Annotated in this window: 70 protein-coding genes, 1 tRNA gene and 1 pseudogene (1 of these 72 running past the window's edge); 29 read left to right on the top strand and 43 right to left on the bottom strand. The window is 54.2% G+C overall.

Features of this window, described 5'->3' with window-relative positions:
• Positions 1-723: 723 nt before the first annotated feature.
• From FCS96_RS16235 to FCS96_RS16220, 4 genes and pseudogenes are all read left to right on the top strand, one after another.
• A complete protein-coding gene (locus FCS96_RS16235; RefSeq protein ID WP_092033719.1) occupies positions 724-1038 on the top strand; it encodes an antitoxin Xre/MbcA/ParS toxin-binding domain-containing protein in 315 nt (104 codons plus the stop codon).
• A 286-nt stretch (positions 1039-1324) separates the two neighbouring features.
• Positions 1325-2107, top strand: a pseudogene (locus FCS96_RS16230) (radical SAM protein); the annotation flags it as partial.
• Positions 2108-2138: 31 nt separating this feature from the next.
• Positions 2139-2696 (top strand): DUF1285 domain-containing protein, encoded by a 558-nt coding sequence (locus FCS96_RS16225; RefSeq protein ID WP_138441416.1) that lies wholly within the window; start codon positions 2139-2141, stop codon positions 2694-2696.
• Positions 2697-2905: 209 nt separating this feature from the next.
• Positions 2906-3367, top strand: coding sequence for an FKBP-type peptidyl-prolyl cis-trans isomerase (locus FCS96_RS16220; protein ID WP_138441415.1), 462 nt, complete (start codon positions 2906-2908; stop codon positions 3365-3367).
• 114 nt (positions 3368-3481) lie between these two features.
• Here the strand turns inward: FCS96_RS16220 and FCS96_RS16215 are convergent, their stop codons facing one another.
• Entirely contained in the window at positions 3482-5134 is a 1653-nt protein-coding gene (locus tag FCS96_RS16215) for an electron transfer flavoprotein-ubiquinone oxidoreductase (RefSeq protein ID WP_138441414.1), read from the bottom strand.
• Between the two features lie 527 nt (positions 5135-5661).
• Here FCS96_RS16215 and FCS96_RS16210 point away from each other — a divergent pair.
• The 3 genes from FCS96_RS16210 (at position 5662) to FCS96_RS16200 (ending at position 8303) form a co-directional block, all read left to right on the top strand.
• Positions 5662-6411 carry an electron transfer flavoprotein subunit beta/FixA family protein gene (locus FCS96_RS16210; protein WP_138441413.1) on the top strand — a complete coding sequence of 250 codons (750 nt, stop codon included), beginning with the start codon at positions 5662-5664 and terminating at the stop codon, positions 6409-6411.
• A complete protein-coding gene (locus FCS96_RS16205; protein ID WP_138441412.1) occupies positions 6412-7353 on the top strand; it encodes an electron transfer flavoprotein subunit alpha/FixB family protein in 942 nt (313 codons plus the stop codon).
• A gap of 107 nt (positions 7354-7460) precedes the next feature.
• A complete protein-coding gene (locus FCS96_RS16200) occupies positions 7461-8303 on the top strand; it encodes a putative RNA methyltransferase (RefSeq protein ID WP_138441411.1) in 843 nt (280 codons plus the stop codon).
• Positions 8304-8318: 15 nt separating this feature from the next.
• Here FCS96_RS16200 and FCS96_RS16195 read toward each other — a convergent pair whose 3' ends face one another.
• A complete protein-coding gene (locus FCS96_RS16195) occupies positions 8319-8798 on the bottom strand; it encodes a hypothetical protein (protein ID WP_138441410.1) in 480 nt (159 codons plus the stop codon).
• A gap of 15 nt (positions 8799-8813) precedes the next feature.
• The gene (locus FCS96_RS16190) at positions 8814-9143 is read right to left on the bottom strand and encodes a hypothetical protein (RefSeq protein WP_138441409.1); all 330 of its coding nucleotides are present in this window, start codon (positions 9141-9143) and stop codon (positions 8814-8816) included.
• A gap of 209 nt (positions 9144-9352) precedes the next feature.
• On the opposite strand from FCS96_RS16190, the gene FCS96_RS16185 reads away from it, so the two are divergent.
• Together FCS96_RS16185 and FCS96_RS16180 are read left to right on the top strand one after the other, a co-directional pair.
• Positions 9353-9769 carry a hypothetical protein gene (locus FCS96_RS16185; protein WP_138441408.1) on the top strand — a complete coding sequence of 139 codons (417 nt, stop codon included), beginning with the start codon at positions 9353-9355 and terminating at the stop codon, positions 9767-9769.
• A 32-nt stretch (positions 9770-9801) separates the two neighbouring features.
• Positions 9802-11043 (top strand): saccharopine dehydrogenase family protein, encoded by a 1242-nt coding sequence (locus FCS96_RS16180; protein WP_138441407.1) that lies wholly within the window; start codon positions 9802-9804, stop codon positions 11041-11043.
• A 9-nt stretch (positions 11044-11052) separates the two neighbouring features.
• On the opposite strand, the gene cydC is transcribed toward FCS96_RS16180, so the two are convergent.
• From cydC to FCS96_RS16160, 4 genes are all read right to left on the bottom strand, one after another.
• On the bottom strand, positions 11053-12669 hold the full coding sequence (gene cydC, locus FCS96_RS16175) for a thiol reductant ABC exporter subunit CydC (RefSeq protein ID WP_138441406.1): 1617 nt from the start codon (positions 12667-12669) through the stop codon (positions 11053-11055).
• Complete coding sequence (cydD, locus tag FCS96_RS16170) at positions 12662-14275, bottom strand: thiol reductant ABC exporter subunit CydD (RefSeq protein ID WP_171040835.1); 1614 nt, start codon at positions 14273-14275, stop codon at positions 12662-12664. The genes cydC and cydD overlap by 8 nt, the downstream gene beginning before the upstream one ends.
• Positions 14276-14389: 114 nt before the next feature.
• Positions 14390-15391: a cytochrome d ubiquinol oxidase subunit II gene (gene cydB / locus FCS96_RS16165; RefSeq protein WP_138441404.1), complete on the bottom strand. Its 1002-nt coding sequence runs from the start codon at positions 15389-15391 to the stop codon at positions 14390-14392.
• A gap of 2 nt (positions 15392-15393) precedes the next feature.
• Positions 15394-16827, bottom strand: coding sequence for a cytochrome ubiquinol oxidase subunit I (locus tag FCS96_RS16160; RefSeq protein ID WP_138441403.1), 1434 nt, complete (start codon positions 16825-16827; stop codon positions 15394-15396).
• A gap of 179 nt (positions 16828-17006) precedes the next feature.
• Here FCS96_RS16160 and FCS96_RS16155 point away from each other — a divergent pair, with 179 nt between their 5' ends.
• The 3 genes from FCS96_RS16155 to FCS96_RS16145 all read left to right on the top strand — a co-directional run bounded on the left by FCS96_RS16155 (position 17007) and on the right by FCS96_RS16145 (position 19957).
• Positions 17007-17636, top strand: coding sequence for a class I SAM-dependent methyltransferase (locus tag FCS96_RS16155; RefSeq protein ID WP_138441402.1), 630 nt, complete (start codon positions 17007-17009; stop codon positions 17634-17636).
• 81 nt (positions 17637-17717) lie between these two features.
• A tRNA-Leu gene (locus tag FCS96_RS16150) sits at positions 17718-17804 on the top strand.
• Between the two features lie 182 nt (positions 17805-17986).
• Entirely contained in the window at positions 17987-19957 is a 1971-nt protein-coding gene (locus FCS96_RS16145; protein WP_138441401.1) for a putative bifunctional diguanylate cyclase/phosphodiesterase, read from the top strand.
• Positions 19958-19966: 9 nt separating this feature from the next.
• On the opposite strand, the gene FCS96_RS16140 is transcribed toward FCS96_RS16145, so the two are convergent.
• The gene (locus FCS96_RS16140; protein WP_138441400.1) at positions 19967-20836 is read right to left on the bottom strand and encodes a DMT family transporter; all 870 of its coding nucleotides are present in this window, start codon (positions 20834-20836) and stop codon (positions 19967-19969) included.
• Between the two features lie 72 nt (positions 20837-20908).
• Positions 20909-21052 carry a hypothetical protein gene (locus tag FCS96_RS20100; protein ID WP_171040827.1) on the bottom strand — a complete coding sequence of 48 codons (144 nt, stop codon included), beginning with the start codon at positions 21050-21052 and terminating at the stop codon, positions 20909-20911.
• Between the two features lie 179 nt (positions 21053-21231).
• Here FCS96_RS20100 and FCS96_RS16135 point away from each other — a divergent pair, with 179 nt between their 5' ends.
• The gene (locus FCS96_RS16135) at positions 21232-22023 is read left to right on the top strand and encodes an enoyl-CoA hydratase (protein WP_138441399.1); all 792 of its coding nucleotides are present in this window, start codon (positions 21232-21234) and stop codon (positions 22021-22023) included.
• Between the two features lie 29 nt (positions 22024-22052).
• Here FCS96_RS16135 and FCS96_RS16130 read toward each other — a convergent pair whose 3' ends face one another.
• From FCS96_RS16130 to FCS96_RS16120, 3 genes are read right to left on the bottom strand one after another with little or no spacing between them, the layout of a single operon-like run.
• Positions 22053-22559: a DUF192 domain-containing protein gene (locus tag FCS96_RS16130; protein ID WP_228264131.1), complete on the bottom strand. Its 507-nt coding sequence runs from the start codon at positions 22557-22559 to the stop codon at positions 22053-22055.
• Positions 22556-23317 carry an ABC transporter permease gene (locus FCS96_RS16125; protein ID WP_138441398.1) on the bottom strand — a complete coding sequence of 254 codons (762 nt, stop codon included), beginning with the start codon at positions 23315-23317 and terminating at the stop codon, positions 22556-22558. Before FCS96_RS16125 ends, FCS96_RS16130 begins: the two co-directional genes overlap by 4 nt.
• 26 nt (positions 23318-23343) lie before the next feature.
• A complete protein-coding gene (locus FCS96_RS16120) occupies positions 23344-24264 on the bottom strand; it encodes an ABC transporter ATP-binding protein (protein WP_138441397.1) in 921 nt (306 codons plus the stop codon).
• 131 nt (positions 24265-24395) lie between these two features.
• Here FCS96_RS16120 and FCS96_RS16115 point away from each other — a divergent pair, with 131 nt between their 5' ends.
• Positions 24396-24851 (top strand): hypothetical protein, encoded by a 456-nt coding sequence (locus FCS96_RS16115; RefSeq protein ID WP_138441396.1) that lies wholly within the window; start codon positions 24396-24398, stop codon positions 24849-24851.
• A 91-nt stretch (positions 24852-24942) separates the two neighbouring features.
• Positions 24943-25257: a hypothetical protein gene (locus FCS96_RS16110; protein WP_138441395.1), complete on the top strand. Its 315-nt coding sequence runs from the start codon at positions 24943-24945 to the stop codon at positions 25255-25257.
• On the opposite strand, the gene FCS96_RS16105 is transcribed toward FCS96_RS16110, so the two are convergent.
• From FCS96_RS16105 to FCS96_RS16090, 4 genes are all read right to left on the bottom strand, one after another.
• Positions 25250-25819, bottom strand: a complete 570-nt coding sequence (locus tag FCS96_RS16105; RefSeq protein WP_138441394.1) for a hypothetical protein — start codon at positions 25817-25819, stop codon at positions 25250-25252. The genes FCS96_RS16110 and FCS96_RS16105 overlap by 8 nt on opposite strands.
• A 167-nt stretch (positions 25820-25986) precedes the next feature.
• A complete protein-coding gene (locus tag FCS96_RS16100; protein WP_138441393.1) occupies positions 25987-27453 on the bottom strand; it encodes a PhnE/PtxC family ABC transporter permease in 1467 nt (488 codons plus the stop codon).
• A gap of 8 nt (positions 27454-27461) precedes the next feature.
• A complete protein-coding gene (locus tag FCS96_RS16095) occupies positions 27462-28112 on the bottom strand; it encodes an ATP-binding cassette domain-containing protein (RefSeq protein WP_138441392.1) in 651 nt (216 codons plus the stop codon).
• Positions 28112-28981 carry a putative selenate ABC transporter substrate-binding protein gene (locus tag FCS96_RS16090; protein ID WP_138441391.1) on the bottom strand — a complete coding sequence of 290 codons (870 nt, stop codon included), beginning with the start codon at positions 28979-28981 and terminating at the stop codon, positions 28112-28114. The genes FCS96_RS16095 and FCS96_RS16090 overlap by 1 nt, the downstream gene beginning before the upstream one ends.
• Positions 28982-29165: 184 nt before the next feature.
• Between FCS96_RS16090 and senB the strand changes: the two genes are divergently transcribed.
• Complete coding sequence (senB, locus tag FCS96_RS16085) at positions 29166-30149, top strand: selenoneine biosynthesis selenosugar synthase SenB (RefSeq protein ID WP_138441390.1); 984 nt, start codon at positions 29166-29168, stop codon at positions 30147-30149.
• A gap of 24 nt (positions 30150-30173) precedes the next feature.
• On the opposite strand, the gene selD is transcribed toward senB, so the two are convergent.
• The 4 genes from selD to FCS96_RS16065 all read right to left on the bottom strand — a co-directional run bounded on the left by selD (position 30174) and on the right by FCS96_RS16065 (position 35248).
• Positions 30174-32450 (bottom strand): selenide, water dikinase SelD, encoded by a 2277-nt coding sequence (selD, locus tag FCS96_RS16080; RefSeq protein WP_138441389.1) that lies wholly within the window; start codon positions 32448-32450, stop codon positions 30174-30176.
• Positions 32450-33118, bottom strand: a complete 669-nt coding sequence (locus FCS96_RS16075; RefSeq protein WP_138441388.1) for a helix-hairpin-helix domain-containing protein — start codon at positions 33116-33118, stop codon at positions 32450-32452. The genes selD and FCS96_RS16075 overlap by 1 nt, the downstream gene beginning before the upstream one ends.
• A 42-nt stretch (positions 33119-33160) precedes the next feature.
• Positions 33161-33559, bottom strand: a complete 399-nt coding sequence (locus FCS96_RS16070) for a hypothetical protein (protein ID WP_138441387.1) — start codon at positions 33557-33559, stop codon at positions 33161-33163.
• A 168-nt stretch (positions 33560-33727) separates the two neighbouring features.
• Positions 33728-35248 carry a GNAT family N-acetyltransferase gene (locus FCS96_RS16065; protein ID WP_138441386.1) on the bottom strand — a complete coding sequence of 507 codons (1521 nt, stop codon included), beginning with the start codon at positions 35246-35248 and terminating at the stop codon, positions 33728-33730.
• A gap of 194 nt (positions 35249-35442) precedes the next feature.
• Between FCS96_RS16065 and FCS96_RS16060 the strand changes: the two genes are divergently transcribed.
• Complete coding sequence (locus FCS96_RS16060; protein ID WP_138441385.1) at positions 35443-37329, top strand: methyl-accepting chemotaxis protein; 1887 nt, start codon at positions 35443-35445, stop codon at positions 37327-37329.
• Between the two features lie 58 nt (positions 37330-37387).
• Positions 37388-37945 (top strand): YiiD C-terminal domain-containing protein, encoded by a 558-nt coding sequence (locus FCS96_RS16055; RefSeq protein WP_138441384.1) that lies wholly within the window; start codon positions 37388-37390, stop codon positions 37943-37945.
• Positions 37946-37989: 44 nt separating this feature from the next.
• Here the strand turns inward: FCS96_RS16055 and recQ are convergent, their stop codons facing one another.
• Complete coding sequence (gene recQ / locus FCS96_RS16050; RefSeq protein WP_138441383.1) at positions 37990-39858, bottom strand: DNA helicase RecQ; 1869 nt, start codon at positions 39856-39858, stop codon at positions 37990-37992.
• Positions 39859-40065: 207 nt separating this feature from the next.
• Between recQ and FCS96_RS16045 the strand changes: the two genes are divergently transcribed.
• Positions 40066-41259, top strand: a complete 1194-nt coding sequence (locus FCS96_RS16045; RefSeq protein WP_138441443.1) for a lysophospholipid acyltransferase family protein — start codon at positions 40066-40068, stop codon at positions 41257-41259.
• A 38-nt stretch (positions 41260-41297) separates the two neighbouring features.
• On the top strand, positions 41298-41957 hold the full coding sequence (locus tag FCS96_RS16040; protein WP_138441382.1) for an alpha/beta hydrolase: 660 nt from the start codon (positions 41298-41300) through the stop codon (positions 41955-41957).
• A gap of 16 nt (positions 41958-41973) precedes the next feature.
• On the opposite strand, the gene glgA is transcribed toward FCS96_RS16040, so the two are convergent.
• Both glgA and FCS96_RS16030 read right to left on the bottom strand, forming a co-directional pair.
• Positions 41974-43479: a glycogen synthase GlgA gene (glgA, locus tag FCS96_RS16035; protein WP_138441381.1), complete on the bottom strand. Its 1506-nt coding sequence runs from the start codon at positions 43477-43479 to the stop codon at positions 41974-41976.
• An 87-nt stretch (positions 43480-43566) separates the two neighbouring features.
• On the bottom strand, positions 43567-44979 hold the full coding sequence (locus FCS96_RS16030; RefSeq protein WP_138441442.1) for a TrkH family potassium uptake protein: 1413 nt from the start codon (positions 44977-44979) through the stop codon (positions 43567-43569).
• Between the two features lie 250 nt (positions 44980-45229).
• Between FCS96_RS16030 and FCS96_RS16025 the strand changes: the two genes are divergently transcribed.
• Genes FCS96_RS16025 through FCS96_RS16015 form a run of 3 tightly spaced genes read left to right on the top strand, consistent with a single transcriptional unit; the run spans position 45230 to position 46958 of the window.
• The gene (locus tag FCS96_RS16025; RefSeq protein WP_138441380.1) at positions 45230-45772 is read left to right on the top strand and encodes an outer membrane beta-barrel protein; all 543 of its coding nucleotides are present in this window, start codon (positions 45230-45232) and stop codon (positions 45770-45772) included.
• A gap of 23 nt (positions 45773-45795) precedes the next feature.
• Positions 45796-46371 carry an acyl carrier protein phosphodiesterase gene (locus tag FCS96_RS16020; protein ID WP_138441379.1) on the top strand — a complete coding sequence of 192 codons (576 nt, stop codon included), beginning with the start codon at positions 45796-45798 and terminating at the stop codon, positions 46369-46371.
• A complete protein-coding gene (locus FCS96_RS16015) occupies positions 46368-46958 on the top strand; it encodes an ATP-dependent zinc protease family protein (protein WP_138441378.1) in 591 nt (196 codons plus the stop codon). The genes FCS96_RS16020 and FCS96_RS16015 overlap by 4 nt, the downstream gene beginning before the upstream one ends.
• Here the strand turns inward: FCS96_RS16015 and FCS96_RS16010 are convergent.
• The 4 genes from FCS96_RS16010 to FCS96_RS15995 form a co-directional block, all read right to left on the bottom strand.
• Positions 46955-48469: a patatin-like phospholipase family protein gene (locus FCS96_RS16010; RefSeq protein WP_138441377.1), complete on the bottom strand. Its 1515-nt coding sequence runs from the start codon at positions 48467-48469 to the stop codon at positions 46955-46957. The two genes, FCS96_RS16015 and FCS96_RS16010, sit on opposite strands and share 4 nt — an antisense overlap.
• Positions 48470-48671: 202 nt before the next feature.
• Entirely contained in the window at positions 48672-51395 is a 2724-nt protein-coding gene (locus FCS96_RS16005; RefSeq protein ID WP_138441376.1) for a mechanosensitive ion channel domain-containing protein, read from the bottom strand.
• Positions 51396-51611: 216 nt separating this feature from the next.
• Positions 51612-51836, bottom strand: a complete 225-nt coding sequence (locus tag FCS96_RS16000; RefSeq protein ID WP_138441375.1) for a hypothetical protein — start codon at positions 51834-51836, stop codon at positions 51612-51614.
• A 519-nt stretch (positions 51837-52355) separates the two neighbouring features.
• Positions 52356-52580: a response regulator gene (locus FCS96_RS15995; RefSeq protein WP_138441374.1), complete on the bottom strand. Its 225-nt coding sequence runs from the start codon at positions 52578-52580 to the stop codon at positions 52356-52358.
• A gap of 259 nt (positions 52581-52839) precedes the next feature.
• On the opposite strand from FCS96_RS15995, the gene FCS96_RS15990 reads away from it, so the two are divergent.
• The 4 genes from FCS96_RS15990 to FCS96_RS15975 all read left to right on the top strand — a co-directional run bounded on the left by FCS96_RS15990 (position 52840) and on the right by FCS96_RS15975 (position 55894).
• Positions 52840-53874 carry a patatin-like phospholipase family protein gene (locus tag FCS96_RS15990; protein WP_138441373.1) on the top strand — a complete coding sequence of 345 codons (1035 nt, stop codon included), beginning with the start codon at positions 52840-52842 and terminating at the stop codon, positions 53872-53874.
• Between the two features lie 276 nt (positions 53875-54150).
• Positions 54151-54465, top strand: a complete 315-nt coding sequence (locus tag FCS96_RS15985; RefSeq protein WP_138441372.1) for a hypothetical protein — start codon at positions 54151-54153, stop codon at positions 54463-54465.
• 241 nt (positions 54466-54706) lie between these two features.
• Positions 54707-54994, top strand: a complete 288-nt coding sequence (locus tag FCS96_RS15980; RefSeq protein WP_138441371.1) for a hypothetical protein — start codon at positions 54707-54709, stop codon at positions 54992-54994.
• Between the two features lie 102 nt (positions 54995-55096).
• Complete coding sequence (locus FCS96_RS15975) at positions 55097-55894, top strand: tyrosine-type recombinase/integrase (RefSeq protein WP_138441370.1); 798 nt, start codon at positions 55097-55099, stop codon at positions 55892-55894.
• Positions 55895-55997: 103 nt separating this feature from the next.
• Here FCS96_RS15975 and FCS96_RS15970 read toward each other — a convergent pair whose 3' ends face one another.
• The 16 genes from FCS96_RS15970 to FCS96_RS15895 all read right to left on the bottom strand — a co-directional run bounded on the left by FCS96_RS15970 (position 55998) and on the right by FCS96_RS15895 (position 83056).
• Positions 55998-57881: a hypothetical protein gene (locus FCS96_RS15970; RefSeq protein ID WP_138441369.1), complete on the bottom strand. Its 1884-nt coding sequence runs from the start codon at positions 57879-57881 to the stop codon at positions 55998-56000.
• Complete coding sequence (locus tag FCS96_RS15965; protein WP_212747096.1) at positions 57881-60340, bottom strand: AAA family ATPase; 2460 nt, start codon at positions 60338-60340, stop codon at positions 57881-57883. The genes FCS96_RS15970 and FCS96_RS15965 overlap by 1 nt, the downstream gene beginning before the upstream one ends.
• Positions 60340-61830: a hypothetical protein gene (locus tag FCS96_RS15960; RefSeq protein ID WP_138441368.1), complete on the bottom strand. Its 1491-nt coding sequence runs from the start codon at positions 61828-61830 to the stop codon at positions 60340-60342. The genes FCS96_RS15965 and FCS96_RS15960 overlap by 1 nt, the downstream gene beginning before the upstream one ends.
• Positions 61814-65209: a DEAD/DEAH box helicase gene (locus FCS96_RS15955; protein ID WP_138441367.1), complete on the bottom strand. Its 3396-nt coding sequence runs from the start codon at positions 65207-65209 to the stop codon at positions 61814-61816. The genes FCS96_RS15960 and FCS96_RS15955 overlap by 17 nt, the downstream gene beginning before the upstream one ends.
• A gap of 6 nt (positions 65210-65215) precedes the next feature.
• A complete protein-coding gene (locus FCS96_RS15950; protein ID WP_138441366.1) occupies positions 65216-66616 on the bottom strand; it encodes a protein kinase domain-containing protein in 1401 nt (466 codons plus the stop codon).
• Between the two features lie 4 nt (positions 66617-66620).
• Positions 66621-67313: a PP2C family serine/threonine-protein phosphatase gene (locus tag FCS96_RS15945; protein WP_138441365.1), complete on the bottom strand. Its 693-nt coding sequence runs from the start codon at positions 67311-67313 to the stop codon at positions 66621-66623.
• A complete protein-coding gene (locus FCS96_RS15940) occupies positions 67313-67984 on the bottom strand; it encodes a vWA domain-containing protein (RefSeq protein WP_138441364.1) in 672 nt (223 codons plus the stop codon). Before FCS96_RS15940 ends, FCS96_RS15945 begins: the two co-directional genes overlap by 1 nt.
• Before the next feature lie 229 nt (positions 67985-68213).
• Positions 68214-69284, bottom strand: a complete 1071-nt coding sequence (locus FCS96_RS15935; RefSeq protein ID WP_138441363.1) for a PDDEXK family nuclease — start codon at positions 69282-69284, stop codon at positions 68214-68216.
• On the bottom strand, positions 69284-70000 hold the full coding sequence (locus tag FCS96_RS15930; RefSeq protein ID WP_138441362.1) for a hypothetical protein: 717 nt from the start codon (positions 69998-70000) through the stop codon (positions 69284-69286). The genes FCS96_RS15935 and FCS96_RS15930 overlap by 1 nt, the downstream gene beginning before the upstream one ends.
• 193 nt (positions 70001-70193) lie before the next feature.
• On the bottom strand, positions 70194-72440 hold the full coding sequence (locus FCS96_RS15925) for an AAA family ATPase (RefSeq protein WP_138441361.1): 2247 nt from the start codon (positions 72438-72440) through the stop codon (positions 70194-70196).
• Positions 72441-72449: 9 nt separating this feature from the next.
• Entirely contained in the window at positions 72450-73631 is a 1182-nt protein-coding gene (locus tag FCS96_RS15920) for a restriction endonuclease subunit S (protein WP_138441360.1), read from the bottom strand.
• Positions 73628-75229: a type I restriction-modification system subunit M gene (locus FCS96_RS15915; RefSeq protein ID WP_138441359.1), complete on the bottom strand. Its 1602-nt coding sequence runs from the start codon at positions 75227-75229 to the stop codon at positions 73628-73630. The genes FCS96_RS15920 and FCS96_RS15915 overlap by 4 nt, the downstream gene beginning before the upstream one ends.
• A gap of 30 nt (positions 75230-75259) precedes the next feature.
• Positions 75260-77113 carry a DNA recombination protein RmuC gene (rmuC, locus tag FCS96_RS15910; RefSeq protein ID WP_138441358.1) on the bottom strand — a complete coding sequence of 618 codons (1854 nt, stop codon included), beginning with the start codon at positions 77111-77113 and terminating at the stop codon, positions 75260-75262.
• 2 nt (positions 77114-77115) lie between these two features.
• Positions 77116-80502 (bottom strand): DEAD/DEAH box helicase family protein, encoded by a 3387-nt coding sequence (locus FCS96_RS15905; RefSeq protein ID WP_138441357.1) that lies wholly within the window; start codon positions 80500-80502, stop codon positions 77116-77118.
• Positions 80503-80550: 48 nt separating this feature from the next.
• A complete protein-coding gene (locus FCS96_RS15900) occupies positions 80551-82035 on the bottom strand; it encodes a sigma-54 interaction domain-containing protein (protein ID WP_138441356.1) in 1485 nt (494 codons plus the stop codon).
• A gap of 280 nt (positions 82036-82315) precedes the next feature.
• Complete coding sequence (locus FCS96_RS15895) at positions 82316-83056, bottom strand: tyrosine-type recombinase/integrase (protein WP_138441355.1); 741 nt, start codon at positions 83054-83056, stop codon at positions 82316-82318.
• Positions 83057-83293: 237 nt separating this feature from the next.
• Here FCS96_RS15895 and FCS96_RS15890 point away from each other — a divergent pair, with 237 nt between their 5' ends.
• Both FCS96_RS15890 and FCS96_RS20095 read left to right on the top strand, forming a co-directional pair.
• A complete protein-coding gene (locus tag FCS96_RS15890) occupies positions 83294-83983 on the top strand; it encodes a hypothetical protein (RefSeq protein ID WP_138441354.1) in 690 nt (229 codons plus the stop codon).
• On the top strand, positions 83974-84079 hold the 5' portion of the coding sequence (locus FCS96_RS20095; protein WP_171040824.1) for a hypothetical protein. Its footprint extends 1802 nt past the window's final position; only the first 106 of its 1908 coding nucleotides appear in the window; the start codon lies at positions 83974-83976; the stop codon falls past the right edge of the window. Before FCS96_RS15890 ends, FCS96_RS20095 begins: the two co-directional genes overlap by 10 nt.

Raw genomic sequence — 84079 nt, 5'->3', positions numbered from 1 at the left:
TGGCGAGAAGGTCAGTTTTTCAGGTACCATTTCGGATAGCGGCTGTTGGTGCTTAGTGAACGGTGTAAGGTCCTGAAATTATACCGCTTTCAGCCGCTTTCTTTTACCCCCTCATGAGAAATCCGGGTTAGAGGGATTCAAAAGCAGATCTAAGGCCATCATCAGGTTGGCCTTGGGGCCAGACGCTATCGGTCTGCTCTGTGGTTTGACCAGGAATTTCTCTCCGATGGCCGTTAGGGCGGTTCAGGGGTTTGGCATCGGCAGTAACACACCCCTTGTCGGTTATCGCCTTCGGCCGGTTATTCAGTCCAAAGGTTGCGTGGCTATCCCGTTTAGCCTAAGGGAAAGCCTGCTTGTTCGGTACTCTGGTTCCTGGTGCTTTGGGTCAAGCTGGTACAAAGTATTGGGAGTTGGCGTTCGATAATGAGTACCAAAAGCAAAACAACGGGTAAACGGTTCCTAACCGGGCGGTCAACCGGACACCATATCGCTTTCGGGCTATGGTTCCCTGTGCTGCGGTGCCGGATACCGCTGGCGTTATCGGACCATCTGAATGTTCGCTTTGCGACCCAAGCGCAGCCAATTTATGTTGATGTGGAGACTCTTAGCTTACTATTCTCTCGCTAGTGCCCACAGGCCGCGATATGAGCAACGTAAGACGCCTTCCTTTTGTGGATTGTTCGGTGGAGAATGGACTTTTGATGCCAAGTCGGAGGGATCTGGATGACGGAAAGAAAATCCTACAACTTGGGTGATCTCGTGTCCCAGTGTGACCCAGACGCCCCGATTCCAGACACGCTTCGAGAGTGGGAACGGATGGTGCCGATTGGATTGGAACTGGTCATCACGCGGCACTCAGTCGACGTTGTTCATCAGTCGATACGAATCTTGGAATCTCGGGAACAAGCACTGGAGTGGATCCAGCGCCCGATTCCAGGGCTTGAAGATGAAAGACCTTGCGACCTGCTGGGTACCCCTGACGGTTGTTGCCGGATAGCGTCGGTGCTTCAAAAAATTGAGCATGGTGATTTCAGTTGAGCCTACCCTAGGATTTATGTCTACTCAAAACACGAATATGCGAAATGATAGAGCTCTGTGCAGGAAATCTTGTCAAATATCCCGTCGTAATGTTCGATTTGCGACCACTGGGTGAGCATAAGATCCTTTTTTATCGCCTCTTGCGGCGAGCGGGCTTTGTCCTCAATCTTGGTAGGTAGTCCCAACGAGAGTTTTAGTATTCATGTTTAGTACAGGTACTAATATAGAAAATGAGCATTTACGCACTCACTCACTCGATTGGGATAGTTTTTATAGTTATAGCAACGAGATGTACACGCAACCCCAGAAGAAGTTTCGGGCCCGCAAGCCTGAGGACGTTCGTGCGGACATCGAGAAGGCCGCCCGCAGTCTGGGTGGGGTGCGCCGGGTCTTTCTCGCCGATGGCGACGCCATGGTGTTGCCGACCCGGCGTTTGCTGGAAATTCTGGCGGATCTCAGGACTGCCTTTCCGGACCTGCAACGGGTGTCCAGCTACTGTCTGCCGCGTAACCTGGCCAAGAAAACGGTGGAAGAGCTGGTCCAGCTGAAAGAAGCAGGCCTGCAGATTCTATACGTGGGCATGGAGTCCGGCGACGACGAGATCCTCAACCGGGTGAACAAGGGTGAATCCTGGGAATCCACCCGTTCGGCGCTGGTGAAGATCCGAGAGGCCGGCCTGACCAGCTCGGTGATGGTGCTCAACGGTCTGGGTGGAGAGAGCCTGTCACGGCAACACGCCATCAACACTGCGTCTCTGTGCAATGAAACCCAGCCGGATTACCTGTCGACCCTGGTGGTTAGTTTTCCGCAGGGGGAGGAGCGTTTCCGATCCGGATTTGGGGATGATTTCGTACCTCTGTCTCAGCGAGGTCTGTTCGAGGAGATTCGATTGTTCCTGGAGCATCTGGACCTTAACCGGACGATCTTTCGGAGCGACCACGCCTCAAACTACCTGGTTCTGAAGGGCACCTTGGGGCGGGATAAGCAGAAAATGCTCGAGCAGGTCGAATTCGCGATTACCAACCCGGGGGCTGCACCGCTCCGGGCTGAGTGGATGCGTGGCTTATAGTTGTTCTTTCGATGCTAGTGGGAGTTGTTGCATGAGTCAGAATCCGGAGACCATTGCCAATCAGGTCGGGGAAGCTTCGAAAAGTCCAGGACACCCGCCCCTCGATCAGTGGCAGCCCGAATTGTCCGGCGACATGGATTTGCGTGTGACCCGGGACGGACAGTGGATCTACAAGGGCGAACCCCTTGCTCGTGAGGCCATTGTTCGACTGTTCTCGACGATCCTGCGTCTTGAAGACGATGGTGAGTTCTATCTGGTTACGCCGGTGGAAAAATGGCGCATTCAGGTGGACGATGCTCCATTGCTGGCCCATTCCTTGACAGTGGAAGCTGGGGGGGCTGAGCAGGTTATCAAGCTGACCACGAACGTTGGCGAAGTCCTGGAGATTGGCGAAGACCACCCGCTGGACGTCGGCCGCTACCTCGGCACCGATGAACCTCGCCCGATTATTCATGTGCGCCACGGCGTAACAGCAAGACTGGTAACCGCCGCATTTTATGATCTGGCGGAGCACGTTGTTGAACGTGAAGGGCGGGCTGGGCCTGAGCTGGGCGTGTTCAGTAACGGAAATTTCTACAAAATCGGGTAGTGTGGTTGAAAACCCCTACCGCGTCCCCATCAATGACGGTAGAAAACGCATTAAGTCAGTTGTTAAACTGTGTTTTCACACTTGTTATGAGCCTGGCTCTCTAACGAGGCCCGGTGGTCGTCAGTCCCTCTGTGCAGTCCGGCTGTTCAAGATCACTTTCGATTGCCTTAATTCAATCAAACAGTCATTGCGACACGCAAGGAGATCACATGGCCCAACCTCGTGTTGTCACCATCCATTACACGCTCACCAATGATCAGGGAGAGGAGCTTGACTCATCCCGTGTAGAAGGTCGTGAGCCACTGTCATACCTGGAAGGTGCTCAGAACATTATCGGTGGACTGGAAAGTGCACTGAATGAAAAGAACCCAGGCGATCAGGTCAAGGTATCTGTTGAGCCGGCCGAGGGTTACGGTGAGCTGAACGAAGAGCTAGTTCAGCCGGTTCCCCGCTCTGCGTTTGAAGGCGTCGATACCATCGAGCCTGGCATGCAGTTCCAAGCGCAGACTCCGGGCGGCCCCCAGGTAGTTCGTGTTGTAGAAGTTGGCGAAGAAACCGTTACCATCGATGCCAACCACCCGCTGGCAGGTCAGACCCTGCACTTCGACGTAGAAGTTGTTGAAGCGCGCGATGCGACTGACGAAGAGCAAGAGCACGGTCACGCTCACTAAGCTTTTCTGAAGTGTCTGCGAAAACGGCTCCATCTGGAGCCGTTTTTTTATGCCTGAAAGAAAATCGGGGCAAAAAAAACGGCCCAATAAAGGGCCGTCTTTCGCTACCCGAACTTACATGTTCGGGTAGTTGGGACCACCGCCGCCTTCTGGCGTTACCCAGTTGATGTTCTGAGCAGGGTCCTTGATGTCACAGGTCTTGCAGTGAACACAATTCTGGGCGTTTATCTGGAATTTCTTGCCGCTGCCGTCTTCTTTTTCGACAACCTCGTAAACCCCCGCCGGGCAGTATCGCTGCGCTGGTTCGTTGTACTTCGGCAGGTTCTCGTTCAGCGGGATGTCCGGATCGGTCAACTTAAGGTGAACCGGCTGATCTTCCTCATGGTTGGTGTTGGAGATAAACACCGAGGAGAGGCGATCAAAGGTCAGCTTGTTGTCCGGCTTCGGATAGCTGATCTCTTTGGCTTCAGAGGCAGGCTTCAGCGTGGCGTAATCCGGGATAGTGTCGTGGAAGGTGATTGGCAGGCTGCCGCGCAGGATGTTCTGCTCGACGAATGCGATCGCACCACCAACGATGTTGCCGAATTTGTGCATGGCCGGACCAAAGTTACGCTCAGCGTAAAGCTCCTTGTACAGCCAGCTGTCCTCGAACCGCTGCTGGAAGCTGGTGATCTCCTCACCGCTCTTGCCTTCTTTCAGGGCTTCGAACACTGCTTCGGCACCCAACAGGCCGGACTTCATGGCGGTGTGGGAGCCTTTGATCTTGGAGCTGTTCAGAGTGCCGGCATCACAGCCAAGCAGCAGGCCACCGGGGAAGCTCATCTTCGGCAGTGCGTTGTAGCCACCTTTGGAGATAGCACGGGCGCCGTAGGAAACACGCTTGCCGCCTTCCAGGTACTTGGAGATCTCCGGGTGCAGCTTGAGGCGCTGGAATTCTTCAAACGGACTCAGGTGCGGGTTGCTGTAGGACAGATCGGTGATCAGGCCCACGTAAACCTGACCATTTTCCAGGTGATAAAGGAAAGAGCCGCCGGTTGTACCGGATTCACTCAGCGGCCAGCCTGTAGTGTGTACGACCAGGCCTGGCTCGTGCTTGGCAGGATCAATGTCCCACAGCTCTTTAATGCCGATGCCGTAGTGTTGGGGATCCTTGCCTTCGTCGAGTTTGAAGTCATTGATCAGGCGCTTGCCCAGGTGACCGCGGCAGCCTTCCGTAAACAGGGTGTACTTGGCGCGTAGCTCCATGCCCGGCATGTAGCCGTCTTTCTCGGAGCCGTCACGGGCTACGCCCATGTCACCGGTGATGATGCCCTTAACCTGGCCATCCTCGACAATGGTCTCGGAAGCGGCGAAGCCAGGGTAAACCTCAACACCCAGCTGTTCGGCCTGTTCGGCCAGCCAGCGGCACAGGTTGCCCAGGCTAATAATGTAGTTGCCATGGTTGTGCATGTTCTTGGGCACGAAACCATTCGGGATCTTCGTGGCTTTTTCCTGGTTCTTCAGCAGGAAGATGTCGTCGCGGGTGACCGGCGTATTCAGCGGGGCACCTTTCTCTTTCCAATCCGGGAAGAGTTCGTTGAGGGCAGTGGGCTCGAACACGGTACCGGCAAGGATGTGCGCGCCGATTTCGGAACCTTTCTCTACCACGCATACGGTGAGTTCTTCGCCAGCTTCCTGTGCCAACTGCATGACACGGCAAGCTGCCGACAGGCCTGCAGGCCCGCCGCCGACGATAAGAACATCAAACTCCATCGATTCGCGTTCCACGTTGGTCTCCTCAAACTTCTTTTAATGGATATTGTGTGCCCGTAGGCGGAATTCTGGGGCGTCATCATACCGGTAAAACTGCCTATAGACGACTGCCCGAAGCCGATAACACCGACTATTAACGGAGAGGGTATCGTATTTGCAGAATCAAACAAACGTTTGTTTGAAATTCTGTCTCTCCTTTGGCATTGTACGTGTACACCGAAACATCGTGTGTTCTGAGGCGTTTTTTAGTATCGTCTCACTGGCTGGCACAGTCAACACTGGCCAATCAGCTTGAAAAACGCTCCTGGCGCGTCAGAGCGGGACTATTGACCCGTTCACCCTTTGCCTGCAGTATTAGTCCGCCGTGACAGCAGGCCCCGCGTGAGGAAGCTGTTTGTAACGTTCGATGTGAAGGCCCATAATTCCGGCTTCACGTCGAAACTACAGGAATCAAGAATACTCCGAGGTCCGCAGCTGCGGGGTCGCAAAAGAGTGTTTCTGATTGCGAGTCTTTAAACCCATCGTAGAAGAACGAGGAATCTATGAAGGTTCTGGTCGCTGTAAAACGAGTAATCGACTACAACGTAAAGGTGCGCGTCAAGCCGGACAACACCGGTGTTGATCTCGCCAACGTCAAGATGGCAATGAACCCGTTCTGTGAAATCGCTGTTGAAGAAGCGGTTCGCTTGAAAGAGAAGGGTGTTGCCAGTGAAATCGTGGTGGTCTCCATCGGCCCGAAAGCTGCACAGGAGCAGATTCGAACTGCACTGGCCCTGGGCGCTGACCGTGGTATCCACGTGGAAACCGACGACGAGGTTCAGTCCCTCGAAGCGGCCAAGCTGCTGAAAAGTGTTGTCGAGAAAGAAGAGCCGAAGCTGGTTATTCTCGGCAAACAGTCCATTGATTCTGACAACAACCAGACTGGCCAGATGCTCGCAGCACTAACCGGCATGGCGCAGGGCACTTTCGCGTCAGAAGTGGTTGTTGAAGGCGAGAAGGTTAACGTAACCCGCGAAGTAGACGGTGGTCTGATGACCGTGTCACTGAAACTGCCGGCGGTTGTTACCACAGACCTGCGCCTGAACGAGCCACGTTACGCCTCGCTCCCGAACATCATGAAGGCGAAGAAGAAGCCGCTCGAGTCCATGAGCCCGGCTGATCTGGGCGTCGACATCGCCCCGCGCCTGTCCACCCTGAAGGTTGAAGCGCCTGCTTCCCGTCAGGCTGGCGTGAAAGTGGCAGACGTTGCAGAGCTCGTCGATAAACTGAAGAACGAAGCGAAGGTGATCTAAATGAGCATCCTTGTAATTGCTGAACATGACAACAGCAGCCTGAAGCAGGCTACCCTGAATGTTGTAGCGGCCGCCAAGGCCATCGGCGGAGACATCGACGTCCTGGTTGCCGGCGAGAACTGCAGCGCCGTTGCCGAAGCTGCTGCCAAGGCTGAAGGCGTTAACAAGGTACTGGTTGCCGACAACGCTGCCTACGGCCACTTCCTGGGTGAAAACCTGGGTGAGCTGGTTGCCGAAGTAGGCAAGGGCTACAGCCACATCCTGGCCGCTGCTGGCACCGTGGGCAAGGACTTCATGCCACGCGTTGCTGCACTGCTGGACGTTGCGCAGGTGTCCGACATCATGCGTGTGGAGTCCGAAGACACCTTCGTTCGCCCGATCTACGCAGGTAACGCGATTGCCACTGTAAAATCCAGTGACAGCATCAAAGTTATTACCGTTCGCCCGACCGCTTTCGACCCAGTTGCTGGTGAAGGTGGTTCCGCAGCTGTCGAACAGCTGGACGTTGTAAAAGACGCTGGCTTGTCCCAATTCGTAAGCGAAGAGCTGGCCAAGTCTGACCGGCCTGATCTGGCAAGCGCCGGTATCGTTGTTTCCGGTGGTCGTGGCATGCAGAACGGCGACAACTTCAAAATGTTGGAGCAGGTAGCCGATCTGATGGGTGCTGCAGTTGGCGCATCCCGTGCTGCTGTCGACGCTGGTTTCGTACCGAACGACATGCAGGTTGGCCAGACCGGTAAGATTGTTGCTCCGCAGCTGTACATTGCCGTGGGCATCTCCGGTGCCATCCAGCATCTGGCCGGTATGTCTGACTCCAAGGTGATCGTTGCGATCAACAAGGACGAAGAAGCGCCGATCTTCCAGGTGGCCGATTACGGCCTGGTAGCGGATCTGTTTGAAGCAGTACCGCAGCTGGAAGAAGAGCTGAAGAAAGTTCTGTAACTTTCTCAACGCTTGAAAAAGGCACCTTCGGGTGCCTTTTTTGTTGGGCGGTCATAAAATAGGCGCGCCTGAGTTACCGAATCATCCTGATAGTCGGAATTTTTCTCATGTCCCTCATTCCCTTTGATGCACTGGCGTGCCCACTTGATGGCCAGACCCTGCACCGTGATGGTAAGAGCTGGCGCTGCGAGGCCGGACACAGCTATGACATTGCCCGCCAGGGCTATGTGCATTTGTTACCTGTGCAGAAGAAGCGATCCCGCGATCCCGGGGACAGCAAAGACATGGTAGCCGCGCGGCAGCGTTTCCTGAACGCCGGCTTCTACAACACCATCTCAGACGCCGTAAACCGGGCCGCAGCAGGCGTCTTGCCGGAAGCTGAACGGGTCCGTTTACTGGATGCTGGCTGTGGCGAGGGCCACTACACCCGGCGCCTGGCCGAATCACTGCCCGAAACCCAGGAGGCGGCTGTTGTCGGTCTGGATATTTCCAAGTGGGCGGTGCTGGCTGCAGCCAAGCAGGATAAACGGATAAGTTGGGTGGTGGGCAGTAACGCCAATCTGCCGGTATTGCCCGGCACGCTGGATGCCGTACTGTGCCTTTTCGGCTTCCCGGTTTATGGTGAATTCCATCGTGTCCTGAAATCAGGGGGCCTGGTTTTGCAGGTGGATGCGGGACCTGATCACCTTCGGGAACTGAGGGAAATCATCTATCCGGAACTGAAACCGGAAAGGCCCAGAAACGAGACCGCGCCAGAAGGCTTCAGGCTGGTGGCGTCTGAGCCGGTTCGCCATACCCTGACCCTGACGGGGCAAACGGTGATTGCCGATTTGCTGGCGATGACGCCGCACCTTTATCGTGCCAGTGCCGAGGGCCGGGCGCGGGCGGCGAATCTGAGCGAGCTTACGGTTACGGTAGACGTTACGCTGCAGCGATTCGCCAAGCTCTGATTGCCGCCATAGGGGTCATTTTCCCGTCTTGGGTGAGTCGCTGCCGCCTGGTTTTCTCGAGGCGAGTTGCTTCTCAGCCTTCCCAATGATCAGGGTGTCGGCGAGAATATGCAGAGCCTTGTTGGTGGTGCGAACGGTCTTGTACACCGTCGTGCTGGTTTGATCGTGGGTGTCGCGCGCTTTTCGGGCGCTCTGGCGGAACTCTTCGTCCCGGGAAAATAGGTCGATCAGGCCAAATGTGGTGTTGGAAATCGCTTTGTGAACCCTCTCCACGGCACTGGCGCCGCCGGACACCGTGTCTTCAAGTAATTTTGCCCGGTTGCGGACCTCCTCCAATTCCATCCTGCGTTTCTGAATATCGCTTTGGGCGGCAATTCGTTGAGCATTGAGAATCCTCAGCTGTCGTCGTGAAGCTTGCAACTGGCTTAGCGTGAAGCCCAACGCGATTAGCGAAGCGAGTAGCAGGACCGCCGGGATGATCAGGGAAGTGCTCATACTATCGATCCTCTCCTAGCGGTATTCAATGTGCATGTGGACATCGATTTCCCGCTCCGCCATCTCGGTCTCCAGCTCTTTCATCACTTCCTGGTAGACCATTTTCCGCACCATGACCGGCAGCTTGTCGGCAAGCATGCGACCTGAGCGGGATTCCCGCTTGGCGATGGCGATCGGGTCCAGCACTCGCATGGTTAGCACCAGCTCGGGATCTGGAGCTTCGCCATCAATGTCGTCGGACTCCATCATCTGCGCGATCATCTTGCGCTGTTCAATGACCTGCCAACACAGAAAGCCACTGAAAACGGCAAGAGCCAGGCTTACTATCAACAGGGTTGTAATCAATGTGTACCTCCTCGGCGTCATCTTGAATTCTGTTGGGCAGTCTGCCCCATTAACGATTACAAGCGATTGGCCCAGCCGACGCAAATGCACCTGGCGGCATGGAAAGCGGCCTCTGGCACAGCAATGACAATAACATTTGCAGTGTGTTGCTGCGCTGTGCAGAATCAACCACTTAAGACTAAAGAATAATACACTGACAGGGACTCATTATGGTCTGGATTAAAGCATTTATCGCCGGTTTTCTTGCAACTCTGGTCTTCCATCAGGGCCTGTTCGTGGTTTTTTATCTAGCTGGCGTCGTCCCGATGGCACCCTTCAACTTAACGCCGGTGCCGCCACTGGGCGTGCCTGCAGTTCTCTCTTTAGCGTTTTTTGGCGGTCTCTGGGGTATGGTGCTTTGGCTCCTCGTTGGCCGCCTGGCCGGGGCTAAGTACTGGCTCGGCCATATTTTGTTGGGCGCGGTCGGGCCAACAGCGGTTGCCATGCTGGTAGTGTTTCCGATGAAAGGTCTCGAAGTGTCGGCTCAGACCTGGGTTGGTGGCCTGCTTCTTAACGGCTTCTGGGGGCTGGGTGTCGCCGTGTTTATGGTTGTGATGGGCGCCCGCGCGCCACGCACGGCCGCTTAAAAATCAATCATATGAAACGCAAAGGATGAGCAATGACTAAATCAGCAGAGACGACCTACGATCTGGTCGTATTTGGCGCCACCAGTTTTGTTGGCCAAATTCTCACCCGTTATCTGCTTGAGACCTATGGACTAGGGAAAACGGTAAATTGGGCCATTGCCGGGCGCTCCGAATCCAAACTGAATACTCTGAAAAGCGACCTTGGCAGCAAGGCCAAGGATCTTCCCGTCATCCTGGCCGATGCCGCCGATGAGCAGGCACTGCAGGCCATGTGTGCCCAGACCCGTGTGATTATTTCCACCGTGGGTCCCTATGCGCTTTACGGTGAACCTCTGGTTCAGGCATGCGTGCGTACTGGAACGGATTACTGCGATCTGACGGGGGAAGTGCAATGGATCCGCAAAATGGTCGACCGCTATGAAGACGAGGCCAAAGCCTCCGGTGCGCGCATTGTCCATTGCTGCGGCTTCGATTCCATTCCATCCGACATGGGCGTCTGGTTTCTTCAGCAGCAAGCCGAGCAGACATTTGGTGAGCCGTGTCAGAATGTCCGGATGCGGGTAAAGGCCCTCAAGGGCGAGTTCTCCGGTGGCACTGTGGCCTCCATGATGAACATCGCCAAAGAAGCTGGAGCGGATCCTAAGCTGCGCAAAGAACTGGCCAACCCGTTTTCCATTTCTCCGGCAGGACATCGCTCCGAGGCCCGTCAGCCCAGCCTCAAGGGCGCCGAGTACGATAAGACCTTTAACGTCTGGCTGGCGCCGTTTGTGATGGGGGCGATCAACACCCGCATCATCCACCGCTCGAACGCGCTGCAGAACGCGCGTTACGGTAAGGAATTCACCTACGATGAAGCGATGATGACGGGCCGGGGCATGAAAGGCCGTTTGGCGGCCTACGGCATCACCAGCGGCCTTGCCGCTTTCTTCACGGCGTCGGCCATCAAGCCCTCGCGCTGGCTGGTGGAGAAGTTCGTGCCCCAGCCCGGTGAAGGGCCCAGCCCGGAAGCCCAGAAAGCAGGATACTACGACCTGCGGTTCGTGGGGCGCACCGAGGACGGCAAAACTATCATCACCAAGGTCACCGGAGATCAGGACCCCGGCTATGGTTCAACGGGCAAAATGTTGGGCGAAGCCGGTATGTGCCTGGCGTTCGACATTCCGGCCGAGAAAGAGGGCGGTTTCTGGACACCGTCCTCCCTGCTGAACGGCAGCCTGTTGGACCGTTTGACCCGCAACGCCGGTCTCACGTTTGAGGTTCTGGAAACCCGGTAATCCTCAGGTTCAGGCAATCAGGTGAATCACGCGGTCGGTGTCCGGTAGGGCATCCGGCCCGTGGCCCAAGGCAATCACCGCTTTTCCTTTCAGCCAATACCGCAGATTTTTACAGATGCGCCCCCGCGTAGGCGAATCCACCCCGGTAAACGGCTCATCCAGTATCAACAATGGTGCAGGACTCAACAGTACCCGGGCCAGGGCGATCCTCCGGGCTTCGCCACCGGAAAGCCGGCTTCCGCTGCTGCCGAGCCAAGTCTCCAGCTGATCAGGCTCACTTGCGAACCTTTCGGCCAATTCGACTAGCTCCAATACCCGCCAGAGCTGGGTATCACTGGCTTCAGGATCGCCCACCAGCAAATTTGCCTTCAATGTGTCCTCGAAAAGTACTGTGCTCTGGGTAAGGTAACTCGTTGGCAGCCGCGCAATGTCGCCTTGAAACGCAGGCGAGAGGCCCGCCAGAGCATCTGCCAGAGTCGATTTGCCACTGCCGGAGTGACCAACTAGCCCCAGGTGTTCTCCGCGAGCAACGGTCAGATTGAAGTGCATGAAGATTGGCGGGCAGTCGTCGTAGCGCACTCCCAGTTCTGTTGCGACCAGCGCCGTGCCATTGGGCGGTTCTGTTGCTTGAATTGTTCCTTCCCCGGGAGCATCCAGAGAATCTTGGTTTAGACGGTTTGCGGAGGCTTCAGTGGCCCCGAATTTTCCGAAGGCCTCCGGCAACACTGCATAAACCTCGGCCAGTCCCAGCAGGGCAATGGGTAACAACACCAGCACCGGCCCTGAGATCTGCCCGGATTGAAACAGCCCGAATCCTGCCCACAGGACAACGATCGCAGCGAGGTTGATCAGAAGGTGTGTTAACGCCTGATTCCAGCCCAAGCGCCGATCCACCTTTGCCTGTTCCTTGGCGAAGCCGTGTGCCTGACGCATCAACCAGGCCGCATGCTTACCAGTGCGCCCGGCCGCGGTGAGTTCTGCAAAGCCTTCGAGGTGTTCAATAATGTGGGTGCGCAACCGTTCTTCACCATCGCTGAGCCGGCGGGAGGTTTGTCGGGTGCGGGCCAGTGTGCCAATGGTCGAATAGAGCAGGGCAATGCCCAGCAACAGTCCAAGCCACAGGGCGATTCGGGTATCGAAGAGGATCAGGGCCAAGAGCACCATCAGCAGGCTGACCACCACTGCCAAGGCGGTAGGCGCAATCAGGCGCAGATACAGCGTGTCCAGGGCATCCACGTCGCGGGTTAATCGCGAGAGCCACTGGGCGCCGGATAGCCCACGACGATGACTGCGAGGCGTGGCCGCCAGTTGCCGGAATAACCGGGTTCGAATATCTGACAGTTGGCGTAAGACCGTATCGTGGTTATACACCCGTTCCAGATAGCGCCCGACGGTTCGAGTCAGGGCAAACAAACGAATACCGCCTCCGGGGGTGTACAGGTTAATAGAGGCCTGGGCGCCGGCTGCGAGCAGGAGCCCGGCCAGTGCCGTCTCGGTGATAAACCAGCCCGATAGCGCCAGAAGCCCCATCCCGGAAAGCAGGGTAATCAGAAGCAGCAGGCCTCCGACCGAGAGTCTACCCCAGCGCTGAAATATCAACCGTAACCAGGGTGCCAGCTCATGCATCCCGCAGCTCTCCATCGGAAACCAGTAATACCCGGTTAGCGAGAGTCAGCAGTGCCTGGTGATGCGTCGAAAAAATCAGCGTCTTGCCGGCTTCAGCCAGTTTGTGCAGGGCTTCGATCACATGCACTTCGCTGTCGGTATCCAGTCCGGCAGTGGGCTCGTCCAGCAGGATCAGGTCGTAATCTGCCACGAAGATACGGGCCAGGCTCAACCTTCGCGCCTGTCCACCGGACAGCCCCTGGCCGTCTTCCGAGACCTGGCTGTGAATGCCGGCATCACGACTTTCCAGCAAAGGCCGCAGCCCCGCATTGGTGAGGGCTGTTTCGATGGCGATGTCTGAGGCGTCCGGACGGGTCAGGCGAAGGTTGTCGGCCCAGGAGCCCTGAACCAGGAACCCGGTTTGTCCGAGCCAGCCAAAACTGAAAGAGCCGGGTGGTTTTCCGAATACTGAAATCGATCCCTCATCCGGCACTACGAACCCGGCCAGCAAATGAAGCAGGCTGCTTTTGCCGCCGCCAGACGGGCCGGTGAGGGCAATGCAATCACCTTTCTCGAACGACAGTGATAAATCCGAAAAGATCGGCTGTTCCTGGCGGTAGCACAGGCCCACCGCGCCCAGCAGAACGCTGTCTTGAGGCTTATCCTCGCGCTGGCCATCGTGGCCGCCGCGTGGAGAACCACGCCCCAGGCGATTCATTCGGGACAGAATTTCGGCACCGGCACCCAGTGCGGATGCCCGGTCGTGATAGTGCTGGGAAAGGGTTCGCAGTGGCTGGAAGAATTCCGGTGCTAACAGCAGAATCAGGAGCCCGGAAAACAGGGTCAGTTCGTCTGCGGGGCCAAAGGTGATGTACCCAAGCAAACCAAAGCCGATGTAAATGGCGATGACTGCTATCGCCATTGAGGCAAAGAACTCAAGAACAGCCGAAGACAGGAAGGCTATTCGAAGGGTCTTCATGGTAATGCGCCGATAGGCATCCGAGCGGGTGGCGAGCACAGAGGCGGCGGCGTCCGTTTGTCCAAACAGTTGCAGCGTGGTCAGCCCGCGGACCTTATCCAGGAACTGCCCGGAGAGCCGGCTGATCGTCTGGAAGTGCTGCTGGTTGAGCTTTTCCGCACCCATTCCCACAAGTGCCATAAACAGGGGAATCAGGGGCGCGGACAACAACAGAAGCAGGGCTGCGAGCCAATCCAGGGTAAATACCAGGATCAGTATGAGACTGGGGATGATTAAGGCTAATAATAGCTGGGGCAGAAACCGTGCGTAATAACCGTGCAGCGCTTCAACGTGATCCAGCCACTCCCTGGCCAGCTCGCCCGCGGAAAAATGGCCAAGGGCGACGGGGCCAGAGGCGTTCCAGTGTTGGTGGATCTGCCGCCGCACATCGCACCGGACATGCTCGCTGCACCGGGCAGCCATGCGCGTTTGCATACCCTGGCCGAGAGCGCGAACACAAACGGCGGCCAAGAGCCCAAGAAATAGGGGAGACAGCTCTCTGACTGGCACAGCCTCGCCGACACCCCGATGGACGATGAGGGCGATTATGGTCATTTGCACCAGGGCAGAAATACCGGTTACCACCCCCGCCACTACGGCACCGTACATCCACCGGCGGTTGCTCTTGCCGAGCTCTGCCAACCATTGTTTTACCTGGTACTGTTCAGGGGCTAAAGCAGATCCTTGAGCCCCTGAAGAGTTTGGATCGGCTGTTTCTCCCACTTAATGGTAGCCCTCGCCCGCACGAACCTTGCCGCGAAAAACCCAATACGTCCATGCGGTATAGACCAGCACGATCGGGATTACAAACAACAGCCCCAATAGCAGGAAGAGCTGGGATTGGTAAGCGGAAGCGGCCTCCCACAGGGTGTAATCAGGCGGCACCACGTACGGCCAGCGGCTGACCACCAGGCCCAGATAGGTGGTAATAAACAGCCCCATAGTGGCTACGAAAGGCATGCCCTCGTACCGGTTTCGTACCGATCGGTAGATCTGGAAGGCGCACAGTAAGGTGAGCACCGGCAAAATCCAGATCACGCTGAGGTTCGCAAACCAGCGGTCCCGAACCAGCTCGTCCACGAACGGTGTCCAGATACTGATAACCCCAAACACCACTAGAACCGCGGTCAGCAACGGCAGGGTAAGACGGTAAGCCCAGGCCTGCAGTTCGCCTTCGGTTTTCATGATCAGCCAGGTGGAACCGAGCAGGGCATAGCCGGCCAGCATACCCAGGCCAGTAAGCACCGAGAACGGTGTTAACCAATCCAGAGCTCCTCCCACATAAACGCCGTTTGAGGTTTCAAAGCCCTGGATATAGGCACCAACAACCGCGCCCTGGGCGAAGGACGCAATCGTGGAGCCGCCGGCAAAGGCCCAGTTCCAGAGGTACCGGGACGATCGGGCCTTGAACCGGAATTCGAAGGCTACGCCCCGGAAAATCAGGCCCGCCAACAGCAGAAATACGCCGATGTAGAGCGCAGGCAGGAATATCGTGTACACCAGGGGGAAAGCGGCCAGCAGACCGGCGCCACCAAGCACCAGCCAGGTCTCGTTGCCATCCCAGACCGGTGCAACCGAATTCATCATGACATCCCGCGCCTCCTCGTTCGGTGCGAACGGAAAAAGAATGCCAACGCCAAGATCAAATCCGTCCATCAACACATACATGATGATGCCGAAGCCGATGATAAACGCCCAGATCAGGGGCAGATCGAAGAGTTCCATAATCAGTGACCCTCCTGAGACGCAGGGTTGCCAGTGTGGCCGTTCTGGTCAATCTCAAACGACACGTGGGCCGCAGAGAACGGCCGGCTTGGTCGCTCAGCTTCGTATTTATCGCCATCGTGGCTGTCTTCCATGCCCACGTAGAGCACCCGCAGCAGGTAATAGAGCCCGGCAGAGAAGACCAGGGCATAAACGATCATATAACCAAGCAGAGTGAACAGGGCCATGCCGCCGGTAAGGGACGGCGTGAGCGATTCGGCATGAGTCATCACCCCGTACACCAGCCAGGGCGCACGACCAGTTTCGGTGACAATCCAGCCGGCGAGAACCGCCAAGAACGGGGTGAAACTCATGAATCGAAGCCCGTGGAGGAACCAGGTGCTGCGCCAGTATCGGCCGCCGGCGCGCAAGATCAGTCCTGTTACTGCGAAGAGAATCATCAGCAGGCCCAGGCCCACCATCACCCGAAACGCCCAGAACACAATGGCAACGGGTGGCTGTTCTGCAATGGGTGCCTCGTTCAGACCGGGAACCTCGCCATCCCACTCGTGGGTAAGGATCAGACTGGCGAGACCGGGCACGCCGATTTCATAGAGATTGCTCTGGTTGTCCTGATCGGGAATGGCGAACAGGAGCAGCGGAACATTTTTGGAGGTCTCCCAGTTGCCCTCCATGGCCGCCACTTTTGTTGGCTGATGTTCCAGGGTGTTCAGGCCGTGATAATCGCCAACCACGGCTTGCGCCGGAGCTATGAACAGCAGCAACCACAGGCACATCGACAGGGCTTTTCGATTGGCCTCAATTTCGCGTCCGCGCAAGAGATACCAGGCACTCACCCCGGCGACCACAAAACCGCCGGTAAGGAAGGAGGCGAGGGCCATGTGCAGGAACCGGTAAGGGAAGGAGGGGTTGAAGATGGCTTCACTCCAGGACGTTACGTGAAACACGCCCTCCCTGAGTTCGTAACCTGCTGGAGTGTGCATCCAGCTGTTGGCGGACAGAATCCAGAACGATGAGATGAACGTGCCCGTGGCCACCATAATCGCGGCCATCAGATGCACGCCGGCCGGAACCTTGTCGCGCCCGAACAACAACACGCCAAGGAACGCCGCTTCCAGGAAAAAGGCGGTGATCACTTCGTAACTGAGTACCGGCCCGAGGAAATTAGCGGAGGCCTGGGCAAAATTACTCCAGTTGGTGCCGAACTGGAACGACATCACGATGCCAGACACCACGCCCATGCCGAAGACAACCGCAAACACTGTGGTCCAGAAAGCGGACAGTTTAACCCAGACACCATCACCGGTTTTGAAGGCCAATCCTTCAAGAACCGCGATAAATGAGGCCAAGCCAATCGTAAACACCGGGAAAATGGCGTGGAAGGACACCACAAACGCGAACTGAATTCGCGAAAGCAGAAGAGGATCTAGTTCCATGGGAACCCTCCGGTAACTTACACATCTCAATAAACGAGAGCCGAACTCCCGCGGCCGCTGCCTTGGCGCCTATTGTCTGTTGTTATTACCGGCAGATGGATACCATGCTACTAAAAACACAGGCGAATTCGATAGGGCGAATTGTCGCTCCCGTGACCTGCAACAATTATGGTGACCTGATGAGCTTTTACGAAGAACGGATTTTGCCCCACTTGATTGACCGTGCCTGCTCCGTGGGCCAGATAATGAAACTGCGCCAACAGGTAGTGCCAGAAGCCCGCGGTGTGGTGCTTGAGGTGGGTATGGGATCTGGCATCAATCTGCAATTCTACAAGCCCGATTCAGTCGAGCTGGTTTATGGCCTGGAGCCATCAGAGGGGATGCGCCGCAAGGCTACTGCCAATCTTGCCCGCTCAGCGGTAAAGGTTGAGTGGCTTGACCTGCCGGGCGAAAAGATCCCATTGGCGGACGAGAGCGTGGATACCGTACTGCTCACGTTCACCTTGTGTACCATTCCCGATTGGAACGCAGCACTGCAGCAGATGAAGCGCGTGCTCAAGCCCGAGGGCGTATTGCTGTTCCTGGAACATGGTGAATCACCGGATGCCGGCACCCAAAAATGGCAGCACCGGATAACTCCGGGTTGGCGAAAAATCGCGGGCGGATGCCACTTGAACCGCCATATCGCCGATCTCATTAGCAGCGCCGGTTTCGAGATCACCGAGCTGGAAAACCTTTACGTACCCAAAACACCCAGGATAGCTGGCTACATCTACAAAGGCCGGGCCACAAAGCCCACCGAAGCCTGACAGGCGAGGGTGCCGGGAATCGGAATTGCGTTACCGAACCGGCCCTTATACAATTCGGCCCGTCTGACTCCCCCCTCCGATGCTCCGGTGGTGAAATTGGTAGACACAAGAGACTTAAAATCTCTCGACCTCACGGTCGTGCCGGTTCGATTCCGGCCCGGAGCACCACACCTTAATTCTGCTGTTTCAAGTCGCCGGGCAATCCTGCTCCGTTTTGCATAGTTGATGTTCCTATTGCTAGATCTATTTCTAGCTAATTTTCAATAATATGGAACCTTTTCCTAACCAACTACGTTAGCGTTTACACGTACGCTTCGTGCGCACGCCAATTTGCCCGGAAAGGATAGGGAGTGACCCAACTGAAAGCTTTATTGGTTTCCATGCGCGCGGAGTATTTTCGTCTTGAATTAGCGGAACTACTGTTCACGCGAGCAAGGGAGATACCGCTGGTCGGCATGTTGGCCGCAATCAGTTGTGCAACCCTGTTTCAAACCCCTCAAACCCGAGATGCCCTCCAGATCTGGGCGATTGCGTTCATTTTGCTTTACGGCTTCACCTATCTCGCGCTGTTTTTGTCCCGGCGCAAGCCCAGTGCCAACACTTACGTAGCGTGGACGCGGAACTTTATTTGGGCGTTTGCGAGCTATGGGGTGATGTGGGGAGTGTTTACGTTCATTTGCCTGGAATCGCTGGGATTCTGGCAGGAAGTAGCCCTGTTCATGGTTCTGTTCGCCATTGTTTCCGTGCCCATGCCGGTACTGGCCTATTGTCTGCCGGCGGCTATCCTGCACCCAATACTGATTCTTGGTGCGGCCAGCTCCCTTCTGGTGCAGAAGAGTCTGGAGCTTGGTATCAATCACGAGACCTGGATGTTGGTGATGCTTCTGGGGGCGAGTGTGCTGTCGACGTACAAACAAATGATCATGGCCAAGAATCTGGTGTCGTCGGTTGACGTCAGGCGCCGGCTTTCGACCAGTGTATCCACGATCCAGAAGCTTAAGCGTGACAAATACCTGGATACAGTTACAGGGATGCTGAATCTGGCGGGGATGATAGGGCACATCCGCAAGGCACGGCTTTCCAATGACACGCCCTATACCTTGTTGTCGCTCAAGGTGGATGATCTGGAGCGGATGTACTCGACGCACACAAAAGCAATCGTCGACCGTTTGGTGAAAGTAGTTGCACGGAGAATTGAAACGCCGGGCTGCGATGCCCTGACGGTTGCTCACCTGGGCCTGGGCGAGTATCTGATTCTCACGACTGAGCAAAATGAAGATATGGAATCAGACACGATCGCAGGTCTGTTCCGTGCGTTTAATCACCCTTATTTTTCTGGAACTAAGGAACTGTATCTTTCGGTGTCTATTGGTGCCACTTCGCTTGGCAGCAATGAGTACGATGAGTCTGCCGTGATCAGCAAAGCGGTAACGGCAATGAGGGAGGCCTCCAAAAATCCAGGAAACTCCTTTGCGCGCTATGATTCCTCAATGTCGGATCGGTTGAATCGTTGGATGGGCATTCGATCGGAGCTTCAGCAGGCCATCAAGTCAAACGAGTTTGAGGTGTTCCTGCAGCCGAAGGTGGAAATAGCAACGGGGGCGGTAAACAGCGCCGAGGCGCTCATCCGGTGGCAAAGCCCGACCATGGGCACAGTCAGCCCGTCCGATTTCATACCCATCGCTGAATCCACTGGCGATATCATGGCGTTGGGCCGCTGGGTACTGCGGGAAGCCACCCGTTTGGTGCAGAGTCCGATGTTACCCGAGACATTCTCCATCGCGGTCAATGTCTCGGTTAAGCAGTTTGCCGACCCGAACCTGATCGGCTTACTTGAACAGATCGCTGATCAGTTGGACGGCACGCAGCGCGGAATTGACCTTGAGATAACCGAGAGTGCGCTAATGCTGGAAAGTGTTGAGGTGAAAATGATGCTGCGGGATATCGAGCGCTTAGGATTTGGTGTGGCTCTGGACGACTTTGGAACTGGCTATTCATCGCTCAGCTATCTGACTCAACTGAATGCTGACACCGTGAAGCTGGATAAATCCTTTCTTGACGAGATTCCCGTGAATACCAAGCATGCCGCGTTCGTTTCGTCGGTCATTCTGATGGCGAAAACCCTTGGCCTCAAACTGGTGGCCGAGGGGGTAGAGCGTAAAGACCAACTGGAGTGGCTGGCGCTGAATCAGTGTGATGCCGTTCAGGGCTACCTGTTCTCTCGTCCGCTGGCGTTCCCCGATTTGTTAAGTTGGCTTGAACATCGAGCTGCCCAGCCCGAAATGAACGAAACTTTCTTCCCAAGCGGAAAGCCAGCGTAACGGTGTATATCAAACACTGGCCCTGCGGTAGCGGGCCACCTCAATCCAGCCGTGCGCCAGCAAGGCCGAGAATACGATCACGCCACCAAACAGGCTGAGCGTGGTAGGCACTTCGCCCAGCACCAGCCAGACCAGGAAGGCTCCCACCACCGTCTCCAGTAGCAACATCATGCTGACTTCGGCCGCCGGTATGTAGCGTGGCCCAATCTGAATCAGTGTGGCGGCGATCGGCAGGAAAAACAGGCACAACAATCCGATAAACAGACCGTCCCGAACCGATGGAAGCTTGGCGCCTCCGGCTATGGCAGCCAGTGCGGCCAACACCAGCGCTCCGAACATCAGCATCACGCTCATGTCGGCATCTGGCTGTGAGCGGGCCACATTCAGGTTGGCTGCAAGGGCCGTGGCCGCAACACCGGCCATGACCAACCCCAGTGGTTCACCTCGCCCCCATTCGCCAATGGCCATGATGGAGGCCCCGGTCACGCAAACCACAATGATCACCCAGGTTCGAAGCGGCAGTGTTTCCTTCCAGACCAACCAGGCGATGAGGGCGGCAATGACCGGTGCGGTATTCAGGATGATCAGTACATTGCCGGCGGCGGTATTTTTCATGCCCACGACAAAGCCGAGGGTGCTGACCGCGAAGGCACAGGCACAGAACCAGCCTTTCCAGCCGCACCGCTTCATTTCCGGGACCAGGCGCGAGCGATAACGCACCGCGTTGATGATCAGGAAGCTGAGGGCAAGTAGCAGGCCGCGCCAGAACAGAAACACCACCGGCTCCACTGAGGTGATTTTTACCAGCAGGGCATCGGGCGTAATGAACAGAACCCCAAGCGCCGCGATGGTCAGTCCCTTGATACGTGTGGTATGCAATGGTTACTTCCCTATAAATGAACGGATGGGGCCCCGTTGGTTGGTCGCGGGCCAGTGCAACGTGGGGTAGCGTTACGGACTGTCCTGCTTGGGCACTGGTTCAATCCGGTTTATATCGCCCGTGGGCGGATCAGGTTGATCCTGATAGACCACCAACAAGCCACCGCCAATAATGGCTACCGCGACAACGGCCTTAAAAATCTTCGACTTCAACATCAATGTCTCCTTTTAATGCGCGATCCACTGTCACTTACCTGTAGGCCAAAGCCCCGGATCACAACCCCCCCGGTAAGCTCCTGAGCCTTCTACAAAAGTCGCTTCGACAGTGTGGGGGGGTGTGGTTAATACTGAAGGTTAGAACCAATACCATCGGAATCCCACCGGGAGGAACCATTATGGAGTCTGCAGAGGTACCTTTGCTGCGCCAATACACTGAGAACGGGATTACCACACTCACCCTGGATCAACCACATCGGCGAAACAGCCTATCGATGGCTATGTTGGAGGAGCTGTCGACAGCCCTGGAACAGGTAGCGGAGGATTCGGAAACCCGTGTGGTGGTGCTGGCTGCTCGTGGCAACGTGTTTTGTGCCGGACACGATCTCACCGAGATTCAGAGCCGCTTCGATGATCATGAGTTTCAGTTGGCTCTGTTCAAGCTGTGTAGCAAGGTGATGCAGCAGATTGTCAATCTGCCCAAGCCGGTGATTGCCCGGGTTGCCGGTGTCGCCACCGCCGCTGGCTGTCAACTGGTGGCCAGTTGTGATCTGGCCGTAGCCGCCGACACCGCGCGGTTTGCCACCCCCGGCGTCAACATCGGTTTGTTCTGTTCTACTCCGATGGTCGCGCTGTCACGAAATGTCAGCCGCAAGCACGCTATGGAAATGTTGCTGACCGGCGAATTGATCGGCGCCATCCGCGCGGAAACCATCGGCCTGGTTAACCGGGTGGTGGATGAGCAGGTGCTGGATGAGACCGTGTATCGCATGGCGCGGACCATTGCCGACAAATCCGGCCAGGCGTTGAAGGTGGGCAAAGAGGCATTTTACCGTCAACTGGAGCTGCCGCTGGCCGACGCTTACGAATTCACCTCCCAGGTGATGGCGGAAAACATGCAGGCCAGTGATGCCCGTGAAGGCATCTGCGCGTTTTTGGAAAAACGTAAAGCGGAATGGAGTAACGACTAGAGACGGCCAAAGGCCAAGGGTAGGGCTGCTCAGGGACGGGAGCAGTGCTCTTTCCCGGTCATCAGCTGGTCGCCCACTTCGATACCGTGGTCTGAAAAGAAATTCTGGTTCATTTCTACGGCGGATTGGAAGGCCACGCCAGCCGGGTAAGTGGGGCAGCTGCCCGCACTGCTGGTCACGCAGGGTGCCATCTGGCGAATACTGGCGATCCTGCCCCGCTTATCCAGGTAAGCGATATCGAGATCAAGCAGGGTTTTGTACATCCAGAAGCCGCGATCAGAGCTTTGCAGATCCGGGTACTGGAATAGCATGCCTTCATCTTCCAGCAGAGATTCACGCCCCATCAGTCCGGCCTGTCGTTGGCTGAATTCCCGGGCCACCTCCAGAGTCACCGGCACAGCTCCGTCATCGGTGACGAAGCAGGCAGCCACTTCTGGCAGCCTGGGCTGGGGGATGGAGGCGTCAGCCGCGCACGCGCAGGTCAAGATGCCCGTGCAAGCAATTCCCAGCAACAGCGGCCGCAGCGAGGATCTCACGAGCGCAGCCGGTAGCCAGTTTTGAAGATGTACCAGACGGCCAACATGCAGGCAGTGAGGAACACCAGGGTCATGCCGACACTGATGCCGATGTGTACGTCGGAAACCCCATAAAACGCCCAGCGGAAGCCGCTGATCAGATAGACCACCGGGTTGAACAGGCTGATGGTCTGCCAGATCGACGGAAGCATGTCGATGGAGTAGAAAGTACCACCCAGGAATACCAGCGGCGTGACAATCATCATGGGTACGATCTGGAGTTTCTCAAAACCGTCCGCCCAGATGCCAATGATAAAGCCAAACAGGCTGAAGGTGACCGAAGTCAGCACCAGAAACGCCACCATCCAGAATGGGTGCAATACTTCGTAGTCGACAAACAACCGAGCCGTGGCAAGAATGATCAGGCCAAGGATCACGGACTTGGTCGCAGCGGCGCCCACGTACCCCAGAACCACCTCAACGTAGGACACAGGTGCCGACAGTACCTCGTAGATGGTGCCCGAGAATTTGGGCATGTAGATTCCGAAAGACGCATTGGAAATGCTCTGCATCAGCAGTGATAGCATCACCAGGCCGGGAATGATGTAAGCGCCGTAGCTGATGTTGTCGATATCACCCATGCGAGATCCAATGGCGGAACCGAACACCACGAAATAGAGGCAGGTCGAGATCACCGGGGACAGCACGCTCTGCATCAGCGTGCGTTTCATGCGGGCCATTTCAAAGTTATAGATTGCGCGAACGCCGTAAAAATTCATGCCTTTCTCCAGTGGGGCCGCGGGCCTTATTCGTGCACCAGGCCAACGAAAATCTCTTCCAGGGAGCTCTCTCGCGTTTGCAGATCGCGGTAGTCGATGCCCAGGTCTCCGAGGGTGCGAAGCAATCGGGCAACGCCGGCCTGCTCCTGCTGGGAGTCGAAGGTGTAGATCAGCTCGTAGCCGTCTTCGGACAACTCGATGGGCTCCAACGTCAGTTCCCCTGGCATCTTGTCGAGCTTGCTTTGTAGCTGAAGGCGCAACTCCTTCTTGCCGAGCTTGCTCATCAACCGATCTTTCTCTTCCACGAGGATAATCTGGCCTTCGCGAATCACCCCGATCCGGTCTGCCATTTCTTCCGCTTCTTCGATGTAGTGGGTGGTGAGAATAATAGTGACGCCGTTTTCCCGGAGCTTTCGTACCATCTCCCACATGTCCCTGCGCAACTCAACGTCGACACCGGCCGTGGGCTCGTCCAGGAACAGGATCTGGGGCTCGTGGGACAGCGCCTTGGCAATCATGACCCGGCGTTTCATACCGCCGGACAGCGACATAATCCGATTGTTGCGTTTGTCCCAGAGGGACAGGTCTTTGAGCACTTTTTCGATGTGCTCAGGCTTGGGCGCCTTGCCGAACAGGCCCCGACTGAAAGACACTGCGCTCCATACTGTCTCGAACGAATCGGTGTTCAGTTCCTGTGGCACAAGTCCAATGGACTGGCGGGCCTTGCGGTACTGGCGGACGATGTCATGGCCGGCAGCCTTCACCACGCCCTCGGAGAGGTTGGTGATGCCGCAGATGATGCTGATGAGGGTGGTCTTACCAGCGCCATTCGGGCCGAGCAGGGCGAAGATTTCGCCCCGTTTGATTTCCAGATTGATGTCTTTCAGCGCCTGAAAACCGTCGCCATAAAACTTGCTGAGGTGCTGTACGGAAATGTCCGGTTGCACGGGCGTATCCTGTCTTGAAATGGGCCAGAAATAGAAGCGCGATATTTTCTCATGACTGACACAGGTTTAGAAAGCTTTGCCTGACAACGGATAAGCTCCATAATGCCGCTGTCTGCAGATGAGGTACGAGTATGTTACGAGCGGTTATGGTAGTGGGATTGATGCTGATGCTGTTGGTAGCGGCGGTTTTCGGGCCTCGTCTGCTTAAAACTGTGGAGCCAGACGCTGCAACGGGTGCGAAATCCGAGTGTGATCTGGATTCCGGGCCGTGCTCCTGGGCTGACCTGGATGGCAAGTGGCATGTGGCGTTAAAGCGGCTGACGGATCAGGATGCTGAATACGAGCTTATCGTGACGGCAGCCGAAGCCCCCGACCGACTGCTCGCGGTACTTCAGGGCGAGTCCATGTACATGGGCGAATACCCGGTTCCGCTTCGTCGACAGGGCGACGGCCGTTATGTGGCGCGCTTCAGTGCCCCTCTTTGCACCACTGGGGCCGATATGCGCTGGCGCCTGAATCTTCAGCAGGGGCAGTCCAGCATTGATACCGCTCCCTTCCACATGGAGTTTCAGGCACACACTCTGTGAGAGACCGCAAAACCTGAGCCCCCCGTAGCTGACAACCCCTTGCTAATGTGTAGACTCCAGTAATCTTGTCGCCAACACTAGGGAAGACGTCATGGATTACGGAGATAGTGTCCAGAAAGTACTGTTGCGGAAAATCCGCAAAGCGGAGCAGGACCTCATTCAGTTGAAGCTGGACTACTGCCGGTTTGTGTTTGGGTTAACGCACCGCGCTCGCGTGGTTTCGGGCGATAGTGTTTACCTGGTGCGCTCGGTGGATGTTGAAACCATGAAGCCCACCGACGAGGGTGGCTTTACCAAACCGGCAATCGCCGGAGCCCCCGTACACTTACCTGAGGACCCTGAACCTACTCAACTTGGCACCCTTTGGACATTGGAAGATGCGCCCAAGGCGGCGGCCATCAAATGAACGAGTGGGTGGTAACAGCCTCGTAGAGACTGTGTTGCGACGCGACATAGTGATGATGGCTCCAGAATTTGGCCCCCTGCAGACCTTCCCGAAAACACGCCAGCCCGGCACTGCTGTTGGTTAATGTTGCGATTGCCTGAAGTGCCTGTGTCTGACTAAGGCCGGTTTTACGGCTGGCGATGTGAGCCACGATGCCCGCAAGTGAGTCAGAATGGCGAACGGAGTGATCACACAGCGCACAGGCAGCCCCGTAGAGCCAGGCAGCGGCATACGCCCGAACGGCGGCTGGTGAATCGGCCAGGTCCAGGCCGCGGATCCGACAATCCCGCTCCTGCAGGCCTGCAAGTATGTGGAGCTGGGTAAACAGTTCGGTTCGATCCGGTGCCGATGCCGGGGGCATCATGCCCGTGGCCGTCCAGCCGGAAAATTCGGACATCTCCATTCGGCTACTTTGCAACCCATCCACCGGGGCGGAGCGAACTAACGTCACCATTCGTAATGCCATCAGTAACACCAGCGCGACCAATCCAATCTGTGTCACCAAAATCAGCCCGTCTGTCATAACATCCGAATCCAATCACTGAGAAGATAGGTGGATTGTAACGGAATGTAATCTGGTGCAATGACCAACAGCTTGGCAGAACCAGCCAAAAACTATGGGCTTATCTTTGATTTGTGATTGGTGTCCCACTGATACCGGGTCTCAGCAGGCTGAAGGGAGTGCCGTCCCTAACAGGTTGGCATGGTCTGAAGTGCCAGCTTCTTTCGGATGAATCGACCAAGCGCGTCGACGCCGATGTTCAGCAAAGCCGTTACCAGGATCAGCATCATCGCTCGGTCAAACTGGATGTTCTGAATGGCGCTGTCAACATAGAACCCGAGGGTGTAAATCCCCAGGATGCCCAGTATTGCGGTTTCCCGCATGATGATCTCCCAGCGATAGAACAGGAACGCCAGGAACGCCCGGTACACACGCGGCACCAGCTCGTAGGTGTAGCGGTTGAAGCCAGTCGCCGCATCGGGGCGCAGGTCTATTGCACTGGATTGCCGACCGATCAAATGCCCGATGATGCCGCCATTATGCAGGGCCAGGGCGACTACCGCTGGCAACATTGATGGCCCCCAGAGCTGCAGGAGAATGTACGCAAGAATGTACTCCGGGGTAGAGCGGGCAATCACCAGAAAAATGTGACCGCCAGTGCGGCGCACCGGCCCGCCAAAGTGGTTGGATATCAGCGGAAAGGTCAGCAGAGCAATCAATCCTGTGGCCACCAGGGCAATCTGGGTAAGCACCAGGGTGTTCCAGATGCCGGGCAGCGCCTCGGTCGCCATTACATCCCCGAGCCACGGCATCAGGCCGCCCATTCCCTCACCGTTCCGAAGGGGCGACGGAATAATATCCTGGGTGAAAAACCGCTCCACATTGCCCCAGACGATGGGCAGGCCCTCACCGAGAAAAAACGGCGCGCCGAGGATGTAGACCGGGAGCAGCTTGGGCTTGACCCACAATGGCATGGTGGCGATCAGTACATAAAACAGAATCAGCATGGCCCCGGCTTCGGAGTAATGGCCCTGGGAAAACGCGGATTCCAGGAAAAAGCCCAGGGTTGGCAGCCCGACAAAGCCCAGGATCGCGCTAGAGCGCAAACCGCACTCCAGCCGGTAGGCGGTGTAGGTTCTCAGTTGAACCCAGCAATCCGGAATGCGGGTGTACAGGAATGCAGACACCACGCCGGTTCCTGGCGGCAGAAGGCGGCCTGGGGTTGGGTCCGCCTCTTCAAAGATCTCGGAATACACCTTGGCAAAAATACCGGCGTAAGGGATCGCGATGGCCAATACACCGGTGAGCGGGTGAAAGCCGAAGAATTGCAGAAATATCAGGGCCCAGAAAAGCTCATGGATGGCGCGGATAAACGCGCAGAACATGCGCACCGCCGGGTTGCGATACACCAGAGACAGAACGAAACCGCACAGGCCGCCCAACGCCACACCCACGAAGGCAAAGGCCACCGTGCGCAATAGCGCTAGCGCAACGCCCTCGGAGCTGAAAAAGTCCGGAGTGACAATGCCCATGAAAAAGCGGCCCAGGTCTTTCCAGGGGTTGGCGGCCGTGATGGCAACGTCGGCAAACACCAGCGCGACCAGGGCAATGGCAACAAATAGAAAACTGACTCGAACCGTAGGTGAGGAGAACATGGGAGGCGTCAGTACAGTGGGGTAATGTCGGCGGAAGTCAGTCGCTCGCTGTATTCATCCAGAGCAATCTGGCCGTCCTGAATGCCGACGATGCGGGTGCAGTATTGCAGTGCCAGCTCTACGTCGTGCAAAGCCACAACGCTGGTGGGAAATCGCTTGCTCATCAGGTCCATCACCAGGTGAGACATCGGGCCGTCCAGTGCCGACACAGGCTCATCCGCCAATAACAAGCCTGCTTTTCGAAACACCGCCCTGGCGATCGCCACCCTTTGTCGTTGGCCGCCGGACAGGGAAGCCGTCGGCATCCAGATTTTTTCCGGCATGGAAAGATCTTTGAGCAGCGCGCGCACCGCGGCTGAGTCCTTGGAGAACGGGCGCATCAGGGTAAGGGTGTTGTACCAGGTGGGGTGGGCGTCAAGTTGCCCCATATACACGTTGTGAAATACCGGCAGGGCATTCACCAGTCCAAGGTCTTGCGGAACCAGGGAAGAGGTACCGCCTACGTGCTGATGAATCAGGCTGATCAGCGTCGATTTGCCAGCGCCGCTCTTGCCGACCAACGCAACTCGCTCTCCTTCCTTTACTTGGAGCGAAAGCGGGCCAATCACCCGCTCCCCTCCAAACGAGGCCGTCAGGCCAGACAGATCAAATCCCGACATTAATCGATGATTCCAATCTGCTTTCCTACGGCTTCTATCGGCGCGTAGGCGTCATTGGAAACCGGGATGAAACCGGAACGCGGGAAACTGTTGAGCAGCTCCTCATCCTTCATGTTCAACAGCGCCTGCTGAACCCGATCGGTAAAGCCTTCGCCAAACCGCTCGTCCGCATCACCGCGAATGCTCCACTGGTAGTTGGGGTAGCTGGGTGTCGTCCAGATGACCTTGACCGCATCGGTGTCCACGTTGCCGTCTTTGGTTTCTTTATCCCAGACGGAAAAGTTGATGGCGCCCACTTCATAAGTGCCCGCTTCAACCAGGCGCAGGGTGCGAGTGTGGTTACCACTAAAGCCAACCCGTGAGAACACGTCGTCCGGCGCTTCGTTGAAGGCTTCGCGGATGTAGTATTCGGGGATCAGACGGCCGGAGGTTGAACCTTTGGAGCCAAACGTGAAGGTTTTCCCACGCAGCGCCTCTGGCAGATCTTCAGCTTCGTTCAGGCCGGTGCTTTTATGGGCAATGATGTGAGAATAAAACGCCTGGTCCTCAACACCTTGGGCGATCGCCTCGGAGCCGGGCACCAGCGAGCGCGCCTGTACGCCAGACAGGCCACCAAACCAGGCCAGCTGCACCTGATTGTTGCGGAATGCAGACACGGCTGCGGCGTAGGATTTCACCGGGATGTAGCGAACATCAACGTCCAGATTCTCAGACAGATAGTCAGCGATACCACGGAAGCGCTCAACAAGCTTGGTTTCATCTTCATCAGGAATCGCGGTGAACACGAGAGTCTGGGCTGAAACAGCGGCCGAACAAGCGAACAGCATGGCACTTGCGGCGGCCAATTTCCGTATGATATTCAGAGCCATTTGAGGGTCCTTTCTTTCCGGGGATGGTTCGTTCTTTTGAGTTGTAAGCTGCCGAAAATACTGGCTTCATCAGCATACCGTGATTTACGACGTCTCGGAACAGCTATACGATTGCAGTCCAGAAAAAGAGCAGCCTGACGAAAAAAATGATTGTCGCGAGCAAACGACCAGGAAGACAGCCGCCATGCAGATTACTCTGATTACACCAGCGCCGCCTGGTTCAAAGGCCGGCAATCGGGCGACCGCTGAACGGTGGGCATCACTGTTGGGCAATGCCGGGCATCAGGTCAATGTTGTCACTGAGTACGATGGCGCGCCCTGTGACCTGTTTATCGCACTGCATGCCTGGCGCAGCCACGATGCCATTCAAACCTTCCGCAAATGCTGGCCGGAAACACCGTTGATTCTGGCACTGACCGGCACCGACATTTACCGGCATCAACAGGAATACCCGCTTCCCACCCGGGCATCCATGGCTGCGGCCGATGTGCTGATCGGTTTGCACGCATTGGTTTCGGAAGATATTCCGGAGGAGTTCGCAGGCAAACTGCTTACTCTCTATCAATCGGCCAATGAGATCCCGCCCGCCACCAACAAGGCGATCACGTCCGAGACGTTCGATGTTTGTGTGATCGGTCATTTGCGGGAAGAGAAGGATTCGCTGCGGGCGGCGATGGCTGTACGGTTACTGACGGCTGAGTCCCGGGTGCGTATTCTCAATGCCGGCAAGCCCCACAATGCTCAATGGCAAGCCCTGGTAGAACAGCAAATGGCCGAAAACCCGCGTTTTCAGTGGCTCGGTGAGCTGGACAAGCCCAACACACAAAACCTGATGGCGCAGTGCCAGTTGATGGTGATGAGTTCGGTGATGGAGGGAGGTGCGAACGTGGTGTCGGAAGCCTGCCGGGCAGGGTTGCCGATCATAGCCTCAGACATTCCCGGTAATCGGGGGTTGCTGGGCAAAGACTACCAGGGCTATTACCGGGCCCGGGATGATGCAGCATTGGCCAGATTGCTGCAGAAGGCAGAATCCGATCCGGAATTTCTGAAACGGCTTAAGGGGCAGGTGAGTGAACGTGCCTCTCTGTTCACCCCAGAGAACGAACAACGCTCACTGGAGCGGGCACTGGAAATAGCTCTCCAGCGCCGCTCCAATCTTGAGGGCTAGGCTAAGCTAAGCTAAGCTAAGCCTTTAATCCTTGAGCGAGATAGGTTCGATGGCGCCCTGCATGTCCTGGGCTGTAACCCGGCCGATGATGGCCGTGTGGGGATAGCCCAGCGCTTTCAGCTCGCGCACGCAGGCCTCAGCCTGATCAGCGGCGACACTGGCGAGCAGGCCACCGGCGGTCTGAGGATCGAAGATCAGCGGGTATCTGGGGTGATTTACCCACTTTTCCTGATCACGAATGCCGCGACGCAGGCGGATATTGGCCGGTTGCAGCGAACTCAGAATGCCTGCCGCGGCGGTTTCCTCTGCACCTGGCAGCACCGGGATGGCAGACAAGTCGAGCTCGGCATCAACGCCAGAGGGCCGGGTCATCTCAACCAGGTGCCCGAGCAGCCCGAAACCGGTCACGTCGGTACAGGCCCGGGAGCCATAACGCCTGAGGCATTCGGCACCCAGTTTGTTGGATTGGATCATGGAGCTCAGAGCGCTATCAATCCAGCGTCCCCTGGCGGCCAGTTTGGCGTGAGCTGCAAACAGCGTTCCGGTACCAATCGGTTTGGTCAGAATCAGAGCATCACCGGCGCGCAGGCCACCTTTGCTCATGACTTCGTCCGGATCGATCAGGCCGTTTACCGCAAAACCCAGCGCCAGTTCCTTGCCTTCACCGGTATGCCCGCCGACCAGGGCGCAGCCCGCCTCATTCAAAACCTCTACAGCGCCAGACATCATCTGGTAGACGACATCCTCAACCTTGGATTCGATGCCGTATGGCACTGTGGCAACGGCTGTCGCACTCTGTGCTTCGGCGCCCATGGCGAACACATCACCCAGGCTGTGGTTGGCGGCAACGCGGCCAAACACATAGGGGTCGTCAATAAACGCCCGGAAGAAGTCGACGGTATGAACCACCGCCTTGCCCGGTGGGACGCGCAACACGGCAGCATCATCCGGTGCGTGCAGACCAATCACGATATCGTCCCGATCGATCGGGCGCAGTTCGCCGAGGGCACGGGACAACACAGTGCTGCCAACTTTGGCACCACATCCGCCACAACGCATGGCTACCGCCGAAATCGCCTGAGACGCCTCTTCCGGGTTTTGGGCCGCCGCGGTATCGGGAAGCTTGGCGTCGTCCTTCATCTCCGGGAGATCGTTGAATTTTTTCATGAAGCGACGATCGATCCAGTCTTTCCAGCGCCAGACAGCAGCGCCGTCCATTTCAAAATTGCCCCGGGAGGCAATAGCGTACTTGTCACCGGTACTGATCAGCGCCAACCAGTTCTTCTGGGGCTGGAAATCCTTGGGTGCCTTGCCCACAGCCAGCCGCTTGAGGTTGTCGGCCAGAGGCGGGCCCTGGCGAACCGCAAACACGCCGGCCTTTTCCCGCGGATGATTGAGCACGTTGGCAATATCGCCTGCGGCAAAGATGCTGTCGTCGTTTTCGGCCTGCAGCGTATCGCGTACCCGGATAAACAGACCGTCGTCAAGAGCGAGGCCCGTATCCTTCAGCCACTCAGGTCCACCGGCGCGGGTAACCCACAAGACTTCATCAACCTGTAGCGATTTGCCGGATTCGGTATGCAGTAGGCCTTCCTGAACTTTCTGCACTGGCGATCCGAGGTGAACTTTTACATTGCGCTCAGCCAGGGTTTTCTCAAACACGGCCCGCACTTTGGAATTGTGCGTGGGCAGGATCTGATCCGCAGCATCAAACAGATGAAAGTGGAGCTGGTCAGGATCTTTACCGCGCTGTTTAAGTTCGCGGGTAAGGCGGAACTGCATGGCCAGTGTGAGTTCCACGCCACCGGCACCGGCGCCGACTACGCCCACGGTCAGCGGGCCTTCGTGATTTTCAATTCGTGAGAGTAGGGCAAGCCAACGGTTGTTAAAACCAGTGATGGGCTTAACGGGAACGGCATGCTCAGAAGCCCCTTCCACTTCGTTTACCCGGGGGGAGGAACCAATGTTGATCGAAAGGAGATCGTACGGAACATTTGGCCGCTCACGGCACAGCACACGCTTGTTCTCCCGATCGATACCGATGGCTTCAGCCCGATAGAATCGAGCGCCTGCAAATTCCGCAAGCTTGCTGAGATCGATATGGACATCATCGTAGCTGTAGTGACCGGCAACGTAGCCGGGCAACATGCCGGAGTAGGGGGTGTGGGTGTCGCGACAGATGAGGGTCAGGCGCACGCCGGGTACCGGGTTCATAGCGAACCGTTTTAACACCCCGACGTGGCTGTGCCCGCCGCCAATCAGGACAATATCCCGTAATACAGGCTGGTCAGGCGTTCGCATCAGATGATTTTCTTAGCTTCGGTGCTGAACTGGTCAAATCCTTTAACGTTGGAGAAAGCCTTCAGCTTTTCCTGATCGGCGGCGGAGGGGTTAGCAATCTGATCGATGGAGGTAATACCTGCGTCCTTCATTTTTTTCGCGGTGGCCGGGCCAATGCCTTTCACCAACGTGAGGTCACTCTTGTTTACTGGCTTAGCTTCACTAACCGCCGGTTTCTTTGCTGCGGGCTTTTTGGCCGCTGGTTTCTTTGCCGCAGGCTTCTTGGCAGTCGACTTGGGCGCAGCGGCCTTCTTCGCGGTCGAGGTCGCTGAACTGGTCGCACTACTCACAGACTTTGCTTGCTTCTTGGCCTGCTCAGCCTGTTTCTTGACGTCTTTTGCAACGTCCTTGGAGGCGACACCAAGACGCTCCAGGATGCTGTTCTGTAGTTCGTGGAATTCGTTCAGACGGCGTTCAAACTCCTCGTTGAAACGTTTCATTTCGCGATCGCGAAGTTCATCGACCTCTTTGAGAAGCTTTCGCACAGGCTCCTGAACTTGTTGCTGCAGGCTGTCAAACTGCTTCAGCGCATCATTGACCAGTCCCTCAATCTGAGAGGACGTTTTTTCGAATTCCTTGTTTACCTTTTTGACAATTTTGTCAACGCTAGGTTTGGCCTTCTTTGCCATGAACTGTCTCCTTGGGGATGAGGGCATTACGAACAACGGGTATTAGGCCATTTGCCGGACACCGGAAATAGACCCTGGCGAACGCCTCGACTTCAGAGACTGTTTTTTCGAGAGAACTTCCCGAATTCGCCGCAGCTTCTCCGTTAGGGGAGAGTCGTTATCTGAATCGAACTCAACAAAATCAATTGAATAATAGAAGTTACTGCAGTGCTTCCTTCGCTCAGTCACCAGGCCGGTCACGCCTTCAGCGCGGAGCTTGTCGAACGGCATGTCCATCACCAGGTCCAGAACGATGGTATCGCCTGGATTAAACATTTTGTCGGTTTTCATCACACACCCATACGCATCAAGCTCGTAAAGAGCGGCTTCGACCAGTTCCTTGCGGAAGAGGCCCTGCCTGATTCGAAACTGTGCGATAAGGTCCGGTAGTGCTTCAGTCATTAACATGGTCTCGGGTGATTTCCGTATCGGCCTTAGCCTGCCTTCCTTAAGGCAGCTTTATATTGATTAAACGATAGCCACTGATTTGCAGTTTAGCAACGCTATCAGTGTCCTACGAACAGCGGTTCAGGCAGTTATTCAACTTTTAACTGCCTGTAATCACGCCTATTACTTCTTTTTCAGGTCGTACATGTCAACACGACGATCCTTCAGATTGGTAACTGAGCCCTCGTTTCGCACCAGTTTCAGCTTCTCCAGATCCATATCTGAGAACATGATCATTTCAGTGTTTGGTGTCGTTTCGGCCATTACGGCGTCATGGGGAAACGCAAAATCAGAGGGCGAGAATACGGACGATTGCGCGTACTGGACGTCAAGGTTTTCAACTTTTGGCAAATTGCCCACGCTGCCGGTGATCACAACGTAGCATTCGTTTTCAATGGCCCGGGCCTGGGCACAGTGACGCACCCGCAAGTAACCGTTCTTGGTATCGGTCCAGAACGGCACCATGATGATGTCGACGTCCTCACTTGAGGCAATCCGGCCCAGCTCAGGGAACTCAATGTCGTAACAGATCATGATCGCGACGCGACCCGCGTCGGTATCGAACACTTCAAAATCGCTGCCGCCTTCGATGACCCAGTCCCGGCGCTCGTGTGGGGTGATGTGGATCTTACGTTGCTCATCCACCCGGCCGTCTCGGTGGCACAGGTAAGAGACGTTGTAGACCCGATCATTTTCCAATAGCGGCATGGAACCGGTGATGATATTGATGTTGTAGCTAACTGCCATCTCGGACATTTCATCACGGAACTGCTCGGTGAACCCGGCCAGGAAGCGGATGGCCCGGGTCTGGTCCATCTGATCGGTCAGACCCATGAGCGGCGCGTTGAAGAATTCCGGGAACAGGGCGAAGTCACTCTTGTAGTCAGAGAGAGCGTCCACGAAGTATTCAACCTGCTTGAGCACTTCTTCGACCGACGTAAATTCACGCATCTGCCACTGAACGGCACCCAGTCGTACCTGAGTCTTCTTGACGTTCAGCACTGAGGAGGGCGGCGTGTACAGGATGTTTCGCCATTCCAGCAGCGTGGCGTATCCCAGCGATTTCTCATCCTCGGGCAGGTATTTGTGCATCAGCCGAGTTACCTGGAAATCGTTGGACAACTGAAAGCTCAGAATCGGATCGTAGATTTCCTTGCGATCCACCCGCTGGATGTACTCTGCTGGCGTGTACTGGTCTGCATATTTGTAATAACTCGGTATGCGACCGCCCGCCAGAATGGCACGCAGGTTCATGGACCGGCACAGTTCCTTGCGCGCCTCGTATAGACGGCGGCCAAGACGATACCCGCGAAATTCCGGATGAATGAACACATCTAGGCCATACAGAGAGTCACCGTTGGCGTTGTGCCAGATCTTTTCGTTCCGAAGGATCAGGTCGTCGTAGGTGTGCGGGTTGCTGAAGCGCTCGTATTTCACGCACACGGTCAGCGCAACCGCAATCAGCTGGCCATTGTCCTCAATGCAGATCTGGCCATCCGGAAACTGCTCTACCAGTGCCTTGATGGTCTCTTTGGGCCAGGCCCCGCCAATGTCGTCGTAGATACGATCCATCAGAACCTGGAGCTGATCATAGTCGTCAAGCGTCAGGTTTCGGAGATTGAGGTGCAGTTCTTCGTGGGCCATTCAGATCGGCTCCCGCCAGTGAGATGAAGCAGTGGACATGCTGCTGTCTGAGCAGCGAAACAGCAAAAGTTTATCAGAAGCAGCTAAAGAGTTCGCACTGCTGGTCGAAACAACTTTTAACAGTATTCTGATACGTAAACGAATACTCTTGCGCGCCATTTCAGAAATAACGACTCTTCCTGAGGTATCCCGTTTTGAATCTAACATTTGGCCAGAAACTGCAGATTGGTTTTGGTGTTTTACTCGTGCTGGTGATGGGCGCCTTCACGCTTTCCGGCGACCTTAGTTTACGGAAAACCACGTCAACCTATGTTGACGCGTTAATCGTCGATTCAGTAGCGCAAAGTACGCCAAACATTGCCGAATGGCTCAATACCCGTTTGCAGATGACTGAAGCTGTTGCAGATTCTCTCCTTGCGGTCGAATCAGATGATCAGGTGCGTACCGTGTTCCAAACCGTGACCGCCGGCGGTGGGTTTTCTGCTGTTTACGTCGGCCGTGCTGACGGTAGAATGATGATGCAATCCGAAGAGGCCGACGCGAGTCTTCCCTCTGACTTCGATCCCAGGACTCGGCCCTGGTATCAAAAGACATCCAGGCTTGGCCGAGCCTCCTTTACGGACCCATTTCAGGATGCCGCCGGCACCGGCATGATCATCTCTGCTTCCGCTCCAGTGAAAGGCGGAACGTATAAAGGTGTTGTTGGCGCGGACATTGGATTAGGCGCCATTCAGGAAACCCTGGACAACATTACTCTCGCAGGCGCGGGCTACGCCGCGCTGATCAATGCCAAGGGTATTGTGCTGTTTCACCCAAATCAGGCGTTGATCGGTAAAAACATCAAGACTCTCATCGGCAAAGCCCCGAGTCTCGACGGAAGCGCCCACCAATACCAGGACGATGACGCCTCTTGGGAAGCCAGCTTTCACGCCATCGAAGATGCCCGTGGCGTCGATTGGTATCTGGGCACCTTCGTCAACCAGGACCTGATCAATGCACCGGTTCAAAGCGCTCGCGTGACCGGGTTGGTAATGGCTGTTATCGGATTGCTCGTGTCGCTCGTCTTACTGCACTTCGGTATCAAGGTCATGATGGCGCCACTTCGCCGTCTTAACACCGCGATGGCGGACATCAGCGCTGGCGATGCAGACCTCACCCAGAGGCTGGATGTCAGTGCCAAGGACGAATTCGGTCAACTGGCTGAGAGCTTCAACCGCTTTGTTGAGAATATCCAGACAGTGGTTCGTGATGTCCAACGGGGCAGCGAGGAGCTAGGCCACAACGTGCGCTCGCTGCGTGAAACTGCCAGCACCAGCCGCTCAAGCGTCGAAAATCAGCAATCGGAAATTGATGTCGTGGCAACAGCCATCAACGAGATGTCGGCAGCGGCAGGGGAAATTGCTCAAAATGCTCAGCAGACAGCGGATGCTGCCAATACTGCAGACAATGATAGCCGTGCCTCCCTTGAAACCGTTGCCGCCTCACGGGATGCAGTGCAGAAGCTGTCCAAAGAGGTTAACTCTGCGTCCGAGGTTATTAACGCCTTGGGCAAAGATGTTTCATCTATCACTACCGTGCTGGAGGTAATTCAGGGGATTGCGGAGCAGACCAATTTGCTGGCGCTGAACGCGGCCATTGAAGCTGCGCGGGCCGGTGAAGCAGGGCGAGGGTTCGCTGTTGTTGCTGATGAAGTTCGAAACCTGGCGCAGAGAACCCAGTCGAGTACTGAAGAAATCAACAACATGACCGACCGGCTGCAAAAAGGTGCCAACAACGCGGTCGCGGTAATGAATGCTTCTACGGCGGTCTCCAACGTCAGCATGGAGAAAGCCCAGGATGCCATGGACGCCCTGAATCGCATTGCCGAGGCCATTACCTCCATCAACCAGATGACCTCTCAGATTGCGACCGCATCGGAGGAGCAGACCTCAGTGACCGAAGAGCTGAATTCGTCCATCACGCGCATTGCCGATCAAGGTCAGGAAGCAGCTGCGGCAGCCAGCGAAAACGACGTTTACAGTGGGCAGATTGAAAGCATTGGTCGCACGCTGAACCAGAATGCGTCACGGTTCCGGGTGTAACAGGCACCCGGAAGCCAATTGTGCGAAGATCAGGCAATCTCCCAAATAGAGCATGAACATGGCACTTATCGACACGATTATCGGCGCAACCGGGCAATGGGTTGCGCATTCAGATTCCAACGCCACCCTGGCGAATCCTCTGGCGTGGCTGCGAAAGACTGGCGGCTATGCCGCTGTAAACCGGATCATCGGCCTGTCGATCCCATTTGCCACCCGCAATCGATTCAGTGTGGAAGAGTTGCGGCCGGGCTACGTGAAGGCCCGAATTCGCCTGAAGGGCAACAAGAATCACTTTGGCAGTTTGTACGCCGGCGCCTATTTCCTGGTCGCGGAAATCCCCGGTGGCGTGCTGACACTGTTTGATCTTGGGCCTTCGTACACGCCAATCCTGAAGGAAATGACCCTGCAGTTTCTGCAACCGGCAAACTCCGATGTCACCGTAGAGTTTTCACTGACACCGGAAATGGTCAAAGGAATTCTGGCGGACGCCGATGCTACCGGTCGCGCCAAGTTCACTCTGGAAGGTCAGTTGCACGATCAGGAGGGCAACCACGTTGCCAACTCCATCGCCCATTACCGGGTTCGAAAGCAGGGCTTCAAAGCTGAGGGCGAGTAAGCCCTGTGAAAAGAGTTGTTAGCGGATAGTGATAAACGGAGCGCTTAGGAGCGCTCCAGACCGGACAGCGTTTCAAGGAAAATGGCGCCGTACTTCTCCAGCTTAGCGGCGCCCACGCCGCTAACCTCCGCCAACTCGTCCAGGGACTGGGGCTTGCGCTCCAGCATGTCGAAGAGGGTGGCGTCGTGGAAAATAACGTAGGGCGGAACCCCTTGCTTGTCGGCCAAATCCTTACGACACGCCCGTAGGGCATCCCAGCCGGCCTGATCGGTAATCTGATCGCGGATCGCCGCACCATTGCGGCTGCCCTGGCTTCTCGACGAAGTTTTCTTAACCACTGGATCTTTGCGCAGCTCAACGGGCTGTTTGCCTTTTAACAGGGGGCGACAGGTTTCCGTTAATTGCAGGGCGCCGTAGCCCTCGGGGTCGGCGCGCAGGTAGCCATTGGCCACCAGTTGCCGGAACACCGACTTCCACTCGTTTACTGACAGCTCGGTGCCAATCCCGTAGGTGGACACTGCCTGGTGGCCCGACTGCAGGATTCGTTCGTTTTCCGAGCCCCGGAGCACATCAATCAGGTAGGTAACACCAAAACGCTGGCCGGTCCGAAAAACGCAAGACAATGCCTTCTGGACCGCGACGGTCCCGTCCCAGGTCTCAGGAGGGTTCAGGCAGGTATCGCAATTGCCGCAGGGCTCGTCCTGAGTGTCCCCGAAATAACGCAGTAACACCTCACGCCGGCACCGGGTTACTTCGCACAGGCCAAGCATGGCGTCCAGCTTTTGCCGTTCTACCCGTTTGAACTGATCGTTGCCCTGTGACGCTTCCAGCATCTGGCGCAGTTTGATGACATCCTGCAGGCCATAGACCATCCACGCCGTTGACGGTTTTCCGTCCCGGCCGGCACGACCGGTTTCCTGGTAGTAGGCCTCGAGGCTCTTGGGCAGATCGAGGTGAGCAACAAACCGAACGTCAGGCTTGTCGATGCCCATTCCGAAGGCAATGGTGGCGACAATAATGACACCGTCTTCGCGCAGGAATCGTTCCTGATGCAGCGCCCGGATCTCGGACGGGAGACCGGCATGGTAGGGCAGAGCGGTGTAGCCTTTACCGGCCAGCATGCGGGCGGTTGCATCCACCTTGTTGCGGGACATGCAGTAGACGATGCCGCACTCGCTGTCATGTTCAGCTTTAATAAAGTCCAGCAACTGCTTGTTTGCATTAGTTTTAGGCGCAATTCGATACTGGATGTTCGGGCGGTCAAAGCCGCTGACAAAGTGCCGCGCTTCGGTCAGGGACAGCCGCTCGGCAATCTCCTTACGGGTGCGTTCGTCGGCGGTGGCGGTCAGTGCTATGCGCGGCACAGCCGGAAATTCGTTGGCCAGCATACTGAGCTGGAGGTAGTCAGACCTGAAATCATGGCCCCACTGGGATACACAGTGAGCTTCGTCGATGGCGAACAGAGAGATAGATGCGTCGTGCAGCAGGTCAATGGTGCGTGGCTGAATCAATCGCTCGGGCGCGCAATACAGCAGATCAAGTTCACCCGTTGCCAACGCGTATTCGGTGGCCCGCGCCTGCTCCATGTCCATGGTCGAGTTCAGGAATGCCGCCTTAACGCCCAGCTCCTTCAGCGCTGCAACCTGATCCTGCATCAAGGCTATCAACGGCGAGATGACCACGGCGGTACCGGGCCGAACCAGGGCCGGAACTTGATAGCAAAGGGATTTACCCCCCCCGGTTGGCATTAGCACCAGGGCATCGCGGCCATCGACCACTTCCCGAATGATATCGCCCTGCAGCGGCCGGAAAGTTTCGTAACCGAATACCTCGTGGAGCACCTGTTCGGGATCCCTGCGAGAGGTGGTCGGGCGCTCTGTGCTCAGTTCTTCGAAGTTCTGTTCAAAATGCATAAGGTAACCGGTTAACCGACGTGTATGCCGGCAGGATTGCAGGGTCAAATTGCGTGGGCGGGAATGATACCAGATTCGTTGGCGAGGGTGGCGAAACCCAATGACGGGGGATGGAGGCAAAGTAACCTGAGAAACGCTACAATACCGCGTTTTTGAATCACCGTTTAGCGGAATTCTGTGACAGACACCGATAATAACAGGGCTTCCATGCAGGAATTTGATGCCATCCGTCCGTATTCGGACGAAGAGACCGGCCCGGCCATTCAGCGCCTGGTAAACGATCAGGAATTTCTCGATATGGTCGGCCGATTCAAATCGCCGGCACTTGCCCGCTGGGCTCCGGCAGTGCTCAGGGTATTTATTAGGCGCTGGTTGGCGAACCATTTTGGCCAATACCACCGGGTTGATGACCTGCAAGCCAGACTGTCATCTTACGTTGGCGAGTTGGTGGACGGCACCACTTCACGCGTTACCGTCAGTGGCTTGGAAAATCTCGACAAGAACAGCGCACACCTGTTTATCTCCAACCACCGGGATATTGTTTTTGACCCGATGGTGGTGAACTACCTGCTGTTCGAGAATGGTTTCCACACTACGCGCATCGCCATTGGTGACAACCTGCTGGCCAACCGCGTGTTTGCGGAGATGATGCGACTGAACAAGAGCTTTGTGGTTCGTCGAAACATGACAAGTCCTCGTGAGATGCGGGATGCCTATTTAACGCTCTCTGGCTTTATTAACCACAGTATCGATACCAACAACAGCATCTGGATCGCACAGCGGGAAGGTCGGGCCAAAGACGGCCTCGACTTCACCGATCCCGCCATCATCAAGATGTTCTACATGAGCCGCAAAAAGAGTGGGCTCAGTTTTGCAGAAGCCATGAACAGGCTGCACGTAGTTCCGGTCTCGATTGCCTATGAATATGACCCCTGCGATCAAGACAAGGCCCGGGAACTGGAAGCCCGTGCTCGCAATGGCAACTACACCAAGGCTGAGGGCGAAGACACAGATCAAATCATGAAAGGTCTGACCGGGTTCAAGGGCCATGTGCACGTCCACTTTGGCAAACCCATCCAGAACGCGCCGGACGACGCCAAGGCCATGTCTGCGTTGATTGATCGGGAAATGCACGCCAACTACCACCTGCATGCCTCGAATCTGGTCGCGTACCATGCTCGCGGCGTACATCCCGATGCCCACGCGACACCTGAGACGGTCACCGACACCGTGGTGACCGCCGAGGCCTGGTCACCGGCCGAAATGGAGGCCGCCGAGGCGGAAATGGATCGGCGCCTGGACGCCTGTGATCCGGCCATCCGTCCGTACCTTCTGGATATGTACGCGAACCCGGTGGTGACGGCGCTGGAAGCGAACTCGGACGAACAGAACCCGGAATAACACGAATCATTTATTTACCGACGTTAACGAGGTGTTGAGTGCAGGATCTTGATTACATTGAACTGGAAACCGCTCCGAATCCAACAGCTGCGGTCATCTGGCTGCACGGGCTGGGAGCAAGTGGTCATGATTTCGAACCTGTAGTGCCGGAATTGGGTCTACCCGAAGGTTCGGCCGTCCGCTTCATCTTTCCCCACGCCCCCGAGCTTCCGGTAACCATTAACGGCGGCATGCGCATGCCCGCGTGGTATGACATCAAGGCCATGGATATCGACCGCGTCGTGGATACTCAACAACTGATGGCTTCCGCCAATGCTGTTGGTAAATTGGTGGACCGCGAGATCGAGCGCGGTATTCCGTCTGAGAAGATCGTCATCGCTGGTTTCTCTCAGGGCGGTGCTGTTGCTTACGAACTGGGCCTGAGTTACCCCCGCCGACTGGCCGGTGTGCTGGCTCTGTCGACGTACTTTGCCACTGCCAAGACGGTTAAGCCGTCCAGCGCCAACGCCGGGATTCCTATCTCCGTCTATCACGGCACCTTTGATCCCATGGTGCCGGAATCGCTCGGGGTACAAAGCGTGGAGGCCCTGAAATCCATGGGGTTTGCCCCGAATTATCAGACGTTCCCGATGGAGCACAGCGTTTGTCTGGAAGAAATCGTCGACATTGGTCGATTTATCCGGCAGCACGCGCTCTGAAGCAAGCCATGCCAGGCTAATCCCAAATGGCGTGCTGCCGTTCGGCAAGGATGTTCTGGTACAGATCGCTGTAGAGTCGGGCGCTGTGGTTCCAGGAATAATCGCCTGTCATGGCGTTCTCCTGGAGCCGGCGCCACGCCCTTCGATTTTCATAAAATCTCAGTGCCCGTTCGATGGTGGCCAGAAAAGCCGAGGCATCTGGAATATCAAAGCAGAAGCCGTTGGGTCGCTTGCTGCTGCTGTCAGAGGCATCAAAGACGGTGTCCCGCAGCCCGCCGACCTGATGCACGATCGGAACAGTGCCATAGCGCAGGCTGTACAGCTGGTTCAACCCGCACGGTTCGAATCGTGAGGGCATCAGGAGCATGTCACTGCCCGCAGTTATGCGGTGGGCCAGGCCTTCATCGTACTCAAAGGTGACTGACAGCCGCAGGGGCCATTGCCGTGCCAGCTTGGCCAGCTCTCCCTCATACTTCCTTTCCTCAGAGCCCGACTCTTGAGTACCTGGCTCTCTATGGCTTGACTCGTCTCCCAGTAGAGCTAACTTGCAGCCTCGCCTAAACAGCGCCGGTAATATGTCCAGAAGCCAGTCGAGGCCTTTTCGCTCAACTAGCCGACCCACAAAGCAGAAGAGTGGGGACTCGGTCTGTTCCAGCCCGAGGTCCCGCTGCAATTGAAAGCGGCACAGGCGTTTGCTCTTGATATCCTCGGAGCCAAAGTGGTGAGGGATGTGCGGGTCGTTTTCAGGATTCCAGGTGCGCGTATCAATGCCGTTAAGAATACCCGCCAGTTCATGACGGCGTTGGTGAAGCAGGTTTTCCAGGCCGCAACCAAATTCGGGATGCTGGATTTCCTCGGCGTAGGCCGGACTCACGGTGGTGATTCGGTCACTGAACACCAGGCCGCCCTTGATGAACGCAAGCTGTCCCTTGAATTCCAGTAGATCGTAGCTCCACAGGTGTTCAGGTAGGCCCAGGTTTCTGAAAGTATCGCGTGGGAACAGGCCTTGGCTGGCCAGATTGTGAATAGTGAATACCGTGCTGGGACGGTCAGGAATCAATTCCAGGTAGATTGGCAGCAAAGCGCTCTGCCAGTCGTTGCAGTGCACTAGCTCGGGTGTCCACGATAACCCGGCCTTTCCGAGCGCAATCTTGGCCCCTACCTTGGCAAACAATTGGAAACGCCGGGCGTTATCCTTCCAGGGCTGTCCCTTCGAGTTCGTGTAGGGGTTCCCAGAGCGACCGAAAAGTTGGGCACAGTCCACTACCCAAAGGGTAACGGCGGTGCCCGGTAATCGAGTCTGCCATAAGTTCACATCGTAACTGTCGACCCACAGACGGGCTTTATGCAGAGCCCCAGTGTCACGGGTTAGCTTCAGGGCTTCAGGGTAGCCGGGTAACAGGATGTTGATGTCATAACCAATATGGCCTAACGCCTCAGGCAAACTGGCGGACACGTCGGCCAATCCGCCGGTTCTGACCAACGGATGAACCTCACTGGTGACGAACAGGACACGGGTCATGACGATGACCTTAACTTAACCACCCACTAGGGCGGCAGGGCTCTGAACGATAGCACTCGTTTAGATAGTGCTTGTTTAATAATAGCCCTAGCTGCGCCAGAAGGCGGGCGACAGCACGATAATGACACTGAGGATTTCCAGGCGACCCATCAGCATGCCGACTGAGAGCACCCATTTGGCGCCATCCGGCAGGGGACCAAAGTTCCCCGATGGGCCGATGATGTCACCCAGCCCGGGGCCGACATTGGTTAGCGAGGACAAGGCGCCCGACAAAGAGGTAATGAAGTCCAGCTGCATGGCCGCGAGTGCCACCGTAATCACCAACAGGCAGAGCAGGAAGATGAAACTGTAGGCGATCATGGACGAGATGATTTCGTCACTGACTGCCCGGCTATTGTAATTCCGCGTTAATACCGCACGAGGATGCAGCAAGCGCATCAGCTGTTCTCTGAGGATGATGATCGACAGCTGGAAGCGGAAGACTTTCATGCCACCGGAGGTTGAGCCCGAGCAGCCACCGATGAACATCAGGAAGAAAAACAACACGAAGGCCAGTGGGCCCCAGGCTGAGTAATCCTCAGAGGCATAGCCGGTGGTGGTCACTACCGAGGTTACGTTGAACAGAGTAGAGGCGTAGTTGTGTAGCGGATCAAAGGGTACCGGCGAGACCGCCCACCGATAGAGCGTCAGTACCGCCGGAATCAGCAGCAGTATCGTGAGCAAAAAGCGCACCTGTTGGTCACGAAACAGCACGCCATGCTGGCCATGCATCTCCCGAACAAACAGGAAAAACGGCAGGCTGCCTAGAATCATGAACAGGGTCGCTTCCATCAGGATCAGGTCACTGAACTTGCCCATCGACATGTCAGAGGTGGAAAACCCACCTGTGGCAATACTGGTCAGGCCATGGTTGAAGGCATCAAAAAGGGTCATTCCCGAGACCCAGTAGGTTAACACCGCCACTATGGAAAAAATCACGTAAACCACCAGCAGCCCTCGGCTTAGGGTCTTCATCCGGGGCAGGGCCTTATCCGTCCACTCCGAGGATTCGGTGGCAAAAAGCCGCATGCCGCCGACCCGAAGAAACGGCAAGACCGCAACGAACATGCCGATAATGCCGATACCGCCAATCCACTGCAGAATAGAGCGCCACAGGAGCAGATCCTGGTCCATGCTATCCAGACCACTGAGCACGGTCGCCCCGGTGGTGGTTATGCCGGAGGTCGCCTCAAAAAAGGCATCCGGCGCGGAGATGTCGTTACCACTGAGGTAAAACGGCAACGCGGAACACAGGGTGAGAATGAACCAACTGGAAACCGTCAGGACAAACATGAACCGGGGCTTCAAATCGCGAGACTGCCGGTAGGTGGTAACGATGCCAAGAATCCCGAGGCCACAGACAATACTGGCCGATTCTGCAAACGCCGAGGCGTTCGGCGCGATAGAACCTGCCAGAAAAATGACTGGTAACGTCATGAAAATGCTCAAAAGCACAAACATGACACTAACAATGAAGATTACGGGATAGAGGTTTCTCAAAGAATGCTCAGGCCAGCTGAAACAAGAGTCGGCGTCAGAATACCTGTGGGTGACGGCTTCCGCAAGAAAACGGCGCTTACGGTGTGCGAATTAACAGAGCATTAAATCACTGTAAAGAAGGGGTAAATGGGGATCTGGGCTCTGGTATTGCCCGTGTTATTGGTGCAACTTCTAAAGAGAGCCATACTTTGCTCGATAAGGAGAACAAGCAATGAAACATTCACGTTCATTTGCCGTCGTCTTGGCCTCAGGCCTTTTTGTCGCCAGTGCCGCGAACGCTCAAGACATGTACAAATCCGGTGTTGGTGGGGTTTACACTGGCCTTAACTACACCTTCATGAGTCTCGACGCCGGAGGCGATGACGCCGATGTGGGCACGCTCTCGGCCAAGGCTGGGGTCATGGCCACTCCGTTTTTGGGCTTTGAAGCCCGGGGCGGATTTGGCGTGGATGACGATCGCGTCCGTGGTATCGATTATTCCGTCGACAACTTCTTTGGTGGTTATGCCACGTTCAACATCGTCAACGAATCCCCTGTAACGCCTTACGCGGTGCTTGGCTTCACCCGGGTTGAAGTTGAGGCAGAAGGGCCGTTCAACACCGTTACCGACGACGACAGCGACGTATCTTACGGTGTCGGTTTGAACATGGAGTTCGCTCGTAATGTCTCTGGTAACCTTGAGTACATGCGTTACTATGACGACGATGACGTTACCGTAGACGGTCTTGGAGTTGGCGTGCAGTTCAACTTCTAATCCCTTAATCGCCAGGAGTTTGCTTGAATCACCTTGCCCATGTCTTTCTCGCACCGGATTCACCCGAGGCTAGAGTGGGCAGTATTCTTGGCGATTTTACCCGGGGTATTGATGTGTCCCTGCTGCCGGCTCCCGTGCAGCAGGGCATCTACCACCACAGGGCGGTCGACAGTTTCACCGACCAGCACCCCGAGGTCCTTGCCAGCAAGGCGATCTTTTCGAAGCAACGGCGACGGTTCGCCGGCGTTGCCCTCGACATTCTTTACGATCACTATTTGTTAAGACACTGGCAACGTTTTAGCCAGATCGATCGTGATATCTTTGTCGGGCTTATTTACCAGGAACTTCAGTCTAATGAGCACCTTATGCCCGAGAAAATGGCCAGGGTGACGCGACGCATGGTGGAGCACGATTGGTTCGGTGCATACCGGGATTTAGAGAGCATTGGTTACGCCCTCGATCGCGTGGCAGGACGCATTCGGTTCGCCAATGAGTTTACCGGAATGATTGACGAAATCCGGGCAAATGACGTTGAACTGGAAAAACGGTTTCTTCGCTTTTTCCCAGATTTACAATGCTTTGCAGGAGATTTTGAATGAAACTTATGGCTTCACTGGCACTCGCATTTTCCCTGGCACTGCCGGCGGGCGCCGCATTAGCAGAAGCGTCTGAGGATTCGGACAAATCTGTTCCGGAAACCCTCGGCTTCGTTGAGTGGCTGGTCATGAATGAAACCAGCGTACGATTGAAAGCTCGCCTGGACACAGGGGCCAAGACTTCTTCATTACACGCAGTGAACGTGGAAGGATTCAAGAAGGGCGACGAAGAATGGGTGAAGTTCCAACTGCCACTGGGCGATCATGAAGACCAGCCCAGCGAAGGCAGTATTGAGCACGAAGACGTCATCCTGGAATTTGAACGCCCTGTGCATCGCACCGTGCTCATCAAGCGCAAGAGCGCCCCCTCCCAACGCCGGTACGTGGTAAAGATGGATTTCTGCATTGCAGGGGCTGTGCACGAAACCCAGTTCTCACTAACAGACCGCGGTAACTTTAAATATCCTGTGTTGCTGGGCCGTCGCTTCATGCGTGACGACAATATCCTCATTGACTCCGCCGACAGCTTCATCGCTGAGCGCGAGTGTGAGTACAATACGCTTGAGGAAATTGCTGCCCGGGTGGACTAACAGGGCACCGAAGGTAGCGTCAGCCTGCGACGTTCTCCGGCATTTGGTCTGACTCCAAATTCCTTCTGATCAAGCGAATCCAGGATGGTATCCAGCTCCTGGCCAATCATAGTGGCGTTGCGGATCATCGCCAGTTTAGGCCAGGTGTTGCGCTTGCCAGCGAGCACGAGATTGTCGATTTCCTCATCCCCGTGATAACTGAACAGCACGTTGCGCCAGTAGAAGTTCCTTTTCTCAAGAATAATATTCACATCGCCCGTATAGCTCTGATTCAACACCCCGTGCGCCATCAGTATAGCCGGGCTGATGAACGAAACTCCCACTCGAGTCAGACAGTGCTCCAGGCCACTGAGCAGATCTGTGGCCGCATCGGTCATCATGGTATTGGCCACGGTGCGAATCCGTCGGCGCGTGCGCAGCTTTGGATCATCGACAAATGGCACGGCCACCGGATTGATCATGCTGACGATGTAGTGATTGACCCCAAACAGCCGGGACAGTCGCTTGGCCGGCAAATCCTCAGCAAAGGAGCCGTCGACCCATTTACGCGTAGGCAGGTACGGCTTGGGTTTGCCATCGGCGCCGCGCGCATAGAGGGTGACGGGTGGCACCACTCCCGGAACGCTGCCGGAAGCATCCATGGCCGAACGGATATACACATTGGGCGAGGTAATGGCATTCATCAAACGAGAATTCTGGTGTTTTTCAGCCGGCGCGATTGAAATATTGATGTAGCGTCCAGTGTGTTCGTACGCTTCCTGGAACGTCATGTGATTGTCTATCCCGTCCATCGCGCACTGTTTGATCGACAACGGCGAAACGCCCGGTTCCAAGCCTGCCAAAACCCGCAATGGGTTCAGGTGTATCGGAAAATCATAGCGATAGCCCCCAATCACGCCCGATTTCAGCTCTTTATTGGTGTACATGGCCAACAGGCCCGACACCCAGGCACCGGCACTGGCGCCTGAGATAACGTTCGGCAGTAGGTCCTGCTCAATGAGTGTTTGCACAACTCCATGGTGGGAGTAGATCAGGCCGGCACCGCCACTGAGCATCAGGGCTGAGCGGCCATAACAGTGACTGGCCCGACGGAAGAAATCGACTTTGTCCTGCAGTGAAATCTTTTCCGAGGGAGCCTCGGCAACCACCCAGAGCGCATCGGCAATGGCCGTCACGTATTCATCAATCAGGCACTTGGTACCGGTCATCGCCCGGTCATATAGAATCGGTCGGCCCATGCCACTCATGTTGCCATGGATGCCTTCGTTCAGAACGTACAGGAGTTCTTCGTGATTCCCTTCGTCGAGGAGGGCGATCAGTTGCTCATAGCGAGCACGGATATCGAGGAAGTCATAGAATTCGGAGGCATCGCTCTGGCGCCAGGCTTCTGCGCCAGAGAGGTTATCGAGGGTCAAAGCGACCGTGTACCAGTTCTGAAAGCTGGTAGCGGTTTGTAAGCACCGTCGCAGTTCCTGCAGGCTGAATCCGTTCTGCTTTTTCCAGGACATCATCGGCAAACACCGTTGTCCTACGCCGAGAAATTCGAAATAAGATTAACGCGTTGTCATTCTTTTATGGTTCGCGTTGTCTACCCGGTCCCTCCGAGTCCCTAAAGTATGGCCCTCAATATTTATTACCGCCAGTTAATAAAGTTTTGCCGGATGCTCATCCAAGCTGGGCAAAATAGCCACTGAATGCCGCGGCGACCTGATTTTACTCGGGTTGGCCAGAATCCTTGCGCAGGGGTTCCGTTCGGATGTGAATATCCCGCTGTGGAAAGGGGATTTGGATGCCGGCTTCTTTCAGTGTGCGGGTGATGGCCGAATGCAACTCGTGAGACAACGGCATGAAGTCCAGCAGATCCCGGACGAACACGCGCACCTCAAAATCGATTTGGCTGTCACCGAGCTCAACGCAGAATACCGCCGGTGCAGGCTCTTCAACCACACGTTCATTCTCTACGGCCACCTGGTGCAGCAACTCCTGAACCTTATCGACATCGGAGCCATAGGCTACGCCCACGCGGACGATCACCCGGGTGATAGGGTCTGACAGGGTCCAGTTGGTCAAATCCTGGGTCACGAAAGTCTTGTTCGGAATGATCTGCTCTTTTCGATCCCAATCCACCAGGGTGGTTGCCCGAATTCGAATGCGCGAAACCGTGCCGGTAATGCCGCCAATGGTGACTGTATCGCCAACGCGGATCGGGCGCTCAAACAGCAGGATGATTCCCGAGACAAAGTTGGCGACAATTTCCTGCAGACCAAAGCCAAGGCCAACACCCAGGGCCGCTACCAACCACTGCAGTTTTGACCACTGGAAGCCGAGCCCGGCAAGCGCGGCGGCAATGCCGATAAAAACGATGGTATAGGTTGCCAGCGTGGTGATGGCGTATCCCACGCCCGGTTCCAGGTTGAGCCGGCTCAGGAACACAACTTCCATGGTACCGGGCAGGTTACGAGCGGCTAGAACCGTGCCTACGCCGATGGCCAGGGCAACCATCAGGTCTCCGAGATTAATCGGGACCGGGCTTTCGCCCTCAATCCCCGTACTGATAGTCCACAGGGTTATTTCGTCGAATATTCCCAATGCCGGGAAAACATTGTCCCACAGCGCCCAAAGGCCGGCGGCGGCCAATATCAGCGAGAAAATCTTCAGCACGGTTTCACTTTGCTGGCTGATGTCATCCATATCCCGCTGGGGTATGTCATAGCTTAAGGGCACACCTTCACCAGAGGTTTCTGCTGCCTCCCGGGTTTCTGCAATCTTACGCTCCGCTTCCCGGTTCTCGATGACGCGCTTGAGTGTCATCCGGCGCTCACGAACGGTAAGACTGCGCAAGCCCAGGTAATGCAGCAGGATGACAAAGGCCAGCCAACAAAGACTGATGAACATCAGCCCCTCAAAACGAACCGCGGTGTAGTGATAGCCCCAGAGTGAAATGAAAGCCAGCATGAGCGGCATGGCAACCGCAAACCCGTGGAGGAGCTTCAGCACTTTCCTGTTCGGCTGGTCCTTACGTACCGCCGACATAAAGCGCTGGGCGAAAAAGGCGAGGGCGATTGATGCTACTGCAAACAGCAGCCGCCCCAGGCTGTCACTGAATACCGCGCCCTTGGTGGTCGACATCGCTGGCATCACAATGATGATCGGGATGAGTACCGCCAGCAAAATCGGGATTTGCTTGCGAAGCACCCGTAGCGTGTTTGATTTCCACTGGAAGTGACGCTCACCCAAGCCTTTGTTGTAGGCCACGGTGAAAATCCCGCGCAGAAGAAAAGCGACAAACGCGGCGTTGGACATGCCCCGGGACAATGCATGCAAGAACCGATTGCCACCTTCCAGGGCCAAATGGCCGATGGTCAGCGCAATTACGCCCGGCAAGGCCAGCAACAGACTGTATATGAGCGCGGAAAACGTAAATTGCCAACGATCCCGGCGCACATTGCCAACGTGGTAGCCGGTGTCGACAAGCGCCTTACGAAGCCCCCGGCGGCGGATCGCCATGATCAGGAGTAGGGCGGTTAGCAGGCTCATTAGCGGCCAGTTCTCATCGATCGATACCGAAACAGCTTCCTTCAAAGACTCCCATTTAAAGCCGGAGACAAACCAGGCGAGTCCCCGAAAAACCTCGCTGAAAATGGTCAGATCAACCCGCTCGGTGCTGGGCAACCAGAACAGCCGCTGCTGAAGCAGTGTCTGATAGGCTTCAAGCCGATCCTGGAGCTGAATAACAATGTTGTAGTACTCGTTCAGTACCTCAATATGCTTGGTGACCGTGCTGTGTAATTGCCGAAGAAGCTGCGCACGCTTCACTGCGAGCCTGCCACGGGCATCGTCGTCGGGTTCAATCACCGCTTCAAACTCTTCCAACCGCAACTGTTCTTCTCGCGCGGCTGACAGTTGGGCGGTAATACCTTTAGTTAGCCCGGCAGCAATGGTCTGATCCCGCAAACGCTCAAGCCGCTGCCGAAGCAGATTCGCGTAGTCGTCCGTCAGATTCAGGCCCGCTCGTTCCAGGCGAAGCTCAAAACTTTCGTATTCGTTGTTCAGCCGGTTCAGCAGTGACTCGGCGTAGTCCAGGCGTTGTTCACTCAGGCTGAGGGCATGTTGCCGGCCGTCCAGGGCGTCGCGCAGTTTTTGAATCTGTTGCTGAATATCGGCGGTTTTGGGCGTGGGCAGGGAGCTCACCAGGGGTTCGTCTGGCGCTTCTATTTCAGGTCTGACCGGCTCAAGTTGGGGTTCCGGCTCTTCTTCCGCCTCTTCTGTTTCGCCTGAAGTCTCGGCGTCTTCATCTTCCGCAGGAGGGAATCGTTCAGTTTCGGTCTGTACTGGTGGGAGCAAGTCATCGAGTGCCGCCATAGCCGAGCCAGAATAACCTGCGCCGATAGACACGACGAAAGCGAAAAGCAGGGTGGGCAATCGGAAATTGATCATGGCGGCGGATGGTTTCTCTGTTGCTTTGCCCCAGTCTATCTAAATCCTGGCCAGCGCTATAAAGGGCGAACAGCTTATTCCGCCATGCTGACCAAAAGTCTAGCTATTGGGATGAGAATGACGAGGAACTGGTGAACACAGATCCAGAATAAAAAACACGGGCCACCCAAATTAGAGCAACCCATGCTTTAGATTAGTCTCAATAGCCAGGAACGATTAGGCTTTCTGCAGATCACGCAGCCTTGCCTGTTCATCAAGGTGCGCCAGGTTCTTATCCTGCCAAGCCTCTTCGGCACCATGGACGAATGGTGGCCAGGTGCGCGGATCCGTCGACAACTGGTCTATGCCTATCTCTTTGGCGGCTTCGGCAATTGTTTCGTTGACGTTTAGCCCTTGCTGCCAGCATTTGGCACCAAAATATTGTCCTTTTCTTTCGCTCATCGTGTTCCGCCTTTTTCAAGTGTGCACAGAACCCTAGTGTAACTTCTACGTTCCTGCCATCCGTGATTTCTCGGAGCAGTGCCTTTGCGGTCTGATTTTAACCAGCACCTTGAGCGCGTAGCTCCAGGGCTGCTTTCGATCTGTTCGTACTGACTTGGCCTTAGACCCATCAACGGGCCCAGCTTTCCAGAAAGGCCGGCTTGCTTCCTCGAGCATTTCTGATTTGGAAATTCCGATGTCTCGAATAAGCGCATCCAATTCCTGAGAGCTCATCCCGTGCAATCGATGGGAAAGATCGCGTCGGGTTGCGTGGTGTGTCCGATAGAGTCTGAGCCGTGAAACGAGAGACTTAAGGGTAGCCATAATTCACCTCCAGTGTTCACTGAAAGCTTATAGGTATGGTGATCAAAAAATAGACACAGGGCCTGGGCGTCGGTGCGATACAGATGTAGGGAATTAAGTGGCTGTGATGGTTCTTGAACGAGCACAGAAAGCATCATGACGTGGGTATCCCTTTTACTAGGTACCCGCCTCCTGCAAAATCCATTTGTTCAGCATCTTTATCAACGTGCTCTTGTTCAGGGGCTTAGCCAGGTAATCATCCATACCCGCACTGAGGAATTTTTCCTGGTCACCAGGCATAAAGATATCCATGAGAATGATGTCATAGTCGAAATCCTTGGCTGCCTGCACTGCCTCGAGGCCGTTACCAACGATATCGGCGAAATAACTGGACGACCACAAAAAGTACTAAATCTCAGCAACGAAATTTCAGCGACTGGCTCGCCAAATTGCTAAACAAACTTAAAGTAAATTTCGGGATCTGGCTGTTATCACATCGGATAGATTCGGAATATAAGTATTTAGCAATCTCACTAGGCTTTACTATGCTTTGAATACTCCGCCCCCTCGTGTGAGAGGTCGTTTCTCTCTGAAGTCCTGCCAGTAGCGATCTTGATGGCCCTCAATCATGCGGTCGTGCGTTTTCAGGAGGAAAATGTATATGGCTAGCCAATTTAAAAATTTAATCTTTGAGGGAGGCGGCGTCAAAGGCATCGCATACGTCGGTGCAATGCAAATTCTTGAGGGGCGAGGCATTCTTCCGGACATAGTGAGGGTCGGTGGCACAAGTGCTGGAGCAATCAATGCACTGATTTTCTCGCTGGGATACACCATTGCAGAGCAGCAAGAGATACTCCGCTCAACTGATTTTCGCGAATTCATGGATGATTCGTTTGGCATCATACGGGACACCGTGAGGCTGGCGGAATTATTTGGCTGGCATAAGGGAGAGTTCTTTAAGGGCTGGATAGGCGATCTTATAGAAGCGCGATTAGGAAGTCGCAGAGCAACATTTGGAGATCTTTTGGAAAAGGGGCGGCCCAGCCTTTATGTGGTGGGTACTAATTTGTCTACCGGCTATGCGGAGGTCTTCTCTGCCGAGCGGCATGCGTCAATGGAGCTCGCTACTGCCGTTCGAATTTCGATGTCTCTCCCGTTGTTTTTCACTGCCGTTCGCTATGGTAAGCGCAGGGATGTGTACGTTGACGGTGGTGTCCAGCTCAACTATCCCATCAAGCTGTTTGACCGAAAACGCTACATCGATATGAGAAGGGATCGCAACGCTGCTCGGACTACCGAATACTACAACAAAGAGAATGCGCGATTGGAGCTACAGCGGCCAGGCCGAAGCCCTTACATATATAATTGTCAAACACTGGGACTGCGCCTGGACAAAAGGGATGAAATTGGACTCTATCGTTACGATGAGCCAATCAAAGGCAAGCCGATCGAAAATTTTACAGACTACGCCCGTTCACTCTTTGGTGCTTTGATGAACGTCCAAAATAACCTCCACCTGCATGGCGACGACTGGCAGAGAACCGTTTATATCAACACCCTCGACGTCGGAACTGTTGATTTTGATATTTCCGATCCGAAAAAAGACGATTTGATTGAAGAAGGTATTGGAGGTACCGAAAAATACTTCGAATGGTTTGAGGATCCACGAGTCAACCCCGTTAATAGATTAGGCTAAGTTGTCAATGGAGAGGGACGTTACACAAAGCATCCATGATGTCGGTTGTAACCATCCCTGTTTTAGTTGCGCCGCAGATTAGAGTTTTCCTACTATTACCAACTCTGGGTGGACCTAATATGGGATCAGGATCAGTCGCATTTCGCGGAAACCTTGAAGGTCAAGAGTTCAAAATAAAGCTGGGTTAGGGGAGATCTAACTAGAAATGGAAGAAAGAATACGATTTGCTCGAGCAAGAGTTATCGGTTTCAGCTGCCCAAGCTGCTCAAAGGAGCTATGACCCTCATTTCAATTTCGATGGTCATACTGTGCGTATGGTTCACCTGGCTTTACATTGACCAGCCTAAAGCTTTTGCGCCGCCCACTGATTTCGGAGTGCCGATACTTCTGATCACTGAAGAACTCAAATACTTAGCAGAACAGACTGAAGCGCTGGAGGACCGTGTAAGACAAAACGATGAACTGGCGGAAATTCCCGAGATCTGCTCCAACGGCTCCACAGCATTTAACATAATATACATTATGCGCAGTCTTAGATGTGAAGTCATCGATGTATACGGGAATTTGCTGGGCGACAACAACAAGTGCTAAAAAATTCCACAACAAGTACTTAATTTCCACAACAAGTACTATAAGGGTTAACTCTCTGATTTCATTTGGGGGTGAATCAATAGTCCACTGATGTTCCCTGATAGATAATCCACCCCAGCGTGAACTATGAATCGCGCTGCGCGTCGTTGCGTGAATAACATCGAGGCCATTGGTTCTCTGCCTTACTGCGCCTCCGGCTTCGACTTTCAAATTCTCTCGCCAGAAATGGAGGATTAATCGAATGAGTACGAAAGCGTCGATTACGAGTGGTCCTCGCCACCATCTCTACATTCAGGAGCTACTCTCTGAAGAGCCCAAGAATGTATTCCTGGAGCTCAGCAGCCCCACTGAGTTCCAAGTAACTAAGGAAACCTTTCGGGATCAGACTATCGAAGTCGTCATGGTAGAAATACCCGCAGAGATCATGGATGACATCGCACTAGCTTGGATCAGGAAGCGAAAGCTGGAAGGTGCTGTCGGCGGTCCTGTCGGTGCCGAGTATGGTGGGCCTGATTGCCCTTATGACTGATATTCTTCAAGCAACCAGGCTAAAATCCGTTAAAATAACATTATTACGGATTTTATTTTCGCCCTTTCCTGCTGCACCTATGCGTTACCAGGAGCAATGCTAATGAGCAAAACCGGCCAGGCACGCGTACTAACGCCAGATCAGTTCGCCCACCTCTTGAGCGCGATCCAAGAGCATCGCTATCCGGGAAAAAATACGGCGCTGGTGCAGATTAGCTTCAAGCTTGGGTTGCGAGTCCAGGAAATTGCGCTTTTACAGATCAAAGACGTTGCCGAACTCGGCCCTGACAATTCTGGCCAGCGTTCCTTCAAGCTTAAAGAAATCCTGGCGTTGCCTGCGGCCTACACCAAAGGTGCCGATGCTCTTAGGCGATCCAAATCAACTTACCAACGCCGTCGGATCAGCTTCAGTGTTTACGATTTCCACCAGCTTGTTCAGCGAATTGAAACCATGGCTAAAGCCGGCGCCGAGATCAAACCGGAGGATTTTTATCCCGAGGTTAAGAAGCATCGCGGTAAATCGCGCGATCTTCCGATGAATGACGTTGCGCTGAGAACGGCTATAGAAAATTACCTTTTCATCCGCTTGGCCGCGCAGCCTTCGGTGAAAAAGACTGATTCTCTATTCCTGACTCAGAAAGGAGGCCCATACTCTCCCAATACACTTCAGGAGCATTTAGCGCTGATGCAGAGACATTGGGCGGGTATTGAGAGGGCAAGTTCCCATAGCGGACGGAGGACTTTAATGACAAATATCATTCACGAACAAAAAAAATCAGTTAAAGTCGCTCAAAAAATTGCTGGCCACGTTTCGCCGTCTACGACGCTAATTTATGAAGAACCCCCTGAGGAGTCACTAAAAGAAGCATTGCAGAACGCCGGGTACCAATATGTTGGCTAATTCAGCAAACGGATAGTGCTGGTTATCTCTGAGCACCATTGAGTACGACTTTTTATCCTGTACTAAAACTGGACATAGTAAGAGCCGTTTCGCTTTTGTTGGCTTATGAAAATGACGCTCGACCAGCGACATTTTTGTTTAATGGCTGCCATCCAATCTGAAACGAATAACTCCTTCTACCCACCAACCTGAAATCACTTAAGCCAGCGAGACTCTGCTCATACTCCAGCCCTGCCCCATTGCTCCGCAAATACCGCTTCGTCTTACAAGGACCGCAGTCAGCAACAAATCCACTAGGTTCTTGATGAATAACCTTAACGGATCCGGCGCAAACCGGGCATTTCTGGAGCGCCACAATCTCTTGGTGTCTCCGATCAAGTTCAGAAGCTTGGGCTGCAGCATTTTCGCTTTCCAGTGAACGTTCCACATTCGAAAGATCTACTGGGGACAAAGCCTCAAGAACTCTGATTTGGTACTTTTCCCTGTTTACCGCCAGCCTTTTAACATTCTCTGCCACCTCTAGGGACCTAGTTGGCACCTTGATGATTGGGCGACCGTATCCAGACACCAGCTCTCTCTGCAGTAGCTGATCAACCAGACGACCAAACCTCTCGACGCCATACAGATCGAATGGAGATAGCTGCACCCACACACCGTCGATAGCATCTTCACCGGAGTATAAACGATCGTCACTCAAGTTTGGCCAAGCTAATATCCTCGCGGAAAGGCGCTCATCATTCTGATCGGCTTGAACGTCCTCCGGACGGTCGCTCAGTCCCATCCAAGGTACAATTTCAAGCAGAACTCGCTCTGCTCTGTTCGAGTCACTGGGCGATAAAAGTAACTGCCAATCGAGGCCCACCTGTTTAAGCTTGAGATTAAGGCCGGCCCAATTGGATGAAAACTCATTTCCGAGATAAGGGGTCAACGCATGACGCAGAACCAGCCCGGCATACCTCGAATAGGCACGATTCAGTCCTTCATTTAGTTCTCTTCGTTCATCAGGTGTTGTCCGTTTGCCACCAATGACATTCCTCAACTCGTTCCAAAGAATCGGTAAATGGCGGTAATGCTGATCATGACTTAGGATATTCGTAAGATGGAGTCCATCTCCGATCTGTGCGGCGCGACTAACCAATAGGTAAAGGCCTCTCTGCTTAAGGCCACGCACTATTCCCAGTGCATTCTCGAGCTGCTCAAGCGTCTTCGTGAGCTGTTCGGACGCTTTGCTGGTTGAATCCTGCGTGAAGGCTTTTCCCCAAAGCCTGCAAATCTCTTCGGTCAGGCGATGATGCAGGTCATTAGCTCCGTAGAACTCCAAAGCCTCACTAACAGCAGTCTGCAACTGCCGTAGCGTACCGACTCGTTTGCTCAGATATTGTTCTATCTTGTCGAGCAACCGTGCGTAAACTCGGTTCTCGTAAATATTAAAGTCGTCCTCACTGAACCGGGCCTTCACTCTCTTGGGTATCACACCGGACAAGGTCTGCCGTTGCCAGCATTCAGAATGTGAGGCGAGGTGAACCAACGCCCCCTTGGCCAATCTCTTCGCCCTCGCGACATCTGTGACTTCATCTTCATAGTGCAGATCCAATCGCGGTCTCATCGATATCTGATGAAGATGCCCTGCCCCGATAATCTTGAGCAGTTTTGAGTCAAAAGAGTTCAAATGGCTATCTTCATTGACTACCCCCTCAGGCATCAACGGAGAGGCCAACTCAGTCTCGTTATCGATGCTCGAATCAATCGTATCGAGGATACGCTCGAATAACTCCACCTTCTGGGCCAGAGATCTGGCGGGCAGCCTGAAGGATTTCCGCTGGCCATCAACAATGGCGACTTCACTACCATCATCGACCAATAGGCTGCCGGCTCCTGGGCCCACCTTATGTTGATCAGTTAATTTCGCTTCAGCCAGATATCGCCCCGACCCTATAACTTCGGGCAAATCCTTACGACGTTCACCTGTGAGGCGGTCCAACCACATTAAAAGCCACCTTCCTTGCGCTTAATGTCTTTCTCTAGCAGCTCAAGTGACGTAACCGGTGCGCTATCAAGGCCCGACTGGTCCCAGAATGTTTCCAAAGAAGCCATTAGTTTGCGCACCGAGTCTGCGTTTACATCAAAGCGACCAGTCACCTTACCCTGGCGCATCACCCTGCTTGCGAGAAGATGGTCCAAAGCCTCTCCGCGAGTCGCTCCTGATGCCAACATCACAGGGACAAATCGCAGCGCCTGTTTCTCAAACCGATTTCCCCAACCCAGACCAAAGTCATTCTCAAGCTGTCTTGTGAATCCATTACCGGTCAACTTACCCAGCAAACTTTTTACAGATGTTTCGTGCTCCTTACAGGCGTTATCAAAAGCGTTTTGCAACGACCTGAAGGAGTAGCTTGTAGGTTGATATTCCCTGATTTCAAAACTATCGTCCTGCTTTGGCAGCGTCATTACGTGAGAGCGGTCGTACGTCTTGTCTGCCAACTCATTTGTCGTTTCATCGTGGTTTGCCGTACCAATGAACCAGACATTTTTTGGAACAAGGATTTGACGACCGTCTCGGAGCATATTGGGCGCTCCGGGCAACGCCGTTTCTGAAAGACTAATCAATCGCTCGTCCGGGTTGTTCTTTTCAAGAGCAGATAGAAACTCCGCAAAGTACTGTTCAGGGCGTGAGAGGTTCATCTCATCGAGAAGGATGACATTACAGGTATCCTGCCAGTGAGGGGTCTGCGCCTTATATAATGCCTGCAAGCAGTCCTTCTCGTAAAACCGACGCTCAAATGCATTAAAATGACCGAGTAAATCATCACGGTCTCTCCAACCAGCCTGAACAGCTATGTCCTGGCAGAAGCCACCCATCGCCTTAGCGAAGGCCTTCGCAAGACTGGTCTTACCGGTACCACTGATCCCCTGGAACACATGCAACTGACTCATCGCTAAGCCACCCAGAAGAAGTCGGATATCCTCAATTGGATAAAACAGCTCTACGTTCTTCTCAGCTCGGGCAATACGGTGTCGCAGTTCACCAGCAAAGCTCTTCAAATCCGGAACATGTTCCAATTCGATACTTGCCTGAAAGCTTTTGTCAGTGTCCATATGCGACATTGCGGGAAAAGAAGTCTTCGCCTTCTGTGCGTTGGTCAACTGGTCGATGCGACTCTCAAGATCGTCAATGTGAAAGGACAAGGTATTCTTGTGCGATTCAAGAACACGCTTTTCGCGGGCGATGGCCTCAAGCTCCGTTGCCGCCACACGCTTAACACTTAATTCCCGACGAGCCGCGTCAAGGTCGGGACGCATGGTAGCGAGATCTCGCTCGAGATCCGAAACTTTGTCACGTAAATACTGGTTATCACGCTGCAATTCTGCGGCATCAGATTCTTCAAGCTTCCTTTTGAGGTCCCCATTTTCGCTTTTCAGGTTTTCAAGGCCCTCAAGAATTTCATCCGGAGTTCTCTCGCCTAGGGCATTGCTAAGTTCTTGTAGATCATACAATCGCTCTTTCAATTCCTGGGTCTGAGCCCAAGCTTTATCGCGTTGTCCTGCGATTTTTTCGAGCTGCCGCTCGAATCCAGCCCGCTCTTGCTCCAATTCGGTCGCGACCTCTTCTTTGATTAAAACTTGTGAAGATTTCAGGTCTGCCCACTCCCGCTCCAGCCTGCCGCGACCCCGGTCCAGTTTGGCTTTTTCCTGCCCAAGCTCTTGCTCGCGCTGATCGAGCAGTCTCGTGCGCTCAGCCTCCGCCTCCGAGCAACTATGTTTGATTTCCAACAGCTGCATCTCGGCCTGCCTGATCTCATCGGCTAAAGCCCTCTTCCGGTTTTGCAGCTCTTCAAGATCAGCCTCTCTCTGCCTCGCCAACTGTTGCTGTTGTGCTTCAAGCTGTTTAAGAGCTTTCTCATTTTGCTCGGCAAATCCTGCCTCGGCGTTTGCCTCTCTCTGCTTCAGGGATCGCTCCGTGCTCAGTAGCTCACTCCTCTTGGTGGCCACCCGGCGCTCGGCCTCATCCAATTCAGCAGTCCGCTGCTCCAGGGAGCCCCGCTCTTTCTCGATGAGTTGGGCTTCGTCTTCAAGACGCTTTCTCTCGGAATCATTGTCCTCGCCCAATTTACTGGCCTGCTCCCACCGCTCGAGATACTCATCATTGAGCCTCTCCTGATATTTACCGAGCTCTTTACATACATCCGCGAATTTTTCTATCCACCGGACTACGGGAGCCGTGTCGTCAGCCTTCTGTAACGTATCCAGTACTTTCCCAAGCCATTCTTGGTCAACATCGATATCCATGCTGGAGCCAAGGGATTGGTATACCTTTGACGCATTCTCGAATGAAGCGGTCCACATCGGGATATATTTTTCTAGTGACGAGGTCTGACGAGCTGGGCCTGCTGATTTATCTGGCATTCCTTGAGCTGAGCTGCGCTTATTTCCATTTCTCTTAGCCATTACATCCAATCCTTAAAGCATTCCGTGAAATTCTTTGCGTATTCAATATTTTCGATCACTGATTCTTGGGAAATCTCTTCGATCTTCCGTTTGTTAAAGCGACTTTGTGCGTGACCACCTTGGTTGCGAAGATCCGCCAGCTTTAACAGCTTTGCTATCTGTAAATCCTCGTCTGATAGGACCTTGAGGGGATGCTGATGGTCAGCTAGAGCTCCCATTCCTGCCGCAAACAGTAGCGCTTTGAGAGAACTAGTGGGGTTCTGGCATGCTCGGATTACTTGACGCAAATCCTGCCTCGCCAATGATCGAGTAACCTCACTGTTGAAAGAAGGAATCGCCAGCGCGCCCAACAATCGTTCATTCAAACTCCAATCCGGCTTTCCAGATTTCGGAATCTGACCAATATTTGCCGGATAAGTCTTAATCAACCACTGCATGACAACCTCAAGAAGCTTCTGGCAATCGCCGAGAGCTGCCTCCAAGTCTGAGTCCCAAGCCAAGCCTGAATCGATCTTGTGCCTCCACTTCAATAACCGGGCAAAATATCGCTTAATATCTGGCTGTGCCTCCACCCATGGAAACTCGATCAAGATATCGAGCTCAGTTCTCTTCTGTATTTCTTTCAACCACTGCTCGTTGGTCATTGCCCCGACATCGGGAATTCCAATCAGTCGTGCCAGGTATGTCCGAAGATTCGTATCAGATTCCAGCAGTTGCCTCAGAGCATCCTCAAGCCACCAAGCATTTTCCCGTAGACCAAACGGATCATTGACCGACCAAAGCTCGTCGCCTTCCTCGTCACCGGTCACCCAAACCACAATTCTTGCCGCTTCAGGGGATTCGTCGAGGCGCTGAACGCCTTGCAAACGCACATATTCAGATGTGGTATGCATTTCGCCCAATTGCTGGCTTGAGCGATAATCCTTTCTGTATTCCCGGTAGGCTCTAGCCAATAAATCGTTATCGAGGCTGGGGAGGTTCTGTTTGTTTGCTCTGGCAAGAAAAGGCCTAAACGTCTTGCCCGTTTTCCTCTCGATGGAAAATTCCGGAAACTTGGCTTGAGGGTCGACAGATTCGACCTGCTCTAGCCTCGTGACCATTCGAGGCCAGAAGTCTCCGGTTATCGCATCCTGCAGCAGAAAACCGGCTTTTAGGTTAGTAGATTCGTCATCCTCATCATCCAGCAGGCTTTGGCCCTTATCGGTCAACTTATCCGCAGCCGACATCAACCAACCGTTACTGATACCCTGTGCGACTATCAAGGTGATCAGTTCAGGGTGTAAGCCTGTCAACCCGGCAATATCAGCCTGCTTAGTGCGATTAGCCCTAATCAGTCCAAGAACTGCGCGCTGAAAAAGGTTCAGCTCGGGCTGGCGAGGCTCCGGGTAAAGGACTCGATGCACAAGGACCGGCCACAAAACTGACCGAGATTCTGACCTTGGACGTTTACTGAACTTCAGATAGGTTCCGCTCTCAGCGAAGGCTGCCATAATCACCTCCGCATAATTGGTAGAATCCGGCCAAAGCAGGGACTGCTTCTTCGGCATCCGCATTGGTTGCCAGACCAGCATCACCAACGCATATCAACATCTGTCGTTGGCGGCTCATTGCCACGTTCATCCGGTTTGGTAACCTCAAGAATCCAAACTGGCGGTTCAGTTGCTTATCCCGCTCATCAACATCTGCCCCCTGAGCTTTTGAAGGTTTCATCGCCTGGTAGGTCCTCACGCAAGACAACAGGACCACATCAAACTCTTTGCCCTGAAAGGCATCCACTGACCCAACTCGAAGCCTTTCTTCCTGGCTGTAGGATCCGTCTGCGTTTTGCTTCCGTGTCCATTTGAAATCATCATGTGGCTCATACCCACCTTCTTGCTTGACCATCAACGGTGTTCCGTTAACCCTGGTTTGGGATAACTTCTCCATAATCAGATCCCGCTGAGCGGCATAGAACGTAATCACACCAACCGAAAGGCTTTCGCCACCGGCTTCCATAACACGCCTAACCTCATCAGCGACTCGTTCAGCCTCCGCTTCTCTGACGCGGCTCGTCCCCCGCTTACTTGCTTTGCCGTCTGCCGGCGGGACATTGATCCACTGACAAACACGATCCCGGTAATAATTTCCCAGCTCTTTCATCCCACTGAGGAAGAGCTCCGAAAACAAGAAGTCCTCAGCGCCTCGGCCGGAGTGGACTTTCCCAAGCCCTGCCGACTCATAGAAATGCTGACTCACGAAATCGCCCAGAACCGGGTGCATTCGGAATTGGGTATCGAGCATCACAACCCGTCGGATTGAATCTTGTTTTTCGAGATCCTGAAGCTTGATTCTCAGTCGCTCAAACAGACTGGACCGGAATGCCTCCAGTTGCTGCTCGGTGAGTTGATGTTCCTCCTGCAGCTGCCCTTCAATATTCGGCTCCAACATGTGTGGCAACTGCCGGTCATCCCCCACCAAAACAATGCGTCGCTTCGCCATCGCCATCGGGACAAACAAGTCCAACGGATTAGCACGTGCCGCCTCATCCACGACTACTGTTTCGAATTCGATTTCAGAAGTATCAAAGCCAGCCACCGATTTTAGATTGGCCATTTGCTGTCCAGCAGATTGCTGGCAGGTGGCACCCACCACCATGGAGTATTCATCCACAACGGATTGGGCGGCCTGACGGTCAAGACTGAGGCTATCCGAGAGCTGTTCAAGCACCCAGGCAACGCCCTGTTTGCGCTTCTGAACCTTGCTCTCGATAAGTCTCTCTAAATCATTCAGCAGTTTTAGACCTTTCTCGCCAATCCGGAATCTCAACTCTGGGGGGCGATAGTCCGGCAGGTTCAGATCCAAAAGCCGACTCTTCCAGCTAACCAGCTCCATCAGGCTCGACTTATCTGGCTGTTCTGCGTCAGCAAGCTGTTCCAAAAAGGAAAGAAGTTCACCGTCAGCTCGCGGATCATTGCGTTTCAGCCAATTCAGCAGATCCCAAGCTCGGTCTGGACCATCGTCCTGAAACGAAGTCTCAGTCTCCCTCAGAGACCTGATTTTGCGGAGCACAGAGGGGTCACGCCCTACCTTTTTCCCTGCACTGTGATGACTGCTGCGTAATTCGCTGATGTAGTCTTCCAGTTGCGCCTCTACGCCGGGTGGAAGTATGAGACCATGGGCTTCAAGTTCCCTTACCCTGGTCAAGATTTGCTCGAGTTCATCAGCAAGGCGATCAGGTTCATATCCTGCCACCCGGATGAAGGCCAAAGACTCAGATAATTGTTTGATCTTTTCGAGCTCGGGAAACTTCTCGTACTCCGCCGCGACTTTCTCCCGAAGATAGCTCGTGTGACGGTCTAACCATGGGGCGATCAGAGTTTCCTCGTCACCAGAACCACGCTTCCCGCCTACCCGTGTAGCAGGCAGACCCAGAACATCACTGCGATCCAGAGCGTTATCGACAGCATCATGCTGAAAGCTGCTTATCAGAACCTGTCCAGAGAGATTCTGGTCCTGAGACTCCTCGGCCAGGCGCCTCTGCAAAGCCGCAATCACCTGGGTTTTACCAGTACCGGGAGGTCCAATAACGATCGCCAGATCCGGGGTATTCAGTGCAGCATCCAATGCCTGGTTCTGCTTTTCCGTTGGTTTTCCTCCCTTGAACGTCTCTTTTGCATAGGGTGTGAGCCCATCAATTCTCCTACGACGTGCCGCAGGCACTGCAACGCCTTCCAGAAGCCATTTCAGCTGAGGCAGACGCTTTCCTGAATCAATGGATTGCTTGGCAGTAAGCCGGCGCTTGCCTACCGTTCGGTAACCAGCCAGTGACAGGTACAGCCAACCCTCCTTCTCTCGTGGCCGCACAGCTTTTCGATTGGAGGCGGGACGAAAAACCAAATGGTCCGACTTGAATAAAATCGTGCCTCGCGGCGTATTAGCAGCGTCGCCCTGAGTTTCATCCGTAGCCAACTCTTCCATCCAATCCGGCGGATTTACGCCGATATCCACCTGTGTGTTCGCAGGAAGATCAAGACCAGTCCAACGATCACGAAACTCCCGATAATCATCGGGTGTTCTCGGAATCAGGCGCCAGGCGTTCTCCCGCCCATCCTCAAAGGCCTCGCAGACTACAAACCTCAGGGACCGCAGGGTCTCCGCCTGATTAAGCGCGTTCTGCCATTCCTTATCGTTGTATAGGTTCCACAGCTCCAGATAGCTTTCGTTATCTCGCAGAGTCGCATCAAGGATTGCCTGTTGAGATCCACTGTTCAGTGCAGCCGCCACAGATGCATCCACGAAAGTGAACTCTCCGGTCAGTAAGGAGAACGCACTGCCTTTCCGGACATGTCGGGTAACTCTCTTGACCAGCAAGGCGCCATCATCTCTGCGCTCTACATCTGCCCGCCACCCATCACCCAAAAGCTGGAAACCACCTTTTGCAGCACGATTAGAAAACCTGGCAAGGGCTAGCCAATACTCACCTTCCGCATCCACCACAAACTGGGATTCAAACCAACGGCAGGCCAGGTCAACATTCCTTTCAACTATTTCCTGTTTGCCGTACAGGTCATCAAGGATCAGCTCATCCAAGCCAAGTTCCAGCCCCATGGGCGAAACCTCAACTGGCGCGCAATACTGAACAAGCAACTGCCCTTTACGCGTTGTCGTGAGCAACCATTGCACTTGGTCTCTCTGGGCAAGGCGTTCAAACAGCACTCGATCAACTGGGCTGCAGCTTATAACCACGCGAGCATCGCCCTGAATAGCCATCCAGTCATCATCGTATGGCTGGAACTGCACCTTGTGACCGGACTGAAAACCGCTCAGGTCTTCTTTGCTTGTTAGGGTAAGCAGGTCTTCTGAAAACAGCGGGAAATCTTTAAGTTCCATGATTCATCACCACCTGAACTGCCAGACGATGTGCTGATCTTGCAGCTCACCGATGTGAATCCAATAAGGCGTGTCGTATTTTCCCCGCAGGCTTTCTTTCAGCCCCTGGTAACTGTCTACCTGCTTTACGGTTTTCCCCCGCTGAACATGAACGGTACCGTTTGGCAGTGGACGAATCCCGAGCCCAGGCTCCGTATATTCCACTTGCAGGTGATCTTCAGGCCAGCGGTCGTAGCTGAATGTTGGCATCAGCCTCTTGAGCTCACGTTTCTCTCCGGGCTGCAGGACAACCTTCCTGCCCGTGGACACCCAGTCATCCGCCTCTGGAACAACCTCGTTTTCTTGTGGAGGGACAATAAACTCCTCAAATAGCACCAGGTTTTCATCAATGGCTGACGGACAAAAAAAGCATTCCTCCCCTTCATCGCCACCAAAATTGGCCGGCAAAAGGTTATGCCCCCCACAACTCTGGCAAAGAACCATTCGCTCATCGCTCTCGCTCAAAGCTTCGAGCCACTCCGCCATGGAGGGGCGCTCTGACGGATTAGTCAATCCCTCCTCAAAACAACGTCGGAAAAGCTCAGGTAAGCGGCTATGGTCGACTAACTGCAGAGGCAGGTTGCCTGAACACTCGTTGTCGAAATCCTCAGAATCGTTTATCCAGGGATGTTCGCCGCGCATGGCGGCCTCTTCATCTTCGGGCTCGCCATCATTAATCATGTCGCCCTTGAACGGGTGATTGTGTGTCAACAACTGATAAGCAATAACCCCGAAACTCCAGCAGTCAGTGAGGCTGGACAGCAACGAGTCGCCCCGAACAACCTCAGGAGCACCATAATCAACCGTGTGCAATGTCAGTCCATTATGCGATTCGAGACTGATGTTGTCACAGTCGATCAGCCAAGTTTCGGCATGCTCAGCATCATCGGAAACAAAAATATTGGAAGGGGAAAGATCCCCATAAAGCATGCCTCTGGCATGGAGCTGGTTGAGCGTTCGCGCTAGCTGGCAAAGCATACGCACGCGCCTGCGAAGCCCTCCTTGCTTGAGATAATCCTCCGAGGCTTCTTCCCCAGCCTTGACGAAGCTGTCCAGAAGGCTCTGAAGAGGAACCAACCCATCCATCAGTTCCATAACGTAGCCGTTCCGTGGCGGAGCGAGCATGATTAAAGGTCTGGAGAGTTTGAGCGCCCCCAGATCCTGGCGAACCAACCACTCGATGTGCCGGCGCCATCGCCCAATAGCCTGTTCATCTTTATTGGTGAAACCTTTGACCAGCACCTCTGGATGGTTGGTGCGGTAGACAATACCCTGCCCGCCTCGACTTATTTCCTGAACAAGCTGATAACTAGTTCCCTTAGTATCCTGAACAACGCGGGCTGCTTTCGGTTTGGTTGTCGTGCTCATGTGCTTAATCCATTCTGAAAATGCTTGCGATGGTCTTGTCATCGCCGTGGCGTGGCGTGGACCACTGTTTTAACTCTGTCTCCAACCAGCGCTTCATTCGCCGTTTGCTGCTTCGCTTCTGGCGTCGATAAATCGCGTTGAAAAATGGCTCCAGCTGCTCCGGGATAAGGTCATCCGAGATTCCGTCTGTCATCAGAAGTACACCGTCACCTGGTGAGGTCAGTGTGATATCAGCACTGACGGCACCCTCGGTCTCGGCCTGCGCAAGCGTCGTTGTCTGATTGCCAAACCCGTCCTTCTGATCCAATAGAATCCGGAACTTGCCTTGGCTGCGGATAAGCATCAAACCATCTCCCGCCTGCCAGACGTGCCCCTGCCCATCAGCATCAACCCACGCCCAGAGGCATGTAGTCTCATAATCGCCATAGCGATTCGCGAATGCAGACCGCCATGCTCGACTCAACTGAGCAGGTACGTCGGCACTGGTAGAGGTTTTCAGATCGAGAACAACCTCGCGAGCCAGCTCGACCGCTCTCCTAGAACCGATATGACTGCGGGAGCGACTACCCAGTCCGTCAGCGACAGCAACAAAGCAACCTCCACCACACCCGCGCACAGAAAGAGCATCCTGATTCGGGGAGCCATCCTGTTCGTGGGCCGGGCCCCTTACCGATGCTCCGGCGGCTAACAGCCTCATCAGAATTCCCAATCCTCGTCGTCATCTGCGGGAATCTGCAGCGGAGCTGACTGGTTTGGTTTAGCTGATTGACTGCGGGCATTAACACTCATGGTGACCGCACGGAAGAATCGGTGAATATCCCGCGCGTTCTCCGCACGGAAAAGCGGCGCCTCGGGGTCATTCGCAAAGTCGCCCAGCATGGCTTCGTCCGCATCCGAGCCAATAGCCATGGCAAACCGTGTTGCCTTGGCGGCACGTTCACCATTAACAAAACGTTGAAACGGTTCCTGCCAATCATCATTCGGATAGCCATCGGAGATGAGAACCACCACCGGCTTGTATGCCCTGGAAGGAATGCGTTCCTTGTCTTCAATCAACTCGTTGGCGATGGTCAGAGCTCCCCCGAGAGGCGTCATGCCAGAAGCCTCAAGCTGCGTGATACCCTCAATCTGATGGGCGGGGGTAAGTGGCAAAATCATCTCGGCCTTATCGCCCCCAAAAGCAATCACCGAAACTTGGAGCTCCGCCCGAAGACGACTCTCGGAAGCAAAGCTGGCGACCATGTCTTTAAGGCCTCGATTCAATGCGTCAATCTTGCCATCAACCGACATGCTTCCACTGGTATCTGCCAACACGACAACTGGCAGCGGACGTGCAGTTTGCACCTGGAATTTTTTGAGTTCCGACATCTGTAATTCTCCTTAAATCACTAAAGTTCCGCGTCTGACTTCTTATATATGTTGAAATAGCTAGAAGCGTGCCAGGATCTTAAATGTATATTATTCAGATACCTAAAACAGGAAGGCTTTAAGAGAAGCGGAGTGAAAGGTAGAACTATTTACAGGAGAGTAATTTTTCTTACCGTCGCATCCTTGGACTCTGCCTGGCACCCGTTTTGATAAACGGGCGCCTCGCTCCCTATTTCGAAAGGTGCCAAAGCTCCTTCAACCGAGTCACCGTGTGATCCCACTTAGACGCACGAGGCCGGGCCACAGAGTTCTGGTTGCCGAACAAACCCACCTCGTTGACGGCGTTGGATTCTGAAACCTTGTGAAGCCAGTCCACCGGCACAAAATATTCCGCATCATCTTCACCGTACTCTAATGCCCGGTTATATCCGCCCTGCATCGTCATATCGTCGGTGATGAATTCGTCCGCCACCATCGGGTGGCCGGAAACTTTTCCAACACCCACATACCCCGTGCCCGGAATGTTTACCCAAACCCGATCGCCAGGTTTCAGCATAAACACGGTTCTGCTGTACCAGCGTCCGCCACCGGCAGAAATAAACCCATATTCCGCCGCATCCTGCCAATTCCGTCCATCAGGGTAGGTTCCGAAGCTGACGTAAAACTCTCCGTTCCATTCACCCCGCTGCCCTGTGTTGACTGCGCGCTCTTCCGTCTCCACAGGGTCAATCATCCATGACCGGCTGAGATACAGGTTCTCTCCGTCCCTGAACACAGAAAAGAAAACGGCGTTTACCGCGACACTGGCCTTATCGTTAAGGTAGTTGATGATCCGCTCGGTACTCGCATCGAGTTCAGCGGCAACGATCACCATCTGGTGGGAGCTGTTGATTTCATCTTCTACTGGCGCCACACCAAACTTCGCTTTGAATGCCTGATCGAAGGTCTGGTCTGGCAGGCCATTATTAGCTGCGAAGTCTGCATAAATCTGAACAAACTTCTCCGAAGACAGGTTCTCGACCCAAGATGCGTAATCAATGGTTTGAGCAACCACATTGCGAGGTGTTTTGTCTTTCTTGAGCTCGATAATGATGATGGAGCCAGTGGCATCAATAGCCAGAAGATCAATGTACTTGCCGAAGTCGGTATAAACTTGGCGACCAATCAATAACCAGTGATCGCTGAGGATGGAGATGTCTTTGGTGATCTGCTCTTCGAGGAGTGACTCGCTTTCAAGCGTCACCGTCGTGAGCGTTTGGGGCTTATCGCCGATCTTCCAGATTCCGTGCTGGACTGCCATCAATCTTGCTCCTCAATCAGATCTTGTCCGGCCGCAAAACCCACAGTGGGTTCCGACAGCAACGCCATGGTCATACCCAGAATCGCCTTCGCCTGAGAACGGGTGAATTCTTCAGTGCCGTGAGCGCCCAAATGGCAGATGTTCTTGAGCTGTTCTCGAAGGCTGAACAGGCGCTCGATAGAGGTCATACCCTTCCGTTCGCTGGAATGTGCCCTCTTGTTGGCAGAGGCTGATAAGTTCTTATCCTCGCGCATGGATTCGATCTGTTCGACAATGTGCCGACATTGCATAACGGCATCTTTGTAGTGCCCAGTTTCAATGAACTCCTGAGCTTTTGAAATCAAAGATGCCAAACCGTCAGACGTTGCCGGAAGCGGAACCTCGAATAGCAATGTGTTCCTGTAGCCGGCATTTTTTAATGCGTCCAGCCATTGCTCCCTGGGTACGATAATATCCGTGCAGTCAAAGCTCGGAAGCAGTTCATCGCCCGATGCCACCAATGCCCTCAACCCCAGATTCAGTTTAAGATCTTTCTCCTGTCGGTACGCCTCCAAGGCATTGATCTGCTCTCGACTGAGTACCATCTCAAACGCAACCTGCTCGCTACCCGGGAAATCATGGCACTTGATCAAGCGCTCAGAAGAAGGAATGGAAACCAGTAGCGGTCTCATCGGGTCGGCCAGGGAGATCGAAAGGCTTATATCGAATAGGACCATTTTCCTTTGACAAGGCTGGCGATTGCCCCGAATGACGAAGGTAAGACCATATCCGCCAGCGGCCTCCCGACCATGAACAGTCAACTGATCGAATTCGACTATGTAATCTCCGTTGTGCCGGATAGGTAATCGCATGACTTGGTTGGCCACTCCCTTTTGCTCAAAGCAATTATTGAAATATCTCTTCGATCTTCTATATACCGTGCTGGGCTATCGCCTGCTCTTCCTCCGTCAACGCCGGCTGTTCGCCTGCCATCATCTCGTAATGGCCTAGTTGGCCAGCCTTTTCAAATATGTTCCGGAATACACGCAAATAGGTTTCATTGGTCTGTTCCCCCTGGTTGATGTAAAGATCATCATGGATGGAGTGAGAGCCATCATTGACCCAAGAAAACAGAGACTGACAAATCAACTTGTCTCGCCCATCAAAAAGCGCACAGATTTCGTCCTTCCCCATCCCACCCCACATAGTGAAGTAATTTTCAAGGATCCGGCGCAATGTATTCTGAAGACTTAAGCTCGATAGGTTGGCGGACTTTACGTCTTCCCACAGAAGCTCATAAGCAGAGCGAATTGGGTTGGTATTGCAGCGCTCAACAACAGAGCCTTGCTGCAGCTTCTTCACAAGCCAAAAGCTTTCCTCATTTAGTGCTCGGTCTGACGGCCTTTTTTGATTGAAGGTGATCTCTTTGTGGAAGTAGACGTTGTGCGTTAGCAAGAACACCTGCTTGATCTGACCTGCTTCGCTTCTGACTTCCTCCATGACTCCCTTGATAAGGCTGCTGACGATGTAGAGGATATCGCTGTCTAACGAGGATATTGGGTCATCGAATACCACAACCCTGTTTGAGGTTATTCCTGATGGAGTTTGAGCGCCTTTGATTAGGTAGTAGAAATACAGGAAGGTGATAAAGGTCTTTTCGCCCTCACTCAATGAGCGACTGGCGTCTTCTCCATTTTCGCGGACAATTCGATAGTGACGACCGTCATTCGACTCGCCAAGCTTAAAAGAATGAAAACCAAATCGCTGCAACAAATCATTGATCGCGGCGATGGTAGGCTGAATTGACGTGGTTTGCTTTTCCAGCTCCGCAATCTGCTCCTTCAGCTCTCCGCGCCTCTGCTTTTTTGCTCTCAGGCCACCCTCCATCCCTCGAATTGTTTGCGTCAACTGATTCTTATTTTCCTGGTACTCAGACAAATCTTCAGTTAACTCGTTGAGCACATAGCGCCAGACTTGGGTGGTTAGCGTCTGCCTCTCAGTCGCTATATTCGCCACAGTTTGGTTATGGCTGGTGGTCGCGTCATTTGCTTCAGATACTGTCTTTTGCAAATTCATTAGCAACGGTTCGACAGGGTCGAGCTCTATTTTTCGGCTCGGCTCGGCAAGCTTGTCCTCCAAGAGCGCCCTATTTCCCTTTAGCCGTTCAGACAGCGCCTGGGCTTCAGCATTGAACAATTCCAGCTTTAAGAAAGGGTTGCCTAGTTCAATATTGCGCTGGACGGTAGCCAGCAACCGTTCGCTCGCTCTTTGGTAATTGCTTTGAAGCGCCCTTAATGCCTGAATGTCACTATCATAAGCATCGCTGAAAAAGGATTTCAGACTGTCAGCAAAATGATCATCCGTTGACTGTTGGCAAAAAGGGCAGGTTTCCGGATCTTGCTCATGGAACTTAATACCTTGCTTTACCCAATCGCTATTGCCAAGACGATCAATTAACGCAGCAATATCGACGTCCTGATTACCTATGATCGCCTTTTTCAGTAATTCATGAGACTCAACCTCTATGAGATTGTCGGCAGATAAATCCGCAAGAGGCGATGTTCTTTCAAGCCCCTTCGAAAAAACCGTTCTGCCCTTCTCCTTTAACTCATCTAATGTAAGCGACTCTGCATTGTTCGAGTCCCTTTCACTCAAAACCTTTTCTTTGAATCTCTCTGCATTGTTGCGAACACCTGTAAACGCTTCTTGAAAGTAGTTATCGTGCAGTTTCTTCTGCGCAAAGCACTTTTCTCGCAATGCAGGCTCTAGGTCGACGAGCTCTTTTCGTTTACCGGGCTGGTCATCGTCGCCGTCAAGCTGCCTGTTTAGGCTGGCTATTTGATCGTCAACTTTCTCGATTTCTGGCTGCAAGCGTGCAATTTCACGCTCAGCCTCTACTTGGTTTTCGCCAAGGGTAAAAACGCCTTGTAACGGGCTATCCTGATTAAAGTTTCTATCAACGAAATCGCGGTTATACACCATCGCATTCAAAGGGGCACCGCCTTGCCATATAAGCTGACAGTGACTGTTCTCCTCTGTTTGTGCGATCACACGGCTGATCGTGGTTTTTCCGGTGCCGTTAGCACCAAAGATAAAGTTGATACGGCGCAGATCGTTGAGCGTCGCCGGATTCGAATACGTTGCTACCGGTGGATTGATCTTGATCTCGCCGATCATGTTCCCTCCTTAGATTTCGCCCGAAAATGCCCGCTGGCTTATTGAATCGAAAACATCACTCGTCCCAGCAAAAGAACAACCCAAATCCTCAGTCACCGATAGAAACTTGAGAAAGGCTTCTTGAAACGTTTCCTGGATCGATCGTGGCGGGCAGATCATAGGAATTTCTTCCATTTTTCCCTTGCTTACCATTCCTTTCATTGAGTTTGTTGATGCCGACTGGATATGCTTTTTCGAAAAAAGGATTAGCGCGTATAAAAACCAACTTGTCACACTATCAAGTGGTGTAAGCGCATTAATTTGTTGATTGAAAGCCACTTCACGATCTGCATAGGCCACATTACCAATACAGTCAAAGCTTCCCGCAATACACGTAACTAATATTGAGCCTTTGCCAACGACTCTCGCTACCTTTTTGCCTTCTGCAGAAAGGCTTTCAGAAGCCGCAGTCAAGAAGTGAGAAGGCGTATTGATATTGTCTGACTTAATCCATTCAATGTGATCACCATAAAATTTTTCTTCTTTTCGCAACGGCGTGTTCCCGGTAGTCACCCTTGCAAGTTGTTTTAAAGGCTTCACCTCCCACCCCTTGGGATTAGTCACCGGATCACCAAACATATCCAGAAACACAGCTCGGAGGAATTCATCGGCGAGCTGGATGGCTTGCTGGCGTTTGCGGCGGATGGCGTCGGCTTTGTCGAGGATGGTGGCGATGCGTTTTTGTTCTTCTAACGGTGGAAGAGGAACCTTCAAACCTTTAAATGCGCTGACAGTAAAGCTAGCTTGGTTGACTGATTTCTTGGATATAGCCGGAAGCAAACGTGTAAAACTTGGGCTGGAAATACAGTAAAAAAGATATTTTGGAAAAACTTTATCTTTGACGGGTCGAAGACAAAGCAGGTTCATTCCATGAACCACATCACTCCGAGCACTTTCATAGATTGCACACTTTCCGAGATGCTTCTCAGAATTTATGTGACTGATTAAAATGTCACCAGAAGAAAGCCTGTAGTTTCGATACTCATCATCGCCAATATTAGCAAATCCGCACTTTTCCAGATTAACCTCACGCTGTGCAATTGTCTCAATTCGAGTCACAGGCAAACCAGAGGCATCTTTACTTTGCTTAATCGACGCGCCATTTCTTATATGCGCCGATATTTCACCCAAGGAAACAGCAGGCCAATTCACAACATCCCCTCCAACTCATCCAGATCGGCCAGAATTTCTCTCTCCAGTCCTTTTAGCCGTTGCAGAATTACCTTCGGATCCTCGTATTCCTCCTCCTCGTACACCACCTCTTTGTAGCGGTTTATAGAAAGATCAAACTTATTGTCAGCGATGTTCTTGGCATCCACTACAAACGACTTTTGGGCTTTATCGCCAAAGCCTTGCTCGATCTCTTCGGCGCTGGCGTTGGATTCCACCAAGCCGCGATATTGCTTCCACTGGGCGATTGCATCCGGCAGGTCGTTGGTGCCCTCACCTTTTAGCTCGGTGCGCTTGTCATCAAGACTGAGCCCATCGGCTAGCAAGTCATAAAACCAAACGCGCTCGGTAGAACCGCCCCTGGTAAAAATCAGGATCGCGGTGCTTACACCCGCGTAGGGTTTGAAAACACCACTGGGCAAGCTGACGATGCCTTCCAGCTGGTTATTTTCAATCAGCTCCTTACGCAGCTGCTGGTGGGCATTGGAAGAGCCAAATAAAACACCATCGGGTACGATCACCGCCGCACGGCCACCAAGCTTGAGAGAGCGCAGGATATGCGCCACGAAAAGCAGCTCGGTTTTCTTGGTTTTCACGACCCCCAAAACGTCCGGATTGGTGTTGGTTTCATCCAGGCTGCCCTTGAACGGCGGATTGGCCAGGACGATATCGAAGAACTCTTCTTCCTGTTCTGGATAATGCTCTTTGATGGATTTGTTGAGGCTGTCCTGATAGAGAACATTGGCGCCGTTCACCCCATGCAGCATCATGTTCATGCTGCTTACCCTGAGCATGGTGGTGTCGAAGTCGAAGCCCCAGTACATTTGTTTGTTGATGTGCTCCCGGTAGGGCTCCAGCAGATCGCCGGTGTAATGGAGATTGCCGTCTTCGTCGGTAAAGGTGCCTGCATCGCTGGAATACTTCTTGTTCAGGTATTCCATGGTCCGCGCCAGGAAACCTGCCGTGCCGCAAGACGGATCGCAGATAACGTCTGTGGGCTGTGGGTCGATCAGCTCGATCATCGCGTCGATGATGTGTCGCGGCGTGCGGAACTGGCCGTTAATACCTGCGGTGGTTAGTTTACTGAGCAGGTATTCATAGATATCGCCTTTTACGTCGCTTTGGGTGAGCGGCAGGTTGTTGACCATTTCCACGGCGGAAACAAGCACGGACTCGTTCTTGATCTCCAGATCCGCATCCTGCATGTACTCACCGATGTGCCCCAACGCCTGGACGGCGGTGCCTTCTGTGCCTAACCCCTCGTCTTCTGAGTGCTGACCCAGACTGGCGAAGTACGGATAGACATTATTCTTGAGGTGCTTGTGCAGCTCCTTGCCACTCATGTGGTGGAAATTTTTCCAGCGCAGGAGCTGGCCATCTGATGTGTCCGGGAACAGGCGGTCGAAGGGCTTGCCCGTGCGGGCCGCCTTGCGTTCAGCCACCTCTTCCTGCATATCCAGCATGCGGGCGAACATGAGGTAGCTGATCTGCTCTATCACGGTCAGGGGGTTGGTGATGCCCCCGGTCCAGAACTTTTCCCAGAGCTTGTCGATGTCGTTACGAAGTTGGCCTGTAAGCATTAAATCGGTTTCTCGTTAGTGACTAGAGTTCTATTGATTGGTTGCGACGTCATCGGTCGCTTCTTCTGGATTGTCCAGAGCTCGAGAGTCTTCCTCTTCGGGCTCTTCAATGGCTTCAACAATCATTGAGAGCCGTTCTGTCTCGAAATCCCTGTGTGCCGGCTCGATGGCAGGCATGGACTTTGTGACCTTTGCAGAAAGCTTGGTGAAACGTTCAACCTTGCCATAAAGGCCCTGCTTGCCAGCGAGGGCGGTGACGGTATCGTTGTAGTGATTGCTAACGGTGTTGAGCGTGCCGCCGAGCTTATTCAGACGTTCGGCCACGGTACACACCTGGTTGTAGATATCGCCGGCCTTTTCACTGATTTCACGGGCTTCGGCGTTGCTGCGCTCAATCATCCAGAGGTTGGACACGGTTCGCAGAATTGGAATCAGCGTAGTGTGGGACACCAGCACGATGTTCTTTTTGTAGCCGTACTCGAAGAGGTCCTTGTTGCTTTTCAGGGCTTCTATATACGCCGGTTCAATCGGCATGAACATGAGCACGAAACTGGGGCTGCGCATACCGACAAGATTGGTGTAATCCTTACCGGCCAGATCATCAATGTGGCGACGCACTGCTTTTACGTGTTCCGCCATTGCCAGGTTGTACTCTTCTTCGGTGTCTGCAGATACCGCACGGTCGTAAGCCACCAGGGAGACTTTACTGTCGATGATGATGTGCTTTTCATCCGGCAGTTTAATCAGGTAATCGGTCTGTTTTTGCTTGCCGTCATCATCCTTGAAGCTGCTCTGTACTGCGAAATGAGCATCCTCAATCAAACCGCTCATTTCCAGGGTTCGGCGTAATTGGGCTTCGCCCCAGGCACCGCGCTGCTGGGAATCCCCCTTCAGGGCGGAAGTGAGGCTCGTCGCTTCCTTGCTCATCTGCAGACCAATATCCAGTACTTTCCGGATTTCGGCGTTCAGGTTGCTGTTACCCTTTAGGGACGCATCGTGAACTTCGTTGATGCGCTTCTGGAAGCCCTCAATTTGCTCTCGAAAGGGCTTGAGCATGCTGTCGATGCTGCTCTGGCTAGTTTGAGTGAAGGTTTTGCCTTTCTCCTCAAAGATCTTATTCGCTATATTCTCGAATTCTTTGGTAAGAGCCTGCTTGGTCTCGCCTAGCTGCTGCATCTGGTCCTGGAAGTGTTCTTCCTTTCGTTCCAGCGTGGTTTTCAGCTCTGTGTGTTCGCTGCTGAGGCTTTGGTAGCGTTCCTGGAGCTCCGAGTATCTTTCCTGCTGGGCCGACAGGTTTGCCTTGGCTTCTTTGAGCTGTTCTCTCGCGTCTGTGTCTGACGATTCCAGGGCCTTCGCTTTCTTTCCTTCTTCTGCCAGCCTCTCCTTGAGCTGGCTCATCTGCTCTCGCTCCTCTTGGAGGTCCAGCTCTGCACGCCCCAGCCGTTCACGCAGGTCATCTACACGCTCCTGGAGGGCGCGATTGTCTGCCTGGAATGTTTCCAGCTGCCTCTCGGTCGCATGATGACGTTGGCGAGACTCCTCCAGTTTAGCGTTCACAGAGGCAACCTCTTCTTTCTGGCTTCGCAGCTCGTCAGTTAGCCGTTGCTCGTTAGATTGGGCACCGCTCAGCTGCGCTTGCAGTCGGCTTTCTGCCAGATCCTTCTCATGCAGTGATGATTCCAGATCTTTCATCAAATCCTGCAAGCTTTGATTCAAGGCGCCTGCTTGCTCCAGATTTCCTTGCAGCTGTTCCAGCTGGGCAGTGAGCCTGGCAACCTTTCGACTTTGCACCACGGTGGCCATCAAAAAGCCCAGCCCAGCGAACGCGATGCCTATCAGGCTGGCAATTACGATCAGTTCGTTCGTCCATTGAATGGTCTGCATAGTTATCCCTGTAGTTCCGTGGGCTGAGAATCTGGTTTTAGAAACGGTCTAAGCACATCAATCAGCTCACCCACATCGTCCGGTTTGAACACGCCGTCGATTCCCTCATGGGATACCGAGGTAAATGGCGCATCGTAGAGGGTTTCGACGACGATGGAGCCGTGCTGTGCGATGTAGTTTTTCAGCAGGTTCATGAACCGTACTTGCTGGGCTGTCAACGTCGGATGGGCGTGAAGAAACTGTTTGAAATGCTCTTCTACCGCCTGAGGGTCTAGGCCAATGATCTCTCGCACCGTGAGGTCTAACTGGTCTGCTGTCCGACCATAGAACTCGTTCAATACATCCAGGCTGACCCCCGGATGCGTCGTAAGAATCGTTGATGTCAGAGTTTGGAGATCCGACTCACCGATTGCCTCGCCATTGTGGATTTTCTGGAGGATCGGGTTTTCCGAAAGCATCTTGTCCAGAATGCCTTTGAGACGCCGACGGTAGATCATGGCTTCGTTTGCACCGGCTATGTAAACCTCGCGCTCTCGGATCCAAACCTCGCCATCTTTCGTTCTGGTTGTTTGCGTTCCAGCACCCGGATAAACCTTAGGCTTTCGGTACTTCATAATGCCGCGCAGCTCCAGCCGGGCATGCTCCAACTTTTCAATGCTTGGATCTGCCCAGAACGAAGCACTCTTAACTTCTTCGATCACTTTGTCTTTCTGGCGAACGGCCTGGATGTTTACCGCTAGCCTTTCGACTTCCGCAATGAGTGCAGTCTTGCCATCTTCAAAGCAGCTCGCCTTTTCTACCAGACAACGCTCGATGCCTGCCATGAGTTTGTCCAGCGCCGTTGCATGCTTGTCCCGCAGTACGCGACTGGACATAAGAGGAGCGATGGTTTCTGCCAGCAGGTGCTGCGTTCGCGCATCCAGTTTATCCAGCAGATCGGTTTGCTGAAGCTGGTGAACCACCCGTAGGTTGCGCCGCACAGCGATGCTTTCATCAGGCAGGTCATTGATGTCTTCCTTGAGTAGGCGCACACCCACGTCGTAGCCTGCCGCATGGTTCTGCTTCAGGGCCGCTTGTGTTAGGGCAAGCCGCTCCTCAAACGTGGTTTGAAGAAGTGGCTTGCTGCCAGTGTCTTCGGGCTCTTTGTATTCCTCTTCAAAAAAATCAAAGTTCCCGTAGTGGTCAAAGATCAAAAATTCAGTCTTGTTCTGCCCTGGGCCGAAAAGATTTGGCCTCAAACGGGTACCCCGGCCGATCATCTGCCAGAACTTCACCCAGGATTTAACGCGCTTGGCGAAGACGAGGTTGACGATTTCCGGCACGTCGATACCGGTATCCAGCATGTCTACCGAGATGGCGATGCGGAAATTGTTATCTGGTTTTTTAAATTCCTTGATCAGGCTATCCACATGAGGAATGGCGTTGTGGACGACCTTGCACACTTTAGTCCCGTACTGCGGGTACATCTTGCAGAACAGTTTCTCGAGGTGCTCTGCGTGGTCCTGGCGCTGGGCAAAAATGATCGTTTTCCCAACCAGTGAGCCGGTTTCATCCTTGATGCCATTATCAATCAGGTTTTCCAGGATGACGCGATCAGTAGCCTCACTGAAGATCTTTCGGCCTATATCTGAGCCAGCGATGGTGGTAGTCCGGGCTTCTTCTTCACCCAGATCTTCCTCAAGCTGTTGCTGTTGCTCCGGGGCCAGATCGCCGTAATGAATACCCTCGCGAAGGAATTCGGTGGTTAGGTCTTTTACCGTGAACGGCACCAGGTAAGGCGGCTCATTATTGATCGCCGCATCCAGCCCGAATTCGAACGTGGGATCGGTAGTTTCACAATCGAAGATATCAAAGGTGTTACGGCTGATGAACTTGACCGGTGTTGCGGTTAGGCCAACCTGCAACGCATCGTAGTAATCGAACAAATCCCGATATTTGTTGTAAATACTGCGGTGGCTTTCGTCGGCAATGATCAGATCGAAGAACCCCACATCCAACTGCGCAAACCGGTTCATCATGCCGGGATAGGTTGCGATGTATATGCGGGCGGAGTCATCAATCCTGCTGGTTTCACCGATGACACAGCGGGGCTCACTGGGAAGGTTCTGCTTGAACGCATCGTCTGCCTGAATCCGTAGCTCTTTTCGGTCACACAGAAATAGCACCCTCTTGGCCCATCCTGTCCGTGTAAGCAGCTCTGCCAGAGCGATCGCGACTCGGGTTTTACCTGTGCCCGTCGCCTGAATGATCAGCGCTTTACGCCTTTGATTCTGGAAATGGGCGGCGACGGTTTTGATGGCCTCAATCTGATAGGGGCGGTCAGCGATCTTGAGCTCAGGGTTGAAACGCTCAAGTTCTGCGGCGCGGTAGTGGCGCTGGTAGATCAGATATTCCAGGCTTTCCTGGCTATAGAATCCATAGACCGGACGATAGGTATTGTACTGGTGGTCATCCCAGATAAAGGTTTCATAGCCATTGCTGTAGAAAATGACGGGCCGTTGGAACCCCATATACTCAAAAGAGTTGGCGTATAAACGGGCCTGCTCCCGCCCTGCCTGAAGGTTTACCGTGCCGGATTTCTTGGCCTCGACCAGCGCAAGCGGCTGGCCATTCTCACCCCAAAGTACATAGTCGACATAGCCCTTGCCCGAGGGATTGTCGGGGAATTTCACCTCCACTTCCTGGCCAACCTGGGCCGGGTTTCCGATATCCCAGCCTGCTTTCACCAACATTGCGTCGATCAACTGCGCTCGGGTTTTGGCTTCGTTCCATTGAAGAGAGTCGGCCGCCTTCTGGCTGCGTTCTTTGCGCGCTTGCTGTTCCGGTTCGGCCGGCTGCTCGAACGATTCGGCTTGCTTAGCGCGCTCGCGGTCCAGCTCGATCATGACCCGCTCGAGCTCTTCCTGCTGTTTTTCTATATCTTTCTTATAACTGGAAACCGACTTTTTCAGCTGAGCAATGGCGTTGGCTGGGTCAGGAATCTCCTTGAGGGATGGCAGGTTCTCCTTTGGCTCCCCGCCATAGGTAAGCGCCATGTAGCCTGCCAACTGATGAGCAGTTGAGAGTGACATCTTTGCACTCTGCAGGTCACCTTCCGCACCGTGTGCGGAATCATTGCCTTGAACCCGAAGAAAATTGAGCTGATGGATAAGCGATTTATCGACACAGTCGGCGAAGACCGGGTTTCTGGTCAATTCATAAAACGTGGCCTGCGGAAACCTCGGCAGAGACTCTTCTTTGTAAATGGTCTTCGTCATCTCCTCGCCAAAGCTCCGCAGCCGCGTCAAAGCGCTTCCGGGGTCGACATGGAGAACGGCCTCCGCCAACCCCCCGAGGTTTGCCAGGACATCGTACTTGGGCCGAAGAAACTCAAAATTGACCGATTTCATAAAGGATACTCTGCTCATATCAGTCCTTCTGCGAGGACCATGCCATTTTTATTCGATGTCGTATTTTTCGATCCAGTTGCTCAAGGTCTGCTGGCTTTTCAGGCCAAGAAGTTTTGCAGCCTTCGTTTTATTCTGTGCAGTGTGGGCCATGGCATTCTGAATGTAATGCGCAGCCAATTCGCCCATTATTCCATTTAGATCAACACCTTGACTCACATCATGATTGAGTAGATCCGGCTCACGCTCTGGCATAGTGAATAGTGCCTGCTGTAATTCCGCACCGGTTATGTTTTCGCCTGAACTCCAGAGCGCTGCCCTTACGAGAGTGGAGCGAAGCTCCCGAACATTACCTCGCCAAGGGTGTTGAAGAATAACTTTTTTTGCGTCAGCGGAAAGTTTCTTACCGGAGAACGCCGGATCCTGGTCACCCTGAGCTTTGAGCATCATATCTGCAAGTAACGAAAGGTCACCTTCGCGGGCACGAAGAGGCGGCAGGTGCAGAACTCCGACGGCCACACGGTAGAAAAGATCCTCCCGGAAATGACCATCTGCAACCGCTTCCATGAGATTACGATGTGTGGCGGTGATGATGCGCACATCCACAGGCAGCTCTTTGTCACTACCTACCGGGACTAATCGGCCTTCCTGTAACACACGAAGCAGCCGAACCTGCGATTGTGGCGACAACTCACCAAACTCATCGAGGAATAAAGTGCCGCCATCGGCCTGCTGGAACACACCAGAACGATCTGCGACTGCTCCCGTAAAGGCTCCCTTCTTGTGGCCAAAGAGAGTCGAATCAATCAGCTCTTCAGGAATGGCCCCGCAATTCAATGCAATAAACGGTTTCTCGCGACGCGGGCTAGCATTGTGGATGGCACGGGCAAACAACTCCTTCCCCGTGCCTGTTTCGCCATAAATCAGGACTGGCACGTTACGTTCAGCAAGGATCTGCGCCTGCTGTTTGAGCACGTGCATACTCGGGTTTTGGGTGACAATATTATCGAATGCCGCATTGATGGGGACCCGGGAATCGGTCAGGGCATTCAATTTGGCATCTGAAATTTCGGAAACGGCAGGAACGAATTCTGCTGCAAGCTCGAAGGGTATCTCTACCCGCTCTACTCCACTCTCGCGCGAAGACTGGTAGAAGACAGCCGGGAATCTGGTTTTGCCGAGCAGTATCCACACCGCTTGCATAGCAGGGGTGCCAGGGCTTAACAGAATCGATAACTCGGTTTCAGCAGTCGAAAGTTTTTTTAGGACGGGCTCTACAGCCAGATAAATCTCACCAAAATTGACCGGCGAGCTGAGCTTGGCTTCTGTGGCCTTGATAGGGATATCGACCCGTTGCTGCAACCATGAGAGGTATGACTCCACCTCCGCTTGAGGATAGGAATACAGCAACTCAACCGAATCAATTTCGGCATTTTTGAGCGTCGATAAGATCGGGCCCGATTGTTTGTCGGCTACCGCCTTTAAATCGTTGCCCCCAATCCAGCTAATAAGGACTTTATGCAATCCGCTCGTCATCCGTGACTCCGCCATTAGGCATTGTTTTCGCTATCTTAGCTGTCATATCGGATGATGTCTGTTGCATAAGCTAAACGTTTCAATGTTCATATCTTTTTGGTCTAAGATTGACGTTAGCGAGATTTGGACAGTTGGCGAGTATTGCTTGGGGCAGATGCTGTAATGATTTAAAAGCCGAGCACGGCCAATATGTCAGAGCTAGTGCTGCGACAGGAAAAAGAACTGGTTGGAGAAGGCATAGCCCTAGCTCCCACAAGATCAGAATATGCATTTGTCCAGTTCAGTGAAACGCTACGCCTTCCAAAAAATGCGCCCCATCGAACGTTAACACATTCGTGTAAACCTCTGTAGATTCGACACTTCTGTGCCCCAGAAGCTGGCTCACAAACTTCAACGGCCGGCCGTGGAGAAGCAGATGGACTGCAAAACTATGCCTGAAGGTGTGGCACCCGATCTTGAACGGCGGCTCTCCCCCAACCTGCTCAATCAGCCGGTCGATGTTGGCGCTGACCGCTTGGCGAGTGATCGGAAAGATCCGCTCGTCCTTCCGAAACTTCCCCATCCACAGGTAGCTCTGGATCCGGGTTTGAAAGTCCCGATCGAGAATCGGAACGAAACGCTTAGGCGAGCGCTGCAGGCTGCGTTTGCTCGGCCGCCCGGCGCCTTGTTTGAGCGTTTTGAGGATCACCCCAAAATCGCGCCCGCGATCATGGAAGCTGGCCGGCGTGATCGCTAGCACCTCGGAGACCCGGGCGCCGGTGCACCACATCAGATCCAGAATCAGCCGATGCATGGGGTGGGTCTCTGTCTCTAGAAGGTCCAGTACCTCGGGTTTGAGCAGGTACTTGGGCATGGTGTTAAGAGTCTCGAGCAACAACGGCCGCTTGTCGATGAGCCGATCCCAATCGATGGTCACTTCGGTGATCGGGAACGACACTACGGGCCGATCCTCGAATCCAAACGGACGTTTGCTTGATCGATCTCGCGGAAATGACCGCGCGCTGGTGATGGATTTTGACATTTCCCCTCCGGGATTCTGTCAATTTTTGGGTGGAATTAAAGCCCTGGCAAAGCGCCCTCTTCCGATACTTTCAGTATGGCAAGGGCCGGGAAAACCGCAAGAAACGGGGGCCGGTTGACGAACTACTGGTAAACGTCAACACCCTACCCCTTTATTCAAACGTGCCCGGAGCGTATTCTATAACAATAGCTGCAGCGACAGGTTAGGACGCCCACGTGATTCCTTAGGAGGATCACCATGGCTTCTATTGACCTTTATACCGGGGCGGATGTCGGCCCATACGTCCGCCTGCCCTCGCTGGAGCCGGTTCAGCACCGTGCCAACCGGCGGTTCCGCAGCCACTGCGACTTCTGGCAGCAGCGTCTACTCAAGCACCCCCACCGCAGCGAATTCCATAGCCGTGCCGAATACCTGCACGCCGGTCTGCTCGAAGGCAACCCGGCGGTGACGGCGTTCGTCCCCCAGCCGTTTCTGCTGCAGGTGGGCCGGCAGTGGTACACCCCCGACGTCTACGTGGTTGAGGACGGCCGCCGCCGGGTGGTCGAAATCAAGCCGGAGGGCCGGATGGACGAGGCGCTGCAGGGGCCGGTGACGGCTTTTTTTGCGCGCCATGACGTGGCGTTTGAAGTGGTCGCCAACGAACGGATTCTCGAGCAGCAACAAGCGGCGGAAAACTGGCTGGAGCTGGTGCGCCGGCTGGTGGCCGCCGGTGAGCGGGACACCACCGTGGCCGAAACCCAGGTCTGGGAAGCCCTGTTGCGCCAGCCCCAAGGGCTAACCCTGGGGGCGCTGATTGACGGCGGCGCCCGGGAACGCACCTATACCCGAGAGATTGCCCTCTACCGGCTGATGCACCGGGGCCGGGTGCGGGCGCCCTTCCATGACAAGCGACTGGATTTTGATCTGGAGCTGACGCCATGGCCCTGACCTACCTGACCTGGCACCAGCGACTTCAACTCAATCCCGCCCTCGCCGATCTCAACGACTGGCCGGTGGTGGTGGTGGATGCGTTGCCACCGCGGC

It is taken from the genome of Marinobacter alexandrii, from assembly GCF_005871205.1.
Taxonomy (GTDB): Bacteria; Pseudomonadota; Gammaproteobacteria; order Pseudomonadales; family Oleiphilaceae; genus Marinobacter; species Marinobacter alexandrii.
This window is presented reverse-complemented; position numbering and strand designations above follow the sequence as displayed.

What these genes read in the sequence shown, in the direction of transcription:
- FCS96_RS16065 (WP_138441386.1), bottom strand. Translation starts at nt 35,248, where the DNA reads ATGGCCCACGAAGAACTGCACCTCAATCTCCGAAACCTGACGCTTGAC.
- FCS96_RS16235 (WP_092033719.1), top strand. Translation starts at nt 724, where the DNA reads ATGACGGAAAGAAAATCCTACAACTTGGGTGATCTCGTGTCCCAGTGT.
- FCS96_RS16010 (WP_138441377.1), bottom strand. Translation starts at nt 48,469, where the DNA reads ATGATGTCCTGGAAAAAGCAGAACGGATTCAGCCTGCAGGAACTGCGA.
- FCS96_RS15990 (WP_138441373.1), top strand. Translation starts at nt 52,840, where the DNA reads ATGGCTAGCCAATTTAAAAATTTAATCTTTGAGGGAGGCGGCGTCAAA.
- FCS96_RS16185 (WP_138441408.1), top strand. Translation starts at nt 9,353, where the DNA reads ATGGTCTGGATTAAAGCATTTATCGCCGGTTTTCTTGCAACTCTGGTC.
- FCS96_RS15970 (WP_138441369.1), bottom strand. Translation starts at nt 57,881, where the DNA reads ATGTGGTTGGACCGCCTCACAGGTGAACGTCGTAAGGATTTGCCCGAA.
- FCS96_RS16210 (WP_138441413.1), top strand. Translation starts at nt 5,662, where the DNA reads ATGAAGGTTCTGGTCGCTGTAAAACGAGTAATCGACTACAACGTAAAG.
- FCS96_RS16155 (WP_138441402.1), top strand. Translation starts at nt 17,007, where the DNA reads ATGAGCTTTTACGAAGAACGGATTTTGCCCCACTTGATTGACCGTGCC.
- FCS96_RS16030 (WP_138441442.1), bottom strand. Translation starts at nt 44,979, where the DNA reads ATGTTTGTGCTTTTGAGCATTTTCATGACGTTACCAGTCATTTTTCTG.
- selD (WP_138441389.1), bottom strand. Translation starts at nt 32,450, where the DNA reads ATGCGAACGCCTGACCAGCCTGTATTACGGGATATTGTCCTGATTGGC.
- FCS96_RS15955 (WP_138441367.1), bottom strand. Translation starts at nt 65,209, where the DNA reads ATGGAACTTAAAGATTTCCCGCTGTTTTCAGAAGACCTGCTTACCCTA.
- cydD (WP_171040835.1), bottom strand. Translation starts at nt 14,275, where the DNA reads ATGTACGGTGCCGTAGTGGCGGGGGTGGTAACCGGTATTTCTGCCCTG.
- FCS96_RS15900 (WP_138441356.1), bottom strand. Translation starts at nt 82,035, where the DNA reads ATGACGAGCGGATTGCATAAAGTCCTTATTAGCTGGATTGGGGGCAAC.
- glgA (WP_138441381.1), bottom strand. Translation starts at nt 43,479, where the DNA reads ATGACCCGTGTCCTGTTCGTCACCAGTGAGGTTCATCCGTTGGTCAGA.
- FCS96_RS20100 (WP_171040827.1), bottom strand. Translation starts at nt 21,052, where the DNA reads ATGTTGAAGTCGAAGATTTTTAAGGCCGTTGTCGCGGTAGCCATTATT.
- FCS96_RS16115 (WP_138441396.1), top strand. Translation starts at nt 24,396, where the DNA reads ATGTTACGAGCGGTTATGGTAGTGGGATTGATGCTGATGCTGTTGGTA.
- FCS96_RS15890 (WP_138441354.1), top strand. Translation starts at nt 83,294, where the DNA reads ATGGCTTCTATTGACCTTTATACCGGGGCGGATGTCGGCCCATACGTC.
- senB (WP_138441390.1), top strand. Translation starts at nt 29,166, where the DNA reads ATGCAGATTACTCTGATTACACCAGCGCCGCCTGGTTCAAAGGCCGGC.
- FCS96_RS16090 (WP_138441391.1), bottom strand. Translation starts at nt 28,981, where the DNA reads ATGGCTCTGAATATCATACGGAAATTGGCCGCCGCAAGTGCCATGCTG.
- FCS96_RS15905 (WP_138441357.1), bottom strand. Translation starts at nt 80,502, where the DNA reads ATGAAATCGGTCAATTTTGAGTTTCTTCGGCCCAAGTACGATGTCCTG.
- FCS96_RS16075 (WP_138441388.1), bottom strand. Translation starts at nt 33,118, where the DNA reads ATGGCAAAGAAGGCCAAACCTAGCGTTGACAAAATTGTCAAAAAGGTA.
- FCS96_RS15975 (WP_138441370.1), top strand. Translation starts at nt 55,097, where the DNA reads ATGAGCAAAACCGGCCAGGCACGCGTACTAACGCCAGATCAGTTCGCC.
- FCS96_RS16125 (WP_138441398.1), bottom strand. Translation starts at nt 23,317, where the DNA reads ATGAATTTTTACGGCGTTCGCGCAATCTATAACTTTGAAATGGCCCGC.
- FCS96_RS16220 (WP_138441415.1), top strand. Translation starts at nt 2,906, where the DNA reads ATGGCCCAACCTCGTGTTGTCACCATCCATTACACGCTCACCAATGAT.
- FCS96_RS16005 (WP_138441376.1), bottom strand. Translation starts at nt 51,395, where the DNA reads ATGATCAATTTCCGATTGCCCACCCTGCTTTTCGCTTTCGTCGTGTCT.
- FCS96_RS16135 (WP_138441399.1), top strand. Translation starts at nt 21,232, where the DNA reads ATGGAGTCTGCAGAGGTACCTTTGCTGCGCCAATACACTGAGAACGGG.
- FCS96_RS16105 (WP_138441394.1), bottom strand. Translation starts at nt 25,819, where the DNA reads ATGACAGACGGGCTGATTTTGGTGACACAGATTGGATTGGTCGCGCTG.
- FCS96_RS16055 (WP_138441384.1), top strand. Translation starts at nt 37,388, where the DNA reads ATGGCACTTATCGACACGATTATCGGCGCAACCGGGCAATGGGTTGCG.
- FCS96_RS16225 (WP_138441416.1), top strand. Translation starts at nt 2,139, where the DNA reads ATGAGTCAGAATCCGGAGACCATTGCCAATCAGGTCGGGGAAGCTTCG.
- FCS96_RS15985 (WP_138441372.1), top strand. Translation starts at nt 54,151, where the DNA reads ATGACCCTCATTTCAATTTCGATGGTCATACTGTGCGTATGGTTCACC.
- cydC (WP_138441406.1), bottom strand. Translation starts at nt 12,669, where the DNA reads ATGCATGAGCTGGCACCCTGGTTACGGTTGATATTTCAGCGCTGGGGT.
- FCS96_RS15950 (WP_138441366.1), bottom strand. Translation starts at nt 66,616, where the DNA reads ATGAGCACGACAACCAAACCGAAAGCAGCCCGCGTTGTTCAGGATACT.
- FCS96_RS15925 (WP_138441361.1), bottom strand. Translation starts at nt 72,440, where the DNA reads ATGATCGGCGAGATCAAGATCAATCCACCGGTAGCAACGTATTCGAAT.
- FCS96_RS15930 (WP_138441362.1), bottom strand. Translation starts at nt 70,000, where the DNA reads ATGGTCCTATTCGATATAAGCCTTTCGATCTCCCTGGCCGACCCGATG.
- FCS96_RS15915 (WP_138441359.1), bottom strand. Translation starts at nt 75,229, where the DNA reads ATGCTTACAGGCCAACTTCGTAACGACATCGACAAGCTCTGGGAAAAG.
- FCS96_RS15895 (WP_138441355.1), bottom strand. Translation starts at nt 83,056, where the DNA reads ATGTCAAAATCCATCACCAGCGCGCGGTCATTTCCGCGAGATCGATCA.
- FCS96_RS15940 (WP_138441364.1), bottom strand. Translation starts at nt 67,984, where the DNA reads ATGTCGGAACTCAAAAAATTCCAGGTGCAAACTGCACGTCCGCTGCCA.
- FCS96_RS15935 (WP_138441363.1), bottom strand. Translation starts at nt 69,284, where the DNA reads ATGGCAGTCCAGCACGGAATCTGGAAGATCGGCGATAAGCCCCAAACG.
- FCS96_RS15965 (WP_212747096.1), bottom strand. Translation starts at nt 60,340, where the DNA reads ATGGCTAAGAGAAATGGAAATAAGCGCAGCTCAGCTCAAGGAATGCCA.
- FCS96_RS16200 (WP_138441411.1), top strand. Translation starts at nt 7,461, where the DNA reads ATGTCCCTCATTCCCTTTGATGCACTGGCGTGCCCACTTGATGGCCAG.
- FCS96_RS16100 (WP_138441393.1), bottom strand. Translation starts at nt 27,453, where the DNA reads ATGTTCTCCTCACCTACGGTTCGAGTCAGTTTTCTATTTGTTGCCATT.
- FCS96_RS16160 (WP_138441403.1), bottom strand. Translation starts at nt 16,827, where the DNA reads ATGGAACTAGATCCTCTTCTGCTTTCGCGAATTCAGTTCGCGTTTGTG.
- recQ (WP_138441383.1), bottom strand. Translation starts at nt 39,858, where the DNA reads ATGCATTTTGAACAGAACTTCGAAGAACTGAGCACAGAGCGCCCGACC.
- FCS96_RS16000 (WP_138441375.1), bottom strand. Translation starts at nt 51,836, where the DNA reads ATGAGCGAAAGAAAAGGACAATATTTTGGTGCCAAATGCTGGCAGCAA.
- FCS96_RS16205 (WP_138441412.1), top strand. Translation starts at nt 6,412, where the DNA reads ATGAGCATCCTTGTAATTGCTGAACATGACAACAGCAGCCTGAAGCAG.
- FCS96_RS15980 (WP_138441371.1), top strand. Translation starts at nt 54,707, where the DNA reads ATGAGTACGAAAGCGTCGATTACGAGTGGTCCTCGCCACCATCTCTAC.
- FCS96_RS16195 (WP_138441410.1), bottom strand. Translation starts at nt 8,798, where the DNA reads ATGAGCACTTCCCTGATCATCCCGGCGGTCCTGCTACTCGCTTCGCTA.
- FCS96_RS15960 (WP_138441368.1), bottom strand. Translation starts at nt 61,830, where the DNA reads ATGGCAGCCTTCGCTGAGAGCGGAACCTATCTGAAGTTCAGTAAACGT.
- cydB (WP_138441404.1), bottom strand. Translation starts at nt 15,391, where the DNA reads ATGGAACTCTTCGATCTGCCCCTGATCTGGGCGTTTATCATCGGCTTC.
- FCS96_RS16110 (WP_138441395.1), top strand. Translation starts at nt 24,943, where the DNA reads ATGGATTACGGAGATAGTGTCCAGAAAGTACTGTTGCGGAAAATCCGC.
- FCS96_RS16180 (WP_138441407.1), top strand. Translation starts at nt 9,802, where the DNA reads ATGACTAAATCAGCAGAGACGACCTACGATCTGGTCGTATTTGGCGCC.
- FCS96_RS16025 (WP_138441380.1), top strand. Translation starts at nt 45,230, where the DNA reads ATGAAACATTCACGTTCATTTGCCGTCGTCTTGGCCTCAGGCCTTTTT.
- FCS96_RS16095 (WP_138441392.1), bottom strand. Translation starts at nt 28,112, where the DNA reads ATGTCGGGATTTGATCTGTCTGGCCTGACGGCCTCGTTTGGAGGGGAG.
- FCS96_RS15945 (WP_138441365.1), bottom strand. Translation starts at nt 67,313, where the DNA reads ATGAGGCTGTTAGCCGCCGGAGCATCGGTAAGGGGCCCGGCCCACGAA.
- rmuC (WP_138441358.1), bottom strand. Translation starts at nt 77,113, where the DNA reads ATGCAGACCATTCAATGGACGAACGAACTGATCGTAATTGCCAGCCTG.
- FCS96_RS16045 (WP_138441443.1), top strand. Translation starts at nt 40,066, where the DNA reads ATGCAGGAATTTGATGCCATCCGTCCGTATTCGGACGAAGAGACCGGC.
- FCS96_RS16070 (WP_138441387.1), bottom strand. Translation starts at nt 33,559, where the DNA reads ATGACTGAAGCACTACCGGACCTTATCGCACAGTTTCGAATCAGGCAG.
- FCS96_RS16015 (WP_138441378.1), top strand. Translation starts at nt 46,368, where the DNA reads ATGAAACTTATGGCTTCACTGGCACTCGCATTTTCCCTGGCACTGCCG.